The sequence below is a fragment of the Lichenicola sp. genome (assembly GCF_965198575.1).
In the GTDB taxonomy this organism is placed as follows: domain Bacteria; phylum Pseudomonadota; class Alphaproteobacteria; order Acetobacterales; family Acetobacteraceae; genus Lichenicola.
The window spans coordinates 3,453,819-3,569,161 of the sequence record NZ_OZ240671.1 but is presented as its reverse complement, the minus strand read 5'-3'; the positions used below and the strand labels follow the sequence as shown (position 1 = coordinate 3,569,161).

Annotated in this window: 90 protein-coding genes, 5 tRNA genes and 4 pseudogenes (2 of these 99 cut by a window edge); 43 read left to right on the top strand and 56 right to left on the bottom strand. The window is 66.8% G+C overall.

The features are described 5' to 3' along the window. Positions 1-801 carry the 5' portion of a substrate-binding domain-containing protein gene (locus ACOEQ2_RS16175; protein ID WP_419728970.1) on the bottom strand. 252 nt of this gene lie to the left of the window's left edge, so 801 of the gene's 1,053 nt are visible here — the first part of the coding sequence; its start codon is at positions 799-801; its stop codon lies off the left edge, out of view. A 73-nt stretch (positions 802-874) separates the two neighbouring features. Next, on the bottom strand, positions 875-1,864 hold the full coding sequence (locus ACOEQ2_RS16170; protein ID WP_419728969.1) for a sugar phosphate isomerase/epimerase family protein: 990 nt from the start codon (positions 1,862-1,864) through the stop codon (positions 875-877). 234 nt (positions 1,865-2,098) lie between these two features. Here ACOEQ2_RS16170 and ACOEQ2_RS16165 point away from each other — a divergent pair, with 234 nt between their 5' ends. Beyond that, on the top strand, positions 2,099-2,962 hold the full coding sequence (locus tag ACOEQ2_RS16165; RefSeq protein WP_419728968.1) for a MurR/RpiR family transcriptional regulator: 864 nt from the start codon (positions 2,099-2,101) through the stop codon (positions 2,960-2,962). A 641-nt stretch (positions 2,963-3,603) separates the two neighbouring features. Here the strand turns inward: ACOEQ2_RS16165 and ACOEQ2_RS16160 are convergent. After that, on the bottom strand, positions 3,604-4,092 hold the full coding sequence (locus ACOEQ2_RS16160; protein WP_419728967.1) for a nuclear transport factor 2 family protein: 489 nt from the start codon (positions 4,090-4,092) through the stop codon (positions 3,604-3,606). A 630-nt stretch (positions 4,093-4,722) separates the two neighbouring features. Here ACOEQ2_RS16160 and ACOEQ2_RS16155 point away from each other — a divergent pair. The 6 genes and pseudogenes from ACOEQ2_RS16155 (at position 4,723) to ACOEQ2_RS16130 (ending at position 11,858) form a co-directional block, all read left to right on the top strand. Continuing rightward, positions 4,723-6,192 (top strand): aldehyde dehydrogenase family protein, encoded by a 1,470-nt coding sequence (locus ACOEQ2_RS16155; protein ID WP_419728966.1) that lies wholly within the window; start codon positions 4,723-4,725, stop codon positions 6,190-6,192. 34 nt (positions 6,193-6,226) lie between these two features. Further along, positions 6,227-7,483, top strand: coding sequence for a hypothetical protein (locus ACOEQ2_RS16150; RefSeq protein WP_419728965.1), 1,257 nt, complete (start codon positions 6,227-6,229; stop codon positions 7,481-7,483). A gap of 21 nt (positions 7,484-7,504) precedes the next feature. Further along, entirely contained in the window at positions 7,505-7,804 is a 300-nt protein-coding gene (locus tag ACOEQ2_RS16145; RefSeq protein ID WP_419728964.1) for a hypothetical protein, read from the top strand. Between the two features lie 66 nt (positions 7,805-7,870). Beyond that, positions 7,871-9,397, top strand: a complete 1,527-nt coding sequence (locus ACOEQ2_RS16140) for a GMC family oxidoreductase (RefSeq protein ID WP_419728963.1) — start codon at positions 7,871-7,873, stop codon at positions 9,395-9,397. Between the two features lie 515 nt (positions 9,398-9,912). Beyond that, positions 9,913-10,161 (top strand): annotated as a pseudogene (locus ACOEQ2_RS16135) (hypothetical protein); the annotation flags it as partial. A 785-nt stretch (positions 10,162-10,946) separates the two neighbouring features. After that, positions 10,947-11,858 (top strand): LysR substrate-binding domain-containing protein, encoded by a 912-nt coding sequence (locus tag ACOEQ2_RS16130; protein WP_419728962.1) that lies wholly within the window; start codon positions 10,947-10,949, stop codon positions 11,856-11,858. Here ACOEQ2_RS16130 and ACOEQ2_RS16125 read toward each other — a convergent pair. After that, entirely contained in the window at positions 11,812-13,173 is a 1,362-nt protein-coding gene (locus ACOEQ2_RS16125; protein WP_419728961.1) for an amino acid permease, read from the bottom strand. The genes ACOEQ2_RS16130 and ACOEQ2_RS16125 overlap by 47 nt on opposite strands. Before the next feature lie 52 nt (positions 13,174-13,225). Beyond that, entirely contained in the window at positions 13,226-14,329 is a 1,104-nt protein-coding gene (locus tag ACOEQ2_RS16120; RefSeq protein ID WP_419728960.1) for a zinc-binding alcohol dehydrogenase family protein, read from the bottom strand. A 401-nt stretch (positions 14,330-14,730) separates the two neighbouring features. Here ACOEQ2_RS16120 and ACOEQ2_RS16115 point away from each other — a divergent pair, with 401 nt between their 5' ends. Further along, positions 14,731-15,567: an MIP/aquaporin family protein gene (locus tag ACOEQ2_RS16115; protein ID WP_419728959.1), complete on the top strand. Its 837-nt coding sequence runs from the start codon at positions 14,731-14,733 to the stop codon at positions 15,565-15,567. Between the two features lie 16 nt (positions 15,568-15,583). After that, positions 15,584-17,065, top strand: a complete 1,482-nt coding sequence (locus ACOEQ2_RS16110; RefSeq protein ID WP_419728958.1) for a mechanosensitive ion channel domain-containing protein — start codon at positions 15,584-15,586, stop codon at positions 17,063-17,065. Between the two features lie 69 nt (positions 17,066-17,134). Here ACOEQ2_RS16110 and ACOEQ2_RS16105 read toward each other — a convergent pair whose 3' ends face one another. The 4 genes and pseudogenes from ACOEQ2_RS16105 to ACOEQ2_RS16090 all read right to left on the bottom strand — a co-directional run. Then, positions 17,135-18,214: a hypothetical protein gene (locus ACOEQ2_RS16105; protein ID WP_419728957.1), complete on the bottom strand. Its 1,080-nt coding sequence runs from the start codon at positions 18,212-18,214 to the stop codon at positions 17,135-17,137. Between the two features lie 365 nt (positions 18,215-18,579). Then, the gene (locus ACOEQ2_RS16100) at positions 18,580-19,563 is read right to left on the bottom strand and encodes a zinc-binding alcohol dehydrogenase family protein (RefSeq protein WP_419728956.1); all 984 of its coding nucleotides are present in this window, start codon (positions 19,561-19,563) and stop codon (positions 18,580-18,582) included. A gap of 389 nt (positions 19,564-19,952) precedes the next feature. After that, on the bottom strand, positions 19,953-20,534 hold the full coding sequence (locus tag ACOEQ2_RS16095) for a pirin family protein (protein WP_419728955.1): 582 nt from the start codon (positions 20,532-20,534) through the stop codon (positions 19,953-19,955). A gap of 477 nt (positions 20,535-21,011) precedes the next feature. Continuing rightward, positions 21,012-21,389: pseudogene (locus tag ACOEQ2_RS16090) on the bottom strand (IS5 family transposase); the annotation flags it as partial. A gap of 84 nt (positions 21,390-21,473) precedes the next feature. Between ACOEQ2_RS16090 and ACOEQ2_RS16085 the strand changes: the two are divergent. From ACOEQ2_RS16085 to ACOEQ2_RS16075, 3 genes are all read left to right on the top strand, one after another. Continuing rightward, on the top strand, positions 21,474-21,695 hold the full coding sequence (locus tag ACOEQ2_RS16085; RefSeq protein WP_419728954.1) for a hypothetical protein: 222 nt from the start codon (positions 21,474-21,476) through the stop codon (positions 21,693-21,695). Positions 21,696-21,815: 120 nt separating this feature from the next. Continuing rightward, on the top strand, positions 21,816-23,018 hold the full coding sequence (locus ACOEQ2_RS16080) for an NAD(P)H-binding protein (RefSeq protein WP_419728953.1): 1,203 nt from the start codon (positions 21,816-21,818) through the stop codon (positions 23,016-23,018). 1,350 nt (positions 23,019-24,368) lie between these two features. Next, the gene (locus tag ACOEQ2_RS16075) at positions 24,369-25,730 is read left to right on the top strand and encodes an NAD(P)H-dependent oxidoreductase (RefSeq protein ID WP_419728952.1); all 1,362 of its coding nucleotides are present in this window, start codon (positions 24,369-24,371) and stop codon (positions 25,728-25,730) included. A 106-nt stretch (positions 25,731-25,836) separates the two neighbouring features. Here the strand turns inward: ACOEQ2_RS16075 and ACOEQ2_RS16070 are convergent, their stop codons facing one another. Continuing rightward, positions 25,837-26,823 (bottom strand): LysR substrate-binding domain-containing protein, encoded by a 987-nt coding sequence (locus ACOEQ2_RS16070; protein ID WP_419728951.1) that lies wholly within the window; start codon positions 26,821-26,823, stop codon positions 25,837-25,839. A 230-nt stretch (positions 26,824-27,053) separates the two neighbouring features. Between ACOEQ2_RS16070 and ACOEQ2_RS16065 the strand changes: the two genes are divergently transcribed. From ACOEQ2_RS16065 to ACOEQ2_RS16045, 5 genes are all read left to right on the top strand, one after another. Beyond that, a complete protein-coding gene (locus ACOEQ2_RS16065; RefSeq protein WP_419728950.1) occupies positions 27,054-28,085 on the top strand; it encodes a substrate-binding domain-containing protein in 1,032 nt (343 codons plus the stop codon). 9 nt (positions 28,086-28,094) lie between these two features. Next, positions 28,095-29,630, top strand: coding sequence for a sugar ABC transporter ATP-binding protein (locus ACOEQ2_RS16060; protein WP_419728949.1), 1,536 nt, complete (start codon positions 28,095-28,097; stop codon positions 29,628-29,630). 173 nt (positions 29,631-29,803) lie between these two features. Continuing rightward, positions 29,804-30,613, top strand: coding sequence for an ABC transporter permease (locus tag ACOEQ2_RS16055; RefSeq protein ID WP_419728948.1), 810 nt, complete (start codon positions 29,804-29,806; stop codon positions 30,611-30,613). After that, the gene (locus ACOEQ2_RS16050) at positions 30,610-31,557 is read left to right on the top strand and encodes an amidohydrolase family protein (protein WP_419728947.1); all 948 of its coding nucleotides are present in this window, start codon (positions 30,610-30,612) and stop codon (positions 31,555-31,557) included. Before ACOEQ2_RS16055 ends, ACOEQ2_RS16050 begins: the two co-directional genes overlap by 4 nt. Before the next feature lie 1,587 nt (positions 31,558-33,144). Next, positions 33,145-33,621 carry a BLUF domain-containing protein gene (locus tag ACOEQ2_RS16045; protein ID WP_419728946.1) on the top strand — a complete coding sequence of 159 codons (477 nt, stop codon included), beginning with the start codon at positions 33,145-33,147 and terminating at the stop codon, positions 33,619-33,621. A gap of 83 nt (positions 33,622-33,704) precedes the next feature. Here ACOEQ2_RS16045 and ACOEQ2_RS16040 read toward each other — a convergent pair whose 3' ends face one another. The 7 genes and pseudogenes from ACOEQ2_RS16040 to ACOEQ2_RS16010 form a co-directional block, all read right to left on the bottom strand. Further along, positions 33,705-33,914, bottom strand: a complete 210-nt coding sequence (locus ACOEQ2_RS16040; protein WP_419728945.1) for a hypothetical protein — start codon at positions 33,912-33,914, stop codon at positions 33,705-33,707. Further along, positions 33,901-34,995: pseudogene (locus ACOEQ2_RS16035) on the bottom strand (Mu transposase domain-containing protein); the annotation flags it as partial. The gene ACOEQ2_RS16040 and the pseudogene ACOEQ2_RS16035, both read right to left, overlap by 14 nt. A 428-nt stretch (positions 34,996-35,423) precedes the next feature. Further along, positions 35,424-35,735: a hypothetical protein gene (locus ACOEQ2_RS16030; protein WP_419728944.1), complete on the bottom strand. Its 312-nt coding sequence runs from the start codon at positions 35,733-35,735 to the stop codon at positions 35,424-35,426. Beyond that, positions 35,722-37,284, bottom strand: coding sequence for a TolC family protein (locus tag ACOEQ2_RS16025; RefSeq protein ID WP_419728943.1), 1,563 nt, complete (start codon positions 37,282-37,284; stop codon positions 35,722-35,724). The genes ACOEQ2_RS16030 and ACOEQ2_RS16025 overlap by 14 nt, the downstream gene beginning before the upstream one ends. Then, positions 37,271-39,520: an FUSC family protein gene (locus tag ACOEQ2_RS16020; RefSeq protein WP_419728942.1), complete on the bottom strand. Its 2,250-nt coding sequence runs from the start codon at positions 39,518-39,520 to the stop codon at positions 37,271-37,273. The genes ACOEQ2_RS16025 and ACOEQ2_RS16020 overlap by 14 nt, the downstream gene beginning before the upstream one ends. Continuing rightward, positions 39,517-40,536 (bottom strand): multidrug transporter subunit MdtN, encoded by a 1,020-nt coding sequence (mdtN, locus tag ACOEQ2_RS16015; protein WP_419728941.1) that lies wholly within the window; start codon positions 40,534-40,536, stop codon positions 39,517-39,519. Before mdtN ends, ACOEQ2_RS16020 begins: the two co-directional genes overlap by 4 nt. Positions 40,537-40,539: 3 nt before the next feature. After that, on the bottom strand, positions 40,540-40,812 hold the full coding sequence (locus ACOEQ2_RS16010; protein WP_419728940.1) for a YtcA family lipoprotein: 273 nt from the start codon (positions 40,810-40,812) through the stop codon (positions 40,540-40,542). Between the two features lie 308 nt (positions 40,813-41,120). On the opposite strand from ACOEQ2_RS16010, the gene ACOEQ2_RS16005 reads away from it, so the two are divergent. Next, positions 41,121-42,083, top strand: a complete 963-nt coding sequence (locus ACOEQ2_RS16005) for a LysR family transcriptional regulator (RefSeq protein WP_419728939.1) — start codon at positions 41,121-41,123, stop codon at positions 42,081-42,083. Positions 42,084-42,171: 88 nt separating this feature from the next. Then, entirely contained in the window at positions 42,172-43,167 is a 996-nt protein-coding gene (locus tag ACOEQ2_RS16000) for a diguanylate cyclase domain-containing protein (protein WP_419728938.1), read from the top strand. Between the two features lie 428 nt (positions 43,168-43,595). Here ACOEQ2_RS16000 and ACOEQ2_RS15995 read toward each other — a convergent pair. Next, positions 43,596-43,685: transfer RNA gene (locus tag ACOEQ2_RS15995), tRNA-Ser, on the bottom strand. A gap of 61 nt (positions 43,686-43,746) precedes the next feature. Beyond that, entirely contained in the window at positions 43,747-45,003 is a 1,257-nt protein-coding gene (locus ACOEQ2_RS15990; protein ID WP_419728937.1) for a hypothetical protein, read from the bottom strand. 318 nt (positions 45,004-45,321) lie between these two features. Here ACOEQ2_RS15990 and ACOEQ2_RS15985 point away from each other — a divergent pair. From ACOEQ2_RS15985 to ACOEQ2_RS15960, 6 genes and pseudogenes are all read left to right on the top strand, one after another. After that, positions 45,322-46,799: pseudogene (locus tag ACOEQ2_RS15985) on the top strand (circularly permuted type 2 ATP-grasp protein). After that, the gene (locus ACOEQ2_RS15980; protein WP_419728936.1) at positions 46,796-47,965 is read left to right on the top strand and encodes an alpha-E domain-containing protein; all 1,170 of its coding nucleotides are present in this window, start codon (positions 46,796-46,798) and stop codon (positions 47,963-47,965) included. Before ACOEQ2_RS15985 ends, ACOEQ2_RS15980 begins: the two are co-directional and overlap by 4 nt. Positions 47,966-48,194: 229 nt before the next feature. Continuing rightward, the gene (locus tag ACOEQ2_RS15975) at positions 48,195-49,778 is read left to right on the top strand and encodes an acyl--CoA ligase (RefSeq protein ID WP_419728935.1); all 1,584 of its coding nucleotides are present in this window, start codon (positions 48,195-48,197) and stop codon (positions 49,776-49,778) included. Next, positions 49,775-50,026 (top strand): hypothetical protein, encoded by a 252-nt coding sequence (locus tag ACOEQ2_RS15970; protein WP_419728934.1) that lies wholly within the window; start codon positions 49,775-49,777, stop codon positions 50,024-50,026. The genes ACOEQ2_RS15975 and ACOEQ2_RS15970 overlap by 4 nt, the downstream gene beginning before the upstream one ends. Next, the gene (locus tag ACOEQ2_RS15965; RefSeq protein WP_419728933.1) at positions 50,019-50,831 is read left to right on the top strand and encodes a DUF1796 family putative cysteine peptidase; all 813 of its coding nucleotides are present in this window, start codon (positions 50,019-50,021) and stop codon (positions 50,829-50,831) included. The genes ACOEQ2_RS15970 and ACOEQ2_RS15965 overlap by 8 nt, the downstream gene beginning before the upstream one ends. Before the next feature lie 168 nt (positions 50,832-50,999). Beyond that, on the top strand, positions 51,000-51,707 hold the full coding sequence (locus ACOEQ2_RS15960) for an EAL domain-containing protein (protein ID WP_419728932.1): 708 nt from the start codon (positions 51,000-51,002) through the stop codon (positions 51,705-51,707). A 79-nt stretch (positions 51,708-51,786) separates the two neighbouring features. Here ACOEQ2_RS15960 and ACOEQ2_RS15955 read toward each other — a convergent pair whose 3' ends face one another. The 5 genes from ACOEQ2_RS15955 to ACOEQ2_RS15935 form a co-directional block, all read right to left on the bottom strand. Continuing rightward, positions 51,787-52,014, bottom strand: coding sequence for a hypothetical protein (locus ACOEQ2_RS15955; protein ID WP_419728931.1), 228 nt, complete (start codon positions 52,012-52,014; stop codon positions 51,787-51,789). 250 nt (positions 52,015-52,264) lie between these two features. Beyond that, a complete protein-coding gene (locus ACOEQ2_RS15950; protein ID WP_419728930.1) occupies positions 52,265-53,221 on the bottom strand; it encodes an ABC transporter substrate-binding protein in 957 nt (318 codons plus the stop codon). 74 nt (positions 53,222-53,295) lie between these two features. Continuing rightward, on the bottom strand, positions 53,296-54,390 hold the full coding sequence (locus tag ACOEQ2_RS15945; RefSeq protein WP_419728929.1) for an ABC transporter permease subunit: 1,095 nt from the start codon (positions 54,388-54,390) through the stop codon (positions 53,296-53,298). A gap of 11 nt (positions 54,391-54,401) precedes the next feature. After that, positions 54,402-55,937, bottom strand: a complete 1,536-nt coding sequence (locus ACOEQ2_RS15940; protein WP_419728928.1) for a sugar ABC transporter ATP-binding protein — start codon at positions 55,935-55,937, stop codon at positions 54,402-54,404. Positions 55,938-56,030: 93 nt separating this feature from the next. Further along, a complete protein-coding gene (locus ACOEQ2_RS15935) occupies positions 56,031-57,038 on the bottom strand; it encodes a glycosyl transferase family protein (protein ID WP_419728927.1) in 1,008 nt (335 codons plus the stop codon). 74 nt (positions 57,039-57,112) lie between these two features. Between ACOEQ2_RS15935 and ACOEQ2_RS15930 the strand changes: the two genes are divergently transcribed. Next, positions 57,113-57,772, top strand: coding sequence for a DsbA family oxidoreductase (locus ACOEQ2_RS15930; protein ID WP_419728926.1), 660 nt, complete (start codon positions 57,113-57,115; stop codon positions 57,770-57,772). A 3-nt stretch (positions 57,773-57,775) separates the two neighbouring features. Here the strand turns inward: ACOEQ2_RS15930 and ACOEQ2_RS15925 are convergent, their stop codons facing one another. The 3 genes from ACOEQ2_RS15925 to ACOEQ2_RS15915 are packed head-to-tail and all read right to left on the bottom strand — an operon-like array spanning position 57,776 to position 60,254. Next, positions 57,776-58,258 carry a RidA family protein gene (locus tag ACOEQ2_RS15925; protein WP_419731255.1) on the bottom strand — a complete coding sequence of 161 codons (483 nt, stop codon included), beginning with the start codon at positions 58,256-58,258 and terminating at the stop codon, positions 57,776-57,778. A 17-nt stretch (positions 58,259-58,275) separates the two neighbouring features. Further along, the gene (locus tag ACOEQ2_RS15920) at positions 58,276-58,701 is read right to left on the bottom strand and encodes a c-type cytochrome (RefSeq protein WP_419728925.1); all 426 of its coding nucleotides are present in this window, start codon (positions 58,699-58,701) and stop codon (positions 58,276-58,278) included. Continuing rightward, the gene (locus tag ACOEQ2_RS15915; RefSeq protein ID WP_419731254.1) at positions 58,701-60,254 is read right to left on the bottom strand and encodes a flavin monoamine oxidase family protein; all 1,554 of its coding nucleotides are present in this window, start codon (positions 60,252-60,254) and stop codon (positions 58,701-58,703) included. Before ACOEQ2_RS15915 ends, ACOEQ2_RS15920 begins: the two co-directional genes overlap by 1 nt. Positions 60,255-60,554: 300 nt before the next feature. Here ACOEQ2_RS15915 and ACOEQ2_RS15910 point away from each other — a divergent pair, with 300 nt between their 5' ends. Next, positions 60,555-63,239 (top strand): TonB-dependent receptor plug domain-containing protein, encoded by a 2,685-nt coding sequence (locus tag ACOEQ2_RS15910; RefSeq protein ID WP_419728924.1) that lies wholly within the window; start codon positions 60,555-60,557, stop codon positions 63,237-63,239. A 49-nt stretch (positions 63,240-63,288) separates the two neighbouring features. On the opposite strand, the gene ACOEQ2_RS15905 is transcribed toward ACOEQ2_RS15910, so the two are convergent. From ACOEQ2_RS15905 to ACOEQ2_RS15895, 3 genes are all read right to left on the bottom strand, one after another. Continuing rightward, positions 63,289-64,269 (bottom strand): bile acid:sodium symporter family protein, encoded by a 981-nt coding sequence (locus ACOEQ2_RS15905; RefSeq protein ID WP_419728923.1) that lies wholly within the window; start codon positions 64,267-64,269, stop codon positions 63,289-63,291. A 128-nt stretch (positions 64,270-64,397) separates the two neighbouring features. After that, positions 64,398-65,384: an MFS transporter gene (locus ACOEQ2_RS15900; RefSeq protein ID WP_419728922.1), complete on the bottom strand. Its 987-nt coding sequence runs from the start codon at positions 65,382-65,384 to the stop codon at positions 64,398-64,400. Between the two features lie 39 nt (positions 65,385-65,423). Continuing rightward, positions 65,424-65,669 carry a hypothetical protein gene (locus ACOEQ2_RS15895; protein WP_419728921.1) on the bottom strand — a complete coding sequence of 82 codons (246 nt, stop codon included), beginning with the start codon at positions 65,667-65,669 and terminating at the stop codon, positions 65,424-65,426. Positions 65,670-66,202: 533 nt separating this feature from the next. On the opposite strand from ACOEQ2_RS15895, the gene ACOEQ2_RS15890 reads away from it, so the two are divergent. Then, positions 66,203-67,150, top strand: coding sequence for a hypothetical protein (locus tag ACOEQ2_RS15890; protein ID WP_419728920.1), 948 nt, complete (start codon positions 66,203-66,205; stop codon positions 67,148-67,150). Between the two features lie 116 nt (positions 67,151-67,266). Then, a complete protein-coding gene (gene tkt / locus ACOEQ2_RS15885) occupies positions 67,267-69,315 on the top strand; it encodes a transketolase (protein ID WP_419728919.1) in 2,049 nt (682 codons plus the stop codon). Positions 69,316-69,501: 186 nt separating this feature from the next. Here tkt and mfd read toward each other — a convergent pair whose 3' ends face one another. Both mfd and ACOEQ2_RS15875 read right to left on the bottom strand, forming a co-directional pair. Next, positions 69,502-73,035, bottom strand: a complete 3,534-nt coding sequence (mfd, locus tag ACOEQ2_RS15880; protein WP_419728918.1) for a transcription-repair coupling factor — start codon at positions 73,033-73,035, stop codon at positions 69,502-69,504. Further along, the gene (locus ACOEQ2_RS15875) at positions 73,032-73,373 is read right to left on the bottom strand and encodes a succinate dehydrogenase assembly factor 2 (RefSeq protein ID WP_419731253.1); all 342 of its coding nucleotides are present in this window, start codon (positions 73,371-73,373) and stop codon (positions 73,032-73,034) included. Before ACOEQ2_RS15875 ends, mfd begins: the two co-directional genes overlap by 4 nt. A gap of 157 nt (positions 73,374-73,530) precedes the next feature. Here ACOEQ2_RS15875 and recG point away from each other — a divergent pair, with 157 nt between their 5' ends. Continuing rightward, the gene (recG, locus tag ACOEQ2_RS15870; protein ID WP_419731252.1) at positions 73,531-75,582 is read left to right on the top strand and encodes an ATP-dependent DNA helicase RecG; all 2,052 of its coding nucleotides are present in this window, start codon (positions 73,531-73,533) and stop codon (positions 75,580-75,582) included. Positions 75,583-75,718: 136 nt separating this feature from the next. Continuing rightward, entirely contained in the window at positions 75,719-77,623 is a 1,905-nt protein-coding gene (locus ACOEQ2_RS15865) for a putative bifunctional diguanylate cyclase/phosphodiesterase (protein ID WP_419728917.1), read from the top strand. 57 nt (positions 77,624-77,680) lie between these two features. On the opposite strand, the gene ACOEQ2_RS15860 is transcribed toward ACOEQ2_RS15865, so the two are convergent. Continuing rightward, on the bottom strand, positions 77,681-78,013 hold the full coding sequence (locus ACOEQ2_RS15860) for a hypothetical protein (RefSeq protein ID WP_419728916.1): 333 nt from the start codon (positions 78,011-78,013) through the stop codon (positions 77,681-77,683). Positions 78,014-78,075: 62 nt separating this feature from the next. Further along, on the bottom strand, positions 78,076-79,101 hold the full coding sequence (locus ACOEQ2_RS15855; RefSeq protein ID WP_419731251.1) for a lipid A deacylase LpxR family protein: 1,026 nt from the start codon (positions 79,099-79,101) through the stop codon (positions 78,076-78,078). Positions 79,102-79,457: 356 nt separating this feature from the next. Between ACOEQ2_RS15855 and ACOEQ2_RS15850 the strand changes: the two genes are divergently transcribed. Next, a complete protein-coding gene (locus tag ACOEQ2_RS15850; RefSeq protein ID WP_419728915.1) occupies positions 79,458-80,171 on the top strand; it encodes a cold-shock protein in 714 nt (237 codons plus the stop codon). A gap of 97 nt (positions 80,172-80,268) precedes the next feature. Here the strand turns inward: ACOEQ2_RS15850 and ACOEQ2_RS15845 are convergent, their stop codons facing one another. The 3 genes from ACOEQ2_RS15845 to ACOEQ2_RS15835 all read right to left on the bottom strand — a co-directional run bounded on the left by ACOEQ2_RS15845 (position 80,269) and on the right by ACOEQ2_RS15835 (position 84,076). Then, positions 80,269-81,420: a hypothetical protein gene (locus tag ACOEQ2_RS15845; protein WP_419728914.1), complete on the bottom strand. Its 1,152-nt coding sequence runs from the start codon at positions 81,418-81,420 to the stop codon at positions 80,269-80,271. A gap of 76 nt (positions 81,421-81,496) precedes the next feature. After that, positions 81,497-83,551, bottom strand: a complete 2,055-nt coding sequence (locus ACOEQ2_RS15840) for a phospholipase C (RefSeq protein ID WP_419728913.1) — start codon at positions 83,549-83,551, stop codon at positions 81,497-81,499. 192 nt (positions 83,552-83,743) lie between these two features. Further along, positions 83,744-84,076 (bottom strand): hypothetical protein, encoded by a 333-nt coding sequence (locus ACOEQ2_RS15835; RefSeq protein WP_419728912.1) that lies wholly within the window; start codon positions 84,074-84,076, stop codon positions 83,744-83,746. A 187-nt stretch (positions 84,077-84,263) separates the two neighbouring features. Between ACOEQ2_RS15835 and ACOEQ2_RS15830 the strand changes: the two genes are divergently transcribed. Both ACOEQ2_RS15830 and rpoH read left to right on the top strand, forming a co-directional pair. Further along, positions 84,264-85,184, top strand: a complete 921-nt coding sequence (locus ACOEQ2_RS15830; RefSeq protein WP_419731250.1) for an RluA family pseudouridine synthase — start codon at positions 84,264-84,266, stop codon at positions 85,182-85,184. A gap of 281 nt (positions 85,185-85,465) precedes the next feature. Continuing rightward, positions 85,466-86,353, top strand: coding sequence for an RNA polymerase sigma factor RpoH (gene rpoH / locus ACOEQ2_RS15825; RefSeq protein ID WP_419728911.1), 888 nt, complete (start codon positions 85,466-85,468; stop codon positions 86,351-86,353). Positions 86,354-86,453: 100 nt separating this feature from the next. On the opposite strand, the gene ACOEQ2_RS15820 is transcribed toward rpoH, so the two are convergent. The 8 genes from ACOEQ2_RS15820 to ACOEQ2_RS15785 form a co-directional block, all read right to left on the bottom strand. Continuing rightward, complete coding sequence (locus tag ACOEQ2_RS15820; RefSeq protein ID WP_419728910.1) at positions 86,454-86,891, bottom strand: hypothetical protein; 438 nt, start codon at positions 86,889-86,891, stop codon at positions 86,454-86,456. A 77-nt stretch (positions 86,892-86,968) separates the two neighbouring features. Continuing rightward, the gene (locus ACOEQ2_RS15815) at positions 86,969-89,065 is read right to left on the bottom strand and encodes a hypothetical protein (RefSeq protein WP_419728909.1); all 2,097 of its coding nucleotides are present in this window, start codon (positions 89,063-89,065) and stop codon (positions 86,969-86,971) included. Between the two features lie 81 nt (positions 89,066-89,146). After that, a complete protein-coding gene (locus ACOEQ2_RS15810) occupies positions 89,147-90,436 on the bottom strand; it encodes an adenylosuccinate synthase (RefSeq protein ID WP_419728908.1) in 1,290 nt (429 codons plus the stop codon). Between the two features lie 66 nt (positions 90,437-90,502). After that, positions 90,503-91,660, bottom strand: coding sequence for an ATP phosphoribosyltransferase regulatory subunit (locus tag ACOEQ2_RS15805; protein ID WP_419728907.1), 1,158 nt, complete (start codon positions 91,658-91,660; stop codon positions 90,503-90,505). Positions 91,661-91,671: 11 nt separating this feature from the next. Beyond that, positions 91,672-92,862 (bottom strand): phosphoserine transaminase, encoded by a 1,191-nt coding sequence (locus ACOEQ2_RS15800; RefSeq protein WP_419728906.1) that lies wholly within the window; start codon positions 92,860-92,862, stop codon positions 91,672-91,674. Positions 92,863-92,886: 24 nt separating this feature from the next. After that, positions 92,887-92,970 (bottom strand) — tRNA-Leu (locus ACOEQ2_RS15795). A gap of 65 nt (positions 92,971-93,035) precedes the next feature. Next, the gene (locus tag ACOEQ2_RS15790) at positions 93,036-93,791 is read right to left on the bottom strand and encodes a phosphoadenylyl-sulfate reductase (protein ID WP_419731249.1); all 756 of its coding nucleotides are present in this window, start codon (positions 93,789-93,791) and stop codon (positions 93,036-93,038) included. Positions 93,792-93,955: 164 nt separating this feature from the next. Continuing rightward, positions 93,956-95,005 (bottom strand): ABC transporter substrate-binding protein, encoded by a 1,050-nt coding sequence (locus tag ACOEQ2_RS15785; RefSeq protein WP_419728905.1) that lies wholly within the window; start codon positions 95,003-95,005, stop codon positions 93,956-93,958. 109 nt (positions 95,006-95,114) lie between these two features. On the opposite strand from ACOEQ2_RS15785, the gene ACOEQ2_RS15780 reads away from it, so the two are divergent. The 9 genes from ACOEQ2_RS15780 to ACOEQ2_RS15740 all read left to right on the top strand — a co-directional run bounded on the left by ACOEQ2_RS15780 (position 95,115) and on the right by ACOEQ2_RS15740 (position 100,375). Then, positions 95,115-95,189: transfer RNA gene (locus ACOEQ2_RS15780), tRNA-Asn, on the top strand. Between the two features lie 85 nt (positions 95,190-95,274). Beyond that, a complete protein-coding gene (locus tag ACOEQ2_RS15775; RefSeq protein ID WP_419728904.1) occupies positions 95,275-95,634 on the top strand; it encodes a tRNA-binding protein in 360 nt (119 codons plus the stop codon). Continuing rightward, positions 95,634-96,230 carry a xanthine phosphoribosyltransferase gene (gpt, locus tag ACOEQ2_RS15770; protein WP_419728903.1) on the top strand — a complete coding sequence of 199 codons (597 nt, stop codon included), beginning with the start codon at positions 95,634-95,636 and terminating at the stop codon, positions 96,228-96,230. Before ACOEQ2_RS15775 ends, gpt begins: the two co-directional genes overlap by 1 nt. A 73-nt stretch (positions 96,231-96,303) precedes the next feature. Beyond that, a complete protein-coding gene (locus tag ACOEQ2_RS15765; RefSeq protein ID WP_419728902.1) occupies positions 96,304-97,170 on the top strand; it encodes an N-acetylmuramic acid 6-phosphate etherase in 867 nt (288 codons plus the stop codon). A 14-nt stretch (positions 97,171-97,184) separates the two neighbouring features. Beyond that, positions 97,185-97,261 (top strand) — tRNA-Pro (locus tag ACOEQ2_RS15760). A 45-nt stretch (positions 97,262-97,306) separates the two neighbouring features. Then, positions 97,307-97,612: an ETC complex I subunit gene (locus ACOEQ2_RS15755; protein WP_419728901.1), complete on the top strand. Its 306-nt coding sequence runs from the start codon at positions 97,307-97,309 to the stop codon at positions 97,610-97,612. Positions 97,613-97,632: 20 nt separating this feature from the next. Continuing rightward, positions 97,633-97,709: transfer RNA gene (locus tag ACOEQ2_RS15750), tRNA-Arg, on the top strand. A 308-nt stretch (positions 97,710-98,017) separates the two neighbouring features. Beyond that, positions 98,018-98,359, top strand: coding sequence for a hypothetical protein (locus ACOEQ2_RS15745; protein ID WP_419728900.1), 342 nt, complete (start codon positions 98,018-98,020; stop codon positions 98,357-98,359). Between the two features lie 12 nt (positions 98,360-98,371). Continuing rightward, entirely contained in the window at positions 98,372-100,375 is a 2,004-nt protein-coding gene (locus tag ACOEQ2_RS15740) for a putative bifunctional diguanylate cyclase/phosphodiesterase (RefSeq protein ID WP_419731248.1), read from the top strand. A 308-nt stretch (positions 100,376-100,683) separates the two neighbouring features. On the opposite strand, the gene ACOEQ2_RS15735 is transcribed toward ACOEQ2_RS15740, so the two are convergent. The 11 genes from ACOEQ2_RS15735 to ACOEQ2_RS15685 all read right to left on the bottom strand — a co-directional run. Further along, positions 100,684-103,578, bottom strand: coding sequence for a diguanylate cyclase (locus ACOEQ2_RS15735; protein WP_419728899.1), 2,895 nt, complete (start codon positions 103,576-103,578; stop codon positions 100,684-100,686). Positions 103,579-103,851: 273 nt separating this feature from the next. Next, entirely contained in the window at positions 103,852-104,106 is a 255-nt protein-coding gene (locus tag ACOEQ2_RS15730) for a hypothetical protein (RefSeq protein ID WP_419728898.1), read from the bottom strand. A gap of 527 nt (positions 104,107-104,633) precedes the next feature. Beyond that, positions 104,634-104,915, bottom strand: a complete 282-nt coding sequence (locus ACOEQ2_RS15725) for a hypothetical protein (protein ID WP_419728897.1) — start codon at positions 104,913-104,915, stop codon at positions 104,634-104,636. 254 nt (positions 104,916-105,169) lie between these two features. Further along, complete coding sequence (locus ACOEQ2_RS15720; RefSeq protein ID WP_419728896.1) at positions 105,170-105,421, bottom strand: hypothetical protein; 252 nt, start codon at positions 105,419-105,421, stop codon at positions 105,170-105,172. Positions 105,422-105,772: 351 nt separating this feature from the next. Continuing rightward, the gene (poxB, locus tag ACOEQ2_RS15715; RefSeq protein WP_419728895.1) at positions 105,773-107,509 is read right to left on the bottom strand and encodes a ubiquinone-dependent pyruvate dehydrogenase; all 1,737 of its coding nucleotides are present in this window, start codon (positions 107,507-107,509) and stop codon (positions 105,773-105,775) included. Between the two features lie 108 nt (positions 107,510-107,617). Next, on the bottom strand, positions 107,618-108,439 hold the full coding sequence (locus ACOEQ2_RS15710; protein WP_419728894.1) for an alpha/beta fold hydrolase: 822 nt from the start codon (positions 108,437-108,439) through the stop codon (positions 107,618-107,620). A 1,115-nt stretch (positions 108,440-109,554) separates the two neighbouring features. Then, on the bottom strand, positions 109,555-110,034 hold the full coding sequence (locus tag ACOEQ2_RS15705; protein WP_419728893.1) for a CBS domain-containing protein: 480 nt from the start codon (positions 110,032-110,034) through the stop codon (positions 109,555-109,557). Positions 110,035-110,260: 226 nt separating this feature from the next. After that, a complete protein-coding gene (locus tag ACOEQ2_RS15700) occupies positions 110,261-112,576 on the bottom strand; it encodes an HAD-IC family P-type ATPase (protein ID WP_419728892.1) in 2,316 nt (771 codons plus the stop codon). A gap of 170 nt (positions 112,577-112,746) precedes the next feature. After that, positions 112,747-113,634, bottom strand: a complete 888-nt coding sequence (locus ACOEQ2_RS15695) for a F0F1 ATP synthase subunit gamma (RefSeq protein ID WP_419728891.1) — start codon at positions 113,632-113,634, stop codon at positions 112,747-112,749. Next, positions 113,631-115,202, bottom strand: a complete 1,572-nt coding sequence (locus ACOEQ2_RS15690) for a F0F1 ATP synthase subunit alpha (RefSeq protein WP_419728890.1) — start codon at positions 115,200-115,202, stop codon at positions 113,631-113,633. Before ACOEQ2_RS15690 ends, ACOEQ2_RS15695 begins: the two co-directional genes overlap by 4 nt. Further along, positions 115,186-115,343, bottom strand: the final stretch of a protein-coding gene (locus ACOEQ2_RS15685; RefSeq protein ID WP_419728889.1) for a hypothetical protein. It continues 586 nt past the right edge of the window; only the last 158 of its 744 coding nucleotides appear in the window; its start codon lies off the right edge, out of view; its stop codon occupies positions 115,186-115,188. The genes ACOEQ2_RS15690 and ACOEQ2_RS15685 overlap by 17 nt, the downstream gene beginning before the upstream one ends.

Below are 115,343 nucleotides of genomic sequence, written 5' to 3'. Positions count from 1 at the left end.
GAACACCGCGACCTTGCCGAGCAGGTTGGCGTTCTTCACCGCCTCTACGACACCGAGCGCCATAGTGTCGTTGTTGCAGTAGAACCCGATCAGGTCCGGATGCTGCTGCAGGATCGTGGTCGCCGCGTCGTAGGAGATCTGGCGATCCCAGTTGCCGGGGATGCTGGCCACGACCTGGAACTTGCCCCCTGCGGCGGCAAGCGTCGCCTTGAATCCGTCGGTGCGTTGCGCTGCCGCATACACGCCGGCCTGGCCTTCGATGACCGCCAGCTTGCCGCCGTTCGGCCGGTTGGCGATATACCATTTCGCCACGCGGACGCCGTTGTCACGCTGCACGTTGCCGACATAATGCTCGGCGGCCGGGATCACCGCATCATTGACGTTGATGACCGGGATATTCGCGCTGGCCGCTTCGGCCAAAGCCGGCTCGAGGTTTGCATTCGTCTGCGGCGAGACCATCAGGACACTCACGCCCTGGGTGATCATCGTTTCCGCAATCGAAAGCTGCCCGACCTGGTCACCCTCGTTCTGGGCCGCCTGGTACGACACCGGCACGCCGACCGTCTTGCCGAACTTCTGGTAGCCCTGCCCGAGGAGGCGCCAGTATTCGTTGGTCAGGGTCTTGGACACGGCGCCGGCGCGGGTGCCGGCCGGCAGCTTCGGGAACGGCCCGAACTTGGCGCTGAGCTGCGTCCAGTCGATGCGGTCGGCCTCGGTATCCGGATTGAGCGGCTTGAGATCCTGCGCCAGGGCCACCTGGGCCACGAGCAGCATCACGCCGGAAAGCAGAATGGTCTTCATGGTCGTTCCCACCTTGGGTTCGTTTGTTTTTTATAATGAAGGTCTGACGCAGCCGGATTGTTCCTGGCTGCCCTCAGTTGCCGAACATTGCCTGCTGCACCACCATCTGTGCCGAAACCGGGTCCTGTTCGGCGATCGCGGCGCCGAGGCGGTTATCGGCGTCGAGCCTCTCCACGATGCGCAGCATGGCGCGGACCGTGGCAATATTGGCTTCGCATTCCCGCACCGGATCCAGCCCGGTCAGGTCGGGGAACGTGTCGAAATAGATCGGGCCGTCGAAGCCATCCGATTTGACCTGGCGGAGCAGCTCGATGGTCTGCTGGGCATGCACCGCGCCTACCATCAGGCCGTCATCGCGCTTGGAATAGCCGTCATTGAGGTGCAGCCCGAGGATCCGGCTGTGCCGGTTGATCAGGGCTGCCGCAAAAGCCGGTTGTTCGTCGGCGTAGAGCACGTGCGCGAAGTCGAGCGTGACGCCGGTATTGGGAAGATCGATTTCCTTCAGCGCCAGCAGCGTGGTCGCGCAATCCGGGAGCAGCGCGTACGAGCGCGGCTCGTTCGGCTTGTATTCGATGCTGATCATGCAACCGGGATCATGCAGCGCCACCTCGCGGATGCCGTCGATCTCGTCTGCCCAGAGGCGCGCATAATCCGCCTGGAACGCGTAGTCGAAGCCGTCCTGGCCGAGCCAGATGGTCAACAGGGTGCTGCCGGCCTCGCGTGCGGCATCGACCCCGCGCTTGGTCAGGTCGATCGCCTCGCGACGCACGACCGGATCGGGGTTGGTGAAAGCACCGATCTTGAAGGCAGGGTTCGAGTAATACCGCATCGCCAGGCCGTTCACCTCAAGCCCGAGATCGCGGATCGCGGCACCCGTGGCGCTGGGATCCGGGCCCAGATGATCCGGATAGTTAAGGTCGACATCGGTCAGTCCCTCTGCTTTCGACGCGCGCTCCGCCATCTGCAGCGGGGTCGGTTTGCCCTGACCCTTGGGCCAGTAGGCGTCGGGGCGGGAGGCGAACGAGTTCAGACGGGTTGCGAAGCGGAGGTTGCCTTGCTGCACGAGATCCACCCTGGCACCGCGACCGCGACATCACCGATATCGCGGCCTTCGTGAAGGCCGTTGCGGGAGCATCCCGGCAGAGAGGCCTGACGACGGTGTTTGTAGTGGAAAGAAAACGTCCCGTCCAGCACCTACTTTACGGGTCAGTCGTTATTTGTGATGTTTTGCCGTGCCGGCTTGCTTTGCTGTGGCCTGATGGCACACCCGACCGAACCAGGATCATGGAGCGACAGCATGGCCGAGAAGCGAGACCCCCGGTCGATCGGGCCCAGGGTTCGGATGATGATGCCGAGCCTCACCCCGCTCGAAGCCAAGGTGGTGGAGCAGGTGCTCGCTCGCCGGGACTTCACGGATGCCACCTCGCTGCGGGAAGTCGCGGACGATGCCGGCGTGTCCGAGGCGATGGTGGTGAAAATCGCCAAGAAGCTCGGCTTCTCCGGATACCGGGACTTCCGCGAGAACGTGGCGTCCTACAACCGGTTGTCGATCGACGAGATGCACGAGGAGTTGTCGCCAGACGATACCGGGCTAGAGATCGTCCAGAAGGTGTTCCGGGCGTCGATCCAGGCGCTCGAGGAAACCATGGCGATCATCGATGTCGGCGCTCTGGAACGCGCGGCCGAGCTCATCCACGGCGCGCGCCGGCTCGATTTCTACGGCGTCGGCGGGTCGGCGCAGATCGCGCGTGACGTGGCACACAAGTTCCTGCGCATCGGCATTCGCGCATCGGTCCAGGACGACGCGCACATGATGCTGATGTCGGCCTCGCTGCTCGGACCCGAAGACGTCGCGATCGGCTTCTCCCATAGCGGCTCGACCACCGTGACACTGGAGGCGCTGCAGGCCGCGCGGCGCAACGATGCCCGTACGGTTGCGATGACCAACTATCGCAACTCGCCGCTCGCGGAAGTGGCGGACGTCGTGCTCTGCTCGACCGCGCGCGGCTCACCCCTGCTCGGCGAAAATGCAGCCGCCCGGATCGCCCAGCTCAACATCCTCGACGCGGTCTTCGTGATGGTGGCACAGCGCGATTACGACGCTGCGGAAGCGAACCTGTCGCGCACGCAGGGTGCGGTGCGCGGCAAGCGCACGCGTTGACGGCGGGGGCTTGACCGAGCCACCACCGGATGACGGCTACGACCAGGGCCAGTCGCCTATGCGGCACCTCTGGGTATAACCGATAATCGTTACCGACCTGAAGCGGCGTGATTGAAGCCAGACCGGAACGGTGTCTCTTGATGCGGTAGTGACCTTACTTGGCGCGGGACACTCGCCGATGGGCATTCTTCCGTGCCGCGCTCCAGCCATAGAGAGCCGCTCGAGGGAAGTTGAGCCTGCACTCGAAGCAACCGAATTTGAGTGGCTGCGCGATGGCCCTGACATCGATGCGGCGTGGTCTCGGCTGCGGTCATCTGAGTTGCAGCAGCGTGGCATTTGTACGTGGGATTCCCTCGAGGCTGCGTGATTTTCCCTCGACGAGCCGACAGCCGCGTCGGATAGGGAACGCAAGAGCAAGATGTACGCCCTCCGATGCCCTCTCCCGAACACGACAATCATCTCGATCATGCATGCTCCTAAAAGCAATAAAGTCATGGAGTGCCCTGCTCGAATGGCTTCATGAGGAAACCGGTTCTGCCAAAAATCAGATATGCGCCGCCCTCGACCAGGCGGCGCGATCATACTGACCTGGAGGGTCGAAGCTGAGCTTGTGGCAGCCGGCGGTATCAACCGCGACGATATCAGGACTCGCGGTATAGTTCATCCTGACGATCCACGTAGGGCTGAAACGTGTGCAACGGCCAATTGCCGTCAACGCTCGACGTCCGTTCAAGACACTTCCAAACGCCGTTGCGCTTCTCCCAGTTATCGTCATAGGTCCCCGTCGAGACGATGCCCTGGGTCTCCCGGCTCCATCGGACCAGCCAGCGCCAGTGTGCGGTTGCCGTGTCGCCACGTCCGTCGATGCGGAACGGGCCCATGTGATGGCTCCATTTCTCGATCGGGAATACGCTATGTGCGTAGTCGTACATTCGCTTGAGACCGTCGGCGCCTTCGAACGTCGTATGCCGAAGATCGATTACCGTGAATTTGCCATCCGGCCAGTAGAGGTCGACATACGCCCTCGCCTGGTCGAGACCCCATCCTGCATCTATGGCCTGCTGGTGCAGGTTCATCTGCTCAAAGATGGCGAAGCGATCTTCCACGGAAAGCGGCTCTGGGTCTTTCATTACGGCTCCTGCCATCAGGGATTGGGGATGCTGTTTGTCTCGATCACACAAAGAGGAAGAGGCTCGAGTGCGCCGGGTCCTGAATGAAGAAAAGACCACCTCACCGATCAAGTACATTTCTACCCGCCAGACGCGCGGACGCAGCTCTTCTCAGGGAGCGACGGGATGGCTATGCCGGCTTTATCGGGTTCAACTCAAGCAGCCGCGCCACTCGAGCGAAATCTTCAAGACAACTCCCGAGCAGCCACCTTGTGCAGGCAGCGATTACCTGAATAGACCGCAAAATCGAGAAAGCCTTTCCCATGATTGGTAGCGCAGGTCATACCCTAGCTTGGAGCCGGGGATTGCCGGCTCACCAGTTCGGCGCCGTTGCGATCCTCAACCGACAAAAGCCTCCGTTGCAGAAATGGGAAGCTCATTTCCGCCGGCACCCCCTAACGAACATGCGATCGATCCCGTAGGCGTCGTGGATTACGGGCGGGTACGCCGGCTTGTGGAAGGCCGCATGAACGGACTGGAGCGTACGGCGCAAGCCACCATCCGCGAGTTCCTCGTCCTGCAGAGCAACACCGCCCAAACGAACACGCATCGCGCTCCGTAAGGAGCCCTGCGGTGTCTGGGAGCTTAGAAATGACCGCCAACCTTCCGAAAGCATGCAGCTGGATCAACGGCGAATGGGTGGATTCCCCGAGGCGTCTGGACAGCATCGACCCGGCAACCGGAACCGTGATCGGCAGCTATGCCGAAGCGGGCGCAATGGAGGCCGGGCTGGCCATCGCGGCGGCCCGGGAGGCGTTCCTGAGCAGTCCCTGGCGCCATGACCGCCGGCTGCGCGCCAAGGCGATCAACGAGCTCGCCGACCTGTTCGAGGCGCGCACGGACGAACTCGTGGAGATGCTGTCGCTCGAGAACGGCAAGATCAAGCCGGAGGCCCTGTTCGAGGTGTCGATGGTGCCTCCGAAGCTGCGCTTCTATGCCGCATTGGCGCTGACCGAAGCCGGACGCGCGGTGGAAACCGCTCCCGGGCGTTACTCCACCGTGCTCAGGGAACCCATGGGGGTCGCTGGCGTCATCGCGCCCTGGAACTCGCCGGTGGTGCTGTTCATCCGGTCGTTGGCGCCTGCGCTTGCCGCCGGCTGCACCGTGGTCGGCAAGATGCCGGGCCAGGTTGCGCAGACCGTGTCCCGCATGTGCCGGATCTTCGCCGAGGCCCGGAGCCTCCCGCGCGGCGTGATCAACGTCTTCTGCGAGATGCGCAGCGATGGCGCGCGGCTGATGATCGATGCGCCTGAGGTGCCGACCATCAGCTTCACCGGCAGCTCCAGCACGGGCCAGGCGATTTCCGCGGCAGGGGCGAAAAACATCAAGCGGTTCGGCCTCGAGCTCGGAGGCAAGTGCCCGGTGCTGCTGTTCGACGATGCGCGTCTGGAAACGGCCATTCCTGTCGTGGAGAAAGCGCTGACGACCTTCGCCGGCCAGTTCTGCATGACCGGCAGCCGCCTGCTGGTGCACCGGCCGATCCTGGAAACGGTGCGCAGCATGCTGGCCGGTCGATTGCAGGCGGTGAAGGTCGGACCCGCGTCGGACCCGTCGAGCGACATGGGGCCGGTGATCAGCATGGAGAACGTCCGTCGCATCGACGAGATGGTGGACGCGGCGATCGCCGGCGGGGCGCAGGTGGTGGTCCGTGGCGGGCCGTTCGCCGAGGGGCCGCTTGCCCGGGGTGCCTTCTACCGCCCGACGCTGCTGGAGGTCACGGATCCATCCATGGCGATCGTCCAGGAGGAGGTGTTCGGGCCGGTGCTGGTGATGCAGGCGTTCGACACCGAAGCCGAGGCGGTGACGCTCGCGAACGGCACGCGCTACGGCCTCGCGGCGTCCATCTGGTCGCGTGATGTCGACCGTCCGCTACGAATTGCGCGGCAGATCGAGGCGGGCACGATCTGGATCAACAACTGGGCGGTCGTGTACTCGGAAACCGAGGAGGGCGGCACCAAGCAGAGCGGCCTCGGGCGGATGAACGGCGTCGCGGCGATGGAAGACTTCATCGAATACCGCACGATCATCCATGAAGTCGATCTCGCATCGCCCGCTGCCTGAGGCTGCAAGCGCCCACAATCGAGGAGGAACCGGGATGCCGGAACAACAAGTCGACATCGAGACGACGGCAGCGCTCGTCGCGGCGGTGGCGCAAGGGGTCGCTGTCGTGCGGGTGGCGGCACAGCTGATCGACGTGCCGACGCTGCAACTGCACCCGGGCCAGGCCGTCGTCGGTTTCGGAGGGTCCGCGCGGCTTGCCTTCGGTGCCGGGCAGGACGGGCTCGAGCTCTGCTCCGACAACTGCGTCGAAGGGCTCGAGCTTGCTGCCGATCCCGACCGGCGCGCGATCTTCAACGACACCAGCGTGGACGATCTCGGCCGCCTGGAGCTGCGCCAGCTGCGCATCACCGGTTGCGTGCGCCTGCTCGCTGCCGATCGGGTTCGAAAGGGTCATGTCGAGGCGCATGACGTTCACATCCTCGCCGCCGATGCCCGCGGCTTCGATGAGCGGCCGGCAGGCTTCGGGGTCGAGGTGGTGCCGGGCGTCTTCACCGTGTGGAACCGCCAGGTCGATCCCTCGGTAACGATCACGGCCGACCTGACCGGCCTGTCGATCGGCCTCGCGGGTGCGCCGGTGCGCGGCGGCGGCGTGTTCGTTGCCGGCGCCGGCGACGTCGGTGGACGGCTGCTGGTCGCCCGTCTGGAAACCGGCGAGGTGCATAGCGACGGCGGCATCGCGCCCGGAACACCGGATCGCATCTCGGGTGGCGTGTTCACGGTGTCGGGCGCGGTCGTCGACCAGGTACGCAATCGTGGGCCGGTCACCACCTACGGACCCAACGACATGGTGCTCGACAACTGGGGCGTGGTGGATCGCTGGACCGCGGAGGCCAAGATCACGTCATACGGGCCGAGCGGCATCGGTTTCGTGAATTTCGGCAGCTTGCGCTCGCTGCAGCTGCTGGCCCCGATCGAGACTTTCGGCGGTGGCGCCAGGGGGTTCAACATCTATGCCGGCAGCCTGGTGGAGGCCGAATTCGACCGGGTCGTCACGCATGGCGACGGCGCGGTCGGCGTGCAGATCAGCCAGCCGGTCGGATGCATCACGGTGCGGCGCGGCATCGAGACGCATGGAGGCGTCGGCGACTCCCTGGTCAAGGGTGTCGTGACCCGGCTCGCGGCGACGGCACTCAGCATCAAGCCGGGCGGCGCTGCGCGCGAGGTGAGCGTGTCGGGCGGGCTGGTCACGCATGGGGCCGGCGTGGAGGCGCTCGAGCTGCACGGGGTCGTCGAGGCCCTCACCGTGCAGGGCGGGCTGGAGGCAGCGGGCAAGGGTTTTGCGTCGATGTGACGCGGCGGGATGGCAACCGCCATGATGTCGCCGGCACACCATCGCGACGTGCCGATCCGTCTGCTGCTGGCGACCTTCGTGCTGGACCTCGCGTCGCGTCGGCCTTCCGGCGACAGCCGTCATCTCAGGCGGGACCCCGCTGGCGCTTTTCCCGGCACCCCGCACTTCACCCTCGACCGCGGCCTCGTGCTGATCGTCGTCGCTGGACCTGCAGCAGCTGGTCGCCGAGAGCCGTCAATGATGTGCACGACGACGGTCGTGCCCTGCTGTGGAAGCAGCTTTTCGAAAGCCCGGCTAAACCTGCTCGCATCCATGCGCTAGCTGTTCGGCATCACGAGGCTTGCAGGAACGGCTGACAGAACGGTCGCTGAACCAGGACACGAAACAATGCCCGATACAGTCGCCATCAACTCAGCGGGCAATCCCGTCATCGACACCTTGATCGTCGGAGGCGGGTCTGCGGGAGCGGTGCTTGCAAACCGGTTGAGTGCCCACGCCGAACGTCAGGTTCTGCTGCTGGAAGCCGGACCGGCTTACACCGCCTGGAACTATCCGCGATCGATCGCATCGAGCGATTCTGTCGGCGCCAGCACCGGTGCGGATTGGGGCTATCTCACCGAACCGGGCTATGTCGGTCACCCGATCGCGGCGGTGCGGGGCAAGGTGCTCGGTGGATCTTCCGCGATCAATGCCGGCGTCGCCATCCGCCCCCGGCCGCAGGACCTGCTGAACTGGAACCTGCCGGGCTGGTCGTTCGACGAGCTGCTGCCGGCGATGAAGCGTCTCGAGGACAGCGACTCTCTCAACACATCCGTGCACAGCCACGGCGGCCCGCTGCCGCTGCGTCAGCTGACCCACGACGACCTTTCGCCAATGCAGCAGGCGTTCGTACAGGCCGCCGCCGCGAACGGGCTTGCGGTGATCGAGGATTTCGACGGCGACGCGGTGAACGGCGTCGGGCCGTATCCGATGAACATCGTGAACGGCGTGCGGATCAACACCGGCATGGCCTACCTGACCAACACGGTGCGTGCGCGGCCGAACCTGCGGATCCGCGGAAATACGACGGTGGATTGCGTGCTGTTCGACGCGGATCGGGCGGTCGGCGTCCGCCTGCTGGACGGCGACGTGGTCCGGGCGTCGGAGGTGATCCTCTCGGCCGGCGCCTACGGCAGTGCGGCGATCCTGCTGCGCTCGGGGGTCGGTCCGGCGGAGGATCTGGCGGCGCTGTCGATCCCGGTGGTGTCCGACCTCCCGGTCGGGCGACGGCTGAAGGATCATCCCTTCTACTACAACGCCTATGCGGCGCGTCCGGACCGGATCGGCGCCCAGGTTCCGGTTGTCGGCGCGGTGGCCTGGACCCACAGCAGCACGGCGGAACATGGCGACGAGGATCTGCACATCTCCGCCACCCACCTGTTCCCGCACGAGCTCAGCCCGACCGGCGTCGGCTTCGTCCTGGCGACCGGCCTGACCCGCCCACGATCGATCGGTCGGCTGTCCCTGGCCAGCCGCGACGCTGCAGTTGCGCCGCGCATCGACCTCAACTTCCTGGCCGACGCGACCGATCGGGCCCGACTGCTCGAGGGCGTCAGGCTGGCCCGCCGGATCGGACAGACCGCGCCCTTGGCCGGGCTCATCCACGCGGAGCTGTCACCCGGACCGGAAGCACGCTCCGACGCGGAAATCCAGGCCGCCATCAACGCGACCCTGGATACCTACCATCATCCGGTCTCGACAGCGCCGATGGGTGTCGAGGGCGATCCGACTGCCGTCGTCGACCTGCAGGGCCGCGTGCGCGGCACGTTCGGAATGCGCGTGATCGACGCGTCCATCTTCCCGGATGCGGTGTCGACCGCGACCAACATCACCACCATCGCGGTGGCCGAGCATCTCGCAGCACGGCTCGCCTGATCCATGCGAGTAGAAACAGCCTGGAAGACATACTACGCGAACGCAGCGCTGCCGCCGCCACATCGTATCGGCGGCACGGCCGCGCGTTCTAAAAAGTCGCCCGTATGCGAAGGGCGTGCTGCTACAGGGCCGTTTCGTCGCCAGGGCCGCTCCCGCAGGCATGAGGATGGCTGCCCGCATGCGGAGCGACGCGGTGCTGGTGCGGTTCCGGAACTCCGCCGGCGCGCCGCACGTGCCGGCTCGGCTGAAGCCGGGCATCATGGCGTGGGGGGAGCAGGTTTGGCAGTTCACAGCGCAAGCGACCGAACCGCCTTCCAGAGGCGCGCCCAGGGTGATCCGAAGGTTGCAGATAGAGCATGACACCACGTGATGCGGCCCCGCCGGAGAAACCCGTCGTTGCTCCGGCCGGCAATCTTGCGACCGCTCAGGAACAGCGCGATGCACGAACCGCCAAGCGGCTACGTGACTCGGCTCGCGCGGTCATCTACCGATCGAACGAGAGTATCGCACTGCGGATGACGATCGCCTTCGGCAGCATCTGGTGCGTCTATGCCTTTACGATCTTCTCCCTCGTGCCGCTGCTGGTGCCGAAGGCGCAGAACACGCTGCTCTACGTCAGCAACTGCATCCAGCTGGTAGCGCTGCCCGCCTTGATGGTCGGCAGCGCATTGCTGGCGCGAAGCAGCGAGCAGCGCGCTACCCAGGATCACGAGGCACTCGTCGAGATCCTCGCCGACGTTCGCGAAGAGCTGACCGCCTTGAAGGCGTTCGCCAGGCTACAGGAACAGGAACAGGATCAGCGCACGCCGGCGCTTCGGGACCCGGATCACCTCCGCTCCCCGGCGGCCTAGGCGGCGCTGTCGGCGGTGGCTCGGCCATGACGTGGCCAAGGCTGCAGGAACGGATCCGCGACGTCTTGGAGCCCGGCTTGACGGGCGCCTCCGGCAGCCGGCAACGGCAGACCATTCATCATCGTCACGACATAAGCAGATCCCCCTCCTCGAGGGGCCGTGCGACGTGGTCCCGCAGACATGAGAACTGCCGGGACTGGAACCGCCAGATGGAAGCGACCTGGACCGCGTCGGGACCTGCAGTCGATCCATCCTGACGAGTCCGCAAGCGAAACTTCCTGACGCGAGGTGCGACGTGCAGCTATGGCCGGGAGCGGCGCGTCCGCTTTGGGCAAGAACCTTCGGGAAGCGGACACGACCCGGTGCATCGCGGGATCCTGTAGTTCGCCACGCCGCTGAGCGCCGACCATTGCGGCGGATGGCAGTATCGCGCGTCAGCAGGCGGGCAGGCATCGGACCCCGATCGAGTTGCTGTACGCGCAGCGGGAGCAGCTGCTGGCGGACGTCAAGCTCGCCCGCGCCGCCCCGACGAGATGATCGTGGCAGTCCGGTTGCGGGCGGCTGAGCGCTGCAACACGCCTGGGGCGAAAACCAGGGGCGGCCGGACCGGTTTTGCGTCGTTCGCTGCAACGTCATCGGGAATTTGGAACATCACCGGTTGCGCAGCATAATCCGGTCCTGTGACAGGGAAGACCAGGATGCCCGACCTCAACGCCCTGATCGTCTTCGCCAAGGTCATCGAGGCGCGCAGCTTCTCGGAAGCGGCCCGTCGCCTCAAGATGCCGGTCTCGACGGTGAGCCGGCGGGTTGCCGACCTCGAGGACCAGCTCGGCACCAGGCTGCTCGAGCGTTCCACCCGGGCCCTCCGCCTGACCGATGTCGGGAGCGACGTGCTCGAGCACGCCATCCGGATCTCCGAGATCTCCGAGGCGCTGGACGGGCATGTCTCCAACCAGCTGTCGCGTGTCGCCGGAACGTTGCGGCTTTCGGCCCCCCCGAGCATCTCGGACTCGCTGCTGACACCGCTGGTCGGCGCGTTCCAGGCCTCCTACCCGGATGTACGGGTGCAGATCCTGATCACGGAGCGCAAGATCGACCACATCGCCGATGGCGTCGACCTCGCCTTCCATGTCGGCCCGATGCGGGATTCGTCACTCGTCGTGCGCCGCATCCTGACCTACCGTCACCAGCTCGTCGCCAGTCCGGCCTATATCGCCAGCCGGCCGCCGCCACGAAGGCCGCAGGACCTTCTGGATCACCGGATCCTGGCCTTCTCGCACTGGCAGCCCGAGAACCACTGGGCGTTCAGCCACGTGAACGGACAGGACCAGGAGTCGATCTCGTTTCTGCCGCATGTCGGCATCAATGACTTTTCCGGGGTGATCAGCGGCGTGCTGGCCGGCCAGGGTGTCGGCGACCTGCCACCGATCGTGCAGCCGGACCTGATGCGCGACGGACGTCTTGTCGAGATCATGCCGGACTGGCGGTTCCCGGTATTCGATCTGTCGCTGCTGCATCTCGGCAACCGGCGCCTGCAGCACCCGGTCCGTCTGTTCAAGGACTTCACCTACCGCATGGCACCGACGATCTTTCCCGATCTGCCGATCTAGCCGGGATCAGGAGAAAGGCTGCCACTGTCAGCGTGCCGAACAGCAGGGCGACGGCGAGAACGGCCGGACGGGTACCGCTGCCGGTCGCGACCACGGCGACGGTGACACCGATCAGCGCGAGCACCGCGACATTTCCCGATATCCACGCAATATCCGTTTTCGCCCGACCCTGCCTGTGTCGGATCGACCGCAGGTGGGTGATCGTGAAGATCGCCCAATTTGCCAGCCCGGTGATCGCCGACATCGTCAGCAGGCTCACGAACAGCCGGCCCGGGACGAGAAGTTCCAGCCCGATCGCAACTGCCACGAGACAGGACGAAACGGTGACGGCGGCGCCTGGCGCACCATTGTCGTTCCTGAGGCCGAGGCGTGGCGGTGCCAAGCCTTCCTCGGCCAACGAGGCCAGAACCCTGGTGGCTCCATACAGGCAGGCATTGCCGGATGACAGGATCGCCGACAGAACGACCACGGCCATCACCGTCGAGGATCCCGGCAGCCCGACCCGCGCCAGGAAATCGACGAACGGGCTGTTCGCGACCGAAACCGTGCGCCACGGCATCACCACGAGCAGCGCCGTCGTCACGCCGACATAGATGACCGTCGTGCGGATCAGGATCGCCCGGCCGACGCGTGACGCCAGGGCAGCCGGCTGCTCGGCGTCGGCGGATGCAAGCCCGACCAGTTCGCTGCCGCCGAATGCAAACACGGCAGCGGGCAGCGCCAGGAGCAGCCCGCGCCAGCCGTTCGGCAGGAAGCCGCCATCCACCCAGAGCTTGTCGATCCCGACCTCCGGCCGCCGTGCCGGGTCGGCGGCCAGCATCAGGCCGAGCACGACGATCGCCACGCAGGCCACGACCTTGAGCATCGCCATCCAGAACTCGATCTCGCCGAACACCCGGACCCGCATGCGGTTCAGGCCGGACAGCAGGACGAGTGCCGGAAGTGCTGCCACCCATGGCGGCAATGCCGGCAACCAGACGCGGAGCAGAATGCCTGCCCCGACGAGTTCCGCCATGCAGGTCAGCACGGTGCAGGCCCAGTAGCTCCAGCCACCGATGAAGGCCACGCGGGGACCGAGATTGAGCCGCGTGGTCCGCACGAACGTCGCCCGGCCGCCCACCGCGAGAGCGGTTTCGCCGAGGCAGCGCGCGACCACAAAGACCGCGCATCCGGCAGCCAGGAACGCCAGTATCATCGCCGGACCCGCCGCGCGGATCCCCTGCCCGACGCCAAGGAACAGGCCGCCACCGATAGTACCGCCGAGGGTCAGGAACTCGACATGGCGCCGCGTCAGTCCGCGTGGAGCGTGTTGCATGTGATCCAAGGCTATCCCGAATAGCAGGTGACCGATCCGGACGCGCGGGGGTCTATGTCAGCACAACGATCTTGACCCCGTCTCGATCGTTTTCCAGGCAGCGATGTGCTTCGACAATTTCGTCGAGATGGAAGAGCGGGCCGATCTGCACCTCGAGCGCGCCTGCTGCAACCTGCCCGGTCAGTTCATCGAGCGGCATGCGCATGAAGTCTCCCGACGTGCCCTCGTAGGTCGTGAGACAGACAGCCGTCGGGATGATGGTCATCGGGCGGAAATCCGGCAGCAGCATCCTGTGTTCCATCATCCCGGTCAGGCACACGATGCCGCGCGCCTTCGCGCAGCGCAGGCTGTCGTGCAACGTCGTCGCGCCGATCAACTCCAGGACCTTTTCGGCGCCCCCCGGACACACCTCATGCACCTGCTCCGCGATCCAGCCGCTATCGATGAATACCTGGTCGACGCCGCTTCGCCGCAGCAGCCCCTGGCACTCGGGTTGGCGCGTCGTCGACATGACCAGTGCGCCGTGGTTCCTGGCGATCGACGCAGCCGCAAGCCCGATCGAGGTCGTGCCGCCACGGATGAGCAGCCTCTCGCCCGCTTGCAGCCGTAGCGCCTTGAACAAAGCGCCCCAGACCGTCTGCAACATCTGCGGCAAGGCGCCGAGCGTGGCCCAGGGCAGGTCGGCATGGATCGGCTGTACCTGGGACGCAGAAACCAGCGTGTATTCCGCGTAACTGCCGTCGAACCGACGCCCCATGCCCCCCATGGCGGTGGCAACCGTTTCTCCCTGGATGAATTCCTGGCCCGGCGCTGATGCGACGGTTCCGACGGCCTCGATACCGAGTATGCGGGGGAACGACACGTCGGCGCTCAGTCCCTGGCGCGTGAACACCTCCGAACGGTTGAGCCCGAACGCCCTGACCCGGATCAGCACTTCACCGCTCACCGGAACAGGAACCCGCACGCTCTCGATCTTCAAGACTTCAGGGGATCCCGCCTCTCGAACCACCGCCGCTTTCATCATGGTCAAGGCGCACCACTCCCGCTGCTGAGGGATGAAGCTGCTGGCAAGTTCGTTTTTTCCAGCCACGAGGCTTGGAAATTCGGCACGATCGGACAGACACGGCCGCCTGGTGCGTTGAGCCGGAACGGTCAAGCAGGAACCAGGATCCTGCAGGAAATACCGTTGATTTTCACTCCTCCTGCCCGACCGGGCACGTCGGCGATCGTGCTGACACCGGGCTTCGAGCCACATGCGATCGTAGTGCTTCGCAGCGCAGGCCATTACAGCCCATTTTGCAAAAGCATTTCCCGGCAAAGGCCGGAACCAGGGCGGCTGATTTCCCTGAATGTCCCTCGACTTCATCGGAAGCGATGCTTACAGGATCTGGCCTGCTCTTCCGTATGCGACAGATCAGGGTTGCCGCCTCTGCATCCTCCACAATTGCACGCTCCTTGATTAAATCATGCGCGGCTCTGAAAGGATCGAACCCATGACAGGACCGTACATCGCCGCACCTGTCGATCCGGCACCGCCGATGCAGGCTGCGTGATCGCATGACCGCCGCCGCCTTGCAGGTCACGACACGTCCGGACAGGCCGCTCAGCGGCGATCCGCAGCCACCGCATCGCCTCCACCCCAGCCTCTACGTGGCCGAGCTGGTCGGTACGCTGCTTCTCGTCGCACTCGGGCTGTCGACCATCATCGCGCTCTGGGGCACCGGCGGCCCGTTCGCATCGCTGCCGCTGGCGCCCGGCACGCGACGGTTCCTGAACGGCTTGCTGTTCGGCTCGACCGGCGCCGCGCTGGCCTACTCGCCGCTCGGGCGGGTCAGCGATTGCCACATCAATCCCGCCATGACCTTCGCGTTCTGGCTCGAGGGACGACTGCGCTGGCGCGATGCCTCCTGCTACGTGGCGGCGCAGCTGCTCGGTGGCGCACTGGGAGCGGTGTGCCTCCTTGCCTGGGGCCAGACCGGCGCCAGCCTGCATTGGGGCGCGACCGTGCCGGCACGGCAGCTGCCGCTGCTTTACGCGATCGCCGGAGAGGTGGTCAGCACCTTCCTCCTCGTGGCGCTCATTTTCATCTCGGCCAGCAACCGCCGGAGCCAGCCCTTCACGCCGCTGGTCACCCCGCCGCTGTTCGCAATCCTGAGCTGGTGCGAAGGTCCGGTCTCCGGTGCGAGCGCCAATCCGGCGCGATCGTTCGGGCCAGAGCTGGTCGGCTGGATGTGGTCGGACTGGTGGGTGTACTGGCTCGGACCGCTGATCGGCGCAGCCCTTGCGGTGGCGTTCGTCCGCTACGAGGTGCTCGGGCCGCATCGTCCGTTCCAGGCACGGCTGTTCCATTTCGGCCATCACGGCGGCACCATGCGGAAGCAATCCGGATCGTGACGGCGTATCGCACGCCATGAGCACGATCCCTGCCTTGTGGTTGTCGGCGCTCCTGCTTGCAGCGTGCGTGCCACTCGGAATGGCGACAACGCGGGCGCCGCTCTGGGCCCGGCTGGGCTGGCAGGCTGTCGCACTCCTCCTGCTCTCGCTGCTGCTCGCCCCGGTGCTCGGATCACCGCTCGCGCCCGAATTCGCCCCTCGCTTCGGACCGACGCGCCTCCTGGAGCAGCTCCTCGCGATCGGCTGGTGGCTGCTCGTCGCGCGGGTTGCGGTCCTGCTCGCGCGCGGCGCCATGGCGCTGGGAAATCCGTCACGCGAGGCGCGCATCCTGACCGACCTGGTCGCGGGTGCGATCCAGCTCGCCGTGGCGCTGGCGGTGATCGCGTTCGTGTTCGCGCTACCCGTGCGGGGATTGCTCGCCACGTCCGGCGTGGTCGCGATCGTCCTCGGCCTCGCCTTGCAGAACACCCTCGGCGACCTGTTCTCGGGCATCGCGGTTGGCGCCGAACGTCCCTACAAACCTGGCGACACGCTGAGCGTCGACGGCGTCACCGGACGGGTGACCGAGATCAACTGGCGCTCGACCCACCTCAAGGTCGGACAGGATGTCGCGATCGTGCCGAACAGCGTCGTGGCGCGCGGCCGGCTGCTGAACCGCAGCGCGCCGCTCGCCGCCACCAGCGAGGTGCTCGAACTGAAGCTCGATCCCGGGATTCCGCCGGAAGATGCGCTCGTCGTGCTCGATGCGGCGCTGCATGCCGGCAACCGGTTCGTCCCGGGCATCGAACCCGGTGTCACCTGCACCGCACTGGCCGGCGACGGCACCACGTTCGCGCTGCAGTTCGCCGCTGCCAGCAGCGATGTCGTCGGTCAGGTGCGGTCGGAGATGCTGGCCCGGGTGCATCGCCACCTGCGTTTCGCGGGCATGCGTCTGGCGATCCCGGGCCAGGCCGCCGACCCGCCGGTGACGGTCGTGACGCCTCTGGGTGTCGAGGACCTGCTGGCACATTCCGCCCTGTTCGGTGCCATGACCGAGACGCACCGGACGCTGCTCGGGCGTCGCTTCAATCCCATCGAACTGGCGGTCGGCGACCTGCTGTTCAGCGAGGGCGATCGGCCGGAAGCTTTGTTCATGATCGCGGCTGGCGTGATCGACATGATCACCGGCCCGGTCGATGCGCCGACCACCCGCTACCGTCTGAGCCCCGGTGAGACGATCGGCGCGGTGGCGCTCATCACCGGCAGCGCCCAGCGTGCCACCGCCCGCGCCGCGACGATCGCCAGGGCCTTCAAGCTGGATGAAAACGATCTTGCCGCCTGCCTCGACGGCGCACCGGAGCTCGCGACCGATCTGGAACAGACGGTCGATCGTGCGATGCGTGCGATGGCACGCCAGGCCGCGGCGCGCGGCAATGCCGCCGGCGAGGCATCGGACGTGTTCTCCGGCCGCCTCCGCATCTTCGTCCAGCGCCTGATCTCGGCAGGACGGGCGCGCTAGCCCGGCCGCTCCTTGGTGGCTCGGTCGGTCCGGTCAGGCTGCGATTTCTTCCATGGCGCGCCCGCAGCCTTACCCCGCCGGGATGGTGACCACCGCGCCGGGGGGCTGCTTGCTCTGGGCAAGCGCCAGCAGGTTCTGCAGGACCGCGAAAGCCAGCTTGCTGCGGAAGTCCCGCGAGGAAATCCAGTACCAATGACGGTCGTATTCGATGGCGACAAAGGCGTCGTCCGGTGCCGACCGGCCGGAATGGATGGCGACCGGACTTGCCGCCGGCATCGTCGGCATCGTCCTCCCGTCGGCCACGTCACCGGGCGGCACATCGATCGCGAAGGCCATGGACCCCAGCACCCCGAGCACCGACCGCGTGAGGATCGCCACCTCGTGCGGACGCACCGGCCGCCGGTCGAAGACGATGTCGAACGGCGTCTCGTCGTCCGGCAGGCCGAGAAGACGCCGCGCCTCGGCAGCCACCGCCGTCATCCGCGCATCGTCGCTGTTCAGGATGGCCAGCTTCACGACATCGGCGGCCGCCCTGCGGTCACTCCTGCCCTGCCCGATTGCTGCCTGGCCGAGCCTGACATCGAGCCGTCCCGCCACCTGCAGCACACGAAGATCGTGCAGCAGCCGCGCGAAATCCTCCGACATCGCACCGACACTGCCGGCAAGCACCTGCGCGTTGTCCATCCCGTTGATCGACTGCACCACCAGGGCGAACAACAGGTCGATCGGGATGCCGGTCAACACCAGCGGCAACACCGTCCCTGGTGGCAGCGGCCGCAGGAAGGTCTCGCTGAACTGCTCCCCGGTGACGGGCGCGTAGGTGAAAGTCGGATTTTCCTGCAGTTGCATTGAACCACCGCCGCCGACGGAGGTGCTGGCGTGACTGCTCGGGAAGAGATCCAGCGAGCCGCTCAGGGTCTGCTGCGCCTGGTAGCCGGAAATCACCTGCGTGAGATCGAGAAATGTCGGGGCCTCGGCGTAGCGCAGCCGGACGATGTTGAGCAGCGTCTGCTGATTATCCGAGATCGCGAGCGCCCGCGAGAAATCGATCTCGTCGCGCGACAGCCGTTCCGGCCCGATGCCGAAGCAGCCCCCAAGCGGCAGGCAGGCAACCAGGGCAGCTATCACCCTGCAACGATGCTGGGTCACGTCCGGGCTTCCTTCCGGTGTTTGCATCCGGCCTGTGCGGCCAACGCTGCTTCAGCGAAGCAGAAGAAGCTTGCCCGCTCAGGCGTCCGGAACATGGTCATGCGCCTGGACCAAGCGATCGAGCGGGGGACGTTCCGCAGGAGGGATGGCTAGCCTGCCGCTGCGCGCGGCCTCGGCAGCATGAGCCGGGGTCATGGCATCGTTCGTGGCCACGTATGCAACAATCCTGAGGCGCCGGTGATCGTGGGCCTGGTCGAGGTTCCCCGCGGTTGAGACAGGCGGTCCACCCTTCCCGACCAGAGGACGCAGGCGATCTTCCGCCGGACCGCGCACCGTACTCACGGTGATCGCGACGTCCCCCCAGCTCACCATGTCCGCACGACGATCTTGCCGCCAGCGGTGTTGTCCTCCATCGCCTGATGCGCCTCGACGATCTCGTCCAACTTGAAGACCCGGCCGACCTGGACATGCAAGGCGCCCGCGGCAACGTCGTCGACCAGCTGCTGCATCGGCATCGCCATGAAGTCGCCGACGCCGCCGTCATAGCAGGTCAGGCCGACAGCCGTCGGGATCCATTCCATCGGGCTGAAATCATCGATCGACCATTTGTTGCCGACCATGCCGGTCATGCAGACCAGTGCCGGTTCGCGCGTGCAGCGCAGCGAGTCCCGGAGCGAGCTGGTGCCGACCAGTTCGAGCACCTTGTCGGCACCGCCGTTCCATTCGTGGCGGACCCTGTCGGCGATCGCGCCATCATCGACGAACACCCGGTCGGCTCCGCAGTCGCGCAGCAGCTGCTCGCGGTCGGCGCGGCGGGTCGTGGCACCAACCTCGGCGCCGTGCCGTTTCGCGATGGCCGCAGCCGCCATGCCGACCGAAGTCGTGCCACCACGAATCAGCAGCCGATCGCCGGGTTTCAGCTGCAGCGACCGGAACAACGAGCCCCACGCAGTCTGCAGCATTTCGGGAAGAGCGCCCAGCGTCTCCCATGGGAGTTCGGTGCGAAACGCCTGCACCTGGCGTGCGGGAACCACGGTGTATTGCGCATAGCCGCCATCGAAACTCCGGCCCATGCCACCCATCACCGTCGCCACCACGTCACCTTTGGCGAATTCGCCGCCCGGTGCCTCCTCCACCACGCCGACCGCCTCGATCCCCAGGATGCGCGGGAACATGACATCGGGCGACAGGCCCTGGCGCGTGAACAGCTCGGACCGGTTCAGCCCGAACGCCTCGATTCGGATCAGCACCTCGCCCGCCGACGGGCGCGGCACCGGGCGTTCCTCCAGCTTCAGCACCTCCGGGCCACCCGGGGCGTGGATAACGGCCGCCTTCATCGTTGCCGGCATGATGGCCTCCTATTTCTCATCGTTGAAAACTGCTCACCCGAACAGACGACTTCAAGCAAGAGGCTGCAAGTCCGTTAGGCGCAGCATGCAGGACACAGCGTCTTGGGAGATACGAAATTCATGATCGACCGGGTATTTTCCGCGAGTTGGTCTCGTTCGCAGTGTCGTGGATACCGATCATGGTCCGCGATGATGGCCTGGCAGCTCAGAGGCGAGCATACAAATCGTGAGCACGACCGTCGGTGGCAGGGTGAAGGCCCCGAGCAGCGAGGTTAGGCGAACGAATATTTCCATCAGGACACGGGCGCCGAGCATCCTCTCCTCGCGGACCCTGCTCACGCCGTGCACGGTCGTGATCGGAGAACCTCCCGATCGGCGATGGAATAAAGTCAGGCGTCGACCAGGACAATTTCCGCATCATCCACTGCGCTCACGCGAATGCTCGCAAAGCTGCTGACGGCAACACCATCGTCCGCCTCGGCGCGTTGGCCTTCGCCTTCGATGGTGCCCGACGGGGACACCAGATAGAGGTGGCGGCCGTGCCCGAGCCGGTAGCTGGTGCTTTTACCCGCGCGCAACGTTGCGCCGGCGAGCCGTGCGCCCTGGCTCGTCGGCTGGATCCAGCTCTGGAAGATCCGTGTCGCCTCGGGTTCCGGATTATATTCGGAATGCGTGATGCCATTGCCGGCCGACATGACCTGAACGTCGCCGGCTCCGGTGCGACCTTCATTGCCCAGGCTATCGGTGTGGGTGATGGCACCCTGGCGGACGTAGGTGATGATCTCCATGTCAGAATGCGGATGCGGCGGGAAACCGCTTCGTGCCGCGATCGAGTCGTCGTTCCACACGCGCAGGCTGCCCCAGCCCATGCGCGTCACGTCGCGATAGCCACCGAACGCGAAATGGTGCCTGGCATCCAGCCAGCCGTGATTGGCCGCTCCCAGGCCGGCAAATGGTCGTATCTCGATCATTGCGAGCTCCATCTTGGACCGGCAACTCGGCTTCCGTAAGGGCGGGGTGCGGTGCCCATGGATTCAACGATAGATGCCTCGTCTCTCCCGTCGGGAGAACAATCAGAGACGGGAAGCATTATCCCGAATATCGCTCGAATCGCCGGCTCCGATGGTTGGACAGCCGGAAAGCTGAGGACGCCCTCTGGGCCGGTCCCCGGCGTTCCCACGCCGGCACCGACAGTCAGGTCGAGGGAGCAGAGGCCTCTATGGAAGCTGTCCGGTCTTGGCTGATCCAACTACAGGCACAGCCGATCGAATTGGGTAACCGATCCGACGCTCCGAACCAGGATGTGTCGCGTCAAGTCCCATGATCACCGCCGCCAGCACGCGGTTCATAAACCGGTCGAAACAGGCGGCATCAGACTCTACACAACGGTGGTCGGGCTTCCTTACTATGATGCACATGCCAGCCAATGCCGGATTTTAGTGCGCCTTTCAAAACCCCTTCTGCAGCGTGTTGAAGCAGATCAATAAGCAGGCGAGAGCGGTGAACGCGTGGTGGATATCGCTTCTGCGCTCGAAGCGCGTGACGAGCCGGCGGTAGCGGTTGATCCACGCGAAGGTCCGCTCGATGACCCACCTGTGTCGGCCCAGCTTCTGGCTGGTCTCGACGCCGCGCCGGGCGATGCGGGGTAAGATCCCACGGCGGCGGCAGGCCTGGCGGCAACGTTGGTGATCATAGGCCTTGTCGGCGTGCAGCTTGTCCGGCCGGTGTCGTGCCCGGTCCGGCTTGCCGCCGATCGGCAGGATGCTGTCGAGCAGTTCCTCGAACGGCATGCTGTCGTTGGTGTTGGCGCCGGTCAGTATTTCTCCTCATGAATCAGATCGCCGGGAAGTACAAGGTTTTGAAAGGCGCTCTAGGGAGCCATTATATTAGGCCACGTCGACCCCGCCAGTATGGCGGTTTTTGTCGTCAACCGAAGCGTGCTTGGCGACGGATACGAGATGCCGATGGTTGCCAAGCTTGAAGCCGTACGGTTGGTGGCATGCAGTGAGAAATTGCTGCTCGATCCGGATTATTGCGAAAAGGCGAGTGTTGGCCTCCTGGCGATGATTCGCGCGATCCCGAGGGACCTGGGTCGGCGCGCCGACTGGCCGGGCGCCTCGCAAGCGAATTGACGCTTCAGGAAAGCGCAATGGTGCGTGCGCTTTACATCCGCCCCGTGCCCGGCAGGCGACCTTCTGCATCACAGCGACGAGCTATCGTGCACGTTCACCGAGTATGACCGGTCGCTCGTCATGATGCGTAGCGTGGAGTACCATCATGGCCTGATGGGCAGGAAGAAGTCAGGATACGCTCGCAAGGTGGTGAATTCTTATAAAAGTGGATACAGATGTGGTGTTGATCAAAGCAGTGGGACCATCTTGAAGGGCAGTGAGACAGTTGCGCCGGAATTGGCAGCCGCGCGCATTCACTCTACAGCGGCTATGTCGGGCCCGCCCGGCGCGGGGTTGCGCCAACGCGTCTGTGTTCTTGGGGCCACCGGCACCATCGGCCGCGCGACGACAGCCGCGCTGGTGCGGCGTGGACACGAGGTCGTCTGTCTTGTCCGCAAGCGTCCTGGCATCGGCGGATCGGCGACACCGGTGGACATCGCCAGGCTCTTTGAAGGAGCCACGGTACGGGTGGTTGATCCCACCGATAATGCGTCGCTGTCCCGCGACGGATTTGCGAACGAGCGGTTCGACGCCGTGGTGTCGTGCATGGCCTCACGCACGGGCGTGCCCAAAGACGCCTGGGCGATCGATCATCGCGCCCACCTCAACGTTCTGGACGCCGCGCAGCAAGCCGACGTCGGGCACTTCGTGCTGCTTTCTGCCATTTGCGTGCAAAAGCCGCTCCTCGCCTTTCAGCACGCCAAATTGGCATTCGAAGCAGCGCTGACCCTGTCCGGCTTGCGCTACTCGATCGTCAGGCCGACGGCTTTCTTTAAATCGCTTTCGGGCCAAATCGAACGCGTCCGGCGGGGGCGGCCCTTCCTGGTGTTCGGCGACGGGACACTCACCGCCTGCAAGCCCATAAGCGACGCGGATCTGGCTGATTACATTGCCGGCTGCCTCGAGGAGGAGAGCCGATGGAACCGCATCCTGCCGATCGGCGGACCCGGCGAGGCCATCACGCCGCGCCAGCAGGGTGAGGCGCTATTCGCGTTGCTGGGTCGCCCGCCCAGATTCCAGTCGGTACCCGTGGCGCTGCTCGACGTCATTGCCGGAGGCCTCGGAGCCCTTGGCCGGATCGTCCCGTCGCTGGCGGAAAAAGCGGAATTGGCCCGGATAGGTCGCTATTACGCGACTGAATCCATGTTGGTGTTGGACCCGCAGACGGGTCGGTACGATGCGACCGCGACGCCCTCGACGGGAACCCAGACCCTCTTTGAGTTCTACCGCTCAGTCCTTGCAGGCACCGACGCGCCCGAACGCGGAGATCACGCCGTCTTCTGACACGGCGACAAAGCCAAGGCTGAACCTCGCATCTTGCCATGACCATGAGCTTCCTGCAGCGCCGGCCGGTCCTCCCTGCACCGGCGTCAAGCAACGGTCGTGGGCTGCCCCCTCGTCTCGTGCCGCAGGGTGATCTGTAAGAGGTTGGTCGTTATACCGTGAAGGCTGTCAGCTGTTTGTTGCGGGAAAAAATGGAGCGGCGGGCCTTCGCGTTGTTCACCACCATGGCCCTGCCATTCGATGACGTGTATCGTTTAGCGGTTGCCCTCCGAAAGCAGGAGGGCGTCGTCGCCGCTGGCCTCAGCTTCCAGATCATGACGGCCTGCCGCAAAGGCGAGATCATCCAAGCTCGCCGGAGCGAGATCGACGAGGCCAGACGGCGCTGCATAGCACGGCTTCCGTTCGTCCTTCCGCGAGTGATCCCTTTCCGGCGGTTAAGGCGGAAGACGAGACCCCCGGGGCGCCGGCTACCCAAGGCTTGTGGTCTGTGCCGAGAAGGGATACCGCAACCTCTGCGTCAGATGCGCGGTTGCAGGAGCAGTCGCGAGGCTCGCTGGAAAATGGTGCTGTGCTCAGCCGCAACCCGATCGAAGGAGCGGACCGCTTGCGAGCGCGCCAAAGGCTGGACCGGCTTACGCTGCTGGAGACCGGGCCACACGTGATAGCTTAATGCAGCTTCGCGCCGACATCATCAGCCGGCCGCTGCATCGGATCGAGGAACAGCAGCTCTCGCCGCTTCGGAGCGCACATCTCGCAGCAGGTGGGTCAGGGGTAATCCTCCCCTACAACCTTCTAGTCCATACCTTCGTCCCAGCTCCACATTGTAGAAAGTTCGGTAATCTACCTACCAGCGATGATGGAATGATTGCGCAATTAGGTCCACACCTACACGGGCAGGCACAGCTCGAATATCGGAGGGTGTAGCGATCTGCTGGCCGTCGCCTGGCAGGGAAAACCGTCAGCGGCGCAGCCTCGAAATCCGACGCTCAACCATGCTGGCTTTTGCCATCCCGATGGCCATAGCCGCCGCACCGATGACCTGGCCGGCGCGACACTTAGTTCGGGTGTGCACGTCCGGATCATGTGAGCCGTGGCGTGACCCTATTTGCTTCTCCCAAGTCGGCCTTATTGTCTGACTGGTTAGAAGAGCTAAATTGTCTCCCTGACTTTCTAAATTGCGCTAATCCGCACGAACTCCGATCTTCGGCGCGGGAACAATTTTCAGCCTCTGCCCGGATCGAATGCCAGGGAAAGAGAATGGAGCGCCCACTGAGCGCCGCTGTCATTCAGCAGGTCACAAGGCGCCCATCATAATCAATGGACGGCGGCAGCGTCGTCGGGGACACGAACATGAATCTTTCGTCGTTGCTGCTGGAACGAGCGGCCCTCGGCCGACCTGTTCGCGTAGGCCTGATCGGTGCCGGCAAGTTCGGCTCGATGATCCTGTCGCAGGCGCAGAGGATCGACGGGTTGCACATGGTAGCGATCACGGACCTGTCGGTGTCGTCGGCGCGCGAATCATGCGGGCGCGTGGGATGGCCGGAGGAGCTTTACAGCGCACGAAGCGCCGGCGAGGCGGTGACAAGTGGCAAGACCTTCATTACCGACGATGTCCACGCGATGTTGTCGTGCCCGGAGATTGACTGCGTGATCGAGGCGACGGGACATCCGCTAGCCGGTACCCGCCATGCGCTCGCTTGCATCGAATACGGAAAACATGTGGTCATGGTCAACGTCGAAGCCGACGTCATGGTTGGGCCAATCCTGGCCGCCAAGGCGCGGGAGAAGGGGCTCATCTACTCGATGGCGTATGGCGATCAGCCGGCGCTGATCTGTGAACTCGTCGACTGGGTACGCGCTTGCGGCTTCGAGCTGACCGCCGCTGGAAAAGGGATGAACTTCGAGCCGCGCTACCGCTACTCGACCCCCGACACGGTCTGGGGCCTGTTCGGCTGGAGTGAGGAAGACGTCGCACGGGACAAGCTGAACCCCAAACTCTACAATTCCTTCACGGACGGGACCAAGGCGGCCATCGAGATGGCTGCGGTGGCGAACGGCACGGGTCTCGACTGTCCTGAAAACGGACTGGCGTTTCCGCCTGCCGGCCTCCACGATCTTGCCCGTGTCTTTCGTCCCAGGAGCGATGGCGGTCGCCTCGATAGCCCTGGACTGGTCGACATCGCCGCCAGTCAGGAGCCAGACGGGCGGGAGGTCGCCAACAATATCCGCTACGGGGTATTCGTTACCTTCAAGGCGCATAGCGAGTATGCCCGCAACTGCTTCAGGCAGTATGGGCTGCTGACCGATCCTTCCGGCTGGTATGCCTCGATGTGGCGGCCGTTCCACCTCATCGGCCTCGAGGCCTCGATCAGCGTGCTGTCGGCAGTGCTGCGGGGAGAGCCGACCGGATCCTCAAAAGAATTCCGTGGGGACGCCGTGGCCACGGCCAAGAAGGACATGCAGGTCGGGGAAATGCTCGATGGCGAGGGCGGCTACGCGGTGTGGGCCAATGCGATCCCCGCGCGTCGAAGCCTTGCTCTGCGTGCTTTGCCAATTGGTCTTGCCCATCATGTGCGGCTCAAGCGAGCCATCAGGAAGGATCAGATCGTCAGCTACGATGACGTCGATCTTGTCGACGACGACGACGTAGTGGCCCTGCGTCGGGAAATGGAGGATCGTTTTCGTCCGCAGTCGGCGGTGGCGGCCGAGTAATGGCGTGGGACGCGCCGCCGGCGCGGGCCGCTTTCGTGGTGATCGCAGAGGTCAAGGTCAAGCGACAAATGGCTGAGATGTCCCTCATTGCGCCCCGAACCAGAACTCAGGCAGTTGAACGCCGCGTTCGTAGCCGCCCGGCGGGTGACGGCGGCGCAGCCTGGATGACGCCCCGGCGCGCAGCCACTCCGGGCTCCTCCTTGTGTTGCAAGGCCTGCCAGCTATCGCGTTCGCGACGAAGCCAGTCCAGGAACAACTGCACCTGACGCTTCCGCAGGTGCGAGTTCGGGCAGATGATCCATTGTGTGACCAGGCGGATCCTGGGCGCCTCTCGTAGCGGCAGGATCAGGAGGCCGCGCGTGAGCTCCCGCTCGATCATGAGCGTGCTCTCGAGTGCTACACCCAAACCATCGACGGCGGCGTCGATAGCCATGTGGCTGCGGTCGAAAAGGACCTTGCGCCACCGTCGGTTCGGCTCGACGCCAGCAGCTGCGAACCAACGTGTCCATTGCACCTGCGATTTCACCGAATGGATCAGGCGGCGATCGAGCAGCTCCAACGCCGAAAGGCTGCCCGGGGCAGCGTGGGACGGCGCGCAGACTGCCAAGAACTCTTCCTCGGCAAACGGCTCGACGAAAAGACCCGGCCAGCGTCCGTCGCCATGCCGGATCTCGACATCGACCGTCTCCCGCTCGAAGTCCGTAGGCTGGCTTGTACCATCGAGCCGGAGTTCAAGATCGGGGCGCTCGTCAACGAGTGAGGCAAGCCGGGGGAGAAGCCACTTGTTCGAGAGTGTTGGCGAGGCGCGCACGTTCAGCGCCATGACCGATCGCACGCCGCGTATCTGACTCGTCGCCTCGGCAATCCGCTCGATCTGGTCACCGATCGAGGCGAAATATCGCTCGCCGGTTTCGGTCAAGGTAACACGACGGCCCGTCCGCACCATGAGCGACGTTCCGAGTTGTTCCTCGAGAAGCTGGATCTGCTGGCTGACGGCAGACGGGGTCACACCGAGTTCCGCCGCCGCCCTTGAAATGCTTCCCGCTTTGGCAGCGGCGTGGAACACGCAAATCGCACGGATCGGAAGCTGCATTACGCCGCACCGCAACAGAAAGACCTGATCATTATAATTAAGACAGCCTAACGTATCATGCAAGCCAACTACATTGCCCTTAACGAAGTTCCGGCTTTAAGCTCGGTGTAAGCGAGCGACGGCGCTTCGGCATGGAAGGCCGGCCGACAGTGCCATAAGCGGCTCGCTAGATGGGGCAAGAGACCCCACTGAAGCGGAAGCAATGCGGTGCAAAACTGCGTGGGGGAAACATGAAAAGAATTCGCCGAGATCTCGCGGCCAGCGTGAGCGTGGTGGCCTTGCTGATGGGCAGCGTCGGAGCACACGCCGCCGGATCGTGCTCCGCCTACCCTACCGGGACGGCGGCAACGATTGATAGCACCGCGCTCGATACCCAGTTTGGAGCCGTCCCGAAGCCGGTCAAGAACCTGCACTTCTCCTATGTTACAAAGACCCTGATCAACGAGTTCTGGCAGGATGTTGCGGCCTCCGCGCGGGACAAGGCCTCGAAATACGGCATCAAGCTGGACGTCCAGGCGGCCAAGGACGAGTCCTCGATGGTCGAGCAGCTTAACCTCGCCCAGACAATGGTCTCACAGAAGCCCGATGCTCTGCTGCTGTCGCCGCAATCGGACTCTAACCTTGTCCCGGTGATCAACGCCGCGCGTGCCGCCAACATCCCAACTGTGATCATCGACGACGCACGGAGTCCAGGCGGCAGCACCTATATCGGCACCGACCAGGTCAAGATCGGTGCCGAGGCGGCAACCTTTCTTCATGAGGTCAATCCGGGCGGCGGCAACGTCGCGCAGATCGAAGGCGCCGCAGGCTCGCCCAATGCGCGTTTGCGCATGAAAGGGTTCAAGGAGCAGCTTGCGCAGTATCCGAACCTCCATCTTGTCGCCAGCCAGTCCGGCAACTGGGACCGACTGACCTCCCTGAACGCGACGAGCAACATCCTGCGGCAGCATCCCGATATCGTCGGAATCTACGCGAACAACGATGGCATGGCGCTTGGCGTCTTCGAAGCGGTGCGTAATGCCGGCTTGGCGGCCAAGGTTGCCGTGGTCGGCACGGACGGCATCCGCGAGGCCAAGAGATCCATCGCCGGGGGCGAGATGCGCGCCACCGTCGCCGAGTTCCCGCTGGAAGAGGGCAAGCTCGGGGTCGATGTCGCGCTCCGTCTGCTGAATTGCCAACCGCTCCCGCCCTGGATCGTTTCGCCCAACGTCGTGCTGACGAAGGACAATGTGGCTCGTTACACCGCTCCTCCAGCCAAGTAGGGTCGCATCATGGCGACTTTCGCATTGGCGGAGGAGCACGTGAATTCTGCACCCACGTTGGAGATGCGCGGGATCTGCAAAAGCTTTGGGCGCGTCACTGTCCTGAAGGGTGTCGACCTGACGCTGCAGAGCGGCGAAGTGCATGCGCTTCTCGGCGAGAACGGAGCCGGCAAGTCGACGCTGATGAAGGTGCTGTTCGGGATCGTCCAACCCGATGAAGGCTCGGTCGAGTTGCAGGGGCTGGGCGTGGTGAGCGTCGAGAACCCGCGGCATGCGCTGTCGCTTGGCATCGGCCTGGTCAGCCAGGAACTCAGCTTGGTGCCACAGCTCGACGTCGCCCAGAACATCTATCTGGGCCAGGCTCGTGGGGTGAGCCTCGTGCCGCGTCGGCGCAACCGCGAGGATGCGGCCGAAATTCTTCGGACGCTTGCGCCGCATCTGAGGGCGGACACGCCGATCTCGTCGCTCGGCATGGCGGACCGCCAGCTCGTCGAGATCGGCCGCACTCTGGCGCGGGGAGGCCGTATCATCGCCTTCGACGAGCCGACCTCCAGCTTGACGCCCACCGAGCGGGACGGCCTGTTCCGGGTTATCGATCGACTGCGTCAGGCGGGCAAGGCAATCATCTACATCTCGCACCGCATGGAAGAGATCCGCGCGATCGCGGATCGCTTCACGGTCATGCGCGACGGCCAGGTGATCGCAAGCGACAGCATGCAGAACTTCACCGACGCTGAGCTCAACGAGCTGATCGCCGGCCGGGAATTGTCGGTCGCCCTGGAGGGCAAGCCGGTCGGCAAGCAGACCGAGCAGAAACCCCTCCTGGAGCTCTCGAGGCTTTCGACGGCGCGACTCCGTGACGTGGATCTCGCAGTGAGATCTGGAGAAATCGTTGGTCTCGCCGGTCTTGTCGGTTCGGGCCGATCCGCCATCATGCGCACGATCTTCGGGATCGACCCTCTCACGGGTGGCGAGATCCGCGTCGCCGGCCGACAGGTCACCATCGACAGTCCGAAGCAGGCGATGGCCGCCGGGATCGCCCTGATACCCGAGGACCGGCGCGGGCACGCCATTGTCCCGATGATGTCGATAGAGCAGAATTTCGGTCTGGCCAGCGACACCCGCTTCAGCCGCTTCGGGGTGCTACGTGGCGCGACACGGCGGGCGGAAATCCGTCGCTACGTTGCGGACCTGCAGATCCGGCCGGCCGACATTGCGACCCCTATGGCCAATCTTTCTGGCGGCAACCAGCAGAAGGTCGTCATTGCTCGATGGCTCGCCACAGGCGCTCGTATTCTGATGTTCGACGAGCCGACGCGCGGCATCGACGTCGGCGCCAAGGCGGAGATTTATGCGCTGCTGCGCCGGCTCGCCGCTGACGGGGCGGCGCTTCTGGTGATCTCCTCGGAGCTGCCGGAGTTGCTCCTGCTTTCGCATCGGATCGGCATCGTCAGTCACGGCCACCTGACACACGTTCTGGATAATGACGGTGAGCTCAACGAGGACATACTGATGCGTTATGCGAGCCTGGGAGGCTCTCGATGATCGATGACACTGCAAACCCGGCCAGCGTCCTGCACCGGCCGGCCAGACGCCGGCTGACGATCGATAGCAGCCTGTTCCGGCAGGCAAGTACCGTTCTGGGCTGCGTCGCACTCTTCATCGTCTTCTCGCTCGCGACGCACAGCTTCTACCAGCCGGCCAACCTGGTCGACATCATGCTGCAGTCGTCGATCAACTGCGTGATCGCCGTCGGCATGACACTCGTGATCATCACCCGCGGCATTGATCTGTCGGTCGGCTCGATTGTCGGCCTATCCAGCATTGTCGCCTCGGACATGCTGTCGCACGGCCTGCTCGTCGGGCTGCTGGCAGGATTGCTGGTGGGCCTTGCCTGCGGCCTGCTGAACGGCCTTCTGATCGCCAAGCTACGCCTACCAGACTTCATCGTCACGCTCGGCACGCTGAGCGTCTATCGGGGTGCTGCTCTGATCTACACGAACGGACAGCCGATCTACGGGCTGCCGCAATCCATGCGCGATGCCTTCGCGGGCCAAGTGCTGGGCATTCCGACGCCCGTCGTGCTTGCGATCCTCGTGGCGTCTCTCGGGTTTCTTCTCATCCGTTTTACTGCCCTCGGCGAGCGGATCATCGCAGTCGGCGGCAACGAAGAGGCGGCACGACTTTCCGGCATCAATATCGAAGCCGTCAAGATAACTGTCTACGTGCTGTCCGGCCTGCTTTCGAGCCTTGCAGGCTTCGTGCTGATCGCGCGCATCGGTGCTGCGGAGCCGATCGGAGGCACCGGGTTCGAACTGCAGGCGATCGGCTCGGCGGTGATTGGAGGCGCCAGCCTGTTCGGCGGGATCGGGAACCCGTTAGGCTCGGTCATCGGTGCCCTGACGCTCGGCGGCCTGCAAAACGGCCTGACCCTGCTGAACGTGCCGTCGTTCTGGCAATACGTGGCGTCGGGCACCGTTGTCATCCTGGCGGTCTATATCGACCGGCTCGCGCGCCCACGCCGATGAAGGACGCTGTGCCGGAGCACATCGATGACATACGAACGAGCGTTGCGCCGCTGGCCTTCGTGGATGCTCACCACCACTTCCAGGATCTGGCGAACAATCCCTATCCCTGGCTTAGCCAACGAGATCGGCCGCCACAACTGGAAGGCGATCTCGAGCCGATTCGTCGCGACTACCTGCCCAGCGACTATCGACGTGACGTGGCAGGAGCCGATGTGCGCAAGACGGTACATGTCGAGAATGGCTGGGATCGGAACGACCCTGTCGGTGAAACGCTCTGGCTCGATTGCCTGATTAGGCAATCAGGTCAGCCCACCGCGATCGTGGCTCATGCCGACCTGGCCGACCCGCGTGTCGAGGAGGTGCTCGAAAGACACAAAGCTGCAAGCTCCGCGTTGCGTGGTATTCGGCAGATCCTGAATTGGCATGCGAATCCGGCACTGCGCACCGCGTCATCCGCCGATCTCATGGAGCGGACCGCTTGGCGGAATGGCTTCGCGCTTCTCCAAGCCTATGACCTGAGCTTCGATCTCCAGATCTACTGGCAACAGATGGAGCAGGCCTTGGTCCTTGCTCGAGCGTTCCCCAACACGACGCTCATCCTCGATCATTTTGGCATGCCGATCGATCGGACGGTGGTGGGCGTGCACGCCTGGGCGACTGCGTTGTGGCGGCTGGCTCAGGCACCCAATGTAGCCGTCAAGTTGTCCGGGTTTGGCCTTGGACATCCGAATTGGACAGCCTCCGACACCGTCCCGTTGCTGACGCGCACGATCGAAATCTTCGGTCCTGAGCGGGTAATGGTTGGAACAAATCTTCCGGTCGATCGCCTGTTCGCGCGGGGGTCGATGATCTTGCATGCAATCGCGCAAGCTGTCTCGCACCTGTCTGAACGTGAAGCCTACGCGGTCCTTTCTGGCACAGCTGAGCGACTGTACCGCATTTAGGCCTCCAGGCGCCTGTTGAGGTGGTGACGGGCGCTTGCCGGCTCTGCGGTTGCTCAAGCTCTCACACTGCTGCGGTGATGATGACCGCGGCAACGAGGTCGCACTGCGGCTCGGATACCCTCGACAGTCACACGATCTGGACGGGGTGTGCGCGCGGCTCAAGCCCCGAGACTTATCCGTTGCATGGCCTGCCATCGGCCTTCCCCCTCCCCCGCATCTCGCGCCGCTCTTTACCGGCGATCAGGTGATGATGACCAAGCCGGCCCGGCAGCCGATCAGGCTTCAGCGCCTGTGAGCAAGGAGCCCCACGAGCCTTGGATGCTGTCGGTCATCACCGGGCCGCATGGCGACGTGCTGCATGCGAGCTAGAACTTCGCTTCCGCGGGATTACGCAGCGCCGGTTGGCAAGCGATCGCCACCAGCGTGCCGAGCGCCAGCACCAGGTGCATTGGCTCGCTAAACTCAAGCAGCCCACGGCCGAGCAGCCGGAGGTAGGTGCCCGGCTTGAACGGCAGGTAGATGCCCGTCAGTAGCCGTGACGCCTTGCCAGGACCTCCGAGCCACCGCCACGGAGCGCCACCAGGCAGGCCACCTCAAGGGCCGGTAAAGCGACTTCTGCGGGCTTTCTGGGAGAACCTTGTCGCGACAGGGTCGCCAGGTTGCGACCGGAACCGCACCGGCCGTGGTGATCCGCATTAGTGCCAGCAGCCACGCATTGGCAGCTGAAGCACAGATCGATCGGGCACCACGGCAGGCTGCGACGTCACGAGACGAACCCCTCGATGGTCCGGTCCCCGGCCGTCTCACCTTCGAGGCGCTCCCTCCCGAGCCGGCGCAGCTGGCTGCGGCGCAGCACTGACAGCCGGATAACCGCCCTCTATGAGCTTCCTGAACTTGGCCTTGCGCACGATGTCGTCAAACCTCGGCTTCCAGCCGCGGCCCTGCTTCCCCTGCCACAGCGGGCTTAGACGCATGGCCTCGGACGCGACCATCCAACCGGCTAGGCCGCCAGTTCCGCGAGCCAGGCCCGGAGCGTCGTGCGCCGTCCCTCGTCGAGCTTGCTGGCTGCGGCAACGTGCGAAGATGCGGCCAGCGCATTCCATTCAGCGAGAACGGCTGCCTCTTGGAGCGGGCCCTTGCGGCGGAAAAATCGATACTTTGCTCGGTGTGGTCGGTTCGTTGAAACCGACGAGTAGCGCAATAGCATTATTACTCTCTTGATTCTCTCTTTTTGCGTTCTTCTTCTCTCTTCTTTCGCTTTATTTTCTTCCTCCGGTGCACCACTATTCTTTTAGAAACTACAGCGTTTATAGACAGCGGCCAGGATGCTCGGATCACTTGTGCAGCCGAGGGCCCCGTCCGCGTCCAAAGCGCCTACCATCGCCATCCCGGGCTGTTCGACAGATAAGCAGGTCGGCAATGGCAACAGTCGACCGCGCACCGGTTGCCACTCGGTTCCCCAAGTTGGCCGTTTTTCCAGCCTATCGGTGACCGAGCCCTTCTTACGCAAGTAGGATCGATGCGCTAACCTGAGCGTGATCAACCGTGTGACACGGTCTGCCTGGCATAGACAAAGCGAGCCAACCCATGTTCGACGAACCCGGTTTCCCAAGCGACCCTGACTATGACCCCACCGCGCCCAAGCTGTACACTTTCGTATATTGCAGTCGGGCCGCCGATGGCGTGGACGACGCCGAGGTCAACCGTCTCATCGTGTCGGCACAACGCCACAATCTCACCTGCGGCATCACCGGGGTTCTAGTTTTCGGCAGCGGCGTCTTTTTCCAATGGATCGAGGGGCCGGCAGCGGAAGTGCGGAAGCTGATAGCGAGCCTGCATGGCGATCCGCGCCATTACGATATCGTCTCGCTGGACCAGAGCGAGGAAAAGCGTGAGCGTCTTTATCCGAATTGGCAGATGGAGCGGGTCGGTGCCGACGACATCCGCGAAGTACTCCAGGACGCACTCGAAAGCGCCGAAGACGAGAACAATATCGCAGCACTGAAACGTATTCTCGATCACCTGGCCACGAGGTCGCTGGAATCACTCGGGCGAGCCGAGTAGGTCGGCAACCGGCAGCTTCGAGCCGATCAGCCACTAAGCCGAGGCGGCGGAAAGCTCAGCCCCCCCCACACGCGACTGCATCGTCAGACTTCCCGTATCGTGTTGGTTCTAGAACAACGTCCGGATTGCCACCCGTCGCACCATTGATCGACCCGGTTTCGCGCTGGTCGAAAGAGCGCACCATGCGACGGATGCTGGCGTTTGAGCGCGTCGCTCAGCACCTCGTCGTAGGCCGCTTGCATGCCGGCGAGCTTGAACTCGCGCATCAGGTCCAGGACTTCATGTCGTTCCATGGTTCGTGCTCCGCAGGGTGTCGTAGCGCGCGCAGTCCGCCACCGGCTCATGTCGGAGGCGGAGCGCGTCGGGGGTGATGATGGTGGGGGCCGTCACCATCGGACGGCGCCGCGACTGGGCGTTGAGCACCACGTCGCTGCTGCACAGCCCGGCAGACAGCGCCTCGCCACAGGCCGCCTCGACCGCTGGCAGGCCGTCCAGCGGCACGGCGTTGAGGATGGCCACCATCTGCCGGTCGCCATCGGCGGATCCGCGCAGGCGGCCCTGGACGCGGCCCAGGGCACCCGGCAGCACCCGGCCCTTGAACGGGGCGCCGTTGCGCAGCGCACCGGGCTTGCTGGGCCAACACCGGCACGTAGTGCCAGGGATCGTAGACGGTCTGATCACGAGCAAAGCAGCGGGGATGATCGCCCACCATCTGGCCGTCCTGGCGGATTGTGATGCGGTCGGCGTAGACATGCACCCCGACCGGACGCCCGACCGCCTGCGCCATCACCGAGTATCGGTTCTTGTCGTAATGCACGAGGCAGGTCTTGGAGACCGCCGCGGTACGGGCGTTGAACCCGTCGAAGCGTCCGGCATACGGCACCAGACTTGGCCGCTCCTGTTCGAACATCTCCCAGACCGGCCAATCCTTACGCTCAGGATGCGGATGGCCGCGCGCATACAGCACGCACTGCTCGAGCAGCCAGCCGTTCATGTCGGCAAAGCTGTCCAACCGCAAACGGGGTTTGAAGAACCGATCCCGCATCACGTTGACCTGGTTCTCGACCTGACCTTCCGGACGACTTACGCGGCCTTCGGCCAAGGTTCGTCCGAAACCCAGCCCGATGCTGGTGTGCAGGCGGTCGGCTCGACTAGGTTGTGGCTGCACATCTGCGCAAAGCGTCGGTTGAAGTGGCGCTCGCGGCCGATCAGCAGCGCGTCCACCGCGGTGCGCATGTTGTCGTAGATGCCGCCCTGAAAGGTGCCACGGTAGAACGCAAACGCCTTCTTGTGGGCGTCGAACACCATCTCCTGCGCCTGGCGCGGGTAGGCGCGGACGAACGGCATCCGGCTCTGGCAGAGCCGGACCTGCGCACATGGCGGCATCATCGCCGTTCCGAAGGGGGTCAACTTTGAACGCCGATCACCCCACTCAGGGGGTCAATATTCAGCACCGATCCACACGCAGAGGGAGAAAATAGCTGAGATACCTCGGTTTGCTGCAGCCGTCGGCGAAATGGCGGACTGAGCGGACAATTCGCTTGGGCAGCACCAACACTTGATCCATTACGACGTCAGCAATGGTGGCAGGCTCCTTGAGGAGCCATGCATGCAGCAGAGAGATAGTCGACGTACGGTCAGGCGCCGTCCTCGCGGAGGCGACAAGAGTGGTGAAGGCCGGTCAACTCACACCAAGCCTCGACCCGGGCTGCTTCGTCTTGGCAACAATCGAAGATTTCAAAGATTTCATCGGGTGGAATGAGTTGCGGGACAAGCTTGTGGTCGAAATCGGGCCGTCCTGATCAGGCGCCTTCCCGGAGATGAAGTCCCATCAAGACCCTGAACCTCCCGGAATGACATCGATGGATTTGTACCTCTTCGGGGTCATCTGCTGATCCGGCAGATACATGAGTTGCGTCAGCGCTTTTGTGAAACCGTAACCCGATCGTCCGCATCGGCCCGAGCCGGCCGGCGATCCAGGAAACACGAATTTGGAAAAGCGCATAGGCCCAAGCCATGGCGGCGAGGGCGCGGGCGATTTCCTGAATGTCGAGGTTGCACTCTCGTCCGATAGTCGGCGACAGCACCACCATGACCGGCTTATTCAGCTGCATCAGAAAGGCTGCCGCGACCAGCACCAACCCGGCTTCGAGGCGCCAGACTGGGGACCATGCTTGAGGTCAAGGCGCCGGTGGCAAAGGCCAGTGCGGCGGCGTCGACCAGCGACTGGGCATGCGCTTTGGCTACCGCGGCACGCGACGCGGCGAGCGTGGACAACGCGTTGATCGCGTCGGTGATGGTCCCGACGCCATTGCTGTAGGCCTGGCTTGCGGAATCCGCGGCTTGCTGCGACGCCGCCTGCAGGGCGACGGCGGCGTCGTACTGGCTGAGCCCGGTCTCGACCTGGTCGTATGCCAGCGCCACCTGCCGCATGTCCTGCTCGCTGCCCTCGGCAAGTGCTGCTTCGGCTTCGGCCTGCCGCGATTGTGCCAGACGCAGCCGGTTCTGCAGCAGCCCGCCCTGGTAGAGCGGCCAGTCGAAATGCAGGAAGACGCCGGTCTGCGGCTGCTCGACGCTCTGATAGCGCTGACCATCGACGCTGATGCGACCGATGTTTCCCTGGATATTGGCGCTGAGCGACACCTTCGGATACAGCTCCGCCCGCGCCTCGGCGACACCGGCCTCGGCTGCCCGGAGCCGTGCCAGATCGGCCAGCAGGTCGGGCCGGCGGGATAGTGCCTCGTGCATCATCGTGTCGATATCGAGCCCCGTCTGTCGCACCAGCGGACGACCGGAGCTGTCCTCGACACGCAGCACGGTGTTCGGCGGCAGATCCATCGCCGACAGCAGCGCATACATCGCGTTGTGCTGGGCTGAGGTCGCGGCGGCGATGTCGAACCGCGCCTGGGCCGTCCCGCGCCGGGCGAGGGCCGTGGCGACGACCGTGCCAAGGCCGCGCGCATCCAGGGCCTCGGCGGATTGCTGCAGCAGTTGCGCGCTCCCGAGCGTCTGCTTCGCCGCCCGTAACGACGCGTTGACCCCATCGAGGGTGAAGTAGGCCTGCGCCACCGACAGGATCAGGCTCTGATGCGCCGCGGTGAACACCACGTTGGAGGCGAACGAAAGCTGTCGCGCGCCGCGCACGACCGCGTCACGGCTGCCGAAATCGAGCAGCAGGTAGCGGATGGCGAGTTCCGGAAACACCTCCTCGGCATTGGCGGTGATGTAGCCGCGGTTGACCAGGTTGGAGGGGAATGGCGACGCGATCCGCTGGTAGCCGGCGATCGCGCTGGCGGTCAGCGTCGGCAGATATGCTGCCTGTGCCATGCCGACGCCGATCGCCGCCTGCCGCGCCTGCTCCCACGCGATGCGCGTCGTCTTGTTGCGCCGCTCGGCGATGTCGATCAGCTCGGCAAGCGAGTAGCTGTGGTTCGGATCGATGTCGGCCGGCTCACCCGGCCATGGCAGCGCCGGATCCCGCGGCACGGTGAAATGCGGCGCCGCGGCGGTGGTGGTGGTGGCATCTCCCGACGGCGTCCCGGTGGCGACGTCGATGCGCCACGGCGTGTCGGGCGAGGCCGGCGCGAGATCGCGGGTGTCGTTGCAGCCGGCCAGCAGCATGCAGCCGGCCAGCAGCGCCCGGCGACGATCAGGCGAGCGCAAGCGTGGCATCTCGTTCCGCCTCGTGATCGGCCGTGCGCTGCGGCTGGAACTGGTCGAGGATCGTGCGGATATCGCGTTGCATCAGCGCGTACCAGACCGAGCGCGCCTGGAGATGGACCGCGACGTCCGGGGCAGCCGGGTCGATCGATGGCGTTGCGCCCGGCACCTCCAGCCGCGGCGGGTCCGGAAGCGGTGCGCAATCCGCCGCATCGCCGCGGATCCAGGCAGCGCACTCTGCGAACCAGCTGGCCATGTTGCGGTGATGCGCCAGGATGACCGCCTGCATTGCCTCCGGCACCGATGGCCAGGCGGGATCGCTGGCGAGCGCCAGGATCACCGCGGACGGAACGACGAGGGCGTGCACCCGGGCCAGCGTCGCGGCGTCGATCGGATGCGGCGCGGGCGGCCGGCGGGTCTCGTATGCATCGTTCACCAGCAGCCCGTTGGCCTTGCCGATCGCCTGGCTGATCCCGTGCCATGCTTCCGAGCCGGCGGGTGTCGCATGCCCGACCGAGGATACCGGCTGCATGAGGCCGGCAAACTGCCCGACCGCCTTGGCGAGGTTGGCCCGCACGACGCCGGCGACCCGGACCGGCCAGATCGTCGTGAACACCACGAACACCACGACATTGCCGAGCAGGATGCCGATGATCCGGTCGCGCGCGGTCTGCATGTCCAGCGTCGGGCCGAAGCCCTGCAGCACGGTGAGGTAGAAGGCGAGCGCGATCTGCCAGCCGGCATAGCTGATGCGGTCGCTGCCGGTCGCCACCCAGCCGGCGATGAAGGTCACCACCGCCAGCACCAGCAGCAGGCTGCCGAGATCCGTCATCAGCGGCATCAGCAGCAGGATGGTGCCGATCCCGAGCGCGCCGCCGATCAGGCATCCGGTGATGCGAAGCGCCGCCTTGTGCACGGTCTCGCCGACCGTATCGAGCGACACGAAGAAGCAGGTGATCATGCAGGTATGGATCGCCGGCCAGTCGGTCAGCGTCTCGATGGCGTAGCAGGCCATCACGGCAAGCGTCACCTTGAAGGCGAAGCGCGGGTAGGCCGGGTTGCTGAAGGCGTCCGGTGCGAGCAGGCGACGTGGCGAGGCGGCGGCTCCGGGCGCACGCGTCGCTGCCCGCGTCGTCGTGAGGGCGGTACGGAGTGCAGCCAGCGTGCGCGCAAGCTCGCGGGCCAATGGGCGGGCGCCTGGCACATCGTGCGGGTCCGGCACCGCCACCTCCCCCTGTGCCAGTGTGCCAGGCGTCGTGCCGGTGCGTACCGCCTGCCCGGCCGCATCGCAGAACGCTGCCGCTTCGGACAATGGCGCTCGTGGCGGCGACGCGCCCGCCAGTCGCGCCCAGGCCAGCAGCACCAGTCCGAGGCGGTCGATCTCGCGGATCAGCGCGTGCATATCGGCCTCCGGGCGACGATGCCGATGCAGCAGGCCGGACAGGTGGTCGAGCCCGAGCAGCCCGTCGATCCCCTGTGCGGCGAGCGCACCCATCCCCGCCTCGGCACCCGACTCGCCGCGGCAGAGACGCGCCGCCATGGCCAGACGCTCGCCAAGTTGCGTCCGAAGCAGCAGCCCAGGATCGCGTCCGGTCAGCAGGTTGAGGCCGATCACCAGGGCGATCGGCATGCTCACGACCAGGCCGATCCACAACAGGAAATGCACCAGCGCTTCCTCGGGCGGCATGAAGGCCAGCTCGGGGAGCGCGAACTGCGCGGCGTTGGTCGTCTCGCCGGGCATCAGCGAGAGCTGCACCACCTGGTCGCCGAGGGTCAGGGCGTAGGCGATGATGAAGCCGGCGCCGAAGAAAGCTGCCCCCAGCGACGAGGTGCGCGACAGGAACATCGCAACGAACGTCGCCAGCGCCACCAGGGGAATGCGCAGCGCCGGCTCCGCCAGGCTGAGACCGAACAGCGCGATGGTGAGCAGGAGTGCCAGCACGACGGCGATGCAGACGATCACGGCGGTCATCACCGTCGAGGCTGCCTCGCCACGCGACACGAACAGCACCACGTAGGCCGAGAGGGCAGCTTCGGGGATGCGGAAGATCTCGCTCAGGGTGATCGTCACCAGCACCAGGATGGTCAGTCGCAGCGTGTTTCCGAGGCGGCCGGGGGTCGGTGCCAGCAACCGGAGAAGCTGTGCAGCCCCGAGCGGCGGATCGCCCCGGTCGACCGCGAGCCGCGGGTGCCGGCGGATGATGCGGCCGGGCGTTCCAAGGACGGTGCCGTCGCTCATCTCTCGATGACGATGGCGGCCGACGCGCCGATGCGCATCAGGTTGGCAGGTGGCGTGTCGAGCCGCACCCGTACAGGAAAGCGCTGCGCGATCCGCACCCAGTTCAGGCTCCGCGGCACCCGCGGCAGGCCCTCGAACTGCGCACCCTCATCCGGCGACACGCCCCAACCCAGGCTCTCGACGGTGCCTGCAAGCGCCGCGCCGGGTGCCGCGAGCACATACACGAGGGCATGCTGGCCGGGCTGCAGTCCCGACATATCGGTTTCGCGGAAATTGCCGACAGCCCACCAGTGCTCGGTATCGATGATGGTGAAGAGCGGCTTGCCGGCATCCGCGAACTCGCCGGCGGCAATGTCGAGGCCGGTGATGCGACCGTCGCACGGCGCACGCACTGCGGTCAGTCGCAGGTCGCGCTCGGCCAGTGACAGCGAAGCCTGCGCTGCCGCAAGATCCTGCTCCGCCGGCTTGATGCTGCTGATGCCTTTCCTCGCCTCCTCGGCCTGCTGGCGTGCCTGCTCGAGCGACAGCTGCGCGGACTTCCGGGCGGTGCGAGCCTGATCCACCTGCTGCGCGGTGACGAAGCCCCGGGCCAGCAGAGGTTGCAGGCGTGCAAGCGTGCTGCTGGCGAGATCCAGCTGTGCCTTGGCGGTGCCGATGCCGGTGTTGGCGGCCTGTGCCTTGGAGGTCTGCGAGGCGACCTGGTCGCTGGTGACGCCCAGCTTGCCTTCGAGACCACGCACCTCGGCCGCAGCCTGCGCTACCCTGAGCCGATACGGCTCGGGGTCGATCTCGAACAGGAGCTCGCCCGCATGCACGAGCTCGTTGTCATGCACTGCCAGGATGACGATGCGTCCGCTGACATCCGGCGCCATGTGGACGAGATCGGCCTGCAGGAACGCATCGTCGGTGCGTGGACGGACGCTGAGCCGCTGCGAGGCGAGCACGGCCAGGACCACCAACGCCACGACGGCGATGACCGAGAACAGGATACCGAGCAGCCGGCGCACGACCAGCATCGATCAGTGCCCGAACCACAAGAGCCAGGCCAGCAACGTGACCGCGCCGGCGACCGCGATGTAGCTGAGCGGTGCAACCGGAACGTGTGTCCCGATGCCGGTCGCCCCGAGCAGAAGCCGCAGCACGACCGATCCGGCGACACCGATGACGGCGCACAGCATCCAGGCGGGAAAGAACGAGCCGAGGATGCTCTGCGCCGGGGCGGCGCTGCAACCGGACGTGAGCGGCGGAAGCAGCAGGACAAGATATCGGGTCGTCTGTCCGGACCACCGCATCCTGGGCTCCGTCGTCATGTGCAGGTGAACGGGCGGTGAGATCCCTCAGCGTTTCCGAGGGATGATGACTCGGCCTGGATCGTTGCGCAAGGCGCGTGAACTGCTGTGTCGGCGTTCGGGGCTGGATCCTGAAAAGCCAGCGCGCGATGCGTGATCTGGAACAATCGGTCTGCACGCTTGGCTAGGTTCGACAGTCTGATCACCCGCACCTAAAGATTGCCTGGTCGCTATACTGGAGTCGATTTTTGCTGCCAATCCGTGAATATTTTTCAGCCTGCCACTGAATTGAAGTCATCCTGGAGATCATCTTGACCCTGCGAAGCGTCGACCTGAACCTGTTCCGCGTCTTCGAGGCGATCATGCAGCATCGGAGTGTCAGCGGCGCCGCCGGCGAACTCGGGCTGACCCCCTCGGCCGTCAGCCATGCCTTGGCGCGCCTGAGAAAGACCCTCGGGGACGAACTCTTCGTCACCGGTCCCGGAGGAATGGAGCCGACGCCAAGGGCGGCCGACCTGGCGCCGGATATCCGCAACGGCATGCAGCGGCTTCTCGATGCGGTCGCGGCAAGACCGTTCATTCCACGCGATGCGGTCAGGAGCTTCGGGATCATCGCGTCCGATTATCCGAGCTGCACCATCGTCCCGCCGCTCGTGGCAGCGCTCGCGGCGAAGGCGCCCAATGTCACCTTGCGGGTCTTTCCGGGCAATCGAACGGACGCCGTGCGGTTCCTCGACGAAGGCCGGGTCGACCTGCTGCTGACCTGGGTCGACGACATTCCCGAGCGGATGTGCAGCCGGGTCGTCATGAACGACGAGGAGTCCATCGTCGTACGAACCGACCACCCACTGACGCGCGGCGTGCTGACCAGGGAGCGATTGTTCGAGTTTCCTCATGTCGTGGTCGAGCTCACCGGCAGCGAGGATCGCGGCATGGACGGTTTCATCGACGAGCGTGGGGTCGTGCGAAGAACCTGGAGCGAGCGGCTCCTCATCGAAACCGGCCCGGAGAGCGGGCTGGTCGGCCGGATCGCGATCACCGTGCCGAACTACGCGCCGGTCGCCCCCATCCTCGAACAGACGAACCTGATCGCCTCGCTGCCGCGCAGCCTGGCGCTGCAGATGTCGCGTCAGAACTCATTGGTCATGCTGGAACTGCCGTACGAGCCGTTGCGCTTCCCGATGGCGGCGGTGTGGCATCAGCGTTCGGCACGCGATCGGGGTCTGTTGTGGCTGATCGACGAGCTGGTCGAGGCTAACGCGGCTTCACTATAACAAACCGAGGTTCATCACAGAAGCAAGAGGAAGCCGATCTTCAGCGGCGCCTGCTGGTAGCGAAGGTTCCAAGCCGCTAGCATGTCGAATGACCAGGGTGCCTAGACCTGTCAATGAAGCGGCGCGTCTCCAGGCGCTGCATTCGTACGACATCCTGGACACTGCGGCCGAGGCAAGTTTCGACAGCATCGTAAACCTGGCCGCGCGGTTGACGGGCGCCTCGGCCTCGATGATCTCGTTGATCGACGCTGAGCGGCAGTGGTTCAAGGCACGCTACGCGATCGAGGAAACCGAAGCGGCACGGGATACGGCCTTTTGCGCGCACGCGATCCTCAATCCTGACCAGATGCTCATCGTACCAGAGGCGCTTGACGATCCTCGTTTTGCCGAAAACGGGCTTTTCCTGGGTGGCTCAAGAATGCGGTTCTATGCCGGCCAGCCGCTCGTAAGCTCCGAGGGGTATGCACTCGGCACCTTGTGCGTCATCGGCCCGCAGCCGCGCGATGTTTCAGAAGACGAGCGTTACACATTGAAGGTCCTGGCCGACTCGGTCATGACGACACTCGAGTTTCGGCGCCTGGCACGGATCGATGCCTTGACAGGGCTCCCGAACCGCGGCGCTTTCATGGTTGAGCTCGACAAGCAACTTGGCTTGCTCCAGCAAACCGGAAAGCCTGTTTGCATCCTCTATCTGGATCTGGACGGGCTCAAGCGGGTCAACGACCTTAATGGTCACGAAGTCGGCGATCGCCTGTTGCGACAGGTGGCCCTCAGTCTCAGAAGTATGCTTGCGGCTAAGGACATCGTCGCCCGGATTGGCGGCGATGAGTTTGCAATCCTGGTGCAGCAGGACTCCGACATCGCTGCGTTGGCAGAGCGGCTCCGCGTGTTGCTTAGGGATTCCATGCGCGCCCTTGGCTGGGAGGTGACCGCCTCGATCGGCGCAGTCACTCTGACCGCATTGTCGGTTGACGGGGCCACGGCGCTCCGGGAGGCTGACAGGGCCCTATACAATGCGAAGCGAAGTGGCCGAGACCGAGTGGTATGTCGCACGATCGAGACAGAAGCCGATATGCAGAGATGAGCTAGGCGGCTTCACGCCGTCCCATCTCGTGAAACACCCTGATCTCGGCGTCCACGAAACCGGCAGCAGCTCATTGCGGCGTCAATCCTGACCGGGCAGCAGCCGGTCGGGCTGACTGCAAACCGATTGATGCAAGATACCCGCCTGCCACGAGCCTGGGATCAGCAGCGCAAGGCGCTCGGGGGTCGCGGACCTGTTTCTGGCGCGGATGCCGGCCTAGGCTTACAACCCGACCCGAACCTCAACAGCAAGACGAGGCGCTTGTGCTGGAAAGCGCTTTTCGTCGTTCGTGCATAGACTTAAAGAAGCGCTTCAACGCCACGAGGCGGCAGGTTCCACCTGAACGACACGACCAAAAGCGTCTCTCAAGACCGTTCAGAATCGCTCGTCGAAAAGGTGAGCCTCATAGGCAAAGCACACGACTTTTATGGCGGACGGGGTGGGATTCGAACCCACGGTAGGCTTGCACCTACGGCGGTTTTCAAGACCGCTGCCTTAAACCACTCGGCCACCCGTCCGGGCGCTGTCGTCTCTATGCCTGACGCGCCGGCAGCGGCCAAGAGGATCGCCGTGATCCAGCTACTCGGTCCGACGCCAACTCGATCGACGTCCGGGTGCCGGACCAGGCGGCGCAGGTGGCGTCGTGGGCGCCGGTTTCGACCTGCTCCAGGCGGCGACCGGCGCCGTGGTCGCAGGCGGTCTCGACGGCGCGCCTGGCACCGGGGGCGGCTGCGGTCGCGGAACAGCCTCGATGACCGGACCGGGCTGCGGTTCCGAAGGCACGGCGCGCGGTGGTACCGCCGCCAGTACTGGCGGCAGTATCGGCGGCACGACCTGGGCCGGCTGCATGAGGCCCAGCAGGATGTCCCGCAGGTCAAATTCGTCGGCCGGGATCGCCGTCTTCAGCCGCATGGTCGGATCCGCCGGCGCGGCGGGCGCATCGGTCGGCGGACCTGGCGCCGGATCGGGCAGGAGTACTGCCGTGGGAACCGGGTGAAGCAGCTTCGGTAATTCCATGACAGGCAACTCGGACGGGGTGTCGGTCAGCACACGGTTCTCGTCGATGGCCTGCGGCGTCAGGCCGTTCCAGATCCCGGACAGCGTCGCCATCACCTTCGGGTCCTCGATCCGGATCCGGGCCGCGCCGTGCGTCGGCAGCCCATGCGGCGTGCAGACGATCCGGTCGCCGGCCGCCCGCAATCGGAGGCAGAAATCGACGTCGCACGCCAGATCCGGCCTGATGGCCGCGTTGAACCCGCGCAACCGACGGGCCTGGTCGCGCCGCACCAGCAGGCAGCCGCCACATAACGCCGAGACCGCCTGCTCCTGCAACGGCCGGTCGGCACGAGCCGCAGACGGGACCAGCCACGGACCGACGGCGCCAACCTCCGGGTCGCGGGCGACCGCCAGCAGCGCCGGCAACAGCGCATCGCCGAGCTCGACCTCGGCATCGACGAAAAGCACCAGCGGATGGGCTGCCCGGGCGAGGCCATAATTGCGCAGGGCTGCCCGCCCGGACGCCGAATGACGCGGAAACGGCACCGCCCGCGCCGACAGCGCCTGGAGCGGGGCGATATCGCTCATGCCGAGCGCGCCGCCATCGATGACGAGGATTTCCGCCTGGACGGAGTCGAGACCGGCATGGCCGAGCCACCGACGCAGGCTCCGAACCTGATCGACCACCTGATGGCGCGCGGTCCGCGTCGGCGCACTGGCTGCCGAAACGGTCAGCACGATCGACAGGAGATCGGCCCCGGACCCTGCCACGGCCCGACCGCGCACCGGCTCCTCGACCAGGTGCAAGCGTCGTTCCTCAAGCTGATCCTGGTCCGACATCGGCGGGATGTCCCCACGGTTACCCAGCCGGCGCATCGCAGCCGGTCATGGATACTGCCATATCCTGCCGGAACATGACAGCTTGTTCACCTTCGCGCGACGGGCAGGCCAGCTCGACCAGCTCTGGCGTCGGCTTCCGTCACGCGCTGAGAGCACGGCAGGTTTCTTGCTACAACGCTCTCGATACAGCAGCATCCGCTGGACGGGGTGCGATACCGGGGCCACAAGCCGACCGGGCTCCGCCAATCGACACGGGCGCAAGCACGGGCCATTCGGACGCGAAGCACGGGGTCGGACGCAGTTGGAATACGGATCGAGATGAGCGGGTCGGACAAGATTGCTGCAGCCGACACCGGTTCGATGACCGGTCTCTTCGCAAACTACGGCACGCAGCACTTCTTCTGCGAGATCATGAACGCGACCAGCCGGAGGAGCCCGCGATCCGGCTGATCCGCGACCGGCTGCGATCGCTCGATGTCGAGGAACTGCGCCGTCGCGCCGCTGCCGCCGAGGCCGAGCTGTACAATCTCGGCATCACCTTCACGGTGTATTCGGACCGCGACGCGATCGACCGCATCCTGCCGTTCGACCTGATCCCGCGGGTCCTGACGGCGGCCGAATGGTCGCTTGTCGAGCGTGGCGTGATCCAGCGGGTGACCGCGATCAACCGCTTCCTGTGGGACATCTACCACGAGCAGCACATCCTGCGTGACGGCATCATCCCGCGCGACCTCGTGCTGGGTAACAGCAATTTCCGCCCGGAGATGATGGGGCTCGACGTGCCACTCGGCGTCTATGTGCATGTCAACGGCACCGACATCGTGCGAGACGAGGCCGGACGCTTTCTGGTGCTCGAGGATAACGCGCGCACGCCGTCCGGCGTCTCGTACGTGATCGAGAACCGGCACATGATGCTGCGCGTGCTGCCCGACCTGGTGGCCGGCATCGGCATCCGCCCGGTCGAGGAATATGGCGTCCGGCTGGCGCAGGCGCTGGCGGAAATCGCACCCGTGGGGGTCGGTGATCCGCAGGTCGTGCTGCTGTCGCCGGGCATCTACAACGCGGCCTATTTCGAGCACGTGTTCCTGGCGCGCGAGATGGGCGTGCCGCTGGTCGAGGGCCGCGATCTCGTGGTCGAGAACCACCGCGTGTACATGCGCTGCATCTCCGGGCTGCGGCGCGTGCATTCGATCTACCGCAGGCTCAACGACGACTTTCTCGATCCGGACGTGTTCCGACCGGACAGCCAGCTCGGCGTCCGCGGGCTGGTCGAGGCATGGCGGCGCGGCAATGTCGCGATCGCCAATGCGGTCGGCACCGGCGTCGCCGACGACAAGGCGATCTATGCCTACATGCCGCGCATCATCCGCTACTATCTCGACGAGGAGCCGGTGCTGAACAACGTCGATACGCGGATCTGCCGGGAGCCGGAGGGGTTGCAGTACACGCTCGACAATCTCGAGAAGCTGGTGGTCAAGCCGGTCGGCGAGTCCGGCGGATATGGGCTCATCATCGGTCCGCATGCGAGCCGCGCCGAGCTGGCGGAGTTTCGCGAGAAGCTCAAGGCGGACCCGGCGAACTATATCAGCCAGCCGGTCATCAATCTCTCGACCGCACCCACGCTCTGCGACGACGGCGTCGAGGCGCGCCACGTCGATCTGCGCCCCTTCGCGGTGACCGGGCACTCGACCTGGGTGCTTCCGGGCGGACTGTCGCGGGTCGCGTTGAAGAAGGGCTCGCTGGTGGTGAACTCCTCGCAGGGGGGTGGCTCGAAAGATACCTGGGTGCTGTCATGACCGAGGCATCCGCGTCGATCCAGATGCAGGAGGCAAGCGGCGACCAGCCGATGCGCACCCAGGCATTGCTGTCGCGCTACGCCGAAAGCACGGTCTGGCTCGCCCGCTACATGGAGCGGATCGAGAACCTGGCCCGCATCCTCGACGTGACGGAGACCTTCACCCGCACCAGCCACGTCGAGAATGGCTGGCGTTCGGTGATCCAGATCAATGCCGATGACGAGCGCTATTACAGCACGCACAGCGAGGCCGACGTGCGCGGTGTGGCCGACTTCTACGTGCTGGACCGCGACAATCCGAACTCGATCGCCAGCATCATCACCGTTGCCCGTGAGAACGCGCGCACCCTGCGGCCGCTGATCTCGACCGAGATGTGGACCCACATCAACGTGTTCCACAACTGGGTCAGGCGACTGACCGCGCGCGACATCCGCTCGTCGCAGCTCTCTGCCCTGTGCGCGCGCCTGAAGCAGGAGTGCCAGACCCATTACGGCATCACCGAGGGCACCTTCTACCGAGACCAGGGCTGGTACTTCTACTCGATCGGCAAGTTCCTGGAGCGCGGCGACCAGACCACCCGGCTCGTCGACATCAAGTACCACACGCTGTTGCCGCGCGAGGCCGGCGTCGGCAGCCAGGTCGATATCAGCCAGTGGAGTGCCGTGCTGCGATCGGCGGCCGCCTATCATGCCTATCGCCGGGTGATGCCGAGCTCGCTGACCCCGACTGCGGTCGCGGGCTTCCTGCTGCTGAACAACGCATTTCCCCGCTCGCTGGTGCTCACCCTGCGCCAGGTCAATTGGGCCATCGGACAGTTGCGCACCGACTACGGATTGCGACGCGGCGGCGATGCGCTGGAGCGGATCGACGAGCTGCGCGCGGCCCTCACCGACCAGACCATCGAGCAGATCATCCTGCGCGGCCTGCACGAGTTCCTCGACTGGGTGCAGCTGCAGTTGCGCCACATCCAGAACGACATCGCCGATGCCTTCTGGACACTCCCGGTGCCTCCCGCGGTGGCACCCGAGGACACGCCGCGGACGGCCGGGATGAGCCAGACGATGGGCGGCATGACCCAGACGATGGGCGGCCGGAACATGACGCAGAGCATGGGCGACATGAGCCAGCCCGCCGAACCGCTGCCGGACGGCCAGTCGCAAAGCTAGCCGCGACGCCTGACGCAAGCCTGACACAATTTGTCGCGTTTCGTGGCGTCAGTTCGGTGTCGCCACCCGCAATTTAACCGCTACGTTCAGGCTACGCGCGTCGGCCTCGGTACACTGCCGGGCGTTGGCGGGACTGATATTACGTTCCACGCATGCATCGCTCATCCGATCGCGTGCGGTGGCCAGCCAACGGATCGTCGCGTGCGACGGCGTCTCACAGAAAGCGACCGTGCCCGAAACAACCTCCGATCCGCAAGATCGAACCAGCCGCAGCACGATCCCGTCACTCCTGCTGCGTGGCGACGGCGGGTCCTGCGCGATCCGCACGCCCGAACATGACGGGCTGACCTATGCCGGCCTGCGCGAGCTCTGCGGCCAGCTAGCGACATTCCTGCACGAGCGCGGCATCGGCCCCGGGGACCGTGTCGCGATCCTGCTGCCGAACGGCCCCGAGATGGCGTCCGCGTTCCTGGCGATCGCTTCGGTGGCCACCGCAGCACCGCTCAATCCCGCCTATGGTTCCGCCGAGTTGCAGTTCACCCTGCAGGATCTCGATGTCCGGGCGCTCATCCTGAAGCGCGGCGAGGCCGAAACGGCGCGGGCGGTGGCCGAGGCGCTCGGCGTCCGGATCATCGAGCTGGATGCCGATCCTGCCACGCCCGGGCGCTTCACGCTGGCAGCCGAGGCCTGGCCGCCACTCTCGCCAGATGAGCACGCACCGGCGCCCCGCCCTGTCGGTCCGCGCGACATCGCCCTTGTGCTGCATACCTCCGGCACGACCGCGCGACCCAAGATCGTGCCGCTGTCGCACGCGAACCTTACCGCGTCGGCGCAGGCGATCGCCGGCAGCCTCGCCCTTACGCCGGACGATCTCTGCCTCAACGTGATGCCGCTGTTCCACATCCATGGGCTGGTGGCGGCGGTGTTGGCCAGCCTCTCGGCCGGCGGCGCTGTCGCCTGCACCGGCGGGCTGAACGGGTTCCGCTTCTTCGGCTGGCTCGAGCAGTGCCGGCCGAGCTGGTACACCGCCGTCCCCACCGCGCACCAGACCATCCTCGAGATCGCGCCGCGCTACCGGGCGATCATCGAGGCCAGCCGGCTGCGCCTGATCCGCTCCTCCTCCGCCTCGCTGCCGGCGCCGATCATGACCGCACTCGAGGAGATGTTCGGAGTGCCGGTGATCGAGGCCTACGGCATGACCGAGGCCAGCCACCAGATGGCCTGCAACCCACTGCCTCCGCGCCTGCGCCATCCAGGCTCGGTGGGCGTCGCCGCCGGGCCGCAGATCGCGATCATGGACGAGGCGGGCACGCTGCTCGAGGCGGACCAGGTCGGCGAGATCGTGATCCGTGGCCCGGGCGTCATGGCCGCCTACGAGAACAATCCCGAAGCCAATGCGCGGTCGTTCACCGCGGGTTGGTTCCGCACCGGCGACCAGGGCGTGCTGGACCAGGCCGGCTATCTGCGCCTGACCGGCAGGCTGAAGGAGATCATCAACCGCGGCGGTGAGAAACTGTCGCCGCTCGAGCTCGAGAGCGTGCTGCTGCTGCATCCCGAGGTCCGCGAGGCGGTGGCATTCGCGATGCCGAGCCGCCTGTATGGCGAGGAGCCGGCGGCGGCCGTGGTGCTGACGCAGGGCGCCTCGGCCACCGCCGAGACGCTGCGCCGGTTTGTCGCCGGCCACGTGGCGGCGTTCAAGGTGCCGCGCGCCGTGCTCGTGCTGGAAGCGTTGCCCAAGGGTGCGACCGGCAAGCTGCAGCGGATCGGGATGGCCGAGCGGCTCGGCCTGGCGGAGGAGGCGATCGCGTCATGACCGATCTCGAGCTGACCCGTACTCTGATGGCGACGGTGCGCGAACAGCTGCACCAACCGGACCTCGAATACGATCCCGCGTTGGCGTTGCGCGCGGTGCCCGCCTATGACTCCGTGATGGCGATCCAGGTCGTGCTTGGGCTGGAGCGCACGTTTGCCCTCATGCTGGACGAGGACGAGATCGAGATGATGAATACGCTCGGGGACATCTTCCTGATCCTGCGGTCGCGGATTCCAGTGGATGCTTGAGCGCACGACGCCTGCCCCGGCCGGGGGCAACGACACGCTCGATCAGGCGACCCCCGAGGCGATCGCGACCTTGCAACCGTCGGCGACCCTGACGATGCCGTTCCGGTTCGTCTCGCTCGGCTCCGACTGCCAGGCCGGACACCAGCTTCGACGGGTCCAGGTTTCCAACACCTCCGGCGTGTTCGACTTCGTCACGACCCAGACCCGGCATCTTATCCGCCTGATCGAGAATGATTTCGCAGGCTTCCTGGACCTGGAGAACATGTTCCCGGTCTATCATGACGTCACATTCATCGGCGCCGTGGATACCCGCTACCGCATCGGCTTCAACCACGACTTCGCGAAGCTCGACAAGGAGGACGTGGACTACGTCCGCACCCTCTACAGCATGCGGATCCGCTGGTTCCGGAACCTGTTCGACCCGAGACGCCCGCCGCCCTATTTCATCCGGCGCCACCACCCGCGCGACGGCTATGCGGACGAAAGCCTGGCCATCGCGCTGTTCGAGCTGCTGCGCAAGAAGCGGTCCGACATACGCTTCCTCTACCTGCACGGCGACCCGGAGCGTCGCGAATTCATGATGGATGGCTTCCGCAGCGCGTTTCTCAGGCAGCATGAGCCGTTCGCCTGGCAGGGCGACGATGCTGCCTGGACTGAAATCCTCGGTCATTTCGCGATCAAGCCCTTCGCCGGCGATCGGATCGCATTTCCGCTACCGGAAATGCTCCCGGAGATGCGCCCAGAAGCGCAACCAGAAATGCGACCGGAGCCACGACCGGAGACGAGGAAACCCAGGTTCGGCTAACCTGCGGCCGGTTGGGTTAACGGGATCGAACATGCTGGACCAATTGTGATAACGTTTCTTTGACGGTCATGCGATAGTTGCAGCATGAGGGAAGCGACAGGAAACACCGCTGCAGTTCGTGACCGGTCCCCTGCGGCATGCTCCGGTTGCCTGCAGGACAGGTTCGCAGTGCCGATCACCATGGCATTCCAGCCGATCATCCGTGGCGACAACAGCGTGTTTGCGCACGAGGCGCTGGTTCGTGGCCTGAACGGCGAAGGCGCCGGCACCATCCTGTCGCAGGTGAATGCGGACAACCGCTACAGCTTCGATCAGCAATGCCGCACGACAGCCATCGAGACCGCGGCGTCGCTCGGGCTGCTGGCGACCGACGCCCTGCTCTCGATCAATTTCAAGCCGAACGCGATCTACGAGCCGTTGCGTTGCCTGGCGACGAGCCTGGCCGCCGCCGCAAGGGCCGGGCTGCCGAACCGGTCGATCATGTTCGAGATCACCGAGGACGAGGAGGTGCTGGAGCCGCGCCGGCTGCGCGACATCGTCACCGCCTACCAGGAGATCGGCTTCACCGTGGCGCTCGATGATTTCGGCGCCGGCTATGCGAGCCTCGGCATGCTGGTCGACATCCGACCGGACGTCATCAAGCTCGACATGAAACTGATCCGGGGCGTCGATGCCGATCCGATCAGGATCGCCGTGGTGCGCAGCATGGTCTCGCTCTGTCGGGAGCTCGGCATTGCGCTGGTGGCGGAGGGCGTCGAAACCGTCGAGGAACACCGCACGCTGCGGACGATCGGCGTCGATCTGTTCCAGGGCTACCTGTTCGCAAGGCCGACGATCGGACTGCTGCAGACGCCCGGTTCGCTCGCCGCCGCATGACGACTGCACACGGCGCCGCATAAAAAAAGGGCCCCGGCATCACGCTGATGCCGAGGCCCTGATCTAGACCCGTCGGGGATCAGCCCGGCGGGTTGGCGGCGGCGGCGGCCTTCTTGTTGGCTTCGTGGTGGCCGACGGCGCAACCGGCCGCAGCACCCATCACGCCATGATGACCGGCCACGTGACCGGCAACGCCACCGACGGCGGCACCCTTGAGGCAGCCCTTGGCCATGGCCGGGCCGGACATCACGGAACCGAGTGCGAGAACTGCGGCAACAAGGCCGGCAGCGGGGAGACGAACGCTCATGGGACAATCCTTCGGGTTGTGCGGAATAGCCGTTCTACGCAGCAGGCACAGCTTCGTTGCCGTCGATGTGCCGCCACGGAGTCTGGCCTTGTCCTATGTCGTGCCCGAGAACCGCGGCTTTTTCATGTCGATCCGGGAGGCGCGCCGGCGGGCCAGAGCAGCATCCGATCGACCTTGCGTGTCGATCGGATAGAGCCGCCCGCAGAACAACGAACCGGAGTTGTTGCGATCTCTCTCGATCGTAAAAGCTTCAGTGCTGCGTCCAGCCGACATAGCTCCCGACATTCTCCTTGGTGATGAGCTTCGGCGCCATCAGCATCACCTTGTCGGCCGGGGGGTGACCGTCCAGGATCTGCTCGCCCATCTTCACCGCGTTGCGGCCCATGGTGTACGGATCCTGCGAGGCGGAGGCCTGAATCAGGCCGTCGGTCTTGAGTGCCGCGACGATGTCGGGCGCGCCATCCACCGATGTGATGACGATGCCGTTGCGATGCTGCTGCTTGGCCGCAAGCTCCGAGCCGATTGCCTGCGGATCATTGATGGTGAACACGCCCGCTATGTCCGGATAGCGGATCAGATAGCCCTGCATCACCGCCAGGCCGCCGTCGCGCGAGCCCTTGCCGTCCTGGTCCGAGGACAGGATCTTGATGTCGGGCGACTTCGCGAGTGCCGCCTTGCAGCCATTGACGCGATCGATCACCGACGACACCTGCGGGCCGTTCTCGATGATCACGTTACCCTTGTTGCCGATCTTCTGCGCCAGGAACGTGCACGACAGGTTGCCGGCGGCGGTGTTGTCGGTCATCGCCGTGGCATCGGCGCCGTTGGCCGAGACATCGGCGGCGACCACGGCGATCCCGGCCGCCTGCGCACGCTTGATCGCCGGCAGGATGGCGTTCGGATCGACCGCGTTCAGCACGATCAGGTTCACGCCGGCGGCGATGAAGTTGTCGATCTGGGTGAACTGCTTGTTGAGGTCGTAATCGGCCGACACCGCGGTGACCGCCACCTGCTGGCCGTTGGCCCGCGCCTCGGCGGTGACGCCCTTCACGAGTGCCACGAAATACGGGTTGCCGAGCGAGCCCATGGTCACGCCGATCGACGTCACCGGCTTGGCCTGGGCGGCACCGGCGAGCCCGGCGACGGATGCCAGGACAGCGGCACCGGCCAGGAACTTCGCCCGCAGGCCTGGGTTGGTCTTTTGCATGGTCGTCATCCTCATCCACCCCGTTTGTTGGCGGACGCTGCAGGCGGGGTAGACCCCGCAGCGCCTCGTGTCGGTCAGGTGCGGACGCCGCTGCCCTGCCGGAACCGGTCGAGGGCCACCGCACCGATGATGACCAGGCCCTTGACGATGAACTGCCAGATGTCGCTCACGCCGACCAGGATCAGCCCGTTCGACAGCACCGCAATGATCAGCGCGCCGATCAGCGTGCCCCAGATCGAGCCGATGCCGCCGACGAACGAGGTGCCGCCGAGGATCACCGCGGCGATCGCGTCGAGCTCGTACGACTGGCCGAGCTGCAGCCCGTTCGCCGCATACAGCCGCGCCGACGACATCACCCCGCCGAGGCCGGCCAGCGTGCCCGACAGCGCATACACGAACAGCAGGATCGCAGGCACGTTGATGCCGGACAGCCGGGCCGCCGCCGGGTTGCCGCCGACCGCATAGATCCGCACGCCCAGCACGGTCCGGCGCAGCACGTACCAGGAGGCCACGATGACCGCGACCGCGATGATCGCGAGCCACGGGATCGCCACGCCGGGGAGGATCGTGACCCCATCATTGCCGATCCAGGCATAGTTCAGCGCCGGATTGAACACCGTGTTGTCCGCACCCATCAGTCGGGCGAGGCCACGCACGGCGGTCAGCGAGCCGAGCGTCACGATGAACGGCGGCAGCCGCACGAGCGCGATCAGCATGCCGTTGAGCAGGCCGATCACCAGTCCGACGAGCAGGCAGACCGGGATCGCCAGCCAGCCGAGCCCCGGCACCAGCGACATGATCAAGGCGCCCATCGCGGACGCGGCCAGGATCGATCCGACGGAAAGGTCGATGCCGCCGGTCAGGATCACGAAGGTCATGCCGGCGGCGAGCACGCAGTTGATCGAGGCCTGCTGCGCCACGATCGACAGGTTCTGCACCGACAGGAAGCGATGGCCGCCGAGCAGGTGGAAGCCGATCGCCAGCAGGATCAGCACCGGCAGCATCCCCGCCGCCTGGATCAGCGAGCGCACCTGCACCTGCCGCGACGAGAGCCCGGCACCCTGCTCCGGGCCTGGCGGCGCGCTTGCCGGCGGGATACCGGGCTGGCTGGCTCCGGGGCCGCCCCCCTTGCTGCCGGATCGATCGACCATGACTTCATCGTCAGACATAGGAATCGCCCTCAGGCAGCCATGCCGGCTGCGTGAACCATCACGTTCTGCTGGTTGATGACCTCGCCACCCGGGCCGCCGACCTCGCCGGCGATCGAGCCCTCGCGCATCACCAGCACGCGGTCGCAGATGCCGACGATTTCCGGCAGGTCCGACGAGATCACCAGCACGCCGAGCCCGTTCGCCGCCAACTCGTCGATGATGCGGTAGATCTCGGACTTGGCGCCGACATCGACGCCGCGGGTCGGCTCGTCGAGGATCAGCACCTTGGGCCCGGTCTCGAGCAGACGCGCCAGCAGCACCTTCTGCTGGTTGCCGCCGGACAGGCTGCCGACCTGCACCGCCGGGCTCGCCGCCCTCACCCGGAACGACTTGAACGCACGCGTCGCCCGCATGCGCGCCTTGGCCCGGTCGAGCCGTCCGCCCAGGTGGCAGTCACGATCGATGACGCCGAGATTGATGTTGGCGCCGCACGACATGTCGAGGAACAGCCCGAGTCCCTTGCGGTCCTCGGTCAGGTAGGCGATCCCGGCATCCAGCGCCGCCTTGGGGCCACGCGCCGGCAGCAGCTTGCCGGCCAGGGTGACGGTGCCCCCGGCGCGTCGATCCGCACCGTAGATCAGCCGGGCAAGCTCCGTGCGCCCGGCGCCCACCAGCCCCGCGACGCCCAGCACCTCGCCCTTGTGCAGGCTGAACGAGCACGGATGCACCCGGCCGCCATCGGTCAGCCCGTCGACCTGCAGCACCACCTCGCCGCGGGCACCGGTCGCGTCATGCTGCTTGGTGTAGAACGAGGACAGGTCGCGCCCGACCATCATGCGCACGATAGCTTCCGCCGAGAGCTGCTCGCGCTCCAGGGTACCGACATAGCTGCCGTCGCGCAGCACGGTCACCCGGTCGGCAAGCTCGTACACCTCGGCCATGCGGTGCGAGATGTAGATCAGCGCGATGCCCTCGTCGCGGAGCTGTCGGATCAGCGTGAACAACCGGTCGGTCTCGCGCGCCGAGAGTGCCGTGGTCGGCTCGTCCAGCACCAGGATGCGCGACTTGCGGTGCAGTGCCCGCACGATCTCGACCAGCTGCTGCTCGGCGATCGACAGCGTGCCGACCAGCGTCTCCGGCCCGAACGGTGTGCCCAAGCGGGCCAGCAGCGGCCGGCAATCCTCGATCATCGCCCGCCGGTCGAGCCTGCCGCCCGGGCGGCTGATCTCGTTGCCGAGATGGATGTTCTCCGACACCGTGAGGTTCGGCGCCAGCGCCAGCTCCTGGTAAATGATGGCGATGCCGGCTTCCTTGGCGACCTGCGGGCCGGTGATGCTGATCGGCTTGCCGAACACCCGTATTTCGCCGCCGGGATCGGCCTGGTAGGCGCCGGACAGCACCTTCATCAGCGTCGACTTGCCGGCCCCGTTCTCGCCCATCAACGCCAGCACCTCGCCGCCCCAGGCGTCGATCTGCACGCTGGCCAGCGCGCGCACGCCCGGAAACGTCTTGGAGATGCCGCGCATCTGCAAGGCCGGGGGCCCGCGTTCCTCGCTCCTGTCCATTCCGATCCCTCGGGTGTTCTGCTTTTTGATTACGCCCATGTAAGCCCCCGTTGGTGCGGGAGCGCAACACCCTCCTGCCTGGCGGCGTCCGGATCAGGTCGGTCGGCGGGCGGCCCAGATCTCGCGGGCCCGCCGGTCCGCGGCGACGGGATCCTGGCCCGGCTCCAGCGCCAGCAGTCCGAGGGCGATGCTGCCGACGATTATCTGGACCGCCCCCGGACGGCCCTCCCCGCCATGCCATGTCGCCACCCACTGATCGATGTTGTCCGTCTCGCGGGCGTCGGGCGCATCGATCAGAGCCGGCAGCAGCAGCTCGGAGCGGCCCCCGTCCTGCCGCCAGAGATGTGCCGCGGTCGCCTTGGCCGCCGGACGCTCGGCCTCGCCGCCGCCGCCCTTGATCACCAGCAGCGACCGCCGCCCGAGCCGCTCCGCCACACCCAGGTGCAGCGCGATGTAGGCAGGATGGAACACCCCATCGACGGAGGCGCGCGCGTCACCGGGATCGAGCAGCCGCGCCACCGTGTTGACCGGCGAGCGCAGCCCGAACAGCCGTCGCATGCCGAGCAGCCGGTCGATGCCGGGCGAGAGGTCCGCGATCGGCCAGTACGCGAAACCGGTGCGGTCGAGCGCGTCCGCCACCGACGATGCGCCGGTCGCGGGCGGCCGGCCGAGCGCTGCCAGTGCGGTCACGACCGGGATGCCTGAGGAAAACTCGTTGCTGCCATGCATCAACACCCGAACGCCGGACTGCGACAGCGCCAGCGCCGCCAGCAGGAACCAGGGCGCGCCGCGGGTGCGCCCGGCGCCGTAGCTCGGCCAGTCGAGATCGACCTGTCCCGCGGACAGCGTGCCGCACGTCTCACGCATCGCCGAGCGCGCCGCCTCGACGAGGCCGGTGATCTCGTCAAGATCCTCGCCGCGGTAGCGCAGCAGCATGAGGAATGCGCCGACCTGCGCCGGATGCACCGCGTCGGCCAGCACCAGCGCGAAGGCGTCCTGCGCTTCGGCCCGCGTGAGGGCGCGCGACTTTCCGGGCCCCCGCCCGAGCGTCGCGACGTAGCCGGCGAACCGCTCCTGGGTGGATGAAAATGCCTGGTCCATGCGCTGCCCACCGCGATCCGATCCGCCGGCAGTTTTTACTCGATCCCGGCGGGGTTTGTCATAGACTGACCATCGTGAATGCGTTGACCCCGATCCAGACCAGGCTGAGCATCGAGGTCGTGCACGACTTCGTATGCCCGTGGTGCTATCTCGGGGTCCGTCGCCTGCTGCGCGGCCTGGCATTGCGTCCGAACGATGCGTTCGTGATCACCTGGCGGCCGTTCCTGCTCAACCCGGACATCCCGCGCGACGGGCTCAGCCGGCTGGACTACGTGCAGCGCAAATATGGCGGCGAGGATCGTGCACGCCGGCTCTATGCAACCGTCACCGAACTCGGCCTGCAGGACGGCGTCACGTTCCGCTTCGACCGCATGCACCACATTCCCTCGAGCGTCGAGGCCCACCGGCTCGCCGGATGGGCGGCACGGATCGGGCCCGCGGACGCGCTGGTGGAGGCGTTGTTCGCCGCCCAGTTCACCGGCGGACTGGATATCGGCAACCTCGAGGTGCTTGCAGGGATCGCCGCCTCGGTCGGGCTCGACCGGGCCGCGGCGCTGGCGTTCCTGCGCGCGCGCGAGGGCATCGATATCGTGCACTCGGAGAATTTGCGCGCCCATCGCCGCGGCATTAGCGGCGTGCCCTGCTTCGTGTTCTCAGGGCGCCTGGCGGTCTCGGGCGCGCAGGAGACCGAGGTGTTCTCCCGCCTGCTCGATGTCGCCGCCCTCGACGGCTGAGCCCTATTTCCTGACCGCGGTGACCTCGATCTCGACCAGCCAGCCGGGATTGGCGAGGCCGGCGACCTGGAAGGCGGAGCGCGTCGGCAGGTTCGGCTGCGCGGGCGTGCCGAAGAACTGCGTGTAGGCCTTCATCATGCCGGCGAAATCCAGGTGCCCGAGCTTCGGGTCGGCCACCATGTAGATGTGCATCTGCACCACGTCGGCGAAGCTCAGGTGCAGTGTGGCGAGCGACTCCTGGATTTTGGTGAGTGCGCTGCGCACCTGCGTCTCGGTATCGCCGTAGGCCGCCAGCGTCATCGGCGTCGCGGTCTTGTCGGCGATGTCGGCGCCCATCCCGGAGAGATAGATCGTGGTGTAGCCGGGCGGCACCTCGATCGCGCTGGCAATCGGGAACTTGCCCGTCGAGTGGCGGACCAGATCCTGTGCCGCCACCGGGTTCGCAAGTGCCGCGGCCAGGATCGCCGACAGCGCCGCGCATTTCATGAAACTCGTGCTCACGGCTATCTCTCCATCGTCGGGTTCGGGCCGCGTACCGCCGCGACATCCTCGGGCTTCACCGCGTCGGCATAATGATTGCCGAAATTGCTGCGGACATAGGTCACCACCGCCGCCACCTGCGCGTCGCTCAGCATCGACGAGAACCACGGCATGCCGCCGTTGCCGTTCAGCACCATGTACACCGGGTAGCCGCTCGCCTTGAGTTTCGGATTGCCGGCAAGTGCGGGGATCGTCCCGGCGCCGACCCCGCCCTTGGCGTTCGCCATGTGACAGCCCTGGCAGACCTGCTGGTAGATCACAGCACCGTCCGTGCTGGTGGTGGCAGCACCGGCAACGTTCGCCGCCGTGTCGGCCAAGGCCCGCTGCACCGGCGCCGCGGCCAGCGTCGCAAACAGGATTGCTGCAGTCGTGCTGAGGAAGATACGCATCAGGCGGCTCCGACCGCACGCTGGTGGAGGCGGGTGATCGCACTCACCGAGGAGAGGATCGCGCCCTCCTGCCAGCATCCGACATAGGAGGCGTGCTCGCCGGCCAGCACCACGCGGTTATCCATCGCGACCAGTGCCTGGTAATGCGCTTTGCGGCTCTCCTCGCTCCACATCGAGCAGCAGCCGAGCGTCCATGGCATCCGGCTCCACGCGACGCCGATGCCGTTGCTGAATTCCTGCCGGTACTGCGCGTGGAACGCGCTGCCCTGTTTCAGCGCCTCCTCGACGCGCTGCTCCGGGGTCATGCCGGCGAAGGCGTACGCAGCCGGCCCGAACATGTAGCCACCGAGCAGAACCCCCGGACCGTTATCGAAGTATTTCGTGCTTGGATAGGAGATCTGGCTGATCGGCTGGTCGGTGAAGCTGATGCCGCCATAGATCTGCTCGTCCTGCTCCCAGAAACGCCGCTTGAACTCGAGCCCGATCTTCACCGACGACGCATAGGGGACCGCCTTGATCGCCGCCTTCATCGGGCCGCCGACTTGGATGTCGATTTCCGCCAGGACCGGCAGCGGGATGGTGCAGACGCAATAATCGGCTTCCGCGTCGGTGGCGGCACCACCCTTGTTGTTGTCGAGATAGCTCACCGTCACGCCATGATCGTCCTGCGCGATCTTGGTCACCTTGACGTTGTGCGTGACGAGGTCGTTGACGTGCGCCGCGAAGCCCTTGCCGATCATGTCCATGCCGCCGACCGGCTGGAACATCGTCGTCTGCACCTCGTAGCTCATGTGGAACGACAGCCATTCCCACAAGCCGGACTTCATCAGCTCGGCCCGCGGCAGCAGCGGTCCCGGCACGGGTGCGCCATCGGGGCCGCCGCCCTGGTCCTTCTGGTAGCCGCGATGCATCGATGCGAGCTCGCCGCTCTTGTAGGAATAGTCGGCGCCGAGCATCCCCCAGCTTTTCATCGCCTTCAGCAGATCCTGCTTCTCGTCGTCGCTGATCGGCTGCTCGAGCTGTTTCTGGTTGATCGACTTGGCCAGCAGCTCTGCGGTGTAGCCGGTGAAGTCGCCCATCACGTCATGGTAGCGCTGCGGCTTGCCGCCGAATGCCGAACTGCTGTGCAGCAGCGTGTTGTGGTTGAGTTCGATGAACGGCTCGAGCTGAACGCCGAACAGCTTGCAGTAATGCAGCAGCCCCTGGTGATGGTAGGGAATGCGCCACGGGCCGGGATTGAGGTAGTTGCCGGGCGCGAAATTGACCTGCTGCGTGGCGCCGCCGAGCTCGGTCAGGGTATCGCCGCCGCGCAGGGTGAAATTCCGGCCGCCGGACCGGTTCTGATATTCCAGGACCCGCACGCTGTAGCCGGCCCGCCGCAGTTCGTAGGCGGCCAGCATCCCCGCGAGGCCGGCACCCAGCACCAGCACGCTGGTGCCGGACTTGGCCCCCGACAGGTCGGGTGATCCCGCGAAATCGGTGCCGGCTGCGTGGCCCAGGCGGGTCATCGCCTGGTACATCGCGACACTTCCCGCCGCCGCACCGATCCGCATCAGCACCTGTCGGCGCGTCGGCACGCCACTGTTCCGTCGATCCAAACGCTCTGCTCCGATAGCCGAGGCAGATCCCTGACTGCCTACGATGAAGGCTATCCGCACCTGATTTGGTTCGTCAAGCTGCACACATTACAGGCGAATGATTGATATACCGGCATTGATAGTGATGTCTATTTGTCGCAGTCCGAGCATGTGCTTTTTCCATGTGCAACTTGGTCTTGATTTATGGCTCCGTTCGCGTTCGAGTTCATCACGACGATGGAATGGCTCACGGCGCATCGAGATGGAGATCGGGACATGGGTATGATCAAGGCGGGCAGTTTTCGTTGCCTGTTGATGCTGACGGTTTGCCCGCTGGCCGTCGGCGCCGGCTCGATCCCGGCACTCGCGCAATCGACCACCCCTGCTGCGTCGTCGACCGCTCCGGCGGATACGACCGCATCCTCGACCGCCCAGGCGAAGCACCACGCGCACAAGCCGGTGCCACACAAGACCGCACACATGCGCCACCACGCTGCGGCCGGTGCAGGCATCGGGGCGATGGCTGCCTCACCGGCAGCCGCATCGCTGGGGGGCTCGAACGCCAGCAGCACCGGCATTCGCACCAGCCCCGGCGCTCCGGATGCCGGCATGGCGACGCCGGCGGCAGCGGATGCGGGCGAGACCGTGATCGTCACCGGCACCCGCAGCCTGAACAAGAAGGCGCGTGACAGCACCAGCCCGATCGACGTCATCACCAACGCCGCCCTCACCCGCACCGGCCAGCCGAACCTCGCCGACCAGCTGAGCCGCACCGACCCGTCGGTCAGCATCCTGGCGATGGGCCAGGACACCGAGGCACTGACGAGCTCGATCCGGCTGCGCGGCCTGAACCCGAACGACGTGCTGGTGCTGATCGACGGCAAGCGCCGCCACGAGACCTCCAACATCGCCGCCGACGCCGGTCCGGACCAGGGCTCAACGCCGGTCGATATCGACATGATCCCGGCCGCCGCGATCGATCATATCGAGGTGCTGCGCGACGGTGCGGCGGCGCAGTACGGCTCCGACGCGATCGCAGGCGTCGTCAACATCATCATGAAGAAGGGCGACAGCGGCGGCAGCGCCAGCGCCTTCACCGGTGCGGACGCCTATAACGGCGACGGCTGGACCTACCAGCTCAATGCGGACCAGGGCTTCTCGTTCGGACGCGACGGCTACGTCCATCTCGGCGGCGCGCTGTATCACGCGGACTCGTTCGTGGCGCCCGCGACCGACGATCGCGCCGCCGCCGACAACTTCCCGGGGAACTCGAACAAGATCCTGGGCGTGCCCGAGCAGACACGCGAGACGCTGAGCATCGATTTCGGCGAGACCCTGCTGCCCGACCTGTTTGGCGGCGTGCAGGGGTACGGGCTGATCACCTACGGTCATCGCCATGCCGAATCCTACGAGAATTATCGCACGCCGGGGACCCTGCCGGAGGTGTGGCCGAACGGCTTCTCCCCGCTCGAGACCGACGAGGAGAACGACTATGCGGCAACGCTCGGCGTCAAGGCGGACGACTTCTTCGGCTTCCACGTCGATCTGAGCACCACCTATGGCGCCGACCAGACCAATATCGGCAACAAGAACACCGCGAACGTCTCGCTCTACCAGAACGGCGACCCGGCCTACGGCTTGCCCGCAGGCTTCACACCGACAACGGTGCTCGCGCAGAGCCAGAGAAACTCGCAATGGACCAACAATCTCGACTTCACCAGGCCGTTCACGATGTGGAACACGCCGATGACCCTGGCGTTCGGCGCCGAGGAGCGGAGCGAGGAATACGAGCTCGGTGCGGGTGAGCCGGCCTCCTACGTCCTTGGCGGCACCCAGGGTTTTGGCGGATTGCTGCCGGCCAATGCGGGTAATTTCAGCCGCAATGTCTGGGCGACCTACCTCGATTACGACGTCCATCCGATCCGGCATCTCGACATCGATATCGCAGGACGTTTCGAGCACTACACCGATTTCGGCAATACATGGGACGGCAAGATCTCGTCGCGCTACGACTTCACCAAGTGGCTCGCGGTTCGCGGCACCATCAGCAACGGCACCCGCGCCCCGACACTTGCCGAGGAGAATTACAGCGCGCTCAACGTCTCGCCCACCGGCGCCAGCGGCATCCTCGGGGTCAACTCGCAGGCCGCCGCGTCGATCGGCGCCACGCCGCTCAAGCCCGAGCGATCCACCAACGCCAGCGCCGGCATCGTGCTGCAGCCGCTGCCGAACCTCAGCATCACCACCGACGTCTATCAGATCAACATCCGCGACCGGATCGTCGGCAGCCTGAACGTTCCGGGCCAGACGGCAATCACCGCGATCGAGGAGACCGGTGCCACGCTGGCGCCTAACCTGACCCCGTCCGATGTGTATGCCAACTACTTCACCAACGGCGCCAGCACCCGCACCCAGGGCCTCGACATCAACGCCAACTACTTCACCGATTTCCGCAACCGGAACCTCGGCACCGTCACCTGGACCGCCGGGATCGACCTCAACCGCACCCGGATCCACCACGTCGCCACGGACGCGAGCGGCCAGTCGGTGCTGAACGCGCAGGGCATCGCCTACCTGACCACCGCGTCACCGCGGTCCAAGATCGTGCTGAACGCGTTCTGGAAGATCCAGAAGTTCGACGTCGACCTGCGCCAGACCCGCTACGGCCAGACCACCGACGAGGAGACCTACCAGGATCTCGCCCCGGCCTCCTTGCAGTACTCGACCACCCAGTTCGCACAGTTCGTGAACACGCCTGTCTGGGTCACCGATCTCGAGGTCGGCTACCAGATCAACAAGCGCCTGCACATCGCGATCGGCGGCGACGACCTGTTCAACGAAAGGCCGCGTCGCCTGCCGGCCGACCAGGCCTATCTCAACGTGCAGTATTACGACAACGTGGTAAGCGGCGCGCCGATCACCGGCGGCTTCTATTACGGGCGCCTGAACGTCACCTGGTGACGTCCTTGTTGAAGATACGTCACCTGGTGACGTCGTTGCTGAAGATACGTCACCTGGTCACCGCCTCCTCCGCCACGGCCAGCCGCGCATAGCGGCGGGCCAGCACGGCACACACGAACAGCTGCAGCTGGTGGAAGATCATCAGCGGCAGCACGATCTGCCCGACCATGGCCGAGGAGAACAGCACGTTGGCCATCGGCACCCCGGAGGCCAGCGACTTCTTCGAGCCGCAGAACACGATGGCGATCTCGTCATCGCGGCCGAAGCCCGCCGCCCGTGCGCCATATCGGGTGGCCAGCAGCACCACCGTCAGCAGCATCGCGTCCACCAGCAACACGAGGCCCAGCTGCGAGACCGGCACCTTGTGCCACAGCCCTTGCACCACCGCCTCGCTGAACGCGGTATAGACCACCACCAGCACCGATCCGCGATCGGTGACGCTGAGCAGCCGGTGGTTGCGCAGGGCCCAGCCTCCGATCCAGGGCTGCAGCAGCTGGCCGGCGGCGAACGGCAGCAGCAGCTGCAATGCCACATCGAGCACCGCGCCTGCGGATACCCCGGCATGACCTTGCATGCTCCCCGCCAGCACCAGCCCGGTCAGGATCGGCGTGATCAGGATGCCGAGCAGGTTCGAGGCCGTCGCCGAACACACGGCCGCCGGGATGTTGCCGCGCGCGATCGAGGTGAAGGCGATCGAGGACTGCACCGTCGACGGCAGCACGCACACGAACAGCACGCCGAGCCAGAGGGTCGGTGTCAGCAGGTGCGGCAGCAGCGCGTGCAGCCCGAGGCCGAGCAGCGGGAACAGCACGAAGGTGCAACCGAGGATCGCCAGGTGCAGCCGCCAATGTGCCAGCCCGGCGACGACCGCCGCCCGCGACAGCCGCGCACCCTGCATGAAGAACATCACCGCGATCACGGCGATCGTCAGTCCGTGGAATATCGGCACCGCCGCGCCGTGGGCCGGCACGAACGAGGCCAGCAGCACGGTGCCGATCAGGGCGAGCAGGAATGGATCGGGCTTCAGCATGATGGTCCCCATGAGGCAGCTCTGACACGCGCCGCTCCCACCGCCGCTTATGGCCGCAGATGCGTGATCCGGCCACCGGCCCTGGCGTGCCTCCCAGGCGCGCGGTCGAGCCCGTTGGAGGGGTGCGATCAGGTCGCCTCGTCGCCCTCCATGGTGGCGCCCGGAAGCTCCGCCGGCTGCCGTGCGGCCACCAGTGCCACCAGCGCCGATCCGAAGATCACGCACCCCTTGATCGCGCGCGCCAAGCCGAACGTGGCCCCGCCCCAGGGCACCACGAAGCTCGCCAGACCCTGCCCCGCCGAGGCGAACGCGTAGCTGAGCCCCATGCCGAGGGAGCGCGTGCGGGACGGGAAGCGCTGCGCCAGGAAGTGCGGCACGAGGGCGAACACGCTGTTTCCGAAGCCGCCCATGATGAACGAGGCGGCCAGCAGCCACGCCAGGCCGTTGCCCGACGCGAACGGCACGATGTCGAGCACGGTGATCGCCAGATACAGGAACAACACCCGGCGCTCGCCGAAGCGGCCGACCGCCCATCCGCAGGTCGGCTTGCCGATCAGCGAGCCGACGCAATACGCCGCCACCAGCGGGAACACCGATTCCGGGGTGAAGCCGTGCACGGTGCGCAACAGCGTAGGATAGAAGCTGTAGATCGCCGCGTTCTGGAACTGCAGCACCAGCATGAAGGCCAGCGCCTGGATGGCCGCCGCACTCAGCCTGAAACGTGGCCGGGCCACGGCCGGCTGCTCGCGCCGGTTGCCACGCTCCGCCTGCGCCTGCAGCCAGACAGGGCTCTCGGGTACGCCGATGCGGATGAAGATCGCCAGCAGCGCCGGCACGATGCCGATAAAAAACAGCACCCGCCAGCCGTAATGCGGCAGGATCAACGCTTGCGCCGCGGCCGCCGCGAAGAAGCCGACCTCGTAGCCCGCCATCATGATCGACGACGCCAACGGCCTTGCCCGGGCGGGCACGCTCTCCATCAGCAGTGCCGCCGACGCCGTCCATTCGCCGCCGAAGCCGACCCCGAACAGGAACTGGATCGCCACCATCGCGGCGTAGCTCCAGGCGAGACCCGACGCGCCCGAGAACACCGCGAACCAGATGACCCCCACCATGAAGGTGAGCTTCCGGCCGTACTTGTCGGCGAGCCAGCCCTAGCCGGTATTTCCCAGCACCCTGCCGACGCTCTGCGCGCTGATCACCAGGCCCATCGCGGTCAGGTCGGCGCCGAGGCTCTTGCCGATATCGGGAAGCGCCAGCAGCAGCACCACCTGGTCGAACGCGTCCAGGAACCAGCCGAGAAAGGCCGCCAGGGTGACCTTCCAGTACGGTCGCAGCAGCATGAGTGGAGACGGTGCGCCATCCGACGCCACCGCCCGACCGGGATCGTTCTTCGGCATTCTGTTCCCTCCGGTGCGTGGCGTGGCTTGCTGGGTTGGATCCTGCAGCCCGTCCCGGTCCGGCACCTCGCGCGTGTCGGCATCGCGGGGGGCACGGAACCTGGGACCGGCGACGCCCAACGTGACGAGGCGGGTGCCGTTTCCACGCCTCCGTCGGGGCAAGGTTCTGCGGTTGCAGGGTGCGGGGTCCGGATGCCGGCGATGGGCCGGCAGATGCTGCAGTCTCGTCCTGCGCAAGGCCCGTGACATGGCGGGGACACTGGGCGACGGCCCCGGATGCGGTGCCCGCGCCCGCCGATCCGGGGACGCGCGTCGGGTCGAGGTCCGGGACCGGCGAGCCCGATCATGCCGCTGTGGCAATACCCTGACGCCGGGCCGCGAAGCGCCGCCTGCGCAAGCGCATGAGCGCGCCGTCATGGCCTCTCTCCGGCGGTCAGCGTGTCGCCGCAAGGTCGCCCCCACGGTGCGGCCCCGACTCGTCCGCGGCATGGCGAGTTGCCACCGGGCGGGGGCTGCGCCACTTTCGATCCCCGATGAGCATCGATCCCAGACCAGCCCTCGCGGCCACACTCCTGTTGTCCGCCTCCCTGCTCGGTTCCGGCGCTGCCCGCGCCGCCGATCTCGACCTGCCGGGCGGATGCGCCACGGCGGGCAGTGCCAGCCTGGACGAGGCGGGCCCGAATGGCGGCTTCGAGGCCGGGCGTCTGGAGGTGGTGATCCCCGGAGCCAGCACCACGCCGCCGCCGGCCCTGCACGCGGCCAGCCTGCGGGTGACCAGCCAGCGCGCCGCCGCGGGCGTGAGTACCGCCCAGCTCGAGCAGGCCGCCACCGCCGCTGCCGCAACCCTCCTGACGGCGCTCTCCGTGCACCACACCGGCGCTTGCCCGGACCACGTGCTGCAGGAGGCGATGCGGCCGCTGGCACATGGCGTGCAGGCGGGTGGCGCCTATGAGTTCACCTGGAGCGATGTCTCGGTCCGGGCGGGGAGCACCCGGTTCGGCGCGCATCGCCTGGCGCTGCGTGTCGGCGGCGACGGCCGGACCGCCCAGCTGGTCGGATCGCTGGAGGGTGCGGCCTCGAACGATCGCGCCGCCGCGCTGCTGCCGGAGAGCCTGGAGGTCCGGGTGGCATTGCCCGCCTCGGAGCTGCCGCCGCTGCTGTCGGCCGCCGGCGGCCATGGTGCCCCGGTCGACGTCGCCATCGAGCAGGTCCGTGCGAGACGCGGCGACAGCACGCTCGAGGGCCACGGCCAGGCCAGCATCGCGGGCGAGCCCGGTGCCGGCAGCGGCCAGGGCCAGGTCACCATCACCGGCCTCGACGCGCTGATGGAGGCGGCGAACGCACCAGGTCTGGAGCGGCTGCGCACCGGGCTGTTCCTCGCCAGGCTGGTGGCGCATCGCGACGGGGACCGGTCCGAATGGGATCTCGCCTGGCGGCAGGGCACGCTGCTGGTGAACAACGTCCCGCTGCCACTCCGCTGAGGCTCCGGCGTTAACACCTGGGCCTCCACAGAGGTCGGGTGGCCGGTTTCGGTGCCCGCAAAGCCGTGGCATACCAGTCCACCCCGGCCGATTTCGCCAAAAAGGAGCCTCCAATTATGGCTGACGACACCCCCACTCCGGCCATCAAGACGGTCCCCAAGCCACGCGACCAGCACCTGCGTGACCTCGCCGACTGTATCCGGTTCCTGTCGATGGACGCCGTGCAGGCCGCCAAGAGCGGTCACCCCGGCGCGCCGATGGGCATGGCCGACATCGCGACCGTTCTCTACAAGGATTTCATGCAGTTCGATGCGGCCGATCCGCATTGGTTCGATCGCGACCGCTTCCTGCTGTCGAACGGCCACGGCTCGATGCTGCTCTACAGCCTGCTGTATCTGACCGGCGTCCAGGACATGACGCTCGACGAGCTGAAGCGCTTCCGCCAGATCAACAGCAAGACCGCCGGCCATCCCGAGTACAAGCACGCCGACGGCATCGAGACCACCACCGGCCCGCTCGGCCAGGGCATCGCCAACTCGGTCGGTTTCGCGCTGTCGGAGCGCATCCTGAACGCGAAGTTCGGCGATGACCTCTGCAAGCACTGGACCTACGTGTTCATGGGCGATGGCTGCCTGATGGAGGGGATCAGCCAGGAGGCGATCTCCATGGCTGGCCACTTCAAGCTCGGCCACCTGATCGCGTTCTGGGACAACAACTCGATCTCGATCGACGGCGCCACCAGCCTTTCGGTCAGCGACAACGAGGTCGAGCGGTTCCGTGCGTCCGGCTGGCACGTCCAGGAGATCGACGGCCACGACACCGACGCGATCCGCGACGCCATCACCGCCGCCCGCGCCGTCACCGACCAGCCCTCGATGATCGCCTGCAAGACCATCATCGGCTTCGGCTTCCCGACCAAGGCCGGCACCCAGAAGGCGCACAGCGACGCCCCGGGCGAGGAAGAGATCGCCGGTGCGCGCAAGATCCTGGGCTGGGACTCGCCGCCGTTCGTGATCCCTGAGAACCTGCTCAGCGAGTGGCGCGCGATCGGCGCCAAGGGCCGCGACGCCCGCATGGCCTGGGCCGAGCGCGTCAAGGCGGCACCCGCCGAGCTGCGCACCGAGTTCGAGCGCCGCAACGACGGCGAGCTGCCGGCCGACTGGAAGAAGGCGATCGTCGCCGCCCGTGCCGAGTTCATCGCCAGCGGCAAGGAGATGGCGACCCGCTCGGCCAGCGGTGCGGTGCTCGACCATCTCGCAAGCGCGATCCCGGAACTGCTCGGGGGATCGGCCGACCTGACGCCCTCGAACAACACCCGCGCCAAGGGCATGATCGAGATCCGGCCTGGAGAGTACGACGGCACCTACATGCATTACGGCGTGCGCGAGCACGGCATGGCGGCGGCGATGAACGGCATCGCGCTGCATGGCGGCCTGATCCCGTACGGCGGCACCTTCATGTGCTTCTCGGATTATTGCCGTCCGGCAATCCGTCTTGCAGCGCTCATGCATATCCGCACGATCTTCGTGATGACGCACGACTCGATCGGCCTCGGCGAGGACGGCCCGACGCATCAGCCGGTCGAGCAGCTGGCAGCGTTGCGGGCGATCCCGCATCTGGCGGTGTATCGTCCGGGCGATCCGGTCGAGACCGCGGAGTGCTGGGAAATCATCCTGGATACGCCGCGCCAGGCTGCCCTGCTCGCGCTGTCGCGCCAGCCGATGCCGCTGCTGCGTCGCGAGCCGGGCTCCGAGAACCGCTCGGCGAGAGGCGCCTACGTGCTGCTCGAGGCCGAGGGCGGCGAGCGCAAGCTCACCATCCTGAGCACCGGATCGGAACTGCATCTCGCGGTCGAGGCACGGGAGCAGCTGCAGAAGGACGGCATCCCGACCGCCGTCGTCTCGATGCCGTGCCGCATGCTGTTCGAGGAGCAGGACGCCGCCTACAAGAAGTCGGTGCTGGGCACCACGCGCGCACGGGTCGCGGTGGAAGCAGCGGTCGAGATGGGCTGGGATCGCTATATCGGTCTCGAAGGCCGCTTCATCGGCATGCACGATTTCGGCGCATCCGGGAAGATTGCCGACGTGTACAAGAAGTTCGACATCACCACCGAGGCCGTCGTGCGTGCGGCGCACGAGACGCTGGCGGAAGTCGCAGCACTGTAGGAGCTGGTTCAACGGCGGTCGGGCGTTGTTGCCTGGCCGCCAGTTCCAGGCCGCCATGCCTGCTCTGCCACTCAAAGCGGCGTCACTATGCAGACGGCTTTACGCGCGCCTCGCGCACCGTCGAAGCAAAACCCCAGCCCCGGTGTCCATCCAGTTGCGGTCCGGCCTCGACGACCGGCGGCCGCTTCAGGCTGCTTTTGCCTGCTCCGCCAGACGGTTCAGGTTGCCGACCACGTCGCGGGCCAGCTTGATGCGGGCGGCCGTGGTCATTTCCCGAACGATTGCCAGCTTGTGGTCCGGACGCAGGCGCATGTCGCTGCCCTTGGCGCCGATCCAGCCAACAAGACCGGCCGGGTTGCTGAAACTGTTGCCACGGAACTGCACGACCATGCCTTTCGGCCCGGCCTCCAGCTTCTCGATACCGGCACTCCGGCACAGCCGCTTCAGCGACACCACCTGCAGCAGGTTCTCGACCTCGTCCGGCAACTTGCCGAACCGGTCGACCAGTTCCGCCGCCATCGCCTCGGTTTCCGCATCGCCCGGCAACGCGCCGATCCGGCGGTAGAGCCCGAGCCTGACCGGCAAATCCGGCACATAGGTGTCCGGGATCAGCACCGGCAGCCCAAGTACGATATTAGGCGTCCAGTCGCGATCCTCGGACTTGCGCTTGCCCTTCTCGCGACGGAGATCCGCGACCGCATCCTCCAGCATCTGCTGATACAGCTCGATGCCGACCTCTCGGATATGCCCGGACTGCTCGTCACCCAGCAGATTGCCGGCGCCTCGAAGATCGAGATCGTGGCTGGCCAGGGTGAAGCCGGCGCCGAGCTGGTCGAGCGTCTGCATCACTTCCAGGCGTTTTTCCGCCGACGCCGACAAACGATGCTGCTGCGGCCAGGTGAGATACGCATACCCCCGCTGCTTGCCACGCCCTACCCGGCCGCGCAGCTGGTACAACTGCCCGAGCCCGAACAGGTCGGCGCGATGGATCACCAGCGTGTTCACCGCCGGCATGTCAAGCCCGCTCTCCACGATATTGGTCGAGAGCAGGATGTCGTACTTGCCGTCGCCGAACTCGGTCATCACCCGTTCGAGCTCGGTCGGAGCGAGCCGACCATGCGCCTGCACCAGTTTCGCATCCGGCACGATCTCGCGCAGCCGGTCGGCCATGCGATCGAGATCCTCGATGCGCGGCACCACGCAGAACACCTGGCCACCACGGAAGCGTTCGCGTTGCAGCGCCTCGCGGATCACCACGGAATCGAACGGCATGATGAAGGTGCGCACCGCCAGCCGGTCGGTCGGCGGCGTCGCGATCAAGCTCATCTCGCGCACGCCTGTCAGTGCCAGCTGCAACGTGCGCGGGATCGGCGTGGCGGACAGCGTCAGCACATGCACGTCCTCGCGCAGCGCCTTCAGCTTCTCCTTGTGCGACACGCCGAAATGCTGCTCCTCATCGACGATCAGCAGCCCGAGATCGGCGAACTCGATCCCCTTGGCCAGCAGCGCATGCGTGCCGATGACGATGTTCACGGTGCCGTCGGCCACGCCGCGCTTCACCATCGCCGAATCCTTGGCGTTGACCATGCGGGACAGTTGCTCGACCTGCACGGGAAGTCCTGCAAATCGGGCCGAGAACGTCCGGTGATGCTGGCGCGCCAGGAGGGTGGTGGGCACCACGACCGCCACCTGCGAGCCGGACATTGCCGCGACGAAGGCGGCGCGCAACGCGACCTCGGTCTTGCCGAACCCGACATCGCCGCAGATCAGCCGGTCCATCGGGCGGCCGGCGGACAAATCCTCCAGCACATCGGCGATCGCGCGAGACTGGTCCTCGGTTTCCACGAACGGGAAGCGTGCGCAGAACTCGTCCCAGCTGCCTTCCGCCGGCGCCAGGCTCGGCGCCTCGCGCAACTGCCGCGCCGCCGCCGTACGGATCAGCTCACCCGCCATGTCGCGGATGCGCTGCTTCATCTTTGCCTTGCGCGACTGCCAGGACGCGCCGCCAAGCTTGTCGAGCGCCACGCCATTCTGCTCGGACCCGAACCGGCTCAGCAGCTCGATATTCTCGACCGGCAGGAACAGCTTCTCGTTGCCGTCATAGATCAGCCGCAGGCAGTCATGCGGCGCCATGCCGAGGGCGACGCTCGCCGGAAGGTTCGGGTTCGACCCCGCCTTGACGATGCCGATCGTCTCCAGCCCGTCATAGCGGCCGATGCCGTAATCCTGGTGCACCACCAGGTCACCCTCGGCAATCTCGGTGGCCTCGGCGATGAACTGGTCCGCACGCTTGCGACGACGCGGCGGCCGCGAAATGCGCTCGCCGAGCAGATCCTGCTCCGACACCAGCGCCAGGTCGTCGCCGACGAAACCACGCTCCAGCCCGAGCGTCAGCAGCCCGATCCGGCCCGGCTTCAGCTTTGCGGTCGCCGCCCAGTCATTGACCGCTTCCACCTCGAGCCCGGCATCGCGCAACAGCGTGCCGATGCGTTCGCGCGATCCACGCGTCCAGGCGGTGACGAAACAGCGCCGCGGCTTCCTGCCCCCGGCCCAGGCGCGCACCTGCTCGCCCAGCATCTGGAACACCGTCTCGCGGCTGCCGGCCGGCAGGCTTCGCGCGAACATGATGCCCGGCCGACCACCTGCATCGAAGCCCGCCGCACCATCCGGCTGCGCGAACGGACTGAACGACAGCGCCGGCAACTGCGCCAGCATCGCGCCCCACGCCCCGCGATCGAGATACAGCAGCTCCGGCGGCAGCGCCCGGTACGGCACCTCGCCATCCCGCGTCGGCAGCGCGCGCGCCTCTGCGTGATCCGCGATCATTTCGAGCCGGCCGGCAAGAACCTCGTCGACCTGATGATCCAGGCTCAACGAGACGCCCGGGAGATAATCGATCAGCGTCTCGACCTGCTCGTGGAACAGCGGCATCCAGTGCTCGATGCCGGGATGCCGGTGGCCGTCCGAGACGCTGTGGTAGATCGGGTCGTTCGCGGCCTCCGGTCCGAACCGCTCGCGCCAGCCGCTGCGAAACCGTGAGACGCTGTCGGCATCGAACGAAACCTCCGATACCGGACGCAGCACCAGCTGGTCCAATCGCTCGGTCGACCGTTGCGATGCGGGATCGAAGTGGCGGATGTTCTCGACCTCGTCGCCGAACAGGTCCAGCCGGATCGGTTCCGCCTCCCCCGACGGAAAGATGTCGACGATGCCGCCGCGGGTGGCGAACTCGCCCGGCTCCATCACCGTGTCGGTGCGGTTGTAGCCGTTCGCCACCAGCACCTCGATCAGGAACGCGACGTCGAGGCTCTCGCCCGACTTCACGCTGAGCGACTGGCCGCGGAACGCCGCGCGCGGTGGCACCCGCTGCACCAGCGCATTGACCGTGGTCAGCACGATGCGCGGCGCCGTCGTCGTCTCCAGCAGCCGGGTCAGCGTCGCCACCCGCTCCGACACGATCGCCGGATTGGGCGACACCCGGTCGTACGGCAGGCAGTCCCACGCCGGAAATCGCAGGATCTCGGCCTCCGGGCGCACGAACGCCAGCAGGTCGGCCAGCCGCGCCAGGTTGGTGTCGTCGCGCGCCACGTGCAGCAGCGGACCGTCATGCTCGCCGCCGAACTGCACCTGCCGGCGTGCCAGCAGCAGCGCGTCGTACCCCTCCGGCGCGCCCCAGATCGTGGTCGTGGTCGTCGGCGCCGAAGCCCCGTCGGCGCTCATCGGCCCATCCCCTCGAGCGAGCGCGACCGGGCCGCAGCCTGGACCGCACGCAGCATCGGGCTGTCGCTCTCCGGCGGGATCGGCAGCCGGCCCATCAGCCAGTCGGCGAGATCGACATCCGGCAACTCCATCAGCTCCTCGATCGCGTCCAGCTCGGCGTCGCTGAACCCGGCGATCCGCGGCGTCACGAAGCCGCCGATCAGCACGTCGGTCTCGTGCGTGCCGCGATGCGTTGCGCGGAACAGGATGCGCCGCCGTCGCGGATCGAGCGCCGGCGGATCGGAGGCCGCGGTCGGATGCGGCGGGACGGGCTCGGGGGGCTTGGCGTATGATTGCATGGCGCGCGCTGTCATATAGCCGTGCACCCCCGCCATGTCAGCCCATCGGCCCGAAAGGCCAGAACACCGCTTGCTCATCGATCCGCCAGGCGCCGCCTTCGCAGTCTCTCTCGGTGCCGCCATCGCACCGGAGCCGGGCGCGCTGCTGGCATCCCTCATGGTCCCGATCACCGGGCTGCCCGGCGTCGGACCGGGAATTGCCGGATTGATCGCACGGCTGACCGGCGGCCCGCGCGTGATCGACCTGCTGCTGCATCTGCCGGACGGGATCGTCGACCGCAGCTACCGGCCCACCCTCGCCTTCGCCGAACCCGGCCGGATCGCCACCCTGGCGGTGACGGTGGAGCGCATCGAGCGCCCGTCCCGTCCCCGCCAGCCCTGGCGCGTGCAATGCTCCGACGGGACCGGCCAGCTCGAGCTGGTGTTCTTCAGCCCGCAGCAGGCGCGGTCGCTTGTCCCCGGGCAGGGGCTGGCGGTGTCCGGCACGCTGGAGGCGTACGGCAACCGGCTGAGCATGCCGCACCCGGATCACCTGCTTCCCGTCGCCGCCGGTTCCAGCGGGGAGCAGGCGCTGGCGGCGATCCCCGCGTTCGAGGCGGTGTGGCCGCTCACCGCCGGCCTGTCCAACCGCATGCTCGGACGCACGATGCGCGCGGCCCTGGCACGGCTGCCGGAGCTGCCGGAATGGCTCGATCCCGAGCTGGTCCGCCGCGAGCGCTGGCCCGGCTTCACCGACGCCTTGCGCTGCCTGCACACCCCCACCAGCAATGACCCGGAAGCAGCCGCCCGCGCCCGCCTCGCCTGCGACGAGCTGCTCGCCGACCAGCTGGCGATCGGCCAGGCCCGCTCCCAGGCACGCAACCGCAGCGGCCGGGCGCTCGTCGGCGACGATCGGCTCCGCACCATGGCGCTGTCCCGCTTCGGCCACGCCCCCACCGCCGCGCAGAGCCGGGCGATCGCCGAGATCGACGCGGACCTCGCCCGCCCGACCCGGATGCTGCGGCTGCTGCAGGGCGATGTCGGCTCCGGCAAGACCCTGGTGGCGCTGATGGCGATGCTGCGCGCCGCCGAGGCCGGGGCGCAGGCATGCCTGATGGCGCCGACCGAGATCCTCGCGCGCCAGCACCACCTGACCCTGGGCAAGCTCTCCCCGGTTCCGGTCGGGCTGATCACCGGCAGCCTGAAGGGCGCCGCCCGCCGCACCACCCGGCGGATGCTGGAGAGCGGCGACATCCCGCTGGCCGTCGGCACCCACGCCTTGTTCCAGGAGGGCGTGGTGTTCCGCGACCTCGCGCTGGCGATCATCGACGAGCAGCACCGCTTCGGCGTCGAGCAGCGGCTGCTGCTGGGCGACAAGGGGGCGGCCACCGACGTGCTGGTGATGACCGCGACGCCGATCCCGCGCACCGTGCTGCTGACCCAGTATGGCGAGATGCAGGTCAGCCGGCTGGACGAGAAGCCTGCCGGCCGGCTGCCGATCCGCACCACCCTGCACAGCCTGGCGGCCGAGTCGGAAATGCTCGAGGCGATCACCCGGGCGGTGGGCGGCGGCGCGCAGGTGTTCTGGGTGTGCCCGCTGGTGCAGGAAAGCGAGATGCTCGACCTGGCCGCGGCACAGGCCCGCCACGAGTCGCTGAGCCAGCGGTTTCCCGACCGCGTCGGACTCGCCCATGGTCGCCAGGACCCCGAGCTCAGGCATGCGGCACTCGACGCCTTCGCTGCCGGCCGCACCCGTATCCTGGTCGCCACCACGGTGATCGAGGTGGGCGTCGACGTGCCGGCCGCGACCATCATGGTGATCGAGCATGCCGAGCGATTCGGCCTCGCCCAGCTGCACCAGCTACGCGGCCGGGTCGGTCGCGGCACCGCGGCGAGCTACTGCCTGCTGCTGCACGACTCCGCACTCAGCGCCAGCGCGCGCCGCCGGCTGGCGCTGCTGCGCGACACCGAGGACGGCTTCCTGATCGCCGACGAGGATTACCGGATCCGTGGCGGTGGCGACCTGATGGGCAAGCGGCAATCCGGAATGCCCGGCTTCCGGCTGGCGAACGGCCCGGATTTCGACAGGCTGCTGCGGACCGCCTGGCAGGATGCCGAACGGCTGCTGCAACGCGACCCGGACCTGGCCTCGCCGCGCGGCATGGCGGCGCGGCTGCTGCTGGAGCTGTTCGGCCGCGCGGATGCGGTCCGCACGCTCGGGTCCGGCTGACCATGCCCGGGTCGGGATGCCCCCGCCGCCGCGGCCGGGCCTCGGGGATTGTGACAGCTGCTCTTGCGTTTCACCGCGCCGCAGCAGAGCCTTTGCGTGCGAGGCGGAGCCTTCGGCGGCCGGAGGGGATGACGAGATGATGCGAAACGGGTCCACCTCCTCCACCCGGCCGGCAGTCCTCGACGAGCGGCTCACCCTGCCGCGCACCGACGGCCGCACCGACGAGGCGGCAGAGACCCCGCTTTCCATCTTCACCCGGCTGGCCACCCGTTGCACCGGCAGCACTCTGGCCGTGCTGGTGCTGGAGGCGCCCTCCGGGCTGCAGGTCCGCGCCGTCTCGGGCGCAACGAACGGCGAGTATCTCCCGGTATCGGTGCTGCGCGCGCAGATGAGCCGGCCACGGCGGGTGACCGTCGAGATCCTCGACCTTGCCGCCGACCCGCTGTTCATGACGGCTCCGGCGCATGAGCGCGGCGCCGGATTCGGCGCCTATGCCGGTGCCACGATTCGCGACCTGGCCGGTACCGCGATCGGCGTGCTGTTCCTGCTCGAACCCGAGCGCAGGCGTTTCGGCCGCGAGGTCCTGGTCACCCTGTCGGACCTGGCGCGTGGTGTGGCGGCGCTGCTGGCGGTGCATCAGGGCGGACCGGTCGGAGAGGGCGGCGGTGTCGATGCGGTCACCGCACTTCCCGGTCGGCAGGGCCTGGAGCGCTACCTCGAGCAGGCGCTCGAGCAGCCGGCGGCGGACGGAAACCCCGCTGGTGCGGCGAACGGTGCGAGCGGACCCTCAGGCAACGCGTCGGCGCCCGGCATGGCGCTGTTCCGCGTCGATCTCGGCCGCCTCTCGGCGCTCAACGAGATGTATGGCCGCGAGGTCGCCGACCAGTTCCTGAAGCAGGCCGCCGACCGGTTGCAGACCATCGCGCCGATCCCCAGCTTCCTGGCCCATCTCGGCGGCAGCGGCTTTGCGCTCGCGGCTCCCGGCCGGATCGGTCCGAGCGACGCCGAGGCGATCGTGTTGCGGATGATGGAGCGGCTGCGCGAGCCGGTGCAGGTCGGCAGCCTGGAACTGCCGGTGCGACCGTCTGCGGGCGTCGCGCTGTATCCCGCGGACGGCCGCGACGTGGCCTCGCTGCTGCTGGCGACCGAGGCCGCGCTGGCGGAGGCCAAGAAGCACGGCGATGGCCGCCATTGCCGGGCGACGAGCCAGCTGACCGCTGCCTACACCCTCTCCACCGGGCTGGAGCAGGACCTGCAGGCGGCGGTGGCGCAGGGGTCCTTCCACCTGAACTGGATGCCGGCGATCGACACCGCCACCGAGCAGGTGGTGAGCTTCGAAGCGCTGGTGCGCTGGAACCGGCCCGGCCATGGCGAGGTGTCACCGGCCCTGTTCATCCCCGTCGCCGAGGCAGGCGGACTGATCGAGCAGATCGATGCATGGGTGCTGCGTGCGGCCTGCCTGGAGGCGCAATCCTGGGAGCAGGCGCTGGGTGTCAGCGTCAACGTCTCCACCGTCTGGCTGTCGAACAATCGGCTGCCGAACCTGCTCCGGCGCGTGCTGGGCGAGACCGGACTGGCTCCGAACCGGCTGCAGATCGAGCTCTCGGAGCGCAGCGCGCTGGACGGGGACGGCAATGTCCGGCGCGAGTTGTCGCAGGTGCGCGCCATGGGTGTGCGGCTGGCGCTCGACGATTTCGGCACCGGCTATTCCTGCCTCGGCACCCTGGTCACCTACCCGTTCGACCAGATCAAGCTCGACCGGCAGTTCGTGCATGCGCTGGGCCGCGACCGTCGTGCAGAAGCGGTCACCAGGGCCGTGTTGCAGATGGTGCAGGCGCTCGGCATGACCAGCTGCGCGGAGGGCGTGGAAACCGAGGAGCAGCTGGCCTTTCTCGACGCGCATGGGTGCGAGGAGATCCAGGGCTACCTCGTCGGCCGACCGATCCCGGCGCTGCCGATGCGCCGGCTGGGCAAGCCCGCGTCCGGCGAGGCGGAGATCAGCAAGACCCGCGAAGGCGAATCGCACACCATCCTGCCGTAGGACACCGGCTGCAGTCGTGGGGAGACCGCCGTTGCCCAGCCCGGCCGAGGCCCAGGGCTATCGCCGCTTCCTGGCGCCCGCGGAGGGTCCGGCAGGGCGGCTGACGGTCATTGCCAGGCCGGTACTGATGACGCCGAGCATGACCGGCAGGATCCACGCCGGGCGGACCAGGAACGGCACCACGACACCCGACCACATGCCGTTCGACGCGTCGTGCACGACGATGCGGCGCAGCGACGACAAGGTCGTTTCGTCGAGCAGCAACAGGCCGCCGGCAAGCGTGAGGCCGAGCGGCGCCAGGGCGGCGATCGCGAATGCCGACACGAAGCACGCGGCTGCGAAGGCCACGAGCAACCGGTAGAGGATCAGCCGGCTCTTGCGCTGCTTCATGCTTCCATCGCGGGGAACCACTGTCAGGACGATGTCACTCCGGCAGGCACGTCGGCGGTCGTTCAGAATTTCGCCGACAACGCGACCGAACCGAAATTGAACAGCGCCTTGGAGTTCTGGAACTCGTTGGTCTGCCAGGTCTGGGTGTAGGACAACCGGAAGCCATGCCAAAGCACTGCCGCGCCGCCCTCGAACTCGCCCACATCCCAGATCTTGGACACATGCGGCTCGCCCGAGCGGAAGGTGCTGCCCTGCAGCGTCGCATCATAGGCCACCGCCTGCCCGTCGGCGCCGGCGAAGGCGTACCAGACGAACGGCCGGGTGGCCTTGTAGGCGTCGGTGCCATCGAGCCCGGGAGTGATCCGCGGGGTGCCGAAATCGCTGTCCAGCCCCTGGCCGATCCTGACCGTGCCGCCGATCTGGGCGTAGGTGCGGAAGTCGCCGGCCTCGCCGCTCACCTCCGGCAGCACGTCGGCCGAGATGCCGTAGCGGGTGATCAGCGGCAGCCGCCAGGTGCGGCCGGCATCGATCTCGAGGATCGGCTGGTTCGGCAGCTGGTGCGACCAGCCGCGGTTTGGGGTGTCGCTGATCAGGCTGTGGAAGCCGTTCTGCACCTGGTAGCCGCCCGCATAGGAGCCGAGCACGCCGGCCTGGATGCCCGCGACCGAGCGGGTCACGTCGGTGTCGCTGATCAGGTTGACGGTCGCCAGCAGCACGCCGGCATAGGGGCGATCACCGGGGGCCGGCTGGCTCACCTGGGTCTGGCGCGGCGTGAAGATCAGCTGCTGCAGGCCGATGGCGATGCGTTGCGTACCCGGCCCCCAGATGAAGCTGTTGAGGTTCGAGATCGCCGGCGGCTGGTTGTTGGTGCCCGACGTCCAGCCGAACCGCAGACCGCTGGTGTAGTACTGGTCCGAGGTTCCCTTCAGCGTCGAGACCGCATCGTTCTCGGCCTGCAAGGTCCAGGTGCCGTAGGGGTCCTGCAGGGGATCGGCCTTGGCCGCCTGCACGGTCGCCGCCAGCGCCACCCCGACCGCCAGGCCATATGCCACAGTCTGGCCGCATGCGGCGGGACCGGAACGGCCCATAACCGGAACGGTCGCGTCTGTGCGGGTGGTCGGGCTGCGCATCATCATGCTCACTATGTCTTCGTCACAATCCTTCTAAGGGCTTGCCGGCGCCGAAGAAACCCCCGCCTCGCCGGCCGCCGTCCCGGTTCGGCCAAGCCACCGAATCGCCGAGAGAAATCACGTCAGAAAAACTACACGTTGCAGTGATCTATGGTGGTGGTCCGTGCAGGCCCGATCGTGCTATGGCATTGTCAGGGCATCAATCGGACGTGCTTTCGAGCCTGGAAGCATCACAATAATCGTCCGCTTGCCGACCCATTCACTCGGCTCGCCTGACATCAGGCGTGACCTTCTAGACCTCGGGATTACGACCGTTGAGAAGTAACAGAACCGACCGCAGCCCCCGCTCTCCGCGCCGCGGCGGCTTCGATGATGATTTCATGCCCACGCCGGCGCCCTCGTTCGGGGACCGCACCAGCAGCGGCCCGCCGCGTCGTCCGATGGGCGGCGGCGGCGGTGGCGGTGGTTCGCAGGTCATCGCGTCGGGCCCGGAGATCAGCGCCAGCGTGAAGTGGTTCAACAGCGAGAAGGGCTTCGGCTTCGTCGAACTGTCGGACGGTTCGGGCGACGTCTTCCTGCACGCCAACGCACTGTCGCAGTCCGGCCATGACACGGTCAGCCCGGGCGCCACGCTCGGTGTCCGCATCGGCCAGGGCCCCAAGGGTCGCCAGGTCGCCGAGGTCATCTCCGTCGACGAGACCACCGCGCAGCCCGAGCGTCCCCGTTCGGCGAGCTTCGGTGCCCCGCGCACCGGCGGTGCGCCCGGTGGCGCCAGCGGCGGCTTCCGCAGCGGCCGTGCGGCACCGGACCTGTCCTCGGCTGAGGAAGTCCGTGGCATCGTCAAGTGGTACAACGCGACCAAGGGCTTCGGCTTCATCACGCCCGATACCGGCGGCAAGGACATCTTCGTCCACGCCTCGGCTCTCGAGCGCTCCGGCCTGTCCAGCCTGAACGAGGGTCAGGCGACCCGCGTGCAGGTCGTGCAGGGCCAGAAGGGCCCCGAGGCCGCGGCGATCAGTCTGGCCTGACGGCATCGCCGGCGCGGGTCACCGCGCCGGTCCGATATGACACCGCCTCCTCCGGTCACGGAGGAGGCGTCGTTGTTTCTGGTGGTTGGCTGCGACGCTACTGCAGCGGCTCGACAGGGAGCGCCCAGAGCAGGCCGCCCTGCCCAGCCAGGGCACTCTGCCCGCGCGGCAGTTGCAGCGAGGAGCCGGTGCCGAGATCGCGCTCGTAGATCTCCCCGGCATTGCCGACCGCCGCGATCGCACGCGCGAAGCCGTCGTCCGCGATCCCGAGTGCCCGTCCGATCCACGGGGTGGTGCCGACCAGCCGCCGCACCACCGGATCGGTACTCTGTCCAGCCGCGCCGACGCTATCGTGGGAAAGCCCGTGCGCTTCCGCCTGCTCGGCTGCCCACACGGTCCAGTCCACCAGCGCCGACCACTGCGGATCATCCGACCGGTAGGCTGGCGAGAGCGGATCCGTCGAGATCGTCCCCGGCAGGATCGAGAAGTCCTTCGCCCGCTTGTTGAAGCTCACCCGCACGTTCGCCATCCAGCTGATGTCGCCGGTGATGGCGTCGCAATGGCCGTCGAGCAGCGCGATCTCCATCTCGCCACGCTCGGAATAGGGAAACCGGTTCTCCCGCTGCTTCAGCCGAGGCTCGAGCGCGTCGTAGAGGATCTGCTCGGGCGGCGACGCATTGATGAAGCAGACGTTGCGGCCGGCCAAATCGTCGATCGACTTCATGCCGAGCCGATTGGCCACCAGGAAGCCCTGCCCGTCGATCAGGATCGGCGGACCATAGGCCACGTGATACACCGCACCCAGAACCGGATTGGGCGTGGCGCCGAACAGCACGTCGGTCCGGTGGTCGCGCAGGGCGCGGAGTGCCGCGGGTTCGTCCGACGAGGTCAGGAAGCGTGCCCGACGCGCGTCGCCGAAGATCTCGGCCGCCATCGCCCGGCAATAATCCGCACCCAGAGTGGAGACGTTGCCGTGGGTGTCGGCCTCGGAAATATCGTCGTCATCATGCACGACACCGCACACCAGCATCCCCGACCTGCGGATCCGCGCCAAGGTCGGGCCGGTCTGCGGCGCGCCAAGCACATTCGCCGGTGTGCCGACCTGGGGTGCGGCGGGGGAGCTCGCCACGCTGGCCGGAGGCGCTGCGATGACGGTGGCAGCCCAGGCGGGGCCGGTCGCAACCCAGGCGGGGCCGGCAAGCAGTACGGCCGCCGCGATCGCCAGCGGCGCTTTCAACAGGCTGTTCACGTTCCAGGCTCCAAACAAAAAGAAGGGGAGCCGGTCGAAACCGGCCCCCCATTTACTGCGCCGTGACCTGGATCGATCAGGGCGTCCAGGTGCCCGAGGTCGGGATGCCCGGGGTGGTCGAGGGGCGCGGGTTGAAGTCGGCCGGCGCCGGATCGAGCAGCTTGTCGCCCGCATAGTCGGTCGGGACGATGTTCAGCGTGTAGCAGCCGCCGGCCGCGTAATGCGGCAGGGTCGGCTTCTGGCCCGGCTGGATCTCGGCATAGGACGCCGGCAGCGGCGCCGTCGTGCCCTGCAGGCGGGAGTTGTCGAAGGCCGCGAGCATGTCGCCGATGCCGGGGACGTTGGCATCCGCGGGACCGACATTGTCTTCGCCGAACTCGGTCTTGCCGAGTGCCACGCCGCGCTTCTCGTCAGGCAGGTTCGCCAGCGGGGTCAGGTCGAACAGGTTGTTGATCAGCTTGATGATCGAGCTGTGCTCGGTGTTGGCGCTGATGATCGCGTGCGACTTGCCATACGGCGAGATCACGATCGTCGGGATGCGCGAGGACGGCTCGAGCGGGTTGCCCTCGGGATCCTTCACGCGGGTCGTGTTCGGAACGTGGTCGTAGAGACCGTCCGTCTCGTCGTACGTGATGATGATCGCGCTGTCCTTCCAGTACGGGCTGGCGGCGATCGCGTTGACCTCGTCGGCGAGCAGCTGCTCGCTGATCTGGGCGTCGGAGTATCCCGGATGGTCGTCGCTGCCCGGGAAGGCGGCCTGCACGGCGGGGTTCGGATCGACCGGCAGCAGCCCGTCATTGTTGTCGTAGCCGCCACGCACGTAGGCGACGCCGCCAGCGGCCGGGAACACCTGGTACTGGATCGCCCGGAAGAAGTCGTTCAGGCCATACAGATGGCTCTGCGCCACGACCGGGTTGTCGGCGATGTAGCCGAAATACTGCGGCGCGTTGTGGTGAATGACGTACGAGCTGTGCAGCGGAATGGCGGTGGAGTCGGTGGGCTCCGCGTCGTAGCCTTCCTGGAACCAGGCCCAGTTGGTCGGCTTCTTGCCGTCGCCGGCGATGGTCTTCATGTCGTGCTGCACGTCGGCCAGGTCGAGCGCCGGGTTCTGGTCGGTCGACACCGTCTTGGCGATGTCCTTGCCCATGAACGACAGCGGCAGGCTGGCGTAGGTCTGGTTCAGGCCGGGGGTTGCCGGATTCTCGTCGCCCGGATTGTACGGCGGCTTGATCGGCGAGGTGTCGAGGTTGGAGCCAGGGAACGGACCCGGATCACCGACGATCGGCTCGCCGCCGCTCTCGGCGACCACCGGGCTGATGGTGTTCTCGCTGCCCTCACCCGGATGCAACGCCCACTGCGTCAGGCCGGACTGGCCGGCGATCAGCGCCAGCGCGTTCGGCGTCGACGGTGCGGCAACGGTCATGTGGAAGTTGTCGAACAGCGCGAAGCGGTCGGCGAACTGCCACAGGTAGGGCGCGGTGTCGCAATCGACGTGGCTCATCGCGAGCTCGCCCATCTGCTTCTGCGCGAGCGTCGGGGCCGAGGTCGGTGCGAGACCGGTGCTCTTGCTGACGATCTGCCCCTGGGCGTTGGTGGTCAGGCCTTCCTCGTCGAGCGCGAAGCGGTCGTTCTGCGCGACGCCGTTCACGTAGTCCTGGCTGACATCGATGCCGGCATGCGAATGGTCGGTCGACGCGGTGTCGGCCGGGTAGATCGGCACGACCTTGCCGGCTGCGGTCTTGACCGTCTGCGGGATCAGGAACGGCGAGATCGTGCCGACCGTGCCGTCGGTGTTCACGATCTTCTGGGTGAAGCCGGGGGTGTTCGCGGCCGACTGGCTGAACAGGCCGTGCACGCCCGGGAAGGTGCCGAAATAGAAGTCGAAGGAACGGTTCTCCTGGAACAGGACGAACACGTACTTAACCTTCTTGCGGAGCAGAGCGACCTTCTGGGCCGTGCTCAGCACCGGCTGCTTCGCCATGTCGGTAGCGTAACGGGCGACGAGCGGGCTGCTGCGCGGCGCGATCGTCACGTCGCCGGGGGCTTCCTGGGCAAACACTACAGTCGGCTGCAGCAGGGCCGCGGCCAGCGTCAACGCGCAGCTCGACCTGCACCAATTCTTGAACGTCATCTTTATCCACCACCGCAGTTGCGAAATTCGTCTCTGCAGCCACGTCGCCGCAGCCCGGCGCTCTTTTGAAACACTTTGACGAAACCAACTATCGAGGTTTTGTTAAGGTTTTTAGACAGTGCTTCGGAGTGTCTCCGCAATGAATGGCATGGCCGGCGGGCGGACCGATCATGCGTAGATCGGCTGCGTTGTCTAAGGCTCGAGACTGATCTCTGTCAGCTTCACGGCCCGGCCGAGATCCCATACGAGAATCCGGTCCGGACCACCACCGGTCAGGGCGATCGACAACAGCGTGTCGGACTGGCGCACGACGCCGGTGATGCGGGTTCCTGCCGGCTCATGCGCGATCGCCCGGCGCGGCGGCATCGCGGCCTGTGGCGCCTGGTCCAGGCTCGCCACCGCGATCGCGTGCGGTTGCGGGTGAGCCAGGCGATGCACCACCACCGCGACCAGCCCGGTAGTCCCGGCGACGATCAGCACGCCCATGACGATGACCAATGCCAGCAGCGCCCGGGTCCCGTTCATCGTGTTCCCCTTTGCTGGCCGGCGACCCGGCGGCGTTCGCGTGGTCGCCCGCCGGCGGATCGGATAAAGCAGCGCAATGACCGACCCGGAGCATCCCGACCTGCAGCCCGCCGACCTTGCGCCACATCCCGGCACGGAGCCGACCTCCGGGATCCTGTCCCTGGTGGCCAGCCCGGAGCATGACGGCATGCGCACCGACCGCTATCTGGCGGAGGCCACCCCTAGCCTGTCGCGGTCGCGCGTCAAGGGCCTGATGGAGGAAGGGCACGTCCGACGCAACGGCCAGGTGCTGCGTTCGCCGGCCGACCTCGTGCGGCCCGGCATGCGGTTCGAGGTGGCGCCGCCTGCCGCGGTGGCGGCACGACCGGCCTCGCAGTCGATCCCGTTCACCATCCTGTACGAGGACGACACCCTGATCGTGCTCGACAAGCCGGCGGGCCTCGTCGTCCATCCGGCGCCGGGCAACGAGGACGGCACGCTGGTCAACGCATTGCTGGCGCATTGCGGCGACACCCTGCCGGGCATCGGCGGCGAGCGTCGTCCGGGGATCGTGCACCGGCTCGACAAGGACACCTCCGGCACGATGGTGGTCGCCAAGACCGAGCATGCGCTGGCCACTCTCTCCGCCGACTTCGCTGCCCGGCGCATCGAGCGCAGCTACCTGGCGCTCTGCTGGGGCGTTCTGTCGCCGGCCTCGGGTGATCTCGACGGGGCCATCGGACGGGATCCGCGCGACCGCAAGCGCATGGCCGTCGTCGACCGCGGCGGCAAGCTCGCGCTGACCCATTACCGCACTTTGAAGGTCGCGCGCATGTCGGTCAGCCTCATCGAGTGCCGGCTGGCCACCGGGCGGACGCACCAGATCCGGGTGCACCTCGCCCAGAACGGTCATGCTCTGCTCGGCGACCCGGTGTATCTGCGTCGGATTCCCGCCGCCGCCAGGTTGCTGCCGGAACCGGAGCGCAGGGCGGCGCTGGATTTCCCGCGCCAGGCGCTGCACGCGGCGGTCCTGGCGTTCGTGCATCCGGCGACCGGTGTCACGCTGCGCTTCGAGACGCCGCCGCCACCCGACTTCACGACCCTCCAGCGGATGCTGTTCGAAGAATAACGATGCCGCGCGCGTGATGAAGATGAACACGAGTTCAGGTTCCGCAGGGCAGCATTTTCTTGACCGGACCGCAGCGGTCCGGTATCAAAGCGTCAATTCCGACGAGCGGGCGCGCCCGCCGGTCTGGACGTCACGAGATGCCATTGCCTGAGTGAAGGGGTGGGTCCCGGGGGCGTGAAGTCCAACCCGCGCCCATGCTGATCGAGCCTGCGAAACCATGCTCCGACTGTGCCGTAAGGACTGTCGACATCCCGCAGCCACTCGAGCGAAAGGAGCCTCCGATGGCAGTAGCCGTCATAAACGTCAGTCCCGAAGGCAACCTCTCGCGTTACCTTCAGGAAATTCGCAAATTTCCGATGCTGGCCCCGGAAGAGGAGCTGGCGCTGTCGAAGCGCTGGCGGGACCACGAGGACACTGCGGCTGCGCACAAGCTGGTCACGTCGCATCTGCGCCTGGTTGCCAAGATCGCGATGGGCTATCGCGGTTACGGGCTGCCGATCGCCGAGCTGATCAGCGAAGGCAATGTCGGCATGATGCAGGCGGTGAAGCGCTTCGATCCGGAGCGCGGCTTCCGCCTTGCGACCTACGCGATGTGGTGGATCCGGGCTGCGATCCAGGAATACATCCTGCATAGCTGGTCGCTCGTGAAGATGGGTACGACCGCCGCGCAGAAGAAGCTGTTCTTCAACCTGCGGCGGCTGAAGGGCCAGATGCAGGCGATCGAGGATGGCGATCTGCAGCCGGAACAGGTCGATCACATCGCCACCACGCTCGGTGTGTCACAGATCGACGTCGTCAACATGAACAGGCGCCTGGCCGCGCCGGACCACAGCCTGAATGCGCCGGTCCGCGCGGATAGCGAAGGCGAGTGGCAGGACTGGCTCGTCGATGACGCCGACAGCCAGGAGCAGACGCTTGCCGAGACCGAGGAATTCAGTGGCCGCAAGGCTCTCCTCGGCGAGGCGTTGAAGACGCTCAACGAGCGGGAGCGCCACATTTTGGTGGAACGCCGGTTGAACGAGGAGCCGTCCACCCTGGAGGATCTGTCGCAGCAATACGGCATTTCGCGCGAGCGGGTGCGGCAGATCGAGGTCCGTGCGTTCGAGAAGGTCCAGAAGGCGATGAAGACGCAGATCACCACGCGCCGCCTCGCCGACCAGGCGGCCTGACCCGGCCGCTCGCCGATCCGCTTCATGACGTTCTGCAGAAGGCCGCCGGGGTTCCTCCCGGCGGCCTTTCTTCATATGAGCAACTGAAGCCGGGTTGGAGCTACTCCAACGGCGCCAGCGTGCCCCATTCCTCCTCGAGAGCCTCGAGCGCCGAGGCAAGCGAACGGCGATGGGCGGTGGCGCTGATATCGGCCAGCAGGCGGGTGATCATCGACGCCGCCTCGCAGGCGAACCAACCCATCAGGATGGCGGCCCAGCAGGTCAGCATGATCAGCGGCTGCCCGAGCAGCCCGATCGCGGCAGGGAGAGACAATCCTGCGGCCCAGAAGAGCAGCAACGGATGGATGCTGGCAGCCAGCCCGAGCAGTGCGGACGCCTTGAGCGTATGTCCGCTGCGGCCATCGTCCGGCAGCATCGCCACCAGCAGCAGCGGCACCAGCAGGACCACCAGCAGCAGGATGCCTCCCGGCGCGAAAACGATCATCGCGCCGCTGATGAGCCCGCCCCACAACAGGCTCGCCTGGCGCCCCGCAGGCACGACGCTCGGGGGGCTTGCCGCGCGGGCGCCGGTTTTTGCAGAGGAAGTCCTCGGTTGGGCGGCAGGCGCCTGCGCCATCAGAAGATGATCCCGCCGGCGATCGCCCCGACGATCGCGATGATGCCGATGGCGACGGCGATCTCACCACCCACCACGCGTGCGGCACGCGCCCGGAACGCGCCCGCGTCCGCTGAATCCTGGATCGCGGCCCGAATCGCCTCTGCCCGCAACCGTGCCTCGTTCATTGCCGCGTCATCGGCCGCCCAGGCATCGTCGCGACATGCAAGATCGAGCATCGCCACGAGATCGCCCTGTGCTGCCGCCTGGTCGAGTCGCTCGAGGCGCGAGCGGCGGCGCCCCTTCCCGGGCCAGTTGAGCAACCGTTCCCGTGCCGCTGGCAGCAATCGCGCCGCGAGCTTCGGCAGGCCCGGTGGCGTCTTCCGATCGGCGGCAGATGCGCCGGTCGAAGCGGCCGGATCCCGGCTCATGGTCAAGGTCTTCAACTGCGCCTGCGCAAGCGCATGCAGATCCAGAAGTCGCACATCGGCATCGGCAGGAACGACGAGCTCAGCGCCACCCATCGTGTCCTCCGACCTGGCTGCCAGCAGGGCCAGCATCTGCGGGTCGAGCAGACGGGGGGCGGCGGCAGGGATCGTCGACACGAGCTTCTCGAGAGTCGCGAGCAGGTGCTGGGGCAGCAGTACGCAACTGCCGACGAGAGCCGGCGAGTTGCAGGCCAGGTAGGGGTTGAGGCCATACCCAAGCACAGGCAGCCGCAGCGATACCGACTGCAGCCTGGTTATCTTCGCCATGCGACGCTCCAGATCCTCGATCAGCAGGCGAAAGTTGCGCCCCGTGAGGCTCGTCCATTGCCGCAACGCGTTGTGCCGCAGAGCGTCCTGCAGCGCCTCGCCGCCGTTCCCGGTGATCATGTGACTGGCAAGGATGCTCGGCGCCGCGTCCGGCCAGAACCAGGAGCCGGCCCAGAACATCGGCGCGAGCGGATCGAGCAATGCCACCGTCTGCATCAGGATCATGGTGTCGCCATTATCCGTTGCCCGGTCGCGGGCGCTTCGCACCGCCTCCTCGATACGACCCGCTGGCAGCGACTGCTCGAGCGCCCGGCGCAACCATTGATCCACCGTCCCGGCTCGCAGCAGCGCCAGCGCCTCGGTCGGCTGGCGGGCAAATGCGACTGCAAGCATCCGCGCGGTCCAGACCGGGGTCTTGCCGAGCATGAGCGGCCGCGGTGCGCGGGGTTCGGGCCTGGGTGCCTTGGGCCGTTCGGCGCCGACACCGTTTTCGGCAAGTGCCTCGAGTGTCGGCCGGTTCTGCGGATCGTCCGACAGCATGACGCGCAGGAGCGAGATCAACACCGGCGACAAGCGCTCGTTCATGGTCAGCGCCTGAAAGCTGCCGAGTTCGAGCTTGCGCCACAGGATCTGTTCCTCGTCGAGCCCGGTCATCGGCGGTCGGCCCAGGGCCAGTTCGAGCAGGACGACGCCGAGCGCATAAACGTCGTCGGACGGCGCGCCCAGGCCGCGGGCGGGTGGCGCACAGATCGCCACCGAGGGCGGCTCATACAGCGTCGGCTGCCCGAACGCCGGCGGCGTCACGCATCCCGGTGCCAGCAGGATGCGACCGCTCTCGAGCGAGCGGAACAGGTTCGCTGGCCGGATCGCCCGATGGGCGAGCCCGAGCGACTGCAAGCGGGCGACTGCGAGCGCCAGCGGGCGCAGGTAGGTGGAGGTCATCTCGACTTCGGATGGCGGCGTCCCGCGATCACCGAGCATGTCGCGCAAGGACGGGCCGGGCGGCGCGTCGCACACGATCCAATACTCGCCGGCACCGGCACCGTGGCCCAGGGGCATCAGCAGCGAGGTGTTGTAGGCGTTGAGGAAGTTGGGAAGATTGGCTCGCGGCGGCGCGTCGCGGCGGGTCTTGACGGCGATCAGGGGCGTCAGCGCTCGCTCGGTGCTGCGGGATCCGGGTCCGACAGCCGTGCGGTGCTGGGCGACGAAGGCGGGCAGGCCGGCAAACTCGCCGCACGGCATGTCCGGCAGCACCATGAAACGCCCGTCGATGACGACGGCCCCAGCTTGCGCGCCGCCACCCTGGGCATCGCCTTGCTGCCCACCCTCATCCTGCCTCGCCCGCAAACCGATCCCGGACATCCCGCTCCCCGCCCAAGCACGTGTCGGGGTGGATAATGCGGGCGGATTGCTTAAGCGGTCGTTAAGCCGGCCGCGGTCGCGTCAACCCTCGAACGGGTCGCGCATCAGGATGGTGTCGTCGCGCTCCGGGCTGGTCGAGAGCAGCGTCACCGGCGCCTCGACCAGCTCCTCGATCCGGCGCACGTACTTGATCGCGGCAGCCGGCAGCTCGCCCCACGTGCGGGCGCCACGCGTGCTGCCCTGCCACCCCTCGATGGTCTCGTAGATCGGCTCGACCCGGGATTGCGCCGCCGGGGCTGCCGGCAGATGGCGCACCTCCTGCCCGTCCAGCCGGTAGCCGGTGCAAACCCGGATCTCGGCGAACCCGTCCAGCACGTCGAGCTTGGTCAGCGCCAGGCCGGTGATGCCGCCGACCCGGACCGCACGGCGCACCAGCACCGCGTCGAACCAGCCGCAGCGACGCGGCCTGCCGGTCACGGTGCCGAACTCGTGGCCGCGCTGTCCCAGCAGCTGGCCGGTCTCGTCGAACAGCTCGCTCGGGAACGGCCCCGCGCCGACGCGGGTGGCGTACGCCTTGGCGATGCCGAGCACGAAACCGACCGCACCTGGCCCCACGCCGCTGCCGGTGGCGGCATTGGCGGCGACGGTGTTGCTGCTGGTCACGAACGGATAGGTGCCGTGATCGACGTCGAGCATCACCGCCTGGGCGCCTTCGAACAGTACTCGCGTGCCCGCGCGACGCGCCTCGTCGAGCCGTTCCCACACCGGCTCGACATAGGGCAGCAGGCGGGGCGCCAGCTCGAGCAGGTAGGCCAGCAGCTGGTCCTTGGCGAAGGTCTCGGCGCCGAGCCCGGCCAGCAGTGTGTTGTGGTGAAGCAGGATCTCGTCGAGCTTCCAGTCCAGCGTCTCGGGCTCGGCCAGGTCGCATAGTCGGATCGCTCGGCGGGCCACCTTGTCCTCGTAGGCGGGGCCGATGCCGCGTCCGGTGGTGCCGATCTTGCGGTCGCCGCGGGCGATTTCGCGCGCCCGGTCGAGTGCGCCATGCACCGGCAGGATCAGGGTGGCGTTCTCGGCGATCCGCAGCGTGTCAGGACCCACCGGCAGACCCTGCGCGCGCACCCGGTCGATCTCGCCGAGCAGCGCCTCGGGATCGACCACGACGCCGTTGCCGATGATGCCCATCTTGCCGCGCACCAGCCCGCTCGGCAGCAGCGACAACTTGTAGGTCTGGTTGCCGACGACCAGCGTGTGGCCGGCATTGTGGCCGCCCTGGAAGCGCACGACGATCTCGGCGCGGCTAGCCAGCCAGTCGACGATCTTGCCCTTGCCCTCGTCACCCCATTGGGCGCCGATCACCGTGACATTGGACATGAGCAGGCTCCGAAGGATCGTGGTCTGGTGTTGCGAGGGTGCAGGGCAAGGATGCCGGCCGGCGGTTCAGACCGGCTCCGCCACGCCCCTGCGCAGGATGTGGGTGCAGCCGAGACGCAGCGCCTCGACCCTGTCGTCGACAAATGGCGACAGCGCCAGAACGGTAGCATACCCCTCGGCCCGCAGTCGCCTCGCCGTCTCCGCATCGGCATCCGGCGGCAGCAACAGCCGAGGCCGCGGCGCACGGGCGGGAGCCGCACGCAGCAGCGCCTCGGTGCGCAGCGTCAGCCCGCAGGCCGGCTCGTTGCCGCCGCTGAGATAGCGCCCGCCGCGTCCGAGCTCCTCGTGACGCCCGGCCGCATAGACGGTGACGCACACGCCAATGTGGTAGCGCCAGCCGCGGAACTCGATCGGGTCGATGGTCAGGCGCAGACCGGGAGCGCGGGCCTCGATCGCCGCCACGGTCGCCTCCAGCCGGTCGCTCAACATCCGGGCGGCGGCACTGAGCGGGGCGCGGCGCAACACGTCGAGCGCGCGCGCGGCAGGTCCGGCCGCCAGCAGCAGGTCGGTCAGCACGTGGGCCAGCGGACCACCATGGCGGGTGACGGCGGCGGCGTCCTTGCGGTCCAGCGCACGCAGCAGCGGCGCACGATCGGCGGCGGGCAGCCCGGCCTCCTCGATCAGCGCCGGGGCCAACGGCGGCAGCGTCAGGTCGAAGCTCACCCGGGGCACGCCCAGCACCGCCAGCGCCTCGGCGCCCACGGCCACCATTTCCGCATCCGCCTCCGGGCTTTCGGGTCCGATCAGCTCGATGCCGGCCTGGCTCACCTGGCGATCGGAGCTCAGCGAGCCGCCATGCAGCTGCACGCAGGCGCCGGCGTAGGACAGCCGCAGCGGACGCGGTGCATTCACCAGCCGGGTTGCGGCGATGCGCGCCACCTGCGGGGTCATATCCGGACGCAGACCCATCATCCGGTGGGTATCCGGGTCCATCAGCCTGAAGGTCTGCTCGGCGACGGCGGCACCGGAGCCCGACAGCAGGCTGTCCTCGAACTCCAGCAGCGGCGGCTTCACCCGCTCATAGCCGTGCGACGCGAACACCCCCATCAGCGCCTCGATCCCCAGCGCCTCGTTCTCGGCATCCGGCGGCAGCAGGTCGCGCAAACCGGCAGGCAGCAGCGCCTGGCTCGATGCGGTGCCGATCTCGGGCGTGTCGTCGGTCATGGCGGCCTCCATCACGCGAATGCAGCGCGGGTGCTTGCCGCCGCCCAGTCGAACCAGGGCAACGCCGCCTCGATGTCCGAGGTCTCGACCGTGGCCCCGCCCCAGATCCTGAGGCCGGCCGGAGCGTCGCGGTAGCTGCCGACATCGAGCGTCGCCGCCTCCGACTGCAGCAGTGCCACCAGGTGCGCGCCGGCGGTCGCGCGGCGGTCCTCGGGCAGTCGGGTGAACCACTCGGCATCGAGGCGCAGGCAGATCGAGGTGCTGGACCGGGTGGCGGGGTCGCGCGCCAGGAACGAGGCCCAATCGGAGCGGCTTTCCCACTTGGCGACCGCGGCGAGATTGGCCTGGGACCGGCCGATCAGCGCGTCGAGCCCACCGATCCGCTCGGCCCAGCGCAGCCCGTCGAGCGCGTCCTCGACGCACAGCATCGACGGCGTGTTGATGGTGTCGCCCTCGAAGATGCCCTCGATCAGGCGGCCCTTGGCGGTCAGCCGGAACAGCTTCGGCAGGGGGCGTGGCGGCGGCACCGACTCGAGCCGCTCGACCGCCCGCGGTGACAAGGCCAGCATGCCGTGCGCCGCCTCGCCGCCCAGCACCTTCTGCCAGGACCAGGTGACGACATCGAGCCGGTCCCAGGGCAGACGCATCGCGAACGCTGCGGAGGTGGCATCGCAGATGGCGAGACCGTCATGCTGCGGCGGGATCGGATGGGGAGCGCCGGTGAGCGGAGGCAGGCACACGCCCGAGGTGGTGCCGTTCCAGGCGAACACGACGTCACGCGACCAGTCCACCGCTGCCATATCGGGCAGTGCGCCGTATTCGCCCTGCAGCACGCGCGCGTCCGGCAGCTGCAGCTGCGCCACGATGTCGTTGGCCCACGCGGCGGAGAAGCTCTCGAACGACAGCACATCGACCGGGCGTGGGCCAAGCAGCGACCACAACACCATCTCGACGGCCCCGGTGTCGGAGCCGGGGACGATGCCGAGCCGCCAGTCCGCAGGCATCCCCAGCAGCGTCCGGCTGCGCTCGATCACCTCGTGCAGCCGCGCCCGGCCATCGGCGGCGCGGTGGCTGCGACCCAACAACGCCCCCGACAACGCCTCCAGGCTCCAGCCGGGACGCTTGGCGCAGGGCCCCGAGGAGAAGCATGGATTGGCAGGCCGGGCGGATGGCCGCGCCGGTCGGGACGTGGGCAAGGACATGGTGGAGTGCGATCCGCAACCTGCTGGTACGAGAGGGGGGATTCGAACCCCCATGCCTTGCGGCGGTCGATTTTGAGTCGACTACGTCTACCGTTCCGTCACTCTCGCGCGGCCGGATGGTTACCAGTGCCAGCCGCCGCCGGCAAACCCAGTTTTGCGTGCCGATCGCCTGCTCAGGGGCTGCCGGGCGACCCGTGGATGCCGCACTCTACCTTCGCCTGCCCGGCCCAGCGACCGGCCCGTGCATCCTCGCCGGCACCGACGGCGCGGGTGCAGACGGCGCAACCGATCGAGGCATAGCCGCGCTGCACGAGAGGATGCGCCGGCAGTCGGCGCCGCTGCAGCTCGGCGCGGACCCGGGCGCCATCCCAGTCGGCGATCGGATTGAGCTTGACGCGCTCGCCGACAAGCTCGACGAACGGCAGGCTGCTTCGGGTGGCGCTCTGGAACCGCTTCCGCCCGCTGATCCAGGCGTCGAACGGTGCCAGCGCGCGGCCAAGCGGCTGCACCTTGCGCAGGCCGCAGCAGGCGTCGGAGTCGTAATACCACAGCTCGCCGGTGGGATCCCGGTCGGCAAGGGCCTGCGGTTGCGGTGCCACTGCGCGCGCGTCCCGCAAGCCAAGATGCGCCACCAGCTCGTCGCGATAGGCCAGGGTTTCGGCAAAATGCTTGCCCGTCTGCAGGAAGATCACCGGCACCGTCGGATCAATCTCGGCGATGAGGGACAGCAGCACCGCGGATTCCGCGCCGAATGACGAGACCGCAGCCACCCGCCCCGGCAGGATCGTCCGGATGGCGTGCAGCAGGATCTCGCGACCGTCGGCTCCAGCCAGTTCGAGCGCACGCAGCCGATCGAAGGCCGCGACCGGCTCGAGCCGGCCGGACGACACCCCTGCCGGGCGGCGGTCGATCTGTGCGTCGGCAAGCATGTCCATCGGAGCGTAGCCTTTGTGCAATGCCGTATATAGCCGTGGTGCAACTGCACAAAATAGGTTGCACGATCGAGCAGGGCAGAATTGTGTTCCTGTGGCAGCTCGGCCGCACTTTCGGGCCGCAACCGGTCCCGGACGGATGTTGCAGCCGCCCGGGTTAACTAGGCGTGAACGACGGTGTCGCAGAAGCGGCGGGCGAGCTTCGCGGAATCCTGCTCGTCGGGAACCAGCCCGATCAGCTTCAGCTCGTCGAAATATTGTGCGATCTGCTCGCGTAGTTCCTCGCCGATCAGGTGAACGCCATGCCCCTCGGCGTGCAGCATCCGCCCGACGGTGGCCAGGTCCATGTCGGGCAGCTCGTCGGCCAGCATGCTGGCGGCGTCGTCGAGATGCCGGGCCACGGTCTGCGCGGCCTCCTGCAGCGCCAGCACGAGCGATACCGCGGCTGCCGGATCGGACTGCAGCAGCTCATGGCGCAGGCCCAGGGCGCGGGTCACCCGGGTGCCGTAGCTGCCGGTCATGCTGCTGGCGAGTTCCTGCAGATGGAGGGAGTCGCGCACCTGCCAGATGACCGGATCGTGACCCACGACCGCCTGGATCTCCCGCGATGCCAGCGCCGTGCGGAAATCGGCCGGCGCCACCTGAGTCCAGGTCACGTCGCGGTTCGGATCCATGCCCTTGCGCCGCATCATGATCGAGAAGAACAGCCGGTCGGCGCTTGCGAACGGACCACCCCTCGCGTCGGCCATGCCGATCGACTTGTGGAACAGGTCCTCGATCCGCTTGATAGACGACTTCCGGTCCACCAGCAGACGCGCACTGCCGCTCTGCAGGCCGGCCACCAGGCGCCCATCGAGCCCGGCCATCAAACGGGGCAGCCAGGACAGCACCGGCGCGATCGCCCCGTCCGCGTGGGCATCCCTCACCCGGTCCAGCGCATCCTGCCCGGAGGTGAGGCCGCCGAGCAGCACGATGTCGAGATTGTAGCGGGCGAAGATGCCCTGGCGCTGGGCGACGATCAGCACCGGATCGTGCGCCGGATGCGGGCAGGCCAGCACCAGGCGACGAAAGCGCCCGTCCGGCCTGGAGGTCTTGTCGCGATGCGGATGGCGGAGCTGGTTGCGCCCGACGAGGCCGCCGACGACGGCCAGGCCCACCGCCCCGCCCACGATCGCGCGGCGACCGACCTTCGGAGGCTCGAACGCTGCCATGGAGACCCTCTCGAACTTCCTGCCGACCAGGTGCGGGGGCCGCTCGCGCAACCCGGGCCGGGAGGGCTTTACGTGCCGACGCCGGCTCCGCTATAGGGTGCGCCGCCGGTCCCGGATAGCTCAGCGGTAGAGCAAGCGACTGTTAATCGCTCGGTCGTAGGTTCGATCCCTACTCCGGGAGCCAGCTTTCCCAATGCCCATGCAGGCTTGCGGCATGCCCATCCAATACGGGTGCTTGGCAAGTGCGGCCGTTGGCGGCAAAAGGCATCATGACCGTCCAGCCCAACGATGATGCGATCGAACCCGCCGATGCATTCGCCAGCCTGGACATCCGGGTCGGCACGATCACCGATGCGCAGCCATTCCCCGAGGCACGCAAGCCGGCCTTCCGGCTCTGGATCGATTTCGGGCCCGGCATCGGGATCCGCAGATCCTCCGCGCAGATCACCCGCCACTACAAGCCGGACCAGCTGATCGGTCGGCAGGTCTGTGCGGTGGTCAATCTGCCGCCGCGCCAGATCGGTCCGTTCGTCAGCGAGGTGCTGACGCTGGGGCTGCCGGATGCGGCTGGCGAGGTCGTGCTGATCCGTCCCGACCACAAGGTGGCGGACGGCGGCAGGCTGTTCTGATGTCGCTCAACGATGCGCCGGGCAGGCAGGTGCAGGGCAGGCAGGCGCCGTCGAGCCCTGGGCAGGTGAGCTACGCCACCGTCACCTGGGACCAGCTGCATCGCGATGCACGGCTGCTGGCCGAGCAGCTGATGCCGCTGGGTCCGTTCCGCGGCATCGTGGCGATCACCCGCGGCGGGCTGATCCCGGCGGCAATCATCGGACGCGAGCTGGATCTGCGGCTGATCGAGAGCATCTCGGTGATCTGCTACGACCAGCCGCGCGAAAATGGGGGCGAAGGTGGGCGCGACGCCGGGGGCAGTGCCGGCGAGCAGGTGCAGGGCGAGCCACGCGTGGTCAAGGCGCCCACCGCGGCCGGTGACGGCGACGGGTTCCTGATCATCGACGACCTCGTCGATTCCGGCGTCACCGCCCAGCTGGTGCGCAGCCTGCTCCCCAAGGCGACCTTTGCCTGCCTCTATGCCAAGCCGTCAGGCCGTCCCTGGACCGACCGGTTCGTCGTCGAGGTGCCTCAGGATACCTGGATCCTGTTTCCCTGGGACACCGCGCCGCTGTTCGTGCCGCCATTGGCGCGCAAGGCAGCCGGCGCTGTCTGAGCGCGCGCCCGGACCGGCTGCACCGGCGACCGAAGGCCACAGCGCGCGACATGTCTGGCTGGATAGCTGGTCAATGCGTGAGCAGCTCGACAGCCTCTGGGAGGGCCAACTGGCGGCGGTGGCGGCGATCGGTCCAGCGCTCGGAGCACTGGCCGCTTCGGTGGAAGCCGCCCTGCCCCGGCTGCGTCAAGGCGGGCGTCTGGTCTATGCCGGCGCCGGCAGTTCCGGACGGCTCGGCGCGCAGGACGGCGCCGAGCTCGAGCCGACCTTCGACTGGCCACGCGACCGCCTGGTGCTGCTGATTGCCGGTGGTGTCGGGGCGCTCACCCAGGCCGTCGAGAACGCCGAGGATGACGCGCCGGCCGCAATCCGACAGCTGGAGGCCGAGACGGTCGGTCCTGCCGACGTGCTCATCGGCATCGCGGCCAGTGGCGGCACGCCATTCACCGTTGCGGCGGTGCGGGAGGCACGCAGGCGAGGTGCCCTGACGATCGGCCTGGCCAACAGTGCGGGCAGCGCGCTGCTTGCCGAGGCCGAGCATCCGATCCTGGTCGCGACCGGCTCGGAAGCGATCGCCGGCTCGACGCGGATGAAGGCCGGCACGGCACAGAAGGTGGTGCTGAACCTGATCTCGACGGCGCTGATGACCGGGCTGGGCCGGGTGCATGCCGGCCGGATGGTGGACATGCGGGTGCGCAACGCCAAGCTGCGGGCCCGCGCGGTGACGATGGTGACGGAGCTGGCCGGGTGCGATGCGGCGCAGGCGGCGGGCGCCCTGGAGGCGACCGGGGGGCGGGTCAAGCCGGCGATCCTGGTGGCGATGGGGCTTTCGCCCGTCGAGGCGGCGGAGGCACTGGAACACGCTGGCGGCGGGTTGCGCGGTGCGTTGGCTGCGGCGGCATCGGATGCCGGGCTTGCCACCCGGAGGGTCACCTCATAGTTTCCGCGCAGGTTCGGGGCGTGGCGCAGCCTGGTAGCGCGCGTGTTTTGGGTACACGAGGCCCCCGGTTCGAGTCCGGGCGCCCCGACCAGTCCGACCTGGAGACCAACGTCCAGCGACAGAGGTGGCGATCATCATGCGTGCCCGGATCTTCCAGCAGCCCAAGACCTCGATGCAGTCCGGCCAAGCCAACACGCACGACTGGATCCTGGAATACGGCCAGTCGGAGCAGCGGCAGCAGGACCCGCTGATGGGCTGGTTCGGCAGCGGCGACACCAAGAGCCAGCTGCACCTGCACTTCCCGACCCGTGAGGAGGCGGTGGCGTACGCCGAGCGAGAGGGCATTGCCTACGACATCGAGCTACCGACCCCGCGGATTCGCCGGGCAAAGGCCTATGCCGACAATTTCCGCTTTGACCGCCGGCAGAACTGGACCCACTGATCCGGCTGCCTGCGACCTGCGCGCCCTTAGCTCAGTCGGATAGAGCAACAGCCTTCTAAGCTGTGGGTCGGTGGTTCGAATCCACCAGGGCGCGCCAATCCATCAGGGGCTTACACCTCCAACACGCACGGCCGTCGCCACTTTGACTGGTTTGGGTGTTCCAAGCCTGCCGTTACAGGGCCTCTTGTCACAGACCAGGACCGCCTCTGATCGTGCAGACATTACATACTGTGATCGAAAGCACGCACACGTGAAACCGTGCAGCGGCGGAGAAGATTATTCCCGCAGCGTGTTAACGATTGACCAACTCTCTGCGCTCACAACCTGCGTCATGGCGCATGGTCCGGTCTGTCCTACCCAAATCTTCCCAGCGTCGTCGTCAGCGCCTGCGGATCCGGCCCAGGCATGACGCGCCGCCCACTGGTCTCGGTCGGGGAGCGGCGCTCCCGCGACGGCATCTTGCGGCCGACACGGCAGATCATGCTGCTTGGGCTCGGCAGCCTCCTGGCGATGACCCTCGCGATCCTGGTCGTCGTTACGCTCGTGCTGCAGTCGAGCCTCGACCGTCAGGCGTGGCGGCAAGTCGACATCGATACACGCATCGGGTGGCACATGCTGCACGAGCATGGCGATCGCGCCATCATCCGAAATGGGCACTTGACGTTCGGCGACCTTCCGTCGTCGAGCCTCACCGCCGTACCCGACGATCTGCAGCGGGTTGCCGGCGGAACCGCGACCATTCTTTAGGGCGACCTACGGATCGCGACGACGCTGCGCCGTCCCGATGGCTCACGCGGTGTCGGCTCGCGCCTGGCGCCTGGCCCGGTTCGCGACGCGGTGATAGGTCACCACCGACCTTACCGGGCGAAACTCCGCATCCTCGGCACCGATTATTACGCCGCCTACCTCCCGATCGATGACGCCGCCGGACAGGAGATCGGCATCCTCTGCATCGATCTGCTGCAGCGGGATTATCTCCAGACCTACCATAACACCCGCAACTCGATCCTCCTGATCTCGATGCTGCTGGTGCTTGGCGGCGGCCTCGCCTTCTGGCGGATCAGCAAGACCATCACCACGCGCATCGAACGGGACGCCGATGAATTGCGCGAGTTGAACAGCCAGTTCGACGCAACCCTGAGCAACATGTGCCAGGGCCTGATCCACTACGACGACAACGCGAACGTCATCGTCGTCAACCGGCGCTATGGGGAGATCTTCAATCTACCTGCAGATGCGGTCAGGCCCGGCATGACCTTGTCCGAAGTCATCGCGGTGCAGGCGGAACACGGCAACTACCTCGACATTACGGCGGCAAAACTGAAGACCTGGCTCCCGTGGGTCGACACCGCCGCCTACGACCGTCAGGTCGGCTCCCGGAGTATCGCCGTCAACAAGAGTCCGCTGCCCGGCGGCGGATGCGTCTTCACCTTCGAGGACGTGACCGTGCGTCGTCGGGCGGAGGAAGAGAGTGCCTACCTGGCGTGGCACGACCCACTGACCGGCCTCGCCAACCGCTCCCGCCTCCATGAGCGCTTGAACCAGACCCTGCAGCGTCTCGGTCCAGGCGAACGTCTTGCCGTGTTTCTCATCGACCTCGACAACTTCAAGATGGTCAACGACCTGCTCGGCCACCCGATCGGTGATCGCCTCCTGCAGATCGTGGCGCGACGGCTCGAAGGCTGCGTCCGATCGAAAGACGTCATCGCGCGGCTGGGCGGCGACGAATTTGCCGTCATTTCCGTGCATTCCGCCGATGGCCCGTCCGCGGACGAGATGGCCGTCCGCCTGCTCGGCGCTCTGGATCGACCCTTCGAGATCGACGGACATCAGGTCGACGTGACCGCGAGCCTCGGGATCAGCCAGGGCGAACGAGACTCCGACGTGGTCGCCCTGCTTCGCACCGCCGATCTGGCGCTCTACACCGCGAAGGCGGAGGGGCGTGGCGTTCACCGCGCCTTCACTCCCGAGATGGAGTTGAAGCTCCAGACGAGGCGCGCGCTGGAAGCGGATCTTCGGCAAACCTTCTCCGAGGGCGGCTTCGAGCTTTATTACCAACCGATCGAGTGTGCGCGCAGCGGGCGGATCGTGTCCTGCGAGGCCCTCCTGCGCTGGCCGCACCCGCGCCGCGGCATGGTACCGCCGTCCGAGTTCGTTCCCGTGGCTGAAGAGATGGGCCTGATCGTGGAACTTGGCGAATGGGTCTTGCGCGAGGCCTGCAGGGAAGCCGCCAGCTGGCCCGACCCGATCCGTGTGGCGATCAACATCTCGCCGTCGCAGTTCCGCACCGGACATCTCTGCGCGGATGTCGAATCCGCCCTCTTGCAGTCGGGCCTGGACCCACGACGCCTCGACCTGGAGATCACCGAGTCGAGCCTGATGCAGAACAGCGAGCAGATACGCGGACAACTTCACGCCCTCCGCGCCCTCGGCGCGACGATCGCGATGGATGATTTCGGCACCGGCTATTCGAGCCTCAGCTATCTCCGCTCGTTTCCGCTCGATAAGCTGAAGATCGATCGAAGCTTTGTCGCCGATCTTGGTGAAAGGCAGGATGCGGTCGCCATCATCGGTGCGATCAAGCAGCTGGCTGACAGCCTGCATATCAGCGTCGTCGCCGAGGGTGTGGAAACCGAGGCGCAGCTGGTGGAGTTGCGCGCGGTCGAGATCGGAGAGTTGCAAGGCTTTCTTCTGAACCGCCCGATGCCGGCAGAAGACCTTCGTTCCCTGCTCCAGTCGAGACTGTCTCAAGAGGCCGCCTAGGAGGACATAGCCCCAGAGGTCCGGGTAGCTGGTCGTTGCATGAAGTGATGCTCACGGATCCCGGCCATCGCGGAGCCCTCGATCTGGCGCTCGCGCTCCAACCCGATCCCGACCGTCCGCGTCATCGACATCAACGAATTCCGGTCGAGCGCAACGCCGCCCGACCCTCTCGCTCGCGCAGGAATGAGATCCGTCTGGAGCGCCTGTAAGACACGCGTCCGGGCGCCTGGCTGTGCAAGCCTGGACGCCTGCCGCGGGGCGCACTTCAGGTCATCTTCGGAGTGCGACGCTGCTCGACACCCTGGACCCTATTCCGCAGTCCCCTCCCCGGAGAGGTCCGCCGTATTGGCGCCGATACCTCCCACCGCGCCCGGCCTGAGGCCTTCGATGACGCGGTCCCTGCCAGCTTCCTTCGCCTGGTAGAGCGCCTTGTCGGCCCTGCCGACCAGCGACTCCCAATCATCTCCCCTGACCGCCCAGGCGATACCGATCGAGCAGGTGACGCGGATCGGCCCGCCCCTGGTCAGGAGAATTTCGCTGCGGATCGCGTCGTGCAAAGCAAGCACCCGCTCGGCCCCACGGCCGTCGGCGTCCGCCATCACGAGCAGGAACTCCTCGCCGCCGTATCTGCCCGCCTGGTCGGCCTCGCCCATCGCGCTCCCGACAAGCCGTCCTAGAACGCGGAGCACGTCGTCGCCTCCGAGGTGTCCGTAGCTGTCGTTGATCCGCTTGAAGTGGTCGATGTCGACGAGTGCGACGATGATCTCGTCGCCGCCCCGGGTGCCGCAGAGCCTCGCGGCCAGGCGCTGCTCGATCTCGCTGCGGTTCAGCAAACCGGTGAGGCTGTCATGCGCCGCCTGGTATCGGAGTTGCTCGGTCGCCTTGAAAACCAGGCGCCGGAGCTCGGCTTCGCGACGGAGGATGCTTCGAACGCGCAGTCGCACCCCGCCCCATGCGGCGGTGGCGGCGAGCAGGGCGCAGGCTGCCTCCGACCACCAGCGACGCCACCAGGGATAGGCAATGTCCACAGTGAGGGAGGAGGCGTCGGAGGATCGATGGGTCATCCGGTCGGTGGCGATCACCTCGAGGACATGGTGACCTGGCGGCACGAACGGGTAGCGGACATCGCCTGTTTCCGACTCTGCCCAACCGGCATCGACCCCGGACAGCCGGTAGCGGAACACGACCGAGCGCGCGTCCCCGTAGCTCGTGCTGCCGAACTGAAGCGACAGTGCCTGGTCCGTCCAGGGCAGCGGCCGCCCATTCAACTGGCGCCCGGCGATCGCCGCGCCGCTGATGACCACCTTCACCGGCGGCCTCGCGAAGAGCAGGGCTGGATCCAGCAGGTGCGACACGCCGATGCTGGTCGCGACCCAGATCGAGCCATCGGTGTCCTCGGTGATCCCGCCCTGTGACACGTCGTTCGACAACAGGCCGCCATCCGCATCGACCGACACCCAGCGATGGCCGTCGAAGGCGGAGATCCCGAGCGGGGTGCCGACCCAGACCCAGCCGCGGTCATCCACCAGGACCGCCACGACGCTGTTCGTCCTGATGTCGCCCTGCGGGATCATGTCGCAGGACACGGCCTTGCCGGGCCCGACCCGGATGCGGAAGAGCCCGCCTGCCCCTCCGACCCATACGTCGCCGTCGCCACCGCGTGCCATGGCGAGCGGCTCGAAGCCCCCGGACGGCCAGGAACTCCAGACCGTGGTGTCGGCGCCTGCGGCGGTCATGTGCCGCACGCGGCCACCGGAGAGGTAATAGACACCGCCGCTTCCGTCGCCGACCACGGCCAGTACCGGCGACGTCAGGTTGCCTTGTTTGGTCGGCACCGGAATCTGCCCGGGGCCGTCGCGCGTGCCGAACAGTCCCTTCTGCGTCCCGATCCAGACTTTGCCCGACTGATCGGCGAAAATCGCGTCGACCGCCGGCATGTCGAGCCTGGTTTCGACCCCACCCGACGGATCGACGATGCGCAGGCCGGAGGCGCCGATGGAAGTCCACAGCCTGTTGCGGGGGGATACGGCCATGACGAACGCGTTCCCGGGGAGCACCCTGTCGACAGCCAGTACGCTTCCCCTGCGCACAACCTCGTCGATCCCGGTGTCGGTCGACACCCATAGGGCGCCGCCCGGAACCCTGGTGGCCATCCAGGGGAATCCGTCCGAAAGACCCTGGCCTTTCTGCAGCCACTCCCACTCCCCGTAGCCGATCGACCGGGCGAGCCCGACGCCGAGGATGCGGTACCAGAACTGGCCGCCGGCGTCGGTCATCGCACCTGCGATCATCCCGGCCGGGGCGCCGAGGGGCGACGCCGCATCCTCCCACCGGCCATCGCGGAATGTCGCCATGCCGCCATCGGTCTGGGTGGTGATCTGGCCGCCGGGCGACCTGAACAGTCCCAGGTCGGCAGCGAAGTTGATGTAGCGGTCGCCCTGTCCCGGCAGCGGCGCGATGGTCCACCGGTCGGCTCCGGGAGCGAGGGTTGCAACCGTCTTGAGCGACCGTGCCATCACGCTGCCGCCTGGCCCCGGAGCCGCATCCACGAGCCGGGTCCCGTCCAGGCCGTCGCTCTTCGAGAAGCATCTAACGGCTCCAGGGTCGGCCATGCAGAGGCTGCCGTTCTCGGTGCTCTCCCAAAGGCTGCCACGGATCGAGAAGATGGCCTGCGCGTCCTTGAGCATCGCGGCCTCTGTCGGCGTATAGGCCATGCGTGCCAGGCTTGGCGGCCCGGCGCCGGGCACGGCGATCCGCACGGTGCGTCCATCTGCCAGCAAGGCCAGACCGCCGTGCCAGGTCGCCAGTCGATGCGGATATTCGTCGTAGAATTCGAGCCCGGGGTGGGCGACGGCACGGAAGGTGAGCGAGGACGGCAGGCCGGCAGAACCGGAGGGACCGTCGGACAGGAACAGTTTGTCGGCGAACCGAACAGCCAGGCGGCCGCTTGCCGTCGCGACGAGGTCGTAGGCGACACCACCGTCGCTCAGGCCCTGTTGCGACCCAAGGCCGAGGAAGCGGCGGCCGTCATAGGTTGCGATGCCGTGTTCGGTGCAGACGAGAATGAGGCCGCCCGGCCCCTGCATCAGACACGACCCGTCCGCGCTCGAGAGGCCTTGATCCGCGTCGTAGATCTGGAACGGGGCTCGGTCTGCCCGGGCGGGCCGCACGCCGAGCGAAAGAATACCTACGACCGCGGTCACCAACCACCAGGGCAGGATCCTGCGCCGCCCTCGGGATGCCTGACGCCCTGTCATGGAGACCTCGACAAGCCGAGGGCGCCATCCTGGCCGTAGGACGGCTCCAGGGCTGGCGGCATCATAACCGCGCCGAAAGTCCGCACAATACCCGGGCGCAAACCAAGAAACGAGACGACGGCCATGATGACCTAATAAACGTCTTGCCGTCTCATCCGATGCGACTTCGTACTGGCCGGTGCGTTCCGGTCGCGGTAACGATGGGCCGCGAGGCGGTCTTCAGGCAGGCGGGTAGCGGTGAATGATGACGGGGTCCGGATCCTGGCCGATCGCAGCGTCGGCAACCGTCGAGCCCGCGGCGGCGGATGGCGGGTAACGATGGATGATGAGCGGGTCGATATCGGCAACCCGGGTCGCGGCGACCTGTGCAGCGGCGCCTGCCACCGGATTGGAACCGCCGGCTGACAACACGGCCACAGCGGCAAGTGCGGTAGCTGCTGCCCCGGAAACGATGCCGCAGAGGCTATATCTCATCGCGATCACTCCTACAGACGAGGGCGTTTTGCCCACGAGGCTGAAACTATGGTCGAAGAACCCGTGGCGCAAGTAAAAACTTGAATAAAATGAAATGCGTTACAATCTTTATTTAGACAATTCTCAAGTTTTATAAGTATTCACACGGGAATGACGGTACGGCGTGTAGCTCGTTGCTTTCTATACTGTTGTTGCCCCTCCCGATATGCTTCGTTCGATCGTTGAGCGGATCCTGGCATCTGCATGCAGGTTCAAGCAGTTGCGCGGCTGACCTCGGACACCGTCGAGCCTGGAGCCGCCCGGTGCATGGCCGACGTCGCAATCGATTGGCTCGGCCTGGCCACGTCGGTGCCGGACCGGATCCTCGGTCGTGCCCGCTGCCAAGCTGGGGGACCCGGCACAGTGGCCCATGGATGGCCGCAAGCCTGCCACGATCGCCCTGCGCATCGCAGTTGCTGGACGCTGGCTCATGTACATGCTGACGCGTCGCCGGATCACGTTCCAAGGCGAGCCCTGCCGGCCCGGGTTCAGCCGGCGATCGCCGCCGCCTGGCTCCCGGCCGCCGCGGCGTTCTCCGCGGCCTGGACCTGCGTGAGCTCGGCCGACGCCTTGTCGACGCCCTTCTGGTGTAATGCGACGCAACCGGGACGGTGGGCGCGGCGGTCCGGATCCCCGCGGCCTTGCGCCTGGTTCATGGCCTGCCTGGCAAGTGCAATGGCCCGGGCGTCCCGCTTCGATCTTGCCGCGACCCGCTCCTGGCTGTGGGAGGCCGTGGCATCGGATGCGGTTACGCTGGCGATACCGGGCATTTCGGCTCCTGCTGAGCCAGCGTGATGCCCGGCGGCAATCAGCAAAGACTGATGAAGCATGCACCACACGAATTGGCGTCGGTGGTCCGCGCTTTTCGCCGCCGAAGCTCTCGTCCCCTGATCGCCTCGGTTGGCACCGGAGGCCAGGGCGCCCGTGCTGCAGGCCAGTGCGGCGGCGTTGACCGCTGCCTGCGCGTGCGCACGGACAACCGTGGCACGGGCCTCATCCAGCGAAGTCGCCGCGTGCGAAAACGTCACTCGCCGGGTCGCTGAACCACGACGCGCCCGACGACGACCGCCGTCCTGACCGTGGGGGCGCGCTTCGTCTGCGAGCCGTACAGGCCGACGTGGGCGCAGACATCAGGTTCGGGGATCCGGAAAATCTCCGCCACCACCACGGCGAACACCACCAGCCGCATCGTATCCGCCAGGCGGCCGGGCCGCGGGCGCAGTCCGCGCGGCAAGGCTTGCGGACCACCGACGCGTTCGTCATCGACGAGCGGCAATCAGGATGCGGTGATGGAGGCGCTCACCGCTCGATCACGATGGCGGCGGACGCGCCAAGCCGGACCAATTCTGGCGGTGGCGCCCGCAGGACCAGCCGCACCGGTGAACGTTGCGCGATCCGCCCCCAAGCCCAGGCTGCGTCTCACCTGTGGCAGGCCGCCGAGCGCCACCCCCTCATCGGGCCGCACGCCATACGCGATGCCTCCCACCACGGTCGCGCGGCGCGTCCGGGCCGGTCGTCACAGGGACGGGCGCGTGCGTTACGGCGCGGTCCCGGCCGAGCAGACCGCGGCGTGACCGGACAGGCCGGGCTTCGTCATGGCCGCGTCGGCTCGGCGGAGTTCGCCTTCCTAGCGGGGCCGCAGGTTCGTGGTCGCGAGATCGATGACCTCGTCGCCGCGGCCGCTCATGACCGCACGCAACACCCACAGGCTGAACCCCTTGACCTGCTCCAACCCGATCGTCGGCGGCATCGACAATTCGTGTTTGGCCGTGACGACGTCGAGCAGCGCCGGGCCGTCATGGGCCAGCATGTCTGCGACAGCACCGGGCAGCTCGCCCGGATCCTCGACACGGCTGGCATGGATGCCCATCGCCCGAGCCATGGCAGCGAAATCGGGGTTCTGGAGGTCGGTCCCGGCATCGACGAAACCGGCAGCCTTCATCTCGAGCGACACGAAGCCCAGGATGCCGTTGTTGTAGATGACGACCTTCACCGGCAGCTTCTGCTGCGTCAGCGTGATCAGGTCGCCCATCAGCATGGTGAACCCGCCGTCGCCCGACAGCGAAACGACCTGTCGGCCGGGTGCCGCCGCCTGGATGCCGATCGCCTGCGGCATGGCGTTGGCCATCGACCCGTGCACCAGCGAGCCGATCAGCCGACGCCGGCCGTTCATTCGCAGGTAGCGCGCAGCCCAGATCGTCGGGGTTCCAGTATCGAAGGTGAACACGGCGTCATCCGATGCAGCGTCGTTCACGACCTTCGTCAGATATTGCGGATGGATCGGCCGGCGGCCCGGCGTGCCTTTTGCGAGATCGTCCAGGCCCTGCCGCGCGCGCTTGTAGTGGGCGACGCTGTCATCGAGGAACCCATGCGATGTCTTGCCGGTCAGTTTCGGCAGCAACGCCTCGATGGTGGCGCCGATATCGCCAACGAGGCCGAGCTCGAGCCTGGCGCGCCGACCGAGATTTTCCGGGCGAATATCGACCTGCACGATCCTGGCATCGTCGGGAAGGAATTGCTTGTATGGGAAATCGGTGCCGAGCATCAGCAGCACGTCGCAGGCATGCATCGCGGCATAGCCCGAGGAGAAGCCGATGAAGCCCGTCATGCCGACGTCGTACGGGTTGTCGTACTCGACGTATTCCTTGCCCCCGTAGGCATGCACGATCGGACTTTTCAAGCTCTCGGCGAGCTGCAGCAGCGGCGCATGGGCGCCCGCGCACCCTCGGCCGCAGAACAGCGTGACCCGTTCGGCGCCGTTCAGCAGGGCGGCAAGCGCATCCACATCCTGGTCCGCCGGCCGGATGACGGGTGTCGGCGGCAACAGGGTCTGTGTCGCAGAGCCGCTGCGGAGCATCGCCGGGCGAAGTGCGACATCGCCTGGCAAGACGACGACGGCCACGCCGCGCAGCCCGACCGCCGCCCGGATGGCGTTGCCCAGCACGAACGGCAGCTGGCTGGGTTCCGAAACGAGTTCGCAATAGTGGCTGCATTCGCCGAACAGGTTCTGCGGATGGGTCTCCTGGAAATAGCCTCCGCCGATTTCGCCCGATGGGATCTGGGCGGCGATCGCCAGCACCGGGGTCCGGCTGCGGTGGGCGTCGAACAGCCCATTGATGAGGTGCAGGTTGCCGGGGCCGCACGACCCGGCGCAGACGGCGAGATTGCCGGTGAGCTGCGCCTCCCCGGAGGCCGCGAAGGCCGCGACCTCCTCGTGCCGGACATGGACCCATTCGATCACCGATTGCTGCCGAAGGGCTTCGGTGATGCCGTTCAGGCTGTCTCCGGCCAGTCCGAAAATGCGCCTGACCCCGGCTTGCGCCAGGGTCTGCACGAGTTGCGTGGCAACGTTCTCACTCATCATCGCCTCCTCGAAAATCGGTCAAAGACAGGCTGCACGGCTGCGTAACCAATCGACCCGGCTCGGGTCAGGGCGCTCGAACAGCCCGGTGTCGCGAGATATCCGTTGCTGTCAGGACCTCACGAACTCCAGGAGGTCGGCATTGATCTGCTCGGCATTCGTCGTCGGCATGCCATGCGGCAACCCCGGGTAGGCCTTCATCGTGGAATGCCTGAGCAGTTTTGCCGATAGCGGTCCTGCGTCCGCGAACGGCACGATCTGGTCATCCTCGCCATGCATGACGAGAGTCGGCACGTCGATCTGCTTCAGGTCGGCGGTGAAATCGGTTTCCGAGAAAGCCTTGATGCAGTCATATTGTGGCTTCACCCCGCCCATCATCCCCTGGCGCCACCAGTTCTCGCGCACGCCCTCGGAGACTTTTGCGCCCGGCCGGTTGTAGCCATAGAACGGCAGCGTGATGTCCTTGTAGAACTGCGAGCGATTATAGGCCGTACCGGCGCGGATGTCGTCGAACACGGAGATCGGCAGACCGCCCGGATTGGTCTCGCTCTGCACCATGATCGGCGGCACCGCGCTGATGAGCACCGCCTTGGCCACCCGGCCATGCCCGTGCTGCGCCACGTATCGCGCGACCTCGCCGCCTCCGGTGGAGTGCCCGATATGGACGGCATCGTGCAGATCGAGGGCGGCGGTGAGTTCGGCGACGTCGGCTGCGTAGGTATCCATGTCGTTGCCGACCCAGCTCTGGCTCGAGCGGCCATGCCCGCGGCGGTCATGGGCGATGACCCGGTAGCCATGCTGCAGGAAAAACATCATCTGTGCGTCCCAATCGTCCCCGGAAAGCGGCCACCCGTGGTGGAAGACGATTGGCTGCCCGGTCCCCCAATCCTTGTAGAAGATCTTCGTACCGTCCCTCGTCGTGATCGTATCCATCGCTTGCAGCTCCTGTTTCCATTTCTGCTCAGACTATCGTGGTCGAACGGCAGCCGGTGAGTCCAGGCCGACAGAAAACGCCGACGGGGCAGCGATCGGCAGGCTGTCGGTCTGCACCGCTCGCCGTTGGAGCTGACGAAAATACCCGGCGGTCTCCGGAGAGTGCCAGTATTGGCATGGCGCGGAAAGCACCCATGGAAACGTGAACATTTGCGAACTCGAACGCACCCGGCCTGCTGGCCACCAGATATCTGCTCTGAAACGACTTCTATGCGGCCTTCACCCGGTCAGCGTGACGTGTTCCGCCGACGCTTCCAGGCCTTTGCTGAGCGGCCTCCAGGCGCAGGGAAACATCAACACCATCAGGCATGCGAGACGCACCTGTGGCGCCGGAGCGGCCGGCCGGGACAGAGTGACGGCCAGGCAACGACCGGTGACGTGAACCGCGTCGGTTGGCACGTGTTGTCTGCGCCGGACCTGCTTCGCCGTCATTCGCCGACCGAGGCTTACGGCGACCGGCTGCCCCACCCGAATGCGCTGGCCGTCACATGCGACACATGCGGCACATCGGTCGGGCTCGTGCTGGCCATCGCCAGGATGCTGCTGCCACGGCGGTCGTGCGCCTGGCCGGTGATGGCGGTTGCGGCGGCTCTGGCCGGGAACGGCCTGCGTCGCGTTCAGCTGTTCGGAACGCCCAACCAGAGTTGCGCCGCCCACATCATCGTCCCGATCGCGAAAGCCATCCCAACCACGAAGACAGCCGTGAAGACCAATCGGCGTCGGAGCGGACTCATGCTGGGTCGATCACGCGAGACATGCTCGACCGGGCCATTCCTCGACTCATCATGCTCGCGGCAGGTCCTTGGACTGTTGCAACCAGACCGGAAAATGGTCGCCCTCGGGTGGCCACGCCGGGATCGCGGCGGCTTCAGACTGACGGTCTGTCGCGCTGCGCCCATGGGAGTGATCCGCGGCCGCATTTTGTAGGACCTGCACCTCCGGAGAGCAACCGCGGCGGCATCGGGTCGAGATCCAGGCGCGCGACATCCGCCGCGACGCCGGCACGGAGGCAGGCGGCATGGTAGAGGAAGTTCCGGGATGCCCGGGGCTGCGCGTCAGGCCCAGTCCGACGCGGTTGCCGGCGTCCTGGACATGGCTCGAACGATGTCGGCCCGGCTGACGATCCCGACCATGCGTCCATCCCGCATGATGGGCACGCGCTTAATGCGATGCGTGGTCAGCAGCTCCGACAACTCGGGAGCGGTCGTCGACTCAACCGCCGTTATGACCGGGCTCGTCATCAGGTCGCGAACCAGACGCCGGTCGCGCCTCACGTAATCGGTAAACACCGGGGCCAGGTCATTGCCTTCGGCAAGCAGGGAAAGCCACCACGCACGCCGCAACTCATGGGACTCGGCGAACGGCTTCAACAGATCCCCCTCGCTGATAAGGCCGACCAGAGTGCCGGTGCGGTCACAGACCGGGACGGCACTGATGTCGTTCGACGCAAGCATCCGGGCGGCATCGGCAACCGTCTCGTCCGGGCCGATCGTGTAGAGCTTGTGCGTCATGAGGGAGGCCGCGTCGTATTCCATGGGCGTCTTCGAGACCTTCACTGCCTGCGTATCCGGCTTCCGGATCGGCCAGCCGTACGCCGCAGCCGCCGTTTATGGAAGGGTCGGAAAACACCTAGACAGGGATCATCGCATCCACGGTCGCCCATCATGGCCGGCATCCGCATTCCTGCCCGGTCGCGCCGAATGACGACGCAGCGCGCCACGCTAGCGCAGGACCCGACGCGCCCGAGCGTTCCTGCGCAATTCAGGCGATGCGCAGAACCCGGAACAGCTGGAATTTCGCGGTATCGAGGACGAGGCTGAAAACGACAGCCGCAAGGAGCAGTCCGGCCAGGATCGGCGGCGCGAGCGGTGCCATCAATATTCCTTTCAGCGCAAGCACGCTGACAATCGACACGTCGATCACCGATGACAGCAGGAGCCACGCGCCCGGCCTCGAGCTCCACATATGGCGTCGCTCGCGCGCCACGTAGAACACCGCCTGGCCGCTGAAGACCAGCGTCGCGACGGTCAGGGTCTGCAGGGACGCCGCATCCAGGTCGAGTGCGAACCTGCCCACCGAAAGGCAGCAGATGCAGAAAGCCAGGTCGACGAAACCCAGCACGATGCCCGCGATCGTGAGCGGGCCGATATGCCAGACGCTCGGCAGTCTGGAGGGATGCACGGTGTCGGTCGAGGACGACATCGCGAGCAGGTCGCCGGTCACCATCATCAGCACCATCAGGGTCGGCGTCAGGATCGCCCCGCCGGTGACGACCAGGCCTGTCGTCAGGAACAGCACCTGCACCACCTTGTGGATGATCGAGCGCAACGTGTAGGTCAGGATGCGCTGGTAGGTCATGCGCCCCTCCTTCACCGAGGCGACGATCCCGGAAAGTCCAGGCTGGGTCAGCACAATCCCGGCGGCGGCCTTCGCGGCATCCGTCGCGGTGGACACGGCGATCCCCATCTGGGCCTGCCGCAACGCCGGCGCATCGTTGGCGCCGTCGCCGCACATGCCGACGATATGGCGGTCGGCCTGGAGTGCCTGCACCAGCCGGAACTTGTCCTCGGGGAGCACGCCGGCGAAGATCGCATACGCTTCCGCCTTGATGCTGGCCGGCAGCGGCGTGCGGCCCCAGACCTTGCCCCTGATGCCGATCGCAGCGCCAACCACCCTGGCGGTCAATTCGGCGTCTCCCGTCACCATCACGGTCCGTACGCCGAGCCCCGCCAGCTCTGCCACCAGGCTTGCGGAATCATCGCGTGGCGGGTCGCTCAGCGCGATGAAACCGGCTAGACGCACGGCATTCTCCGGCCCGGCCACCACCGCCAGCACACGAAAGCCCTGGCCCTCGAGCGTGTCCAGCTTGTCCTGCGCGCCGGGCTCAGCAGGCGCCAGTTTCGCCACCATCCCGTAGGCGCCCTTGATGACCCGCCAAAGGGTACCGTCGGCCCGACGCACGGTCGCTTCGGAGGATTTCCTGGCCGGATCGAACGGGAGGAAGCTCACCAGGCTCGGGCCGGCCGGGAAAGGCTTGTCGGTGGAGGCGGTGCGGACCGCGGCGTCGACGGGATCCTGGCCGCCATCGGAACTGGCGAGTGCCGCCAGCCCGAGCAGCTGGGCCTCGCCGAAACCCGGCATCACCTGCACCGCCATGACGGCGAGCTCGTTGCGGGTGAGCGTGCCGGTCTTGTCGGCGCACAGCACGTCGATGCCGGCGGCCTCGTCCACCGCGGACAGGCTTGTCGGCAACACGCCCTGCCGCGCCAGCGCGCGTGCGCCGACCGCGGCGGCGAGCGTGAACATCGCCGGAAGTGCCACCGGAACCGACGCCAGCACCGCCACCAGGGCCAGCGAGATGATCTGGTCGCGCGGCATCGACAGCCACGTCGCATACAGCGTCAGCAGGATCGTGACGCCGCCGTTGAACAGCACCAGGTTGCGCACGACGGCCATGATCGTCTTCTGCTGCGTGCTGACGACCCGGGCGCTGCGTACCAGCTCGGTGGTGCGGCCGAACCTGGTTCTGGCACCGGTCGCCGTGACGTGTCCCACGGCCTCGCCGCGTCGGACCAGCGCGCCGGCAAAGGCGTCTGCACCGGGCCCGAAATCCACCGCGATGGACTCGCCGGTCAGCATGGACTGGTCGATCAGCACCACGCCGGTATCGATCCGCATGTCTGCCGGCACGACGGCTCCGAGCGACAGTTTCACGACGTCACCCGGCACCAGCGAGGCTGCCGGAACAGCACTCCAGGTACCATCGCGGCGGACGGCCGAGGTCAGCGCCAGGCGGGATTTCAACGCATCGAGCGTCGCCTGTGCGCGGCCCTCCTGGAAATAGCCGAGTGCTGCGTTGCTCACCAGCAGCACCGCAACAACGCCGGCCCCGGTATAGGCGCCGGTCACGAGTTGCAGCAGGATGGCCGCTTCCAGCATCCACGGCATCGGCGCCCACAGCTTTTCGAGCGCCCGTCGGGCGGGATGCTCGGCAATGTCGGCGACGGTATTCGGGCCGCCACTCGCCAACCGGCGGGCGGCCTCGCGCGTGCCGAGGCCGGGTGACGGGTCCGGCATCACCAGGGCCGGTGCAGCGGCTAGCGTGTCGATGAGACTGGGTTTCGGTTGTCGTGGGACATCCTACAGGATGGGTTTTCCCACGGCCTGTCGGACAGGGTCGGAAACTACGCATGCACGGTGGGAGGGTGCCGGCTTGCTGGCGTCGGACCGGAGCACTCCCGCGCGCATCACTGGCCGAATCCGGACCGGCTCGCGGTCTCGCCGGCAGCAAGCTCGATGATCTCGGCGGTGATCTCCTCCTGCCGGACCATGCGCTGCATCGCCTGCAGCGACGACAATTCACGTCCGATCTGGTTGTGGGCCGCGGCCATCGCCTCCATGCGGGCCTGGTTCTCGGCGGCGAAGCCATGCAGCGCCGCCTCGCAAAGCTGGGCGTGCATGTAGTTCGCGGTCAGGTCCTGCAGCAGGATCGCCGGCGCCAGGTTGAGCAGCGGCGGATTCAGATCCGCCGGCCGCGGAAACGCCGTCATGTCGACCGGAAACAGGTGCTGGCGCTGCACCGTCGCGCCGGTGCCGGGTTCCCAACGGCCGAAGACCGCATCCAGCCGGTCGATCTCGCCGCTGGCGATCCGGACGTAGAGCGCGTCGACGATCCTGTCCGCGAGCCTGGGGATGCCCTGCGAATGCGCCGGCATGGCGCCTGTCCAGCTGGCCACGATGCCGCGCTCGAGCAGTGCGGTGTTGCCGCGCGTGCCGATCAGGAACAGCTCGCAGCGCGCCAGGTCGTCACCGGTAAAATCGAGCACGCGCTGGCTGAATGCTCCGGCAAATCCCTGTTCGGCACAGAACAACACGATGGCGGTTCGCAGGTGTGGCCGCCCGGCTCGGGTGTCGGACCGCCCCTCGCCCGCCGGCTGGTCGCGGCGCCCGGGGGCAAGCAACAGGGCTTGCCCAATCGCCGCCATGATGATCGCCGCATAACGGTCCACCGCGGCAAGTTGGGTGCCGGCCTGTTGCACGCGCGCCGCCGCAATGCCGCGCATCGCATTCACGACGGCGCCGAGCTCGCGGATGCCGCCGACCCGCGCATCGAGTTCGGCAAGCCGTTCGGTCACGCTGCCGGAGCCGCCGCAGCCGTGTCGCCCTTATCGGTTACAGCCTGGACAGGCATGATCGTCTTCACGTAGGCCTCCAGCATGGTCTGCAACGCCTGCCGGTTTGCGTCGTCGAGTGTCCCGGTCTGCTGGATGACCGCGACGGCGGCGGCGGCTCCCTGGTCGAGTGCGGCGGGCAGTCCCAGGCGGAAGCCGACCAGGTCGGGAACCGGGATGGCGTCGAGCAGGCCTGATTGCACCGCCATCACCAGGGCCACCTCGTCGGCGAGCCGGAACGGTGCGTGCTGCGGCTGGTCGAGGATGGCGCGGATGCGGGCGCCGCGTGTCAGTTGCGCCTTGACCCGGGTGTCCGGCATGCCGCCGAAGCGCGTGAAGGCTTCCAGCTCCAGGAACTGGGCGTAATCGAGCCGCAACGTCTTGGCGGCGTCGCGCAGGGCCGGCGCCTGGGTCTTGCCGCCGACCCGGCTGACGCTGGTGCCGACATCCACCGCGGGCTTCTGGCCCTGGTAGAACAGCTTGGCATCCAGCGCGATCTGGCCATCGGTGATCGAGATCAGGTTGGTCGGGATGTAGGCGCTGAGATTGCCGGCGTCGGTCTCCGCGATCGGCAGCGCGGTGAGGCTGCCGCCGCCCTTCTCCTTCGAGAGCTTGGACGCACGCTCCAGCAACCGCGCATGTACGTAGAACACGTCGCCGGGATAGGCCTCGCGCCCAGGTGACTGGCGGGTCAGCAGCGCGATCTCCCTGTGCGTGGCGGCGTGCTTGGTCAGGTCGTCGATCACCACGAGGGCGTGCTGGCCGCGGTCGCGGAAATACTCCGCCATGGTGAAGCCGGCGAACGGCGCGATCCATTGCAGGCCCGGCGAACTGGCCGATCCGGCAACGACGATGATGCAGCGTTCGGGTGCGCCTGCCGCCTGGATCGCCTCGATCGAGCGCTTGACGCTGGAGCTCCGCTGCCCGACCGCGATGTACACGCAGATGATGTCGCTGGTTTTCTGGTTGATGATCGTGTCGATGCCGATCGTGCTCTTGCCGATCGCGCGGTCGCCGATGATCAGCTCGCGCTGGCCGCGGCCGAGCGCGAACAACGCGTCCACCACCACCAGCCCGGTCTGCACCGGCTGCACCACCAGGTCGCGATCGACGATTTCGGGGGCCGGGCGCTCGATCGGGTCCTGCGCCTCGGCGACGACCGGCCCCTTGCCGTCGAGCGGCCGGCCGAGCGGATCGACGACGCGGCCGAGCAGCCCAAGCCCCACCGGCACGCGGATCACGTCACCGGTGCCGTGCACGGCGTCGCCGGCCTCCACACCGTCAACGTCGTCCAGCAGCACGCAACCGATCCGGTTGTGCTCGAGCACCTGGGCGAAACCGAACTGGCCCTTGCCGAAGCGGAGGCGCTCATCGAGCCGGACATCGCGCAGTCCGGAGACCAGCGCGATGCCGTCCCCGACCTCCTCGACGCGGCCGATCTGCTCGGCATGCGGCCCGAGCCTGGCGCGGTTCAGCCGTTTGCGCGCGCGGTCCGCCCACGCGGCTGCCTCGGCGTCAGTGTCGGGTTTCATGCGCAAGGTCCGAAAGGATCGTGCCGAGATCCGCACGCCATGAGTTGGCGACCGTGAAATGCCTGGCCCGGAGCTCCAGGCCGGCAATCAGCGCCGGGTCGACCGTGAAGGTGATGTGCGGCTGCATGCCGAGCGCCTTGC

What these genes read in the sequence shown, in the direction of transcription:
- ACOEQ2_RS16010 (WP_419728940.1), bottom strand. Translation starts at nt 40,812, where the DNA reads ATGCGGTGGTCCGGACAGACGACCCGATATCTTGTCCTGCTGCTTCCG.
- ACOEQ2_RS16150 (WP_419728965.1), top strand. Translation starts at nt 6,227, where the DNA reads ATGCCGGAACAACAAGTCGACATCGAGACGACGGCAGCGCTCGTCGCG.
- ACOEQ2_RS15785 (WP_419728905.1), bottom strand. Translation starts at nt 95,005, where the DNA reads ATGGCAGCGTTCGAGCCTCCGAAGGTCGGTCGCCGCGCGATCGTGGGC.
- ACOEQ2_RS15905 (WP_419728923.1), bottom strand. Translation starts at nt 64,269, where the DNA reads ATGCTGAAGCCCGATCCATTCCTGCTCGCCCTGATCGGCACCGTGCTG.
- ACOEQ2_RS16145 (WP_419728964.1), top strand. Translation starts at nt 7,505, where the DNA reads ATGATGTCGCCGGCACACCATCGCGACGTGCCGATCCGTCTGCTGCTG.
- ACOEQ2_RS15970 (WP_419728934.1), top strand. Translation starts at nt 49,775, where the DNA reads ATGACCGATCTCGAGCTGACCCGTACTCTGATGGCGACGGTGCGCGAA.
- ACOEQ2_RS16165 (WP_419728968.1), top strand. Translation starts at nt 2,099, where the DNA reads ATGGCCGAGAAGCGAGACCCCCGGTCGATCGGGCCCAGGGTTCGGATG.
- ACOEQ2_RS15700 (WP_419728892.1), bottom strand. Translation starts at nt 112,576, where the DNA reads ATGCCGGACCCGTCACCCGGCCTCGGCACGCGCGAGGCCGCCCGCCGG.
- gpt (WP_419728903.1), top strand. Translation starts at nt 95,634, where the DNA reads ATGTCGCTCAACGATGCGCCGGGCAGGCAGGTGCAGGGCAGGCAGGCG.
- ACOEQ2_RS15790 (WP_419731249.1), bottom strand. Translation starts at nt 93,791, where the DNA reads ATGCTTGCCGACGCACAGATCGACCGCCGCCCGGCAGGGGTGTCGTCC.
- ACOEQ2_RS16160 (WP_419728967.1), bottom strand. Translation starts at nt 4,092, where the DNA reads ATGAAAGACCCAGAGCCGCTTTCCGTGGAAGATCGCTTCGCCATCTTT.
- ACOEQ2_RS16085 (WP_419728954.1), top strand. Translation starts at nt 21,474, where the DNA reads ATGGCGGTTTTTGTCGTCAACCGAAGCGTGCTTGGCGACGGATACGAG.
- ACOEQ2_RS16075 (WP_419728952.1), top strand. Translation starts at nt 24,369, where the DNA reads ATGAATCTTTCGTCGTTGCTGCTGGAACGAGCGGCCCTCGGCCGACCT.
- ACOEQ2_RS15955 (WP_419728931.1), bottom strand. Translation starts at nt 52,014, where the DNA reads ATGAGCGTTCGTCTCCCCGCTGCCGGCCTTGTTGCCGCAGTTCTCGCA.
- ACOEQ2_RS15860 (WP_419728916.1), bottom strand. Translation starts at nt 78,013, where the DNA reads ATGAAGCAGCGCAAGAGCCGGCTGATCCTCTACCGGTTGCTCGTGGCC.
- ACOEQ2_RS16055 (WP_419728948.1), top strand. Translation starts at nt 29,804, where the DNA reads ATGCTGCAGTCGTCGATCAACTGCGTGATCGCCGTCGGCATGACACTC.
- ACOEQ2_RS16110 (WP_419728958.1), top strand. Translation starts at nt 15,584, where the DNA reads ATGAGCACGATCCCTGCCTTGTGGTTGTCGGCGCTCCTGCTTGCAGCG.
- recG (WP_419731252.1), top strand. Translation starts at nt 73,531, where the DNA reads ATGGTCCCGATCACCGGGCTGCCCGGCGTCGGACCGGGAATTGCCGGA.
- ACOEQ2_RS15940 (WP_419728928.1), bottom strand. Translation starts at nt 55,937, where the DNA reads ATGGACAGGAGCGAGGAACGCGGGCCCCCGGCCTTGCAGATGCGCGGC.
- ACOEQ2_RS15810 (WP_419728908.1), bottom strand. Translation starts at nt 90,436, where the DNA reads ATGTCCAATGTCACGGTGATCGGCGCCCAATGGGGTGACGAGGGCAAG.
- ACOEQ2_RS15775 (WP_419728904.1), top strand. Translation starts at nt 95,275, where the DNA reads ATGACCGTCCAGCCCAACGATGATGCGATCGAACCCGCCGATGCATTC.
- ACOEQ2_RS15725 (WP_419728897.1), bottom strand. Translation starts at nt 104,915, where the DNA reads ATGCCCGGTATCGCCAGCGTAACCGCATCCGATGCCACGGCCTCCCAC.
- ACOEQ2_RS15745 (WP_419728900.1), top strand. Translation starts at nt 98,018, where the DNA reads ATGACGCGCCGCCCACTGGTCTCGGTCGGGGAGCGGCGCTCCCGCGAC.
- ACOEQ2_RS15980 (WP_419728936.1), top strand. Translation starts at nt 46,796, where the DNA reads ATGACCGAGGCATCCGCGTCGATCCAGATGCAGGAGGCAAGCGGCGAC.
- ACOEQ2_RS15925 (WP_419731255.1), bottom strand. Translation starts at nt 58,258, where the DNA reads ATGAAATGCGCGGCGCTGTCGGCGATCCTGGCCGCGGCACTTGCGAAC.
- ACOEQ2_RS16155 (WP_419728966.1), top strand. Translation starts at nt 4,723, where the DNA reads ATGACCGCCAACCTTCCGAAAGCATGCAGCTGGATCAACGGCGAATGG.
- poxB (WP_419728895.1), bottom strand. Translation starts at nt 107,509, where the DNA reads ATGATGAGTGAGAACGTTGCCACGCAACTCGTGCAGACCCTGGCGCAA.
- ACOEQ2_RS15730 (WP_419728898.1), bottom strand. Translation starts at nt 104,106, where the DNA reads ATGAGATATAGCCTCTGCGGCATCGTTTCCGGGGCAGCAGCTACCGCA.
- ACOEQ2_RS15915 (WP_419731254.1), bottom strand. Translation starts at nt 60,254, where the DNA reads ATGCGGATCGGTGCGGCGGCGGGAAGTGTCGCGATGTACCAGGCGATG.
- ACOEQ2_RS15865 (WP_419728917.1), top strand. Translation starts at nt 75,719, where the DNA reads ATGATGCGAAACGGGTCCACCTCCTCCACCCGGCCGGCAGTCCTCGAC.
- ACOEQ2_RS16095 (WP_419728955.1), bottom strand. Translation starts at nt 20,534, where the DNA reads ATGATCGAGATACGACCATTTGCCGGCCTGGGAGCGGCCAATCACGGC.
- ACOEQ2_RS16125 (WP_419728961.1), bottom strand. Translation starts at nt 13,173, where the DNA reads ATGCAACACGCTCCACGCGGACTGACGCGGCGCCATGTCGAGTTCCTG.
- ACOEQ2_RS15875 (WP_419731253.1), bottom strand. Translation starts at nt 73,373, where the DNA reads ATGCAATCATACGCCAAGCCCCCCGAGCCCGTCCCGCCGCATCCGACC.
- ACOEQ2_RS15765 (WP_419728902.1), top strand. Translation starts at nt 96,304, where the DNA reads ATGCGTGAGCAGCTCGACAGCCTCTGGGAGGGCCAACTGGCGGCGGTG.
- ACOEQ2_RS16030 (WP_419728944.1), bottom strand. Translation starts at nt 35,735, where the DNA reads ATGCAGCTGAATAAGCCGGTCATGGTGGTGCTGTCGCCGACTATCGGA.
- ACOEQ2_RS15950 (WP_419728930.1), bottom strand. Translation starts at nt 53,221, where the DNA reads ATGCAAAAGACCAACCCAGGCCTGCGGGCGAAGTTCCTGGCCGGTGCC.
- ACOEQ2_RS15800 (WP_419728906.1), bottom strand. Translation starts at nt 92,862, where the DNA reads ATGTCCTTGCCCACGTCCCGACCGGCGCGGCCATCCGCCCGGCCTGCC.
- ACOEQ2_RS16070 (WP_419728951.1), bottom strand. Translation starts at nt 26,823, where the DNA reads ATGCAGCTTCCGATCCGTGCGATTTGCGTGTTCCACGCCGCTGCCAAA.
- mfd (WP_419728918.1), bottom strand. Translation starts at nt 73,035, where the DNA reads ATGAGCGCCGACGGGGCTTCGGCGCCGACGACCACGACCACGATCTGG.
- ACOEQ2_RS16140 (WP_419728963.1), top strand. Translation starts at nt 7,871, where the DNA reads ATGCCCGATACAGTCGCCATCAACTCAGCGGGCAATCCCGTCATCGAC.
- ACOEQ2_RS16065 (WP_419728950.1), top strand. Translation starts at nt 27,054, where the DNA reads ATGAAAAGAATTCGCCGAGATCTCGCGGCCAGCGTGAGCGTGGTGGCC.
- ACOEQ2_RS16050 (WP_419728947.1), top strand. Translation starts at nt 30,610, where the DNA reads ATGAAGGACGCTGTGCCGGAGCACATCGATGACATACGAACGAGCGTT.
- ACOEQ2_RS16060 (WP_419728949.1), top strand. Translation starts at nt 28,095, where the DNA reads ATGGCGACTTTCGCATTGGCGGAGGAGCACGTGAATTCTGCACCCACG.
- tkt (WP_419728919.1), top strand. Translation starts at nt 67,267, where the DNA reads ATGGCTGACGACACCCCCACTCCGGCCATCAAGACGGTCCCCAAGCCA.
- ACOEQ2_RS16080 (WP_419728953.1), top strand. Translation starts at nt 21,816, where the DNA reads ATGATGCGTAGCGTGGAGTACCATCATGGCCTGATGGGCAGGAAGAAG.
- ACOEQ2_RS15945 (WP_419728929.1), bottom strand. Translation starts at nt 54,390, where the DNA reads ATGTCTGACGATGAAGTCATGGTCGATCGATCCGGCAGCAAGGGGGGC.
- ACOEQ2_RS15900 (WP_419728922.1), bottom strand. Translation starts at nt 65,384, where the DNA reads ATGGTGGGGGTCATCTGGTTCGCGGTGTTCTCGGGCGCGTCGGGTCTC.
- ACOEQ2_RS15815 (WP_419728909.1), bottom strand. Translation starts at nt 89,065, where the DNA reads ATGTCCGGGATCGGTTTGCGGGCGAGGCAGGATGAGGGTGGGCAGCAA.
- ACOEQ2_RS15835 (WP_419728912.1), bottom strand. Translation starts at nt 84,076, where the DNA reads ATGAACGGGACCCGGGCGCTGCTGGCATTGGTCATCGTCATGGGCGTG.
- ACOEQ2_RS16020 (WP_419728942.1), bottom strand. Translation starts at nt 39,520, where the DNA reads ATGAGCGACGGCACCGTCCTTGGAACGCCCGGCCGCATCATCCGCCGG.
- ACOEQ2_RS15840 (WP_419728913.1), bottom strand. Translation starts at nt 83,551, where the DNA reads ATGACGTTCAAGAATTGGTGCAGGTCGAGCTGCGCGTTGACGCTGGCC.
- ACOEQ2_RS15990 (WP_419728937.1), bottom strand. Translation starts at nt 45,003, where the DNA reads ATGTCGGACCAGGATCAGCTTGAGGAACGACGCTTGCACCTGGTCGAG.
- ACOEQ2_RS16115 (WP_419728959.1), top strand. Translation starts at nt 14,731, where the DNA reads ATGACCGCCGCCGCCTTGCAGGTCACGACACGTCCGGACAGGCCGCTC.
- ACOEQ2_RS15935 (WP_419728927.1), bottom strand. Translation starts at nt 57,038, where the DNA reads ATGGACCAGGCATTTTCATCCACCCAGGAGCGGTTCGCCGGCTACGTC.
- ACOEQ2_RS16040 (WP_419728945.1), bottom strand. Translation starts at nt 33,914, where the DNA reads ATGGAACGACATGAAGTCCTGGACCTGATGCGCGAGTTCAAGCTCGCC.
- ACOEQ2_RS15805 (WP_419728907.1), bottom strand. Translation starts at nt 91,660, where the DNA reads ATGACCGACGACACGCCCGAGATCGGCACCGCATCGAGCCAGGCGCTG.
- ACOEQ2_RS15755 (WP_419728901.1), top strand. Translation starts at nt 97,307, where the DNA reads ATGCGTGCCCGGATCTTCCAGCAGCCCAAGACCTCGATGCAGTCCGGC.
- ACOEQ2_RS15895 (WP_419728921.1), bottom strand. Translation starts at nt 65,669, where the DNA reads ATGCCGAAGAACGATCCCGGTCGGGCGGTGGCGTCGGATGGCGCACCG.
- ACOEQ2_RS15920 (WP_419728925.1), bottom strand. Translation starts at nt 58,701, where the DNA reads ATGCGTATCTTCCTCAGCACGACTGCAGCAATCCTGTTTGCGACGCTG.
- ACOEQ2_RS15855 (WP_419731251.1), bottom strand. Translation starts at nt 79,101, where the DNA reads ATGGGCCGTTCCGGTCCCGCCGCATGCGGCCAGACTGTGGCATATGGC.
- ACOEQ2_RS16000 (WP_419728938.1), top strand. Translation starts at nt 42,172, where the DNA reads ATGACCAGGGTGCCTAGACCTGTCAATGAAGCGGCGCGTCTCCAGGCG.
- ACOEQ2_RS16130 (WP_419728962.1), top strand. Translation starts at nt 10,947, where the DNA reads ATGCCCGACCTCAACGCCCTGATCGTCTTCGCCAAGGTCATCGAGGCG.
- ACOEQ2_RS15690 (WP_419728890.1), bottom strand. Translation starts at nt 115,202, where the DNA reads ATGAAACCCGACACTGACGCCGAGGCAGCCGCGTGGGCGGACCGCGCG.
- ACOEQ2_RS16100 (WP_419728956.1), bottom strand. Translation starts at nt 19,563, where the DNA reads ATGCCGGCAACGATGAAGGCGGCCGTTATCCACGCCCCGGGTGGCCCG.
- ACOEQ2_RS15890 (WP_419728920.1), top strand. Translation starts at nt 66,203, where the DNA reads ATGAGCATCGATCCCAGACCAGCCCTCGCGGCCACACTCCTGTTGTCC.
- ACOEQ2_RS16045 (WP_419728946.1), top strand. Translation starts at nt 33,145, where the DNA reads ATGTTCGACGAACCCGGTTTCCCAAGCGACCCTGACTATGACCCCACC.
- rpoH (WP_419728911.1), top strand. Translation starts at nt 85,466, where the DNA reads ATGGCAGTAGCCGTCATAAACGTCAGTCCCGAAGGCAACCTCTCGCGT.
- ACOEQ2_RS15710 (WP_419728894.1), bottom strand. Translation starts at nt 108,439, where the DNA reads ATGGATACGATCACGACGAGGGACGGTACGAAGATCTTCTACAAGGAT.
- ACOEQ2_RS15830 (WP_419731250.1), top strand. Translation starts at nt 84,264, where the DNA reads ATGCGCACCGACCGCTATCTGGCGGAGGCCACCCCTAGCCTGTCGCGG.
- mdtN (WP_419728941.1), bottom strand. Translation starts at nt 40,536, where the DNA reads ATGCTGGTCGTGCGCCGGCTGCTCGGTATCCTGTTCTCGGTCATCGCC.
- ACOEQ2_RS15910 (WP_419728924.1), top strand. Translation starts at nt 60,555, where the DNA reads ATGGGTATGATCAAGGCGGGCAGTTTTCGTTGCCTGTTGATGCTGACG.
- ACOEQ2_RS15965 (WP_419728933.1), top strand. Translation starts at nt 50,019, where the DNA reads ATGCTTGAGCGCACGACGCCTGCCCCGGCCGGGGGCAACGACACGCTC.
- ACOEQ2_RS15705 (WP_419728893.1), bottom strand. Translation starts at nt 110,034, where the DNA reads ATGGAATACGACGCGGCCTCCCTCATGACGCACAAGCTCTACACGATC.